This is a genomic window from Amycolatopsis sp. NBC_01286, assembly GCF_035982555.1.
Taxonomy (GTDB): domain Bacteria; phylum Actinomycetota; class Actinomycetes; order Mycobacteriales; family Pseudonocardiaceae; genus Amycolatopsis.
Window position 1 is genome coordinate 9826505 of record NZ_CP108428.1, and the last position, 115343, is coordinate 9941847.

Here is a 115343-nt window from a genome sequence, read left to right on the forward strand (position 1 = left end):
CTGCACGACCTCTACGGCAACGCGTTCTCGCAGCGCTACGCCGAGTACGAGGCGATGGCCGAGCGCGGCGAGATCAAGGTGTTCCGCAAGATCCGCGCGGTCGAGCTGTGGCGCCGGATGCTCACCATGCTGTTCGAGACCGGCCACCCGTGGATCACGTTCAAGGACCCGTGCAACCTGCGCTCGCCGCAGCAGCACGTCGGCGTCGTGCACTCGTCGAACCTGTGCACCGAGATCACGCTGAACACCAACAGCGAAGAGGTCGCGGTCTGCAACCTCGGCTCGGTCAACCTGCTCAAGCACGTCACCCCCGAGGGCCTGGACACCCAGCGCCTCGAGAAGACCGTGCGCACGGCCGTCCGCATGCTGGACAACGTGATCGACATCAACTTCTACACGATCCCGGAGGCGCGCCGCTCCAACCTGCGTCACCGCCCGGTCGGCCTGGGCATCATGGGCTTCCAGGACGCGCTGTTCGAGATCGGCGTCCCGTTCGCCTCCGCCGACGCCGTGAAGTTCGCCGACGTCTCCATGGAGCACCTCTCCTACTACGCGATCTCGGCCTCGACCGACCTCGCCGAGGAGCGCGGCCAGTACCAGTCGTTCGAGGGATCGCTGTGGAGCAAGGGCATCCTGCCGATCGACTCGCTGCAGCTGCTCATCGACGCCCGCCGCGGTGACGGCCTCGACGTCGACACCTCCACCACGCTCGACTGGGCGCCGCTGCGCGAGCGCGTCAAGACCGTCGGCATGCGCAACTCCAACGTGATGGCGATCGCGCCGACCGCGACGATCTCCAACATCTCGGGTGTCGGCCAGTCGATCGAGCCGCTGTTCCAGAACCTGTTCGTCAAGTCGAACATGTCCGGCGACTTCACCGTCGTCAACCCGCACCTGGTCCGTTCGCTCAAGGCACGCGGGCTGTGGGACGAGGTCATGGTCAGCGACCTCAAGTACTTCGACGGCAGCCTCGGCAAGATCGACCGGGTGCCGGACGACCTGAAGGCGCTGTACGCCACGGCGTTCGAGATCGAGTCGAAGTGGATCGTCGACGCCGGTTCGGTGCGCCAGAAGTGGATCGACCAGGCGCAGTCGCTGAACCTGTACATCGCGGCGCCGAGCGGCCGCAAGCTCGACGAGCTGTACCGCTACGCGTGGCACAAGGGCCTCAAGACCACGTACTACCTGCGGGCCCAGTCCGCGACGCACGTGGAGAAGAGCACCCTGCGCGGCACCGACGGCAAGCTCAACGCCGTCTCGGCCGGCACGGCCACCGCCACCGCGGCTCCCGCGGCTGCCCCGGCGGCTCCGGCGGCCACCCCGGCCCCGGCGCCCTCGCCGTCGCCGGCCGCGGCCGTCCCGGCGATCCCGGTGACCGCGCCGGCCGCCAAGCCGGAGCCGAAGGAGCTGCCGAAGACGGACGTCGACTTCGTCACCACCGAAGGCGCCGCCTGCCGCATCGACGACCCCGACTGCGAAGCCTGCCAGTAAGCCCGCCCCGGCTCGTGAGTGGTAATGAGGGTTCTAACCCTCATTACCACTCACGAGCCCACCTGCCGAAGTGAGCGATATGACCAACGTGGAGACGACCGGCGTCACCGGCCTCGGTGAGATCGAGGTCGGGGCGGCCCGGATCAACGTCGACGACAAGCGCATGATCAACGCGCGCGCCGACGTCAACCAGCTGCTGCCGATGAAGTACCGGTGGGCGTGGGACAAGTACCTGGCCGGCTGCAACAACCACTGGATGCCGACCGAGGTCGCCATGCAGGCCGACATCGCGCTGTGGAAGTCGACCGACGGCCTCACCGAGGACGAGCGGCAGATGCTGAAGCGCAACCTCGGCTTCTTCGCGACCGCGGAGTCCTTGGTGGCCAACAACATCGTGCTCGCGGTGTACCGCCAGATCACCAACCCCGAGTGCCGCCAGTACCTGCTGCGCCAGGCGTTCGAGGAAGCCGTGCACACGCACACCTTCCAGTACATCTGCGAGAGCCTCGGCCTGGTCGAGGGCGAGCTGTTCAACATGTACCGCGAGGTTCCGTCCATTTCGGACAAGGACGCGTGGGCGCTGAAGTACACGCAGCACCTGGAGGACCCGGACTTCGAGACCGGGACGCCGGAGGCCGACACGGCGTTCCTGCGTGACCTCGTCGCGTTCTACGTGATCTTCGAGGGCATGTGGTTCTACACCGGCTTCGCGCAGATCCTCTCGCTCGGCCGCCGCAACAAGATGGTCGGCATCGCCGAGCAGTACCAGTACATCCTGCGCGACGAGTCGATCCACCTGAACTTCGGCATCGACTGCATCAACCAGATCAAGATCGAGAACCCGCACCTGTGGACCGAAGAGTTCCAGGAAGAGGTGCGCGGGATGCTGAAGGACGCGTGCGAGCTGGAGGTCGCGTACGCGCGTGACACCATGCCGCGCGGGATGCTCGGCCTGTCGGCGCAGCTGTGCGAGCAGTACATGCACTTCATCACCGACCGGCGCGCGCAGCAGATCGGCCTCCAGCCGATCTTCGGCGAGACCGAGAACCCGTTCCCGTGGATGTCCGAGGCGATGGACCTGAAGAAGGAGAAGAACTTCTTCGAAACGCGCGTCATCGAGTACCAGTCGGGCGGCGCCCTCGACTGGGACTGAGTTCTCCGTAAGTCAACTGCTTCACCGACGAAGGGCAGGTCATGAGTGGTGTCGATACCGTGCGAGGGATCGGCTATCAGCAAGCTCATGCCGTCCGCATCGCCCTTGACGTGTACTCGGATGAGGGCCTTAGCGCCCTTCGCGTCGAGGGTACCGAGGATGTCATGGACATCGAGATCCATGACATCCTCGGTGTCGTTGCAGCAGCGGCACAGCTCAAGTCGCGGGTCAGTAGCAAAACCTGGGGTCGCAAAGAGCTGCTCGACATCCTGCGCACGTGGGCCACTCTCGATGTCGCCAAGGCGGCTTCTTTCGAACTCATCACCAATGGCGAACTCGGGCCGACCGGTAACACGGTAAGGACCGCCCTCGATGCGGCAGCCGACGGCGACCCGGCTGCGCTCGCGGAGCTGCTCGACACCGACCCGTCCGGCGATGTCTGTCAGGTACTGAGCCGGGCTCACATCCGCCTCGAGACCTCCGACGCTGAAACCGTGCTGCAGGACGCCGAGCGAGAAGTGCGTTCGATGCTGCCGGGTGCGAGAACGCCAGCGGACCTCGAGGAAACGGCTCGGCACATCGTCGACGAGCTGTTCCGTCTTCTCATGGATCGGGCTGCGCGACGCGACCAGGCTGAACGCATCGTCACGAAGGCGGAGATCGCCGAAGTCCTCGGCGGGCTGGCCCACGTGGCAAAGTCCGATCGTTGGCCAGGAACCCTGCAAGCCGAGTACCGGCGAGAAATCGTCAATGACCGGCCGACCTCGGTCTCAGCGAAGCTCAGCCGCATTGACTTCGCCGCTTCGTTCGAAGCCACGCAAGAGACCGACGTGGCCGTGCAGAGTCTTCTCGACATCAGCGGCCCCGTCGTTCTAGGCGGAGGTACCGGTACAGGAAAGTCCACGACAGCGCGGCAACTTCGTTACGAAGCTGCCGCGCGCGAGAGAACGGTCATCATCGGACACGCCGAAACCTACTTGGAGGGGCGACTGGACGCCCTGGTGGCGGATTCCCTGTCCTCCGCTGTGGGCCGCACGCTCCCTGCCCTTATCGGGCGGCAATTGCTCAACGACTCCCAGGTAATTCTGGTGATCGACGGAGTTTCCGAGGTTCCGCAACGGGTGCAAAAAAGACTTCGCGACGAACTCCGGGTGCAGGCTTCGACGGAGACCGGGGCACGGATCGTGCTCATCGGACGGGACCTTGCCGTTTTGGGGTCCATTCTTCCTGTGACCGCAGCATCGGCTCGATTCCGCATCTCCGGCTTCCACTGGGCCGAACGCCACGAACTCGTTCGGCGGATAATGGGAGAGTCCCAGGATCACGAGTGCCGCCAACTCGCAGCACAGGCGGAACATGCGCTTGGAGACGCTGCCGGCAATCCCATGCTGCTGTCGATGGCTATCCGTCTGCTCCTCGACGGCATCGAGTTCACGGACCGCGCGTCGATCTATCGGGCCACGATAACCCGGCTAGCAGAGCGCGGACGCGCAGCGGACCTCGACGTCGCGACAGCTGCGCTGGGTATCGCGTTTGCGAAACTGCTCGATGAGGGTCGCCGATACGCCAACCCGGTTGAGTGGAGCCGCCTGCTCGAGGGTGCCGTCCGCAATCTGGAGGAGATGGGCGTTCCGGTCGACCTCGATTCACTGCGCGAGACGCTTCAGCGAACGGGGCTCGTCGCGCCAATCGGACACACTCAGGCTCAAGCGCCGATCCACGATTCCTTCGCGGATTACCTCGCCGGCGCGGCCGCGGCCGACGGCCTCGCCCCTTGGCCGGACCGACTCACCCAAGGCGACGAGCAGCGAGTGCTCTTCGCCGCCGCGATCGGCAAGGTGAGCGACGAACTCGCCGATAAGGTTTCGCAAGACCTGCCATACCTAACGGTCCATTTGGCTGACTACGACACCCGTCCGATCGGCACATCGGGCCCAGCGGAGATTTTTACTCTTCTCCGACGACTCGCGCCGGCAGACTCCCTGCGGCCGACCCAGATGTGGCGCGACGGCGACCGTTTAATCGCTTCCCTTTGCGGGGATGCCTCCAGCTGGATCGACCCGGACAACGGAAAAGAGTTGACTCGAAGCTCGCCCACCGCAGTGTGCGCTCCACCGATCGGTCCCCTTGGCGTGGCAGTCAGGTTGTGGCGTCTGCTTCTCTTGGAGACCCTGGCGACCACACGTACCGCACGTAAGTCCTACTTCGAAACGCGCGAAGCAGCTTGCAACGCGCTCGAACGCCAGGCAACAGAGGAAGTCGAAGCACTCACCGAGCTCGTTCCCGCCGTGGCACCATCAGGGCAGGCAGAAATTCTGGCATCGACAATTGGTCCTTACGGATTAACCGCAGCAGTCCAGGAGCGAGTTGACTTCCGAGGTGCGACCTACTGGAGTGTCGAATTCCTTCGCACTAACGAAGTAGCTATCGGCCATGACGTCCCGTCGTCAGGCTCTGACCCATTCACTGGACGTACCGCACTGAGCCACCTGGTCGAACGGCCGGCCCACCAAGTGGCAGTCAGTCGGCTATGTGACGCGATCAACGAACTGACTGTTCGAAAATGGCTTTGAGCACTCAGTTTTGAAATTTCTGAACTGGAGACCTTTGTCAACTGAAGCAGATCTTTGGCAGAGCATCTGGAAACAGGCTAACACCTGGTCCGAAACGCCGATCGCCACGACAGTACGGACTCATCTCCCCCGTAATTCTTCACAACGTTCGGAAGGTGCGCCAGGCGTACTCCAGGAACTGAGCGCCGGATTCGGCGCCGCAATGGTTCACCCTCTCAGACTCGGCACTAGCGTCCCGCATCTCCTAGAGATGAACGTAGGCTTCCGACAGGCGACGGTCGACGCAGAACTCGATCATTGGCTTGCCGCGACCAGGCGACTTGAGTCCGCACATCGCATGACCGTCGCCTGGTTCAGGTCGAGGCTGCCCGGTTACCCTTTGTTGAAGGCGCCACAGCTCTGCCGCAACACTCCGCTCACCACTGAAGAGTGGACCTTCGAACTCGGTTGGACCCGCGACGAACGACAACGTGGCCTCCAGTTCCAAGATAAACCGTCCGACGTGAGCGCCCTCTTGGATGCTTCAGGGGAAACGAGCGAGGAGCTGATACACACCACTCAATCCGTGGCCTCAACGCTCAGCAAGACGGACCAATGGCTTTCGTTCGAGGACGAAGCAGCAAGCTTGGACGATAGCGCGAAGGAAGAACTAGCAGTCGCTCGCAAGCATCTACGAGAAGCCCTCTCGCCGGCTTCTGTCGACGCTCACGAACCGAACCTGGCTCTCCCTCGCAACGAGTACCGCAGCCAAACCACTTCCGATCTCATCGGGTCGCTCACAGGGAAGGCCCGTTCGTACAGCGAAGCCTTCGAGCGGGTCAATCGCTTGATCACCGTGGCGACCAGCGATGTCTTCGGGCAACTGGTCGCCTTCGGCGAACCCCCTACCTTGTCGGTGACCAATCTAGACCTGCGCGGCGACAAATCCGCGAACATCCAGTTCGAGGCGCCTGAGCACTACACGGTCTTGCTGGACTGCGGAAACGTCGCCTGGCTGGACGACACTCTCGTGACGGATGCGGTCCGAATCGAGTCACTGTCGACGAGCCTGATGCCGACCGGCGATGGCATGCTGAGACTCGGTGCCGTGATCCTCGACGGAACAGCTGATGGCTGGCAGCGGAATCGGCGCTAGACTCGGCCACGCCACTGGTTCGCCAGGGCGTGGCCGAGCTTTGTTGTGTGTGAGGTCACACTCTGTCGAGGCAACAGGGAACCCGGTGTGAATCCGGGACTGCCCCGCAGCGGTGAGTGGGAACGAAAGCCGTCATGTAAGCACTGAGCGCGAGCTTGGGAAGCGACGGCCGGTAGGCGCGAGCGGTACGCCCACGAGTCCGAAGACCTGCCCGTGGTGCGTGCGCCGACGGCGTGCGCGAGTCCGGGCCTCGTGGGATGGGCACGCACCGAAACGCTCGCCGCCGCGCGCGTCCGGACTCCTCGAACGAGCTCGCGAGGAGAGAGCTGTGACCGAAATCGGCACCACTGTGCTGGGCTACCCCCGGATCGGTCCGGACCGGGAGCTCAAACGCGCCCTCGAGCGCTACTGGGCGGGCAAGAACGACGAAGCCGCACTGCTGGCCACCGGCCGTGAGCTGCGGGTTCAGACGTGGCAAGGACTGCGGGACGCCGGGCTGGACTCCGTGCCGTCCAACACGTTCTCGCACTACGACCAGGTGCTCGACACCGCCGAGCTGTTCGGCGCGCTGCCCGCGCGCTTCACCGGGCTCGGCCTGTCGAAGCTCGACACCTACTTCGCGGCCGCCCGCGGCGTCCAGGACGCCCCGGCGATGGAGATGACGAAGTGGTTCGACACGAACTACCACTACATCGTCCCCGAACTGGGCCCGGACACGACGTTCGCGCTCACCGGCTCCAAGCCCCTGGACGAGTACCGCGAAGCCCGCGCCCTGGGCATCGAAACGCGGCCCGTGCTGGTCGGGCCGGCGACGTTCCTGCTGCTGAGCAAGGGCGACGAGGGGTTCCGGCCGCTGGACCTGCTCGACGGCCTGCTCGACGCGTACGCCGACCTGCTGCGGCAGCTGCACGACGAGGGCGTCGAGTGGGTCCAGCTCGACGAGCCGGCGTTCGCCGGTGACCGCTCCGAAGACGAGCTGAACGCGCTCATCCGCGCCTACCACCGGCTGGGCAAGGAGACCGCGCGGCCGAAGCTGCTGGTCGCGGGCTACTTCGGCGGCCTGGGCCGCGGGCTCGGCGTACTGGCCCGCTCCCCCATCGAGGCGCTCGCCGTCGACCTGGTCACCGATGAGTCCTTTGTGGACGCGGTGGCGGCCGAAGGGGCGTTGCGGGACAAGGAGGTCCTGGCCGGGGTCGTCGACGGCCGCAACGTCTGGCGCACCGACCCGCAGAAGGCGCTGAGCCGGGCCGCGACCCTGCTCGGCGCGGCGGCGAAGGTCAGCGTGTCGACGTCGTGCTCGCTGCTGCACGTCCCCTACGACGTCTCACGGGAGGACCTCGACCCGCGGCTCAAGGGCTGGCTCGCCTTCGCGAAGCAGAAGGTCGACGAGGTCGTCCTGCTCGGGAAGGCGCTCGCGGGCGAGGACGTCGACCTGACGGCGGCGCGTCAGGTCGTCGCCGATCGCGCGTCGGCGGCCGAGCTGGCCGACGATCAGGTGCGCGCCCGGCTCGCGGACCTGCGCCCGGAGCACGCCGTCCGCGCGCCGTACGCCACGCGGGCCGCGGCGCAGCAGGCGGCGCTGAACCTGCCGCCGCTGCCGAGCACGACGATCGGGTCGTTCCCGCAGACCGTGGAGGTCCGCAAGGCGCGGGCCGCGCACAAGGCAGGCGCGCTCGACGACGCCGGGTACGACGACGCGATGCGCGCCGAGGTCGAGCGGGTCGTCCGGCTGCAGGAGGAGCTGGGCCTCGACGTGCTGGTGCACGGGGAGCCCGAGCGCAACGACATGGTGCAGTACTTCGCCGAGCGGCTGGCCGGGTTCGCCGCGACCGACCACGGCTGGGTGCAGTCCTACGGCTCCCGCTGCGTCCGGCCGCCGATCCTCTACGGCGACGTCTCGCGCCCGGTGCCGATGACCGTGGCGTGGGCCCGCTACGCGCAGAGCCTGACGCCGAAGCCGGTCAAGGGCATGCTGACCGGGCCGGTGACGATCCTGGCGTGGTCGTTCGTGCGCGACGACCAGCCGCTGGGCGACACCGCCCGGCAGGTCGCGCTGGCCATCCGCGACGAGGTGCACGACCTCGAAGCGGCGGGCATCCAGGTCATCCAGGTCGACGAGCCGGCCCTGCGGGAACTGCTGCCGCTGCGTTCCCGCGACCACCAGGCGTACTTCGACTGGGCGGTGTCGTCGTTCCGGCTGGCGACGTCCGGGATCGCCGACGCGACGCAGATCCACACGCACATGTGCTACTCGGAGTTCGGTGAGGTGCTGCCGGCGATCGACGCGCTCGACGCCGACGTCACCAGCATCGAGGCGGCCCGCTCGAAGATGGAGGTGCTCGCCGACCTGACGGCGGCCGGCTTCGGCCGCGGCGTCGGGCCCGGGGTGTACGACATCCACTCACCGCGCGTGCCGTCCCCGGCCGAGGTGGCCGGCCTGCTGCGCACGGCGGCGGGCGCGGTGCCGGCGTCGCGGGTGTGGGTCAACCCGGACTGCGGCCTGAAGACCCGCGGTTACGCGGAGGTCGAGCCGGCGCTGCGCAACCTGGTGGAAGCGGCCCGGCAGGTGCGCACCGAGCTGGGCTGAGGCCCGGGGCGGGCCGCCGCCCCCGTCATCCAGTTTACCGGCGGGGTCCGACAGAACCGCGGCTCCAAAGCCGTGAGGGGCACCTTCAGGGACGTGACGTCCCTGAAGGTGCCCCTCACGGCTCACCCGAAAAGACTGTTGTCAGGTGGTCAACAAGAGTGCATCGTGGAGGGACAGCCGATCTCGACGGGGAGATGGTCACCTTGACGCGCACTGTGGGCCGGGCCGCCGAAACGTTGCGCGAGCGCGTGCCCCCGCTGACCTCGCTGCCCCTCCCCCGCGCCGTCGACCAGCGGTGGCTGCGGTCGCGCTGGCCCGTCCAGGAGCTCGCGACGCCGCCCGCCGGCAGCGGCCTCAAGCCGGTGCTCGGCGACGAAGGCCCGCCCGTGGTCGGGCACATGCTCGAGATGATGCGCTTCGGCCCCGCGTTCGGCCTCCGCCGCCACGAGCTCTACGGCCCGGTGTCGTGGACCGGCGGGTTCGGCCGCCGGATCGTCGCGCTGTCCGGGCCGGAGGCGACGCAGATCGCGCTCGTCAACAAGGACAAGGCGTTCTCGCAGGAGGGCTGGAAGTTCTTCATCGAGCGGTTCTTCGAGCGCGGCCTGATGCTGATGGACTTCGGCGAGCACCACCTGCACCGCCGGATCATGCAGGAGGCCTTCACCCGGGCGCGGCTCACCGGCTACGTCAACGAGATGGGCCCGGCCCTGCGCGAAGGCGTCGCGGGCTGGGGCTCGCACGAGCGGCCGCGGCTGTACTGGTCGCTCAAGCAGCTGACCCTCGACGTCGCGACGCGCGTGTTCATGGGCATGCGCAGCGGCGCCGACTCCCACCGGATCAACCGCGCGTTCGTCAGCTCCGTGCGGGCCGGCACCGCGCTGGTGCGCGTCCCGGTGCCCGGCGGCCGCTGGTCGGCCGGACTGCACGGGCGGAAGGTCCTGGAACGCTACTTCGGCGAGACCCTGCCCGCCAAGCGGGCCGCCGACGGCGACGACCTGTTCGCCGCCCTCTGCCACGCCACCACCGAGGACGGCGACCGGTTCTCCGACACCGACATCGTCAACCACATGATCTTCCTGATGATGGCCGCGCACGACACGACGACCATCACCAGCAGCGCCATGGCCTACTACCTCGCCAAACACCCGGAGTGGCAGGAGCGGGCGCGCGCGGAGTCGCTGGCGCTGGGCGACGACGTCCTCGACATCGACGCCATCGACCGGCTGGAGACGCTCGACCTCGTGATGAAGGAGGCGCTGCGGCTGGTCGCGCCGGTGCCGTCGCTGACCCGCCAGACCGTCAAGGACACCGAGGTCCTCGGGCACTACATCCCGGAGGGCACGCTCGTCGGCGTCTCGCCGACGGTGAACCACTTCGACCCCGGGTGCTGGACCGACCCGTTCCGCTTCGACCCCGAGCGCTTCGCCGAGCCGCGGCGCGAGGACAAGTCGCACCGGATGGCGTGGATGCCCTTCGGGGGCGGCGCGCACAAGTGCATCGGGCTCCACTTCGGCGGTCTCGAGGTGAAGCTGCTGATGCACGAGATGCTGCGGGCGTACCGCTGGTCGGTTCCGGAGAGCTACACCGCGCGCTGGGACTACGTCTCGCTACCGGTGCCCGCGGACGGTCTCCCGGTGCGGTTGACGCCTCGCTGACCCGCCACCCGTCCGGGTACCGATACACATGGTGACACGATGTCACCAAATCGTGGAGGTCTGTCACTCGTTCAGCCGGTAGACACCCCGTTACACACGTGATGGCGTGGCATCGGCCGCGGCCGACGGGTGCCCCGTGCGGGTTCCCGGACATCGGCACCGCGCCTGAACTGGCCAGACCTGTGCGTGAAGAAGGTGGAGTGTGTCTGAGCCCGGTGCCGCGCCAGGGTTGGTGGACGTGGCCCGCAGGTGGGCGGCGACGCTCGCTGACACCAAAGGAGTAACGCTTCCCCCGGAAGAGCTCGAACAGCTCCTGCTCGGGGTCGCGACGGACGCGGTCGACCACGTCAGCTCGGGGCACGACGGGGCGCTGCTGCGGTTCAGCGCGCTCTACGCCGCGTCGCCGATGGGGATCGCGCTGGCCGACCCGGACGGCGGGATCGTCGAGGCGAACCTCGCGCTGGGGCAGCTGCTCGGGTGCCCGCCGGACCGGTTGCGGGGCCGGCACATCACCGAGCTCGGCTCGACCGGCCACGACGTCTCCCGGCTCAAGGCCGGGCTGGAGCACGTGAGCACCGGCGTCGAGCGCTTCCGGGAGCGGATGCTGCTCGACCACGTCGACGACGGCAAGCTCTGGACCGACGTCACGCTCGCCCGGCTGCCCGGCGACCGGCCGGGCTCGGTGTACCCGGTGCTGATGGTCTCCGACGCGAACGAGCTGCACCTGCTGCAGGAGCGGCTGGTGCACCAGAACATCCACGACCCGCTCACCGGGCTGCCGAACGCGTCGTCGTTCACCACCAAGCTCGAAGCGGCGCTCGGCGCCGGCGCGCGTGACGACATCGCGCTGATCTACCTCGACGTCGACGGCTTCAAGGTCGTCAACGACGGCCTCGGCGCCGGCGTCGGCGACCAGGTGCTGCGCGGGGTCGCGGGCAAGCTGTCCGCCGTGTTCACCGGCCACCACGACGGGTTCGTCGCGCGGCTGTCCGGCGACGGCTTCGCGGTGCTGCTGCGCGGCGAGCTCTCCGCCGCCGAGGTCGTCGAGCTGGTCGAGCGCGCGCTGGAGGACCTCAACGAGCCGATCTACCTCGGCGGGCACGGCATCGGCGTGAGCGCCAGCGCGGGCATCGTGGTGCGCGCGGCCGTCGAAGACGGAGCCGCGGAGCTGTTGCGGGCCGCGGAGATCGCGCTGCACCGGGCCAAGGAGGCCGGCAAGGCGCAGTGGATGCTGTTCGACCCGGAGCTGGACGCCCGCGACCGCGGCCGCTACCAGCTGGGCGCGGTGATCGCCGGGGCGCTGGAGAACGGCGAGTTCTCGCTGGTCTACCAGCCGACGGTGAAGCTCGCCGACCCCGACCGGATCGCCGCGGTCAACGCCGGGCTGCGCTGGAACCACCCGGAGAAGGGCGAGCTCGGCTCCGAGGAGTTCTACCCGCTGGCCCAGACCACCGGCATGACGGTCCCGCTCGGCCGCTGGCTGCTCGCCGAGTCCCTGGCCGCCACGGCCCGCTGGCGCACCCGCCTCGGCGACGCGGCACCGGACGTCTGCGTCCGCCTGCCCACGCGGCTGGCCATCGACCCGGACCTGGTGATGCTGGTCCGCGAGCAGCTGACCAAGCACGAGCTGCCGGCGACGGCGTTGCGCCTGTGCACCGACCGCGACTCGGTCCTCGACCCACGCGGCGAGGTCCTGGACTCGTTCGCGGTGCTGGCCGACCTGGGCACGCAGCTGGTGCTGACCATCTCGGGCTCGGCGGACCTGGAGCTGATCCCCCAGCACGGCCTGCCGGTGAAGCACGTGATCCTGTCGGGCCCGGTGATCGACGCCCTGGACGCCGAGGAACCGGCCGAGTCCGACATCCGCCACCTGACCCAGCTGGTCACCCGCGCCCGCGAGCTGCAGCTGCGCGTGGGAGCGGAAGGCGTCCGCACCCACGAACAGGCGGCGCGGCTGCGCCAGCTGGGCGTGCTGGCGGCCCGAGGCCAGTTCGCCAACGACTCCGCCACGGGCGACGAGGTGGACGAGCTGATCGCGAGGCACCCGGCAAGCTGACGCGGATCCTGACCAAGCCGGTCGTACGTCGGCTCCGAAGGACGGGCAGGATGGGTTCTGCCGCCGACGAGAAGGGACCTCCATGGACGCCGGAGACCTCGCCCCCGATTTCACGCTGCCCGACGACCAGGGTCAGGAGCGCAAGCTCTCGGACTTCCTGGCCACCGGACCGGTGGTGCTGTTCTTCTACCCGGCCGCGATGACCGGCGGGTGCACCGCCGAGAGCTGCCACTTCCGCGACCTCGCCGCGGAGTTCGCCGAGGTCGGCGCGCACCGGGTCGGGATCAGCCCGGACGGCGTCACCAAGCAGCGGCAGTTCTCCGCGGCCAACGACTTCGACTACCCGCTGCTGTCCGATGTGGAGGGTGAGGTCGCCAAGCAGTTCGGCGTGTGGCGCAGGCTCCTGCCCCTGCACGCGAAGCGCGCGACCTTCGTGATCGGCGAGGATCGCCGGATCCTCGAGAAGATCAAGAGCGAGCTGAACTTCACCGTCCACGCCGATCAGGCGCTGAAGGTGCTGCGGGAGCGCAACAAGGTCGCCTAGGCGTCGAGCCGCCACACGTGGTTCGTGCCGGTGCACGCCGGCGCCAGCGGCTTCTCCGCCGGTTCCTCGCGCACCTTCGTGAACCCCAGCCGGGCGGGCACCGCCCGGCTGCGCGCGTTCAGCTCGTCGTGCATGATCTCGACGTAGCCGGCGCCGAGGCGGAACGCCTCCGCCGTCAGCAGCGCGACGCTCCGGGTCATCAGGCCGCGGCCGGTCCAGCCCCGGGCCAGCCAGTAGCCGATCTCGGCGCCGCCGTCGCGCGTCATCACGCCGACGCCGCCCGCCACCTCGCCGTCGACGCCGATCGCGTACTCGTACGCTTCGGCGCTCTCCCAGCGCTTCGCGGTCAGCCGGAGGAACTCCGAGGAGTCGTCCGACGTGTAACCGCCGGTCGCCCAGATCAGCCACGGCCCCAGCTGCTCGAGGGAGCCGCTGACGAGCGCGGTCAGGAGGTCGCGGTCGCCGGGATGCCAGCGGGTCAGCGTCAGGTCACCGTCGCGGTAGGTCTCGGCCGGGGTCTCCATCGATCCATGGTGCCCCGGCCGGGGCCCGCCGCGCGCGGCATTTAGTTCACGATGACGCTGTCGGGTACCTCGGTGTCGTTCTTCAGCGCGTCGAACAGCTGCTTGGACTTGTTCTTGTCCCAGTTCTCCGCCGACCCGCTGGTCACCGGGACCGTCGTGGTCACCACGCCGCCGGAGGAGATGCCGCGCATCGCGATCGCCAGGCCGGCGAGGTTGTGCACGTGGTCGCCGGAGTCCATGGTCAGCGCGTCCGGCGCCGCGGACAGCAGCGGGAAGAAGTCGAACGGGTTGAGCAGCGTGCCCGGGCTGGCGATCTGGCTGACCAGCGCGCCGATGAACTTGCGCTGGTTGGCGACGCGGTCGAGGTCCGACCGCGGGGTCGCGTCGCTGTGCCGCATCCGGACGAAGCCCAGCGCCTCGCGGCCGTCGAGGGTCTGGGGGCAGCCCGCCTTGATGCTGATGCCCGTCACCGTGTCGTTCATGTCCTTGTCGATGCACATCTCGACGCCGCCGATCGCTTCGACGATCTTCGCGAACCCGCCGAAGCCGATCTCCGCGTAGTGGTCGATGTGCAGGCCGGTGGCGCCTTCGACGGTCTGCGCGAGCAGCTTCGGCCCGCCGAGCGAGAACGCCGCGTTGATCTTGTTGGTGCCGTGGCCCGGGATCTTCACCTGGGAGTCGCGCGGCAGGGAGAGCAGCGTCGGCTTCGTGGAGTTGTCCGGCAGGTGCGCGACCATGATCGTGTCGGTGCGCTGGCCGCCGGCGGCCGCGACGTCACCCGTGGCGAGGTTCTCCTCGTCGGCCGTGGTGAGGCCCTCACGGCTGTCCGAGCCGACGATCAGCCAGTTGGTGCCGGCCGCGGCGACCGGGCGGCCGTCGTAGTCGGCCAGCGCGTCGACGCGCTTGATCGAGAACTCCAGGTAGACCCAGATGCCGGCGAAGAACACCACGAACACCAGCAGCAGCGTCAGCAGGATCCGGCCGAAGCCCCAGCGGCGACGCCGGCGCGGCGGCCGTGACGGCGGGTAGTCGTCACCCCGGTTCGGCGGGGTCTGGCGCGGCGGCGGGCCCTGGGGCGGCATGTACTCCGGCTCGCGGGTGCCCATCGGGCGGGTGCGCTCGTCGTAGGGGCTCTGGCCCCGGCCGGGCAGCGGCATCATCTGCGCGCGCTGGTGGTCCCGGGAGCGGCCGGCGGGCGGCCGCGGCGGGGGCATCCGGCGGCCGCCGTCATCGCCACGGTACGTCATCACCCATCACCCAATCCCGATTCGGACAAACGTGTCTTCGTCAGTCAACCGCACGTCCTCGCAAGGAGGACGTGCGGCACCGGGGTCGGGTTGGCCGCGGGAGGTTACTTGTCGGTCACCTCGTAACCGAACTGGTGGACCTTGAGGTAGCCGGAGCGGAACCCGGCCTCGGAATAGGCCAGGTAGAACTCCCACATCCGGCGGAAGACGTCGTCGAACCCGAACCCGGCGATGTCGGTCCAGCGGTGCAGGAACCGTTCGCGCCACAACCGTAGCGTGTGGGCGTAGTCCTGGCCGAACTCGCGCATCCCGGCCAGCCTGAGCCGGGTGTTCTCGACCAGGCCGTCCTCGATCGAGCGCACCGACGGGATGATGCCGCCGGGGAAGATGTACTTGTGGATCCAGGTGTAGGCGCGCGACGACGCCATCATCCGGTCGTGGTCCATCGTGATGGCCTGCAGCCCGAACCGGCCGCCGGGGCGCAGCCGCTCGCCGATGGTCGAGTAGAACGCCGGCCAGTAGGACGCGCCGACGGCCTCGATCATCTCGACGCTGACCACGGCGTCGAACTGCCCGCTCGACTCGCGGTAGTCGCACAGCTTCACCTCGACGCGGTCGCCGAAGCCGGCCGCGACGATGCGCTCGGTGGCCAGCGCGCGCTGCTCCTCCGAGATGGTGAGCGACGTGACGGTGGCGCCGCGCGCGGCGGCGCGGATCGCGAGTTCACCCCATCCGGTACCGATTTCGAGGACTTCGCTGCCCGCGCGGACCCCGGCGTAGTCCAGCACGCTGTCGATCTTGCGGTGCTGGGCGGCGGTGAGGTCGTCGGCCGGGCCGAACAACGCCGAGGAGTACATCATCGACTCGTCGAGGAACGTGCCGAACAGGTCGTTCGACAGGTCGTAGTGCCGGTGGATGTTGGCCCGCGCGCCTTCGAGGCTGTTCTCCTCGGACGGCGGCTGGGTGCGCTCGGCGATCTTCCGGAACTTCTGCAGCACCGGCGGCACGAGCGTGGCCATCCGCGCCGCGAACGGCGTCAGCACCTCGGCCAGGTCGGACGCGACCCAGTCACCCGCCATGTAGGACTCGCCGAAGCCGATCTTGGCGTCGACGCCGAGGCGGTGGAAGAAGGCCTCCGGACGCAGGATCCGCATCTCGGGCGCTTCCGGCCCGCCGTTGCCCAGCACCGTCCCGTCCGGGAACGTCACCCGGACGTCGAGCGGGCGGACCGCGCGGCGGAACAGGCTCGCGGCTATCCGCGCGCGCAGTGCGGAGTGCGGCGGGGCGGCCAGCCCCGGCCACCGGTTTTCGTCGGGGACGTCCTGAGTCGACGCGCGGTCGACACTCGAGGTGGTCACGGGTTCTCCCTCCGGCCGGCCTGGTGCGCCGGTGCTCGATCCTAATTGCCGCACCCCCGCGGCGCCCTTCGTCGAATGCCCTGTTCGGGGTGGTGTCACACGGGTATTCGGAGCCGCTCGGGTCCCGGCGCGGCCCACGCGCCCGTGAGTGTGTCGTCGGTGCTCCCGGCGATTACTTCCATTGTGAAAGCACTTGCCAGCCGGGTCCAGACGGAAGAGCGGCGCAGCATCGCGTGGCCCTCGTTGGCGATCTCGAACCGGGCCACCCGGGCGGCGACGCCCTCCGCGCGTTCGGCGAAAGCGTGGGACTCGACCGGGCTGGTCATCCGGTCGCGGGTGCCGTGCACGACGAGCAGCGCGCGCCCGGCGACGGCCCCGACGGGCTCGCCCCGCGGCGTCCACGGGGCCAGGGCGCAGACCCCGCGCACGGCCGGGTCGTCGGCCACGCGCAGCGCCACCCGGCCGCCCATCGAGTGCCCGACCAGCACCACCGGCAGGCCGGGGTGGTCGGCGTGGATGCGGTCGAGGGCCCAGCGGGCGTCCTGGATCGGGTCCATGGCGGGTGCGTTCCAGCCGTAGCGGCGGTTGCGCAGCAGCCGCACCTCGACGCCGTGCTCGCGCCCGGCCCGGTGCAGGGCGCGCGCGATCGGCACCATCCGCAGGTGGGCGAGCTTCCAGGGCGGGACGCCGCCCGTGCCGTGCTCCGCGCCGCCGTGCAGCACGAGCACGACCGCTTCGGTCCGCGGCCCGTGCGCCGGCCACACCGCCACCGCCGGTTCTGCCTCGCTCACCCACGCCCTCCCACTGTCCGGGACTCACTGCCCGCATCCGGATCAACCTGGATACGCCACCCGGCTATTCCACCGCGTACCACCATCTTCGCGGTAGATTCGGCGCCCGATCACCGACGGAAGGGTGGGTGTGGTGAGCGCCACGGACATCTCGGGCAGTGTCGCCAAGCAGCTGGCGGACGTCGAGCAGGCCAACGCCGAAGCAGTGCGGGCCGCGGCCGATCTGGTGCTGGGGGTGATCCGGGCCGACGCACTGGTCTATACCGCCGGCGCCGGGCACTCGCTGGCCGCCGTCGCCGAGACGTTCTACCGGGCCGGCGGGCTCGCGTGCGTCTACCCGCTGTACCACCCGGAGCTGCTGCCGCTGCACGGCGCGGTGCACAGCACGACGACCGAGCGCCGCACCGGCCTCGCCGAGGAGGTGCTCGCCGAGCGCGCGCCGGGCCCGGACGACGTGCTGGTCGTGTTCTCGACGTCCGGGTCCAACCCGTACCCGGTCGAGCTGTGCATCGGGGCGCGCGAGCGCGGCGCGGCCGTCATCGCCATCACGTCGCGGGCCTGCGTGGCCGCGGCGCCGCGGCGGTCGTCGAGCACGCTGGTCGAGCAGGGCACCGTGGTGCTCGACTCGCTGGTGATCCCGGGCGACGCGAGCTACCCGCCGGACGCCCCGCGCACCGCGCCGCTGTCCACTGTGGTCAACGCGTTCCTGTGGAACCTCGTGCTGGCCCAGGTCTACGACCGCGGCACGGCCGAAGGCCTCGACGTCCCGCTGTGGCGCAGCTCCAACGTCGAGGGCGGCGACGAGGCCAACAAGTCCCTGCTGGCCAAGTACAGCGAGCTGGTCCCCCAGCTCCGCTAGCCGGGACCGCGTGATTGAAGGGTCGTCACGCGTGATTCAGAGGTCGACACGCGTGATTGGCGGGTCGACACGGCACTGACACCGTGTCGACCCTCCAATCACGCGAGATGACTTCCCAATCACGCGTGACGACCCTCTGATCACGCGACGGCGGGTTCCTGGTCGGCGAACTGGGTGGCGTGGAGGGTCGCGTAGCGGCCGTTCGCGGCGAGGAGCTCGTCGTGCGTGCCGCGCTCGACGATCTCGCCGTGCTCCAGGACCAGGATCTGGTCGGCGGCGCGGACCGTCGAGAGGCGGTGCGCGATGACCAGGGCCGTGCGGCCCGCCAGTGCGTGCGTCAGTGCTTCGCCGACCGCGGCCTCGGACTCGGAGTCCAGGTGCGCGGTCGCCTCGTCGAGGACGACGACCTTGGGCTGCGCGAGCAGCAGCCGCGCGATGGTCAGCCGCTGGCGCTCACCGCCGGAGAGCCGGTACCCGCGCTCCCCCACCGTGGTTTCGAGGCCGTCGGGCAGGGAGTGCACCAGCTCGCCGAGCCGGGCTCGCTCCAGCGCTTCCCAGATCTCGTCGTCGGTGACGTCGGGGCGCGCGTAGGCCAGGTTGGCGCGGATCGTCTCGTGGAACAGGTGCCCGTCCTGCGTCACGACGCCGACGGTTTGCCGCAGCGAAGCGAAACTCAGGTCCCGGACGTCCACATCGGACACCCGCACCGAGCCCGAGTCGACGTCGTAGAGCCGCGGCAGCAGCGACGCGATCGTCGACTTCCCCGCCCCCGACGACCCGACCAGCGCGACCATCTGGCCCGCCTCGGCGCGGAACGAGATGCCGTGCAGCACCTCTTCGCCGCCGCGGTGGTCGAGCGTGGCGACGTCTTCCAGCGACGCCAGCGAGTACCGGTCCGCGGCGGGGTAGCCGAAGCGGACGTCGGAGAACTCGACCGAAACGCCTTCCGAAGGCGGCAGTACCAAGGCGTCCGGCTTCTCCTTGATCATCGGGTCGAGGTCGAGCACCTCGAAGACGCGCTCGAACGACACCAGCGCGGTCATCACGTCGACGCGGACGTTGGCCAGCGCGGTCAGCGGCGCGTAGAGCCGGGTCAGCAGCAGCGCCAGGGCGACGACGGTGCCCGGCGCCAGCTGGCCGGTCAGCGCGAGGTACCCGCCGAGGCCGTAGACGAGCGCCTGCGCCAGCGCCGAGACGAGCGTCAGGCTGGTCATGAACCAGCGGGTCAGCATCGCGGTCCGGATGCCGATGTCGCGCACCCGCCCGGCGCGCACGCCGAAGTCGTCGGCCTCCTGCACGGGGTGCCCGAAGAGCTTGACGAGCGTGGCGCCCGGCGCGGAGAACCGCTCGGTCATCTGCGTGGTCATGCCGGCGTTGAGGTTCGCGGACTCCCGCTGCAGCCCGGCCATCCGGCGGCCGAGCCGGCGCGCGGGCAGCACGAAGATCGGCAGCAGCACCAGCGCGAGCAGCGTGACCTGCCAGGACAGCGTGAGCATGACGGCCAGCGACAGCACCAGCTGGATCACGTTGGTGACCAGGCCGGACAGCGTCGCGGTGAACGTCCGCTGCGCGCCGATGACGTCGTTGTTGAGCCGCGAGACCAGCGCACCCGTGCGGGTGCGGGTGAAGAACGCGATCGGCATGCGCTGCACGTGCTCGAACACCGCGCGGCGCAGGTCGTAGATGATGCCCTCGCCGATGCGCGCGGACTGCCACCGCTCGATCAGGCCGAAGCCGGCGTCGGCGATCGCGAGCCCGGCGATCACGATCGCCAGCCAGATCACGACGGACAGGTCGTGCCCGCCGACGATCGCGTCGACCACCTTGCCGGCCAGGACCGGCGTCGTCACCGCGAGCACCGCCGAGATGACGGTGAACACGAGGAAGATCAGCAACGACCGCCAGTGCGGCCGGGCGAAGCGGGCGACGCGCTTGAACGTGCCGCGGGTCAGCGCCTTCGGCACGTCGTTGGCGCGCATCGCCGAGCTGAGCAGAGCCCAGGTGTTGTCCACGGGAGACCCCCAGTTCCAAAACCTCTACCAAAGCTGAGGTTTTCTTCGGATATGACCTGGACAACGCGGTCGCCGTCCGATTGCTTCCCGATCGCGTTCACTCGCCGCGAACGACCAGGTACAGCGCGGTGCGCAACTGCTCCGCGCCGTCGCCCAGCGGGGCCAGCAGGAGCGCCTCGGCCTCGCGCGTCGCCTCTTCGCCCGCCCGTCGCACCCGCTCGCCCTCGTCAGTCAACCGGACGAGGCGCTTGCGCCGGTCACCGGGCGCGACCTCGCGCCGGACCAGGCCGTTCGCCTCCAGCTCGTCGACGAGCTGGACCATCGTCGTCCGGTCGATCCCGAGCCGCGCCGCGCCGTCCTGCTGCGACTGCGCCGGCCCCTCGCCGAACAACGCGAGCAGCGCCAGCTGCCGCCCGGTGATCCCGAGCGGCCCGTACAGCGGCTCGGCCAGCTCGGCCAGCCGCTGCTGGGCGTGTTTCAGCAGGTAGCCGAGTCGCCGGCCGACGGCGGCCGGCGGCCCGGTCTCGAGGTCGCTGGACATGCGAGAACCTTACCCCTACGCTGATCGTCAGTCTTACTGATGATTTGCAACACTGATAATCAGGAGAACCTCATGACCACCGTGGGCCTCAAGCCACCCCAGCAGCACATCGGCGTCACCGCGCTGCGCGAGATCTGGGCGATCGCCGACGACGGCGGGTTCGACGGCTGCTGGGTGTTCGACCACCTCGCCCCGATGGGCCCGGACCGCACCGGCGACATCTTCGACGGCTGGACCCTGCTGGCCGCGATGGCCGAGGCGACGAAGCGCGTGCGGATCGGCTGCCTGGTCTCCGGCAACACCAACCGGCACCCGGGCACGTTCGCGAAGCTCGCCACGACCGTCGACCACCTCTCCGGCGGCCGGCTCGACGTCGGCCTCGGCGCGGGCGGCGACGTCCTGACCGACACGATGATGGGCACCCCGACGCCGCCGGCGCTCGAACGCGTCGAACGGCTCGCCGAAGCCTGCGAAATCCTCCGTCTGTTGTGGACGCGCCCGGCGACCGACTTCGCCGGGAAGCACTACACCCTTGCCGGCGCGCTCAGCGATCCGAAACCGGTGCAACCGCGTCCGCCGCTGTGGCTGGGCAGCAGCGGCGAAAAGCGCGGCCTGCGCGTCGTCGCCGAACACGCCGACGTCTGGCTCAACGCGGCACTTCCCGGCACCGAAATCGTCGAACTGCAACGGCTTTCGTCGGTACTCGACCGCCATTGCGCGGATGTCGGCCGTGATCCGGCGGAAATCCGCCGGGCCGTGCAGTTCCGGCTGCCGTCCGATGCGGACAGTGCGCTGCGGCTCGCGCAGAGCTACGTCGCGGCCGGGTTCACCGAACTCGTCCTGATGCCGACGGGCCACGACGACGTCGTCCGCGCGTCCGAAGCGGCCGCGAAACTGCTTCCCCGCCTGCGCGACCTCGGCTGAACCGGGCCGCGGGCCCCTCGGTAGCCTGACCAGGTGGAAACGGAGGCGGGCCTGGCGCCCCGGCAGGGGCGCGTCGTGCGGTTCTTCACGGCACCGGCCCACTCCCCCGGTCCCGGCCCGCTGAAGTGGGATCTGGGCTTCTACCTGGCCTGTCTGGCTTTCGCGCTGCCGACCGCGCTCGTCTCCGAGTTCTACGGCTACCGGGTCTGGGGCAACTTCGCGACGGCCGCGTACGGCTTCGGCGCCCTGCACAGCGGCTGGCTGCTGCTGTCCGCACGCACGGGCCGTACGCCGCGCGGCGTACTCGGTTCCCGCTGGTGCGGGATCGCCGCGGTCGCCCTGTTGGCAATGATCCTTCCGTTAGCAGTCCTCGTGATTCGCCGACTGACCGGAGTGGACTGGCTGATCACGCCGATCTCGTGGGCCGCCCAGCCCGAGGTCTGGGTGATCGAGCGGTCCGCGGATCTGCTGCTGCACCACGGAACCCCGTACGTCGACGTCACCGCGCTCGGCCGCCCGCCCGTGGTAAACGATTACACGCCTTACGGTCCGGTGATGACGGTCTTCGGCCTGCCGCGGGCACTGTTCGGCGGCACGCCGCTGACCGACGCGCTCACCGACGCCCGCTGGATGTTCGCCCTCGCGGCCTGCGCGTGCGTGCTGGGCACGCTGAAACTGCTGAAGTGGCCGAGAGTCCCGGTCGGAGCCGCGCAGCTCGCGCTGGCCTGCCCGCTGACCGCGCTCACCTGGGCCGTCGCCGGCCCGGACCTGGCGATCGTCGGACTCCTGGTGCTCGCGTGCGCACTCGCCGCCACCGGCCGGGGCGCCTGGTCGGGAGTCATGCTCGCGCTGGTCGTCAGCGCGAAGCTGATCGTCGCACCCGCGGCCGCGGTCCTGGCCGTGTTCGTGCTGGTACGCGGGAAGAAACGCCTCGACTGGCCCGCGCTCGCGCGGTTCGCCACCGCGCTGGTGGCCACGACGGCCGTGCTGCACCTGCCGGTGTACCTGGTGGACCCGGCGGCGTTCGTGGAGCACGTCTTCCGGTTCCCGCTCGGGATGGGTGTCGTGCGGTCACCCGCGGCGAGCCCGTTGCCGGGCCACCTGATCGCCGAAACCGGGGCGATCGGCCAGGTGGCGGCCTTCGTGCTGGTCGGCGCCGCGGCCGTGGCGATGCTGGTCTGGCTGGTGCGCCGGCCCCCCGCGAACGGCTCCGGCGCACTCCTGCGCATCGCCGTCGGACTCGGCGCGTTGATCCTGCTGACCCCGGCCACCCGCTACGGCTACCTGGTGTACCCCCTGATCCTGCTCGGGGCGTACCTGGCGTTCCGCGTGGCCGAGGAGCCTGCTGCGGCAGTTCCCACTGCGCCCCCCGCGCAGCAGTCCTCGCCTACTTCTTCTTGACCCTGGTGGCCCCACCGCGCCCCCGCAGCTGGACCCCGGACTCCGAGAGCACCCGGTGGACGAACCCGTAGGACCGGCCCGTGGACTCCGCGAGCGCCCGGATGCTCGCGCCCTTCTCGTATTTCTTCTTGAGGTCAGCGGCCAGCTTGTCGCGCGTGTTGCCGGTGATCCGCGCGCCTTTCTTGAGATCAGCCACGTCGATCGCCTTCCCGCCGAGAGTGTTCTGGGCCACAATCGGCCCCTGCCGGGGCAATGATCGAACACTGAGCGCCGGAATGCCAGACGACAGCCGTAAAACGACCGAAACTGCGATCACATTGGGCCATTCCAGTGCCTCACCGGCAGTGATCTTGCACCCGAATGGACGCACGGCTCACGCAAGCTGGACAAGTTCCAGATAGTCGGCCGACCAATGGTCCTCGGTGCCGTCGGGCAGCAGGATGACCCGCTCCGGCTCCAGGGCCTCGACCGCGCCCGGGTCGTGCGTCACCAGGATCACGGCGCCGGAGAAACTGCGCAAAGCGTCCAGGACCTGGGCGCGGCTGGCCGGGTCGAGGTTGTTCGTGGGCTCGTCGAGCAGCAACACGTTGGCAGCGCTGGAGACCAGGCCGGCCAGGGCGAGCCGGGTCTTCTCGCCGCCGGAAAGGGTGCCGGCGGCCTGGTCGAGTTGTTCGCCGGTGAAGAGGAACGAACCGAGCAGGTTCCGCAACTCCTGCGCGCCGGTGTCCGGAGCGAGATGTCGGATGTTTTCCCACACCGACGCATCATGATCAAGAGTTTCGTGTTCCTGTGCGTAATAGCCCAAACGCATTCCGTGACCCGGGACGACCCCACCGGTATCCGGAGTTTCCATTCCGCCGAGGAGCCGGAGCAAAGTGGTCTTTCCGGCACCGTTCAGCCCGAGCACGACCACCTTGGACCCGCGGTCGACGGCGAGGTCGACGCCGGTGAAGATTTCGAGCGAGCCGTAGGACTTCGACAGCCCCTCCGCGGTGAGCGGCGTGCGGCCGCAGGGCGCGGGTTCCGGGAACTTGATCCGGGCGACCTTGTCGGCGTGCCGGGTCTCGTCCAGTGCGGACAGCATCTGCTCCGCGCGGCGAGCCATGTTCTTGGCCGCCACGGCCTTCGTCGCCTTCGCGCCGAGCTTCGCGGCCTGCTGCTGCAACGCCGACGCCTTCTTCTCGGCGTTGGCGCGCTCGCGGCGGCGGCGCTTCTCGTCGGTGGCGCGCGCGTCGAGGTACCGCTGCCAGCCCATGTTGTACAGGTCGAGCTCGCTGCGGGTGGCGTCGAGGAACCACACCTTGTTGACGACGTCGGCCAGCAGCTCGACGTCGTGGCTGATCACGACCAGACCGCCGTCGTGCTGCTTGAGGAAGGTGCGCAGCCAGGTGATCGAGTCGGCGTCGAGGTGGTTGGTCGGCTCGTCGAGCAGCAGGATCGTCTCGGACTTGCCGCCGGCGCCCGCTTCGGCCGCGGCGAACAGGATCCGCGCCAGCTCGACGCGGCGGCGCTGCCCACCCGAGAGCGTCCCCAGCGTCTGGGAGAGCACCCGGTCGGCGAGGCCGAGGTTCGAGCAGATGCGCGCGGCCTCGCTCTCGGCGGCGTACCCGCCCTGCGAGGAGAACCGCTCCTCGAGCCGGGCGTAGCGGTTGATCGCCTTGTCGCGCTGGGCGTCGTCGACCAGCTCCGCCATTGCGGTCTGCGCCTTTTCCATGTCGCGCATCAGCTTGTCGAGGCCGCGCGCCGACAGCACGCGGTCCTTCGCGGTGACCGACAGGTCGCCTTCGCGCGGGTCCTGCGGCAGGTAGCCGAGCTCGCCGGTGCGGCGGACCTCGCCGGCGTGCGCCTCGCCTTCGCCGGCGAGGACCTTCAGCGAGGTGGTCTTGCCCGCGCCGTTGCGGCCGACGAGGCCGATGCGGTCGCCGGGCTGGATGCGGATGCTGACGCCGTCGAGCAGGATGCGCGAACCCGCGCGCAGCTCAAGGCCGGTGGCCGTGATCAAGGGAAACTCCCGGTAAAAGGGGGTGATTGGAGGGCAGCGTCAAGCGGACCGGCCAGGTCTGACCGGTGCGACGGCTCACTCCAGAAGGATCTCCACGCGACCAGTGTACGGGGCGGCGTCCACGGGTTTCTCTCGACGTGTGCGGACTCACCCGTCGCGCAGCGTGATCTCCACTTCCAGGGCCCGCGCGGCGGCGTCCTCCAGAACGCTGCGCCGCGGTTCGCCGAGTTCCAGCACGCGCGGTTCCGCGCGGGCGAACAGCGGCGCCAGACGGCGGTCCTCGCGCAGCTCGTCGAGGGCCCGCCGGTCGCCGCCGAGCACGACGGCGTCCACTTCGGACAGTCGCGGGACGAGCACCTCGGCCGCGTCCTGCGCGGCCGCCTGCAGTGCGTGACGGGCCTGGCCTTCACGACGCCGGGCGAAGCGCTGCTGCGACCAGCCGCCGGCCGCGGACCGGCCGTGCACCAGGTGGCGGCCGGTGCGGGAGACCTCGATCCGGCCGTCGAAGGAAACGCCGACGCTGTGACTGCCGAGCCGCACCAGCAGGAGCGCGATCCGCCGCGGCACCAGCGCGTGCGCGACGAGGCCTTCGAGCGACGGCGCGTCGAGGAGTCCGAAAGGGACGGTCGCGATCGCCGTGGTGCCGTCGCCCGCGACCACCCGGACCTCGGCGGGCGTGGCTTCGGTCGTCACGATGCCGCCGTGCCGCTGCGCGAACCGGGTGAACCAGCCGGCCAGCCGGTCCGGCGGGACCGTCACCGCACGCCCGCCGCCCGCGACCTCCCGTGCCTTCGCCACAACACCGCACGCTACGGCAAAAGCCGTGAAGGCCTCCTTACCGGCTCTTATGGCCGGTAAGGAGGCCTTCACGGCTTTAGTGCGAACTTACTGCGGGTGCACCGGCCCGTTGTTCGTCGCGCCGTGCACGTTCGACGGCCGGCCGGCGGCCGCCGGCTGGACGAACCCGTTGATGTGCAGGGCGACCGAGCGGATCGAGCCGACGTCGCCGCCGGCCGCGTCGACCACCCCGAACGTCCAGGTGCCGTCGACGACGGCCCCGGCCAGGCTGCCGAGGGCGTTGGCCGGCTTGTACGAGCCGGTGAACGGCGCGTTGGCCGACGTCACCGTGCTGAACGCGACCGCCGCGTCGTCGGCGAACACGACCTTGCACAGGTTCTTGCCCGAACCGCCGTTGCGCTGGAACACCGTGGCCTTGGCCCCGGACGGCGAGGTCAGCGAGCCGACCAGGTCACCGACGTAGGAGTGGTTCAGGCCGACCGCCGTCGAGAGCGGGTCGGTGCTGCAGGTGGTGCCGTCCACGGAGAACGACACCTTCGCGGCGCGGCCGACCCCGGTGACCGGGATGGTCACCGAAGCGCCGACCGGGCTGTTGTCCGGGATCGCGACCGGCGCGCCGGTGTAGGCGAAGTCCTGCGCGACCGGCGACGGGGTGCCGACCGGGAGCGAGAACGTCGTCGTGGTGGGCGAGTGCGCACCGGCGAAGCTGACCTTGGCGTTCAGCACGACCGGCACGCCGAGCTGCTGGCTCGCCGGGACGGTGATGGTGAAGTCGTTGACGCCGGTCTGTCCCGGGCTGATGGTGCCGTAGGACTTCGAGCGCGGCGCCACGGTGACGCCCGGGGTCGGGCTGGTGAGCACGACGCTGGTGGAGACGGCGGCGCCGTCACCGTCGTTGGTCACCGGCAGGGTCACCTTGGCGGTGTCGCCCGGGTCGAGCGACGAGCCGCCGTCGGCCGGGGTGACCGTCGGCTGCTTGGCCACGGCGAGCGGCTGCGGGCTGGCGCCGGTGTAGGCGAGCACCTTGTCGGCGAGGATGACGCCCGAGCCGGTGACGTTGTCGCGGCCCGGGGTCTCGATGTCGACGGCGGTGTTGATCAGCGCTTCACGGACCTCCGACGGCGGCAGGCCGGGGTTGCCCGAGAGCACCAGCGCCGCGATGGCCCCGGCGTGCGGCGCGGCGGCCGACGTGCCGAAGAACGGGCTGAAGCCGGTCACGCTGGTCTGGACGCCGTCGGCCGCGGTGATCTCCGGCTTGTTCCGGACCTCACCACCGGTCGAGGAGACGTTGCCCGGGGTGATCGGGGTGCCGTCGGCCTCGTAGAACACGCGCCGCGGGCCGTCGGAGCTGAACCGCTCGGCCTTGGAGGTGCTGCTGAACGAGCCCGGGAACGGACCGGTCGGGTTGGCCGGGTCACCCGGCTCGAGGGGCCGGCCGAACGCCGCGGCCGCCGGGGTGGCGGCCACGCTGAAGGCGTCGCGCGCGGCCGAGTGGCCGACCGTCACGCCCGGGGTGTTGTAGGCCTTGAGGCCGTCCGCCGAGTCCTTGAACCGCCCGCGCAGCGCGGACAGCGACAGGTAACGGCCTTCACCGGAGAACTTCACGACGGCCAGGCGCAGGCCCGTGCCGCCGAACGCCGGCGTCTGCAGGATCTCGAACGGGTCCTGGGTGCCGTCCTGGACGTCCTGGCTGAAGTCCACGACCGCGCCCGCCGAGTTCAGCAGGTAGAGGTCGTAGTCGTTCGCCGAGGCGCCGAGCGGGTCCGACCAGTGCAGCGTCACCGGGACGCCGGCCGAGGACGCGTCGGAGAGGGGCTCGTAGATCTGGTTGCCCGCCGCGCCGGCGAAGTTGTGCGCGACACCGGCGAACTTGCCGACCGACTTGCCCGAGTCGACGAAGTCGCCTTCCCAGTGCCCGGCGGTGCCGTCGAGGACGTTGCCCTCGTTGCCCGCCGAGGAGAAGTACAACGCGCCGTTCGCCGTCACGTCGTTCACGGCCTGGGCGATGATCCAGTCCTGGAACGGGCTTTCCTTGAAGTAGATGACGTCGTCGACGATGACGTCGCAGTGCGACTCGAAGCGGAGCTTGCGGATGTTGTCCGCGAAGCTGGCGTCGGAGTTGAACGCCGACGCGAAGCCGAGCGCGGCGTTGGGCGCGAGGTCGTGGATGATCTCGAGCATCGCGGTGCCCTCGTCGCCGTCGCCCTCCTGCCCGGCGATGACGTCGACGTTCGGCGGCAGCTCACCCTTGGCCTGCGAGGTGGCCAGCGAGTCGACGCCGTCCGACAGGGCGCACGCCTTGACGCCGACGCCGGTGACGCCGAACTGCTGGCGGGCGATGTCGGCGTTGTGCGCGCGGTCGCCCTGGCTGGTCAGCGTGGCGGCCGCGGCGGCGCTGCGCTGCTGGGTCTTGCTCGTCAGGGCCTTCTGCAGCTCACCCGAGATGCGGGCGGCCTTCTGCTGCTTGGTCTCGGCGGCCTTGCCCGGCGTCGTCGCGGGGGTGGCCAGTTCGCGGGCGGTCAGGGCCTGGTCGGCCTGCTCGACGCGCTTGACGTCGCCGCGGGCGGCGATCGCGCTGACGGCGGCCAGCGGCACCTCGGCCCGGATGCTGCCGTACCGGTCGGACACCGCGCGGATGCCGGCCCCGGCCTTGGTGAGCCCGGAGATGAGGTCCGGGGAGACCTTGGTCGCGCGGATGTCGACCAGCACCGTCCCGGTCGTCGAGACAGCGGCTCCGGACTGCAGCGCGTTCAGCTGCTTCCCGACGCCCTTTTCGGCGACGAGCAGCTTGCTGTCTACTTTGGACTCAGCCCCGGTCTTCCCGGCCTTGACGGCCTGGAGCGCGGCGATCTGCTGCTGCGCGGTGGCGGTGAAGGTGTCCGGTGTGGACGCGGTGGCGGCGCCCGCGGCGGGCGGCGACACCAGGCCGAGCGCGGCGAGCAACGCCGCCGCTCCGGCCGTGAGCACAGTGGATCTCGATCTCGTGGAACGGGTACGACGCACGTGCGCCCTCCGATATCTCCAGGCGCGTGCCCCGACTCACGCTGACCGACGCCGGTGATCACCGACGGAACCAAGCTAAGTACTGTGAGTTCTCTGTAAGCATCAGCCGTTCGAGTGACATCGGATGGGTATTTTCCTGAATGGACCGTAAGTCGTAGGCCGTTCAGTGGAACCGCTCAACCGTTACAGGACGAACGAAACGGACCAGCCGCGTCAAGCGATACCACTGCACGGGATCGTCGCGATCGGACAAGAATCGGACATGACCCGTCAGAGGACGAACGAGTCCGACCACGGCTGAGCCGACCGGCCGGACAAAGCGTCCAAAAGGGTCACCGCCTGCTTGTCCGTCAACGAGGCGACGAAGTCCACCACCGCCCGGCCGCGTGCGAGGTTGCGGACCGCGTCGCGGCCGGTCACCGGCTCGCCCGTGGCGCCGACCAGCAGTTCCGGCGCCGTGCGCGCGAGGCCCGTGTACTCGGCGCGGGCCAGCTCGACCAGGTCGTGCAGCCGACGGGGCAGCCGGGAGACCTCGTCACGGTCCAGCAGCCAGGCGTCGAGCGCGTCGACCAGGCTCGCGACCACGCCGGCCTGGCCGCGCTGGTGCAGCGCGAGGTCCGGGCGCAGCAGCACGAACCGTCGGTGCACGAACTTCAGCACCTGGACCTCGTGCCACTGGGCCGTCGCGAGCGTCACGTGGCCGGCGCGGGTGGACGGCGACGCGACCACGAACACGCCGTCGACCAGCCGGGCGGTCCAGTTCGCGGAGAACGCCGCCGTCGCCTGCTCGGCCTCGGTCGAGCCGTCGAAGGCGCCGGCCAGCAGCCCGTCGACGAGCTCCGCGCGCACCCGCGCGACCGCCGCGGCGAAGGCGTCGTCGTCGACGATCCACGCGTCCTTGGCGTGCATCCGGCGGCGCAGGCGTTCCAGCGACCGGCCCGGCCGGCGCAGTTCGGCGTACAGCGTCTCGTCGTCGAGCCCGGCCAGCTCATCGGCGTGCAGCAGCCACTCCCCCAGCTCCGCCGCGACCGGCGCGTGCTGCAGGACGCCGATGCGGTGGAAGTCCTGCAGGTCGTGGATGGCGTAGGCGATGTCGTCGGCGGTGTCCATCACGGACGCCTCGACGGTCTGCTGCCAGCTCTCGACGCGGCCGGCGAACGCCGCGCGCGCCTGCTCGAAGTCGTCCAGCTCGGTGGCGTAGGCGGAGAACTTGGCCGCGCCGGTGCCCGGGTGGTCGTCCGGCTCGGCGGCGCCGCGCGGCGGGACGGCCATCTCCGACGGGTGCGGCGCGGGGTGGTGCAGCCGCAGCCACGGGTACTTGAGGACCGCGGCGCGCACGGCGGTGGTGAGGTCCAGCCCGATCGCCGACGGCCCGCGCACGTCGGTCGTGGTGATGATGCGGAACGACTGCGCGTTGCCCTCGAAGCCGTCGGCGAGGCCGAAGCGGTGCCGCGCGATGCGGTCGAGCGTCTGCTCGCCGAGGTGCCCGAACGGCGGGTGCCCGAGGTCGTGCGCGAGCGCGGCGGCCTCGGCGACGTCCGGGTCGCAGCCGCCCAGCTTCGCGGCGAGATCGGCTTCGGGCCCGGCGGTGATCCGCTCGGCGATGGCCCGCGCGACCTGCGCGACCTTCAGGCTGTGGGTGAGCCGGTTGTGCAGCAGCCCGGCCCCGCCGGCGCTGACCACCTGCGTCACGCCGCCGAGCCGCGCGAAGAACGGCGACGCGGCGATCCGGTCGCGGTCGATCCGGAACGGGCTGCTCGCCAGGTCGGTGAACCCGCCGGCGTTGGCCACCGGGTCCCGTCGAGCCGCCCGGGGGTCCGTTTCGGTGCCGTGATCCATACGCCCGACCTTATCCGGCGCCCCCGGAATCACCCGATCGATGGGCAACACCGCGTGTTCACGGGCCGACTGACGGGGTATCCGCCCACCGAGGAGCTGCCATGATCAGTCCGATCCGCGTCGCCGCCGCCGCCGTGGTGCTGAGCGCCGGGCTCGCCGCCTGCGGCGCCGGCCCCGGAGCGACCACCACGTCCGCTACATCCACCTCCGCTGCCGCCGAGCCGACGTCGGCGGCACCGACGTCGGCCGCGTTGATCAAGGTCCCGGACGTCTCCGGCATGAACCACCAGGACGCCCAGAACGCGATGCAGAAAGCCGGCCTCTACAACCTGCGCGAGGTCGACGGCACCGGCCAGGGCCGCGCGCTGCTGATCGACCGCAACTGGATCCAGACGGGCCAGGACCCGGCCCCGGGCACCGAGGTCCAGCCGGACGCGGTGATCACCTTGACGGCGGTCAAGACCGCGGAGCGCTGACCCGCCGTGTCGACCCCGCAATCACGCGAGTCGACCCTCCAATCACGGGTGATGCCTCTCTGATCACGCGAGATGCCCGCTGGATCACGCGAAATGCCCCGCGCCGCCCATGCCCGAAAGGGGCCCACCCGTGATCGGGGAGGCATCACGTGTGATTGAAGGGGCATCACGTGTGATTGCGGGGACGACACGGCGTCGGTCAGGCCTCCGGCGGGGTCGTGTACGCCGCCAGGGTGCGGTCGGCGGCCGCGCGGGCGTTGACCGGGTCGGCGCCCGCCGCGACGTCGGCCTGGTACCAGGCTTCGCTCGACGCCGTCATGAACTCGACGCCCGACGGCGACATCATCCAGGCCATCGCCGCTTCCGGGTCGACGGCCTGGCCCGGGTCGGCCAGGTGCAGGACCATGCCGACCAGCATCCCGTCCCAGCCGATGCCGACCGCGCCCGGGCCGAACTCGTCCCAGCGGTCGTCGACGTGCGCGACGTGCTCCAGCTCGAACCACGTGCCCGCGCCTTCCGGCGTCAGCCGGACCTCGATCCAGCTGACGGTGTCGCCGAACTCCCACGTCGCGGCGAAGCTGTGCGGCGGCTCGCAGCGCTCGACCGTGCCGCCCGCGTTGCCCTCCAGCTGGTAGTGCCCGCCGAGCTTCAGCTCGCCGCTGACCGGCAGGAACCAGCGCGGGATGCGCTCGGCGTTCGTGCAGGCGTCCCACAGGTCGTCGACGTCGGTGTCGTAGACCTGGCTGATGGTCAGGACGCGGGCGTCCTTCGCGTCGATCACCCGGTCGCCGAGCGTCCGGCGGACGGCGCTGATCTGGTGGCTGGAGTCGATCACGGAGAGTCTCCTTCTTCTTCTTCGCGGAGGCGCCGGGCGCGCTTGCCGCGGGCGATTTCGGTGGCCAGGGCGTCGAGGTGCGGGGTCCAGGACCGGCGGAACCGGTCGAGCCAGACGTCGACGTCGCGCAGCGGCTCGTGCCCGACCGCGTACAGCCGGCGCGTGCCCTCCTGGCGGACGAGCGCGAAGCCGTTGTCCCGCAGCACTTTCAGGTGCTGGGACACCGCGGGCTGCGAGATGCCGAACTCGGCCCGGATCACCTCGGTGACCGCGCCGGCGGCCCGCTCGCCGTCGGCCAGCAGCTCCAGGATGCGGCGGCGGACCGGGTCGCCGAGGACGTCGAACGCGTGCACCCGGCCAAGCTACAAGTGGCCACTTATATAAGTCAAGCGTGATCCAGTAACCCGATGTGCGTAACCCGGGTGCCGCTGCGATGAACATCAGCTGACATGGGTTTCGTTTCGGCGCGCGACCGGTAAGCATCGGGAGCGTGAAGTCGCCACGCGCGGTCCGCTTCGCTTTCCAGCCGCTGTACAGCCTCCACACCGGGGGCGTCGTGGCTCACGAAGCGCTGGCCAGGCCGGCCCACGGCACCGTCGCGGAGCTGCTGACGCAGGCGCGCCGCGAGGGCCGGCTCGCCGAGGTGGACCTCGGCCTCGCGATCGCCGCCGTCCGGCAGGACGAGACGTCGCTCCCGCTGCACCTGAACCTCTCCGCCCGCACGCTCGGCGCGCCGCCGGCGATGTTCGACGACCTCCTGGCCGAGCTCGGCGACGCCGGGCGCCGCACCCGCGACGTCGTCCTCGAGCTCGGGCCGCCGTTCTCCCCGCTGCCGGCCGACCGTGCGCTGAGCGGGATGCGGGCGCTGGCCGACCTCGGCTTCCGGCTCGCGCTCGACGGCCTCGGCCGCGGCGACCTGCCGCTGAGCCTGCTCGTCGAGGCGCCGGTCGACCTGGTCAAGCTGGACCGCACGGTGCTGCGCGGGCTGCCGGACGACCCGGCGTCGGTCGCCGTCGCCGAGGCGATGCTGCACTACACCACCCGCACCGGCACCCGGCTGGTCGCGACCGGCCTGGAGACCGACGCCCAGCTCGACGCGGTCCGCGGCCTCGGCATCCGGATCGCCCAGGGCAACCTGCTCGCCCCGCCGACGGCGGCCGGCCCGGCGCCGGCGTTGCTCACCCGGGCGCCCGCCGTCGCCGCCCCCGGGCCCGCCCAGTGCGTCGGCGACTTCCTCCGCCCGGCCACGACGCTGCCGGAAACCGCGACGTGCGACGAGGTCCGCGAGGTGCTCGCGGCCGCGGACGCGCCGTCGGGCGTCATCGGCGTCGACGAGCTGAACCGGCCCCGCTGGTCGGTCGACCGGACGCGGTTCCTGGTCGCCGTCACCGGGCCGTACGGCCACGCGCTGCACGCGAAGCGCCCGGCGGCGCGGCTGGCGGACGCTCCGCACACGATCGAAGCGCGCGCCGGGGCGATGGAGTTCCTCGAGCTGGTCACCGACGCCGACTGGGGCCGCACCGGCGACGACGTCGTGGTGGTCGACGACACCGGCCGCTGCCTCGGCGTGGTGCTGGTGACCGAGGTGGTCCGCGGCGTGGCCGAGGCGAAGGTCGAGGCCGCGGCGGCGCTGAACCCGCTGACCCGGCTGCCGGGCAGCGACACGGTGGCCCGCGACGTCGCCCGCCGCATCACGATCGGCGAGGCGTTCGTGGCCGCGTGGCTGGACATCGACGCGTTCAAGACGGTCAACGACACGGCGGGTTTCGCCGCGGGCGACGACCTGATCCGCGAACTGGGCGCGGCGCTCACCGCACAGGCGGGCGGCCTGCGCCGGATGCGGGTCAGCCACGTCGGCGGCGACGACTTCCTGGTGGTCTGCGACGTCGACGAGATCGCCACGGTGGCGGGAGCACTGCTGGACCGCCGTTGGTCGGCGGACGGCCTCCCGGTGACGGTCTCGCTGGCGACGCTGGTCTGCGGAAGCGGCACGATCCGTTCGTACCAGGAGGTTTCGCGGCTGCTGGCGCCGCTGAAGAAGCGCGCGAAGTCGGTGCCCGGGTCAAGCTGGGTGCTGAGCCGCCCGGGCGCGGAGCGCGTGGAAGTGCTGCGCGGCATCGGGACCCGAGGACTGCAGGCCGCCGCCGGTTAGCCCCCTGCCGCGGCTGGTCGTGAGTGGCAATGCGGGTTAGAACACTCATTGCCACTCACGACCCTCGCACCGCACGAAAGTCGCACGGCACCGCGACACGACGGCGCCCAGAGTCATCAGCCACCAAAGCGCGGACCAGGCCGGAGTCCTGAGACATCGGGACCCGAGGACTGCAGGCCGCCGCCGGTCGGGAGGCTGCCGCGGCTTGTCGTGAGTGTTTAGGGCGGTTCTAACCGCCCTAAACACTCACGAGCCGTAGGTACGCGAGTAATCCGCGAAACGCTCGTCGACTTCCTCCGCCGTCAGGCCGAAGTCCGCCAGGCTGTACTTGTGCACCGGCTTCGCCGCGCCCGTGCGGCTCGCCTCGTGCACCGACGTCATCGCGGAACGCGCCGAAGGAGTCAGCGTCAGTCCGAAGTGGTCGTACACAGTGGACACCGTCCCGATCGGGTCCGCGACGAAGTCCTCGTACGCCACGTCGTAGAACTGCGCCGCGTCATAACGGGACCGCGCGGCGTGGAACTCGTCCGCGCCGCGGGCCCACAGGTCGAGCTGCGAACGCCCGATCACCTCGCCGCGGAACTTCGTCGACCAGCCGTCCGCGGCCTTCTCGGCCAGGCTGCACATCGAGCCCATGATGGTGCGCGGCGCGCGGTGGGTCTGGATCACCAGCGCGTCCGGGTACGCCGCCATCAGGGCGTCCAGCGCGAACAGGTGACTCGGGTTCTTCAGCACCCACCGCTTACCGGCGTCCGGCAGCCCGATCAGCTGCAGGTTGCGCCGGTGCCTGGCGTAGGCGTCCGTCCAGTCCTGCTTCGCCAGCCAGCGCGAGTAACGCGGCAGGTGCGCGAGGCACTCGAACGACACCGACCGCATCGACTGCCGCAGCAGCTGCCAGCACTCCTCCACCTGATCGGCGGACATGTGGTGCACCCCCATGAACTCCGGGTGCTCGACGTGGTGGCGCTCGTAGCCGGCCTGGATCCCCTGGAACACCGGGTTCTCCGCCCACGTCGCACGCGGCGGCCGCGGCTGCGGGACCTCGGCGAGCCATACCTCGAGGCCCTGGTGCGCGGGGTCCTCGACGAGCAGCCGGTGCAGCGCCGTCGTGCCGGTGCGGGGCAGGCCGGTGACGAAGATCGGCCGCTTCACTGGGACGTCCACGTAAGCCGGATGCTGCTTCCAGCCCACCTCGCTGAGCAATCGAGCCACCAAAGCGCCGCGCAGCATCGCGCGGTGCACCTTGTTCCCGAACGGCGTCAGGTCCTCGTCGGCCTCGAACGACTCCAGCAGCACGCGCAGGCCCTCGACGTACTCGTCGCCGCCGAAGTCGTCGAGCCCGGTGAGCTTCGACGCCGAGGTGTGCAGGTCGTCGAACGTGCCCAGGTCGGGCCGGCCGGGGAGCATGGATCCTCCTAGTGGTGGTACTCGCCGCCGTTGACGTCGAGGCACTGCCCGGTGATCGCGCGCGCCATCGGCGAGGCGAGGAACACCACGGCGTCGGCGATCTCGTCCGGTTCCGGCAGCTTGCGCAGGTCGATCGTCGACGCCGTCTCGGCGTAGACCTCCTCCGACGTGATCCCGCGTTCCTTGGCCAGGTAGTTGAAGTACCACTTGAGGTTCGGCGCCCAGATGTACCCGGGCGCGACCGTGTTGACGCGGATGCCGTCCGGCCCGAGCTCGCTCGCGAGGCTCTGCGACAGCGACAGCAGCGACGACTTCGCCATCTTGTACGCGCCGAACGTCCGCCGCGAGTGCCGCAGCACGGCCGAGTTGATCATCACCAGCGAGCCCTTGCTGTCCTTGAGCGCGGGCAGGAACAGCCGGGTCAGCCGCAGCACGGAGATCGCCGCGGTCTCGAAACCCGCGCGCACCGCGTCGAAGTCCACAGTGGCCAGATCGGTCAGCGGCGGGACGGCGAAGGCGTTGTGCACCACCGCGTCCACCCGCCCGAACGCCTCGACGGCCTCGCTCACCAGGTTCGCCGCCGAGTCGGCGTCGTCGATGTCGGTCCGGATCGCGACGGCGCGCCGTCCGAGGTCGGTGACCTCCTTCGCGACTTCGGTGAGCCGCGACTCGGTGCGCGCGGCGAGCACGACGTCCGCACCGGCCATGGCACTGCGCACGGCGATCGACCGGCCGAGCCCCGGGCCGATCCCCGAGACGACGACCACCTTGTCCCGCAACAACTCCGACATGCTCACCCCAGCATCCTGGCGGCGACGGCGTCCTGCCGGGCCGCGATCCTCGACGCCCATTCCTCCGGCGTCACCCGGGCCTCGTCGTAGAACGGCACCCGGTCCGGCAGGTCGGCCACCTTGACGACCTCGACGACCGGGCCGTCGGCCGGGCCGAGGTCCCGCGCGATCCGCTGCCAGCGGATCTGGACGTACCCGCGGTCGTGCCCGGTGCGCTCCAGCCAGTTCGCCAGGCCGGGGTCGCGTTCGCTGATGACGAACCGGATCTTGCCGTCCGGGTCGACGCGCGCCTGGTCGGCGGTGAGGCTCGTCTGGTGGTTGATGTAGTCGAGCGAGACGTACCAGAGGCTGCCGAGCTGGATGCCCTGGTACGGCGCGTCGGCGCAGCGCGGGACGGTGACGATCATCGCCTCTTCGTCGCTCAGCTCGTAGTGCCCGGCCGAGGAGAACTGCGTGGTCAGCCCGCCCGGCGTCGAGCGCGGCTCGGTAATCGTGTTCACCGGCAGGTCGTCGTAGAACCACTTCGGGAAGGCCAGGAACGTCTTCAGCCGGCTCAGCAGGATCTTGCCGGTGACGCCGTAGCGCTTGGCCAGCGCCGGCCGGTCCGGCACCGGCGGCGCCTGCCCGGCGGTGTCGACGCACTGGATGCGGATCTCGCCACGGCGTTCGGTCGCCCAGTCGCTGTGGACCTCGCGCACGACGAGCATCGACGAACCGGCACCGAGGGTGAAGTAGTTCGGCCCGGGGTTCTCGCGCGCCGGGCCGAACCGCAGCTCGAACCGGCCGTCTTCGCCGATTTCGATGGCCCGGTCGTCGAACGCGGCGAGGCTGTCGGGCACCACGACCGGCGAATAGTCGCCGTTGAGGATCTGGAAGCTCAGGTCGGCGGTGGTCCCCCGGACGCCGGTGACCAGGTACTCGCGGTCGTCGCGGATGTTCGCGTTGAAGTAGAGCGTGTCCGGGTTGTCCAGCCCCATCTTCGTGTACGGGCCGGTGGACGCCGTGAAGTACGGGAAGTCGCGCTGGTAGGCCCAGGCCATCTGCAGCGACGCGCGGATGCTGCCCGCGAGGTAGTCGTACCCCTCCAGGAGGTCCTGCTCGGTCTTCACGTGCGGCGCGCTCGCGAGCAGGTTTTCGGCCTCGACGATCGCCTCGGCGAACGGCCGCGTCAGCGAGAACTCGTTCTCGATCATGCGGGCACGGCCCAGCGGTTGGCGAGCAGCCGGAAGCCCGCGTCGCCCTCCCAGGAGGTCATCGACTCGTACGTCCGCGTGTAGCCGATGTGCGTCATCCGCCAGGCGCCGTCGGTGTCACGGCGGTAGGTGTCCTCGTAGAACGCGGCGCCGTCGATGATCACCTTGTGGTCCGGCACGATCACCTTGTCGGTGAACGCCCACCGCCCGGTCGCGGTGTCGCCGTCGACGTCGATCTCGGGCTGACCTGCGTGGTGCACGGTGATGATGCCGTTGCCGAGGCTCTTGGTGAGGAACTCGAGGATCGCGTCGCGGCCGGCGAGCTGATGCCCTTCACGGCCCGTGGCGCGGGTCCCGTAGTCGGCCGTGGCGTCGACGGTGAACGTGTCGGCCACCTCGTCCCACTGCTTCAGGTCGACCGCGCGCAGGTAGCGGTACTTCAGCCGGCGGATCTCTTCGAGTACGACCAGGTCCATCGTCACAGGGTCCCGCACCGCTTGACCGATGACAAGAACATGTTCTACTTTTTTCGGGTGTCCGTGACCTCGTACGAGCTGTCGCACCTGGCCGCGCTCGAAGCGGAGGCCGTGCACGTCTTCCGCGAAGTCGCGGCGACCTTCGAACACCCCGTCCTGCTCTTTTCCGGCGGCAAGGACTCGGTGGTGATGCTGCACGCCGCCGCGAAGGCGTTCTGGCCGGCGCCACTGCCGTTCCCGGTGCTGCACGTCGACACCGGCCACAACTTCGACGAGGTGCTGCGGTTCCGCGACGAGACCGTCGCCGCCCTCGGCCTGCGGCTGCACGTCGCGAGCGTGCAGGACGACCTCGACGCCGGGCGCGTCGTCGAGGAGACCGGCCCGCGGGCCAGCCGCAACCGGCTGCAGACGGCCACGCTGCTGCGCGCGATCCGCGAAGGCGGCTTCGACGCCGTGTTCGGCGGCGCCCGCCGCGACGAGGAGAAGGCGCGGGCCAAGGAGCGCGTGTTCAGCTTCCGCGACGAGCACGGCCAGTGGGACCCGCGGGCGCAGCGGCCCGAGCTGTGGAACCTCTACAACGGGCGGCATCGGCGCGGCGAGCACATCCGCGTCTTCCCGCTGTCCAACTGGACCGAACTGGACATCTGGCAGTACATCCGCGACGAGCGGATCTCGTTGCCACCGTTGTACTACGCACATCGACGCGAGGTCGTCCAACGTGACGGCATGCTGCTCGCGGCGACGCGGTTCTTGTCGCTTGTGGACGGTGAGACGCCGTACGAGGCAACCGTGCGCTTTCGGACCGTCGGCGACGCGACGTGCACCGGCTGCGTCGAATCGTCGGCGGCGACCCCGTCCGAAGTGGTCACCGAAGTCGCCGCGACGCGCATCACCGAGCGCGGCGCGACCCGCGCGGACGACCGGATTTCCGAGGCAGGCATGGAAGACCGCAAGCGGGAAGGCTACTTCTGATGCAGCTGCTGAGGATCGCCACCGCGGGCAGCGTGGACGACGGGAAGTCCACGCTGATCGGCCGGCTGCTGTTCGACTCGAAGGCGATCTTCACCGACCAGCTCGCCGCCCTCGAACGCACGAGCCGCGAGCGCGGCGAGGACTACCCGGACCTCGCGCTGCTCACCGACGGCCTGCGTGCCGAACGCGAGCAGGGCATCACCATCGACGTCGCGCACCGCTACTTCGCCACGCCCAAGCGGAAGTTCATCATCGCGGACACGCCGGGGCACCTGCAGTACACGCGGAACATGGTGACCGGCGCGTCCACCGCCGACCTGGCGCTGGTCCTCGTCGACGCGCGCAAGGGCGTGCTCGAACAGTCGCGGCGGCACGCGTTCCTCGCGTCGCTGCTGGGCATCGGGCACCTGGTGGTATGCGTCAACAAGATGGACCTCGTCGGCTGGTCGCAGGAGCGGTACGACGAGATCCGCGAGGACTTCCGGCGGTTCGCGATGAAGCTCGACGTCGCCGACCTGACGTTCGTGCCGGTCTCGGCGCTGCACGGCGACAACGTCGTCCACCGCAGCGCCAGCATGCCGTGGTACGAAGGGACTTCGCTGCTGCACCAGCTGGAAGAGGTGCACGTCGCCTCCGACCGCAACCTGATCGACGCGCGGTTCCCGGTGCAGTACGTGATCCGGCGCTCGGACTTCCGCGGTTACGCGGGCACCATCGCCGGCGGCGTCTTCAAGGCGGGTGACGAAGTCGTGGCGCTGCCGTCCGGGTTCACCACCCAGGTGCGCGCGGTGTGGGGCCCGGGCGGAACACCGCTGGAAGAGGCGTTCACCGGACAGGCCGTGACCATCGAACTGGCCGACGACCTCGATCTCGGCCGCGGTGCGATGCTGTGCCGGCCGGGCAACCGCGCGGAGTCGGCCCGCGAGGTCGACGCGCTGGTCTGCTGGTTCTCCGAGCGGGCCGAGCTGACGCCGGGCGCGACCTACGTCGTCCGGCACACGACCACCGAGACACGCGGGTCCGTGGAGCGGCTGGACTACCGCCTCGACGTCACCACCCTGCACCGCGACGAGACGGCGGAGTCGCTGGGGCTCAACGACATCGGCCGGATCCGGCTGCGGACCCGCGCGCCGCTGCTGTTCGACGCCTACCGCCGCAACCGCGCCACCGGCGGGTTCCTGCTGGTCGACGAGCACACCGGTGACACGGTCGCCGCCGGGATGATCACCGGCGCCGCAGCGTCCCCGGTCGTCTGGCACACCACGGCGGTGCGCCGCGAGGACCGGCCGACCCACGGCGCGACGGTGTGGCTGACCGGGCTCTCGGCGTCGGGCAAGTCGTCGGTGGCGGTGGAACTGGAACGCCGGCTCGTCGCGGCGGGCCGTCCGGCCTACCTCCTGGACGGCGACAACCTGCGCCACGGCCTCAACGCCGGTCTCGGCTTCAGCCCGGCGGACCGCGCGGAGAACGTCCGGCGCGTCGCGGAGGTCGCGAAGCTGTTCGCGGACGCGGGGGTCGTCGCGATCGCGTCGCTGATCAGCCCGTACGAAGCCGACCGGCGGCTCGCGCGGGAGGCGCACGGCGACCTCCCGTTCGTCGAGGTCTTCGTCGACACGCCCCTGGAGGTGTGCGAGGCGCGCGACCCGAAGGGGATGTACGCGAAGGCGCGCGCCGGGGAGATCACCGGGTTCACCGGCATCGACGCGCCGTACGAGCGGCCCGCGTCCCCTGACCTGGTGCTTCGTCCCGGCGACGGCGACCCGGCCGCGATGGCCGCGGCGATCCAGGCCCTGCTCGACGACGTCGGCTGACCGCTGCCCGTCCGGGCGGACTCGCGGTCCGGATGTATTTTTGCGGCCTTCGGCGCGCTCTTCCGGACGAACCGCACGCGGCGGTTCGGACCTGCGAGGGAGCGACCATGACCGACGGACCGTGGAGCCAGACCCGGCTGCTCGAATTCGAGCCCGAAGACGAAGGCGAGGACACCCGGCCCTGGGGCGTGGTGACCGAGTCGGCCAACGCACTGTGGACCGGCGGCGGCCGCGACGTCGAGGTGGTGCGGAGCGCCGCGTACGACGGCGCGTTCACCCTGCGCACGGACGGCCCGGTGCTGTACGGCCTCCCCGGCGTCGAGGCGAACGAGGGCGAGGTCCGCACCCGCACGGCGGACCAGCGCGCGGACCGCGGTCGCCGTCAGGTCCGGGCCGACGCCCCCACGGGCGCGCCGCACCGGCCGAAGGGCGTCCCGCTGGGCATCCACCCGAAGACGACCACGTCGCTCGGCCCGACGCGGCGCGGCATCACCTCCCGCGGCACGAAGACCCTGTTGTCGGAGAACCACAGCACGATCATCGACGGCGAGTCCCGGTCGCTGGTCTACCCGTCGGCGTACCCGTACACGGCGGTCTGCAAGCTGTACTGCAGCTATCAGCCGACGCCGGGCGGGAGCTGGGTCACCACGTCCGAGGCGACCGGCTACCTGATCGGCCGCAGCACGCTGATGACCAGCGGCCACGTGGGGCCGCCGACCAGCGGGCCGTGGCAGATCAAGGTGATCCCGGCGTGCTGGAACGGCCAGTCCGTGTTCGGCGCCGGCCTGGTCAGCTACGTCCGGAGCTACTGGTCGTGGAACTCGGACTCGGGCAGCGACATCAAGGTCTGCCAGCTGTGGGACCCGATCGGGGACAACGTCGGCTACTTCGGCTACCGCGGGTACAACAGCGCCTGGGAGGACGGGGACTACTGGACCATGGCGGGCTTCCCGTACGCCGTCAGCCTGACGTCGATGTCGTACGAGCCGGCCATCGCCGTCCGCGACGACGACGACGGTGACGACATCACCGTCAACGGCACGAGCTACGACACCACCCAGGTCGAGAGCGACGCCGACGAGGCGTCCGGCGTCTCGGGCGCGCCGCTGTGGGGCTGGTGGGACGACGGCCCGTACGCGATCGGCGTGCACCACGGCGTCGAGCACGACGGGACCATCTTCGGCACGGAGACGCTCTCCTGCGCCTCCGGCGGCGCGGGCTTCACCCAGGCCGCGAGCTGGGCCCGCGGGATGTGGGGCTAACCCGCCGGCGTCACGAATCCGGAGTCGTAGGCGCGGACGACGGCCTGGGTGCGGTCGCGGGCCCCGAGCTTGGCCAGTACGTTGCCGACGTGGGTCTTCACGGTCTGGATGCCCAGGTACAGCTCGGTCGCGATCTCCACATTGGACAGTCCGGCGGCCATCAGGCGCAGCACTTCGCGCTCCCGCTCGGTCAGCCCGGCACTCGCCAGCCCGTCGCCCGCCGGCGACGGCGAGTGCCGGGCGGCCAGCTTCCGGATCGCCGCCGGGAACAGCAGCGACTCCCCCGCCACCACCGTCCGGATCGCCGCGACGATCTCCTCCGGGCGAGCCCGCTTGAGCAGGAACCCGCTGGCGCCGGCGACGAGCGCGTCGTAGACGTAGTCGTCGTTCTCGAAGGTGGTCACCACGATCACCTTCGGCGGACTATCCACAGTGGACATCAGGTGCGTGGTGGCGCGGATCCCGTCCACCGCGGGCATCCGGACGTCCATCAGGACGACGTCGGGGCGCAGCCGGGCCACCAGCCCGGGCACCTCGGCGCCGTCGGCGGCCTCGCCCAGCACGGCGAGGCCGGCTTCGCTGTCGATGATGGCCTTCAGGCCGGCGCGGATCAGCGGTTCGTCGTCGACCAGCAGCACCCCGACGTTCATCGCCCGCTCCCCCACGGCACCCGCACCACGACCTCCCACCGCTCGCCGGACCGTCCGGCCGTCAGCTCACCGCCGAGCACCGCCGCCCGCTCGGCCATCCCGCGCAGGCCCCGGCGGCCCGCCCGCGGCGTCGCGCTGCCGAGCGGGTTGCCGACCCGGGCGACGAGGCCGGTGGCCGCGACGTCGACGTCCAGCGTCACCGGGACCTTACCGGCGTGCCGCACGGCGTTGGTCAGGCATTCCTGCAGGATCCGGTACACCTCGCGCGACACCACCGGCGGCACGGCGGCCAGATCGCCGTCGACGCCGGCGGTGACCTCGGTGCCGGCCAGCCGCGTCGCTTCGAGGAGGTTCGGCAGCTCGGTCAGCGACGGCTGCGGCGTCCGGCCCGCGGCTTCTTCGCGGAGCAGCCCGAGCACGTGGTCGAGGTCGTCGAGCGCGGTGCGGGCCGAGTCCTCGATGGCGCCGAGCGCGCGTTCGGTGAAGTCCGGATCGGTGCGCAGCGTCCGACGGGCGGCGCCGGCCTGGATCGAGACGACGCTCAGCGCGTGCCCCACCGAGTCGTGCAGCTCCCGGGCCAGCCGGTTGCGCTCGGCGAGCAGCTCGGTCCGCCGTTCCAGCTGCGCGATCCGATCGGCGGCGGTCATCCCGAGCAGCCGTCGCGCGGCCAGCCGCAGGACTCCGCCGATCACCCACACGGCGTAGATCAGCACCACCACGGCCACCGCGAAGACGACGGGGATCCACGCGGAGGCCCAGCCCTTCGGCACGGTGAACTCGGCCTCGCCCTGGATCAGGTTGCCGGTGAACACGGAGCTCACGGAGAGCCCGAAGGCGACGGGCGCGGCGAGGCTGACCAGGCTGACACCGCACCCGACGAGCACGTGCAGCGCGAACATGACAGCGGCCCGGACCCGCCCCGGCCGGGTGTGCGGTTTCGCGGGCGCGCCGGGAGCGGGATTGTCGAGCAGCTCCCGGACGGCGGTGGATTCGAGCACGTGCACGGCGGGCAGGAACGCGGTCCCGGCCACGACGAGCAGCGTGACGAGGCCACCGATCCCGGCGGCCCGGTCCAGCGTGGTGGTGAAGGGCAGCAGCGACGGCACGGCCACGGCGGCGAAGAGCAGGTAGGGCACGCTGATCGCCCCACCGAGGACGAGATACACCCAGCGGCGGTAGGTAGCCCTGCTCACCAGCGGCCGGAGTACACGCACAAGCCGATCTTCGCAGCTCGCGGGGTCAGGCGCTTCCCTCTCGCGATGGAGCGCGCGCCCGAGCCGAAAGCAGCCCCCGCCCTCTCCGGGGGGTCGGCCCCGCTTCCAGCGTATCGGGACCCACCGACGGAAGCGCCGGAAAGCCGCCGGCGGCGCCTGGTTGTCCACATCTCGACCACCCTGTGGGCAACCAGGCGCGAAGCGGCTAGTAGGCGACCTGGCGGGTCTCCGCCGTGCGGGCCGCCGCGAAGCCGTTCCTCCACAGGGACTGGACCTTGGTCGCCTCCGCCGCGGACGGCTTCGCGTTCTTGCACGCCGTGCCCGGGCCGTGGCCGGACATCAGCTCGGTGCACGGGCCCGTGTAGTCGTCCGGCAGGCCGAGGTTGTGACCCAGCTCGTGCGCGGCGATGCGCGTCGGGTCGAAGCCCTCGGCGACCTGGCTCGTGTCGAGGTAGATGTCGCCGCGGCCGTGGCCGTTCGTGTTGGTGTACGAGCCGCCGCTGTGGATCTCGTGGAACACCACCGTGGCACCGCTGCTGCGCTTGACCAGCTTGACGTCGGTGACCACGGCGTTCCAGTTGGCCGCGCCCTGGTCGATCTGGGCGAGGTAGTCGGCCGCGCCGGACGAGTTGTAGTACACCGTCGTGACCGCGGCCGGCGCGGCGGAAGCGGTGGTGAGCCCGGCGCCCAGGGGCACCGCGACCGCGGCGGCCAGCACCAGGACCCGGCCGAGCAGACGTCCGTTCATCGTGTCTCCTTTTGTCCGTTTAGAGAACACTTCACCGTAGTTCGCGCGGTCAGGTTAGAAGTCAACGTCGCCTGGTGGCCACGGCCGAAAGTAGCTCCCTCGCGGGAGGGAGCCGGGTCCCGCCGCTGCGTGAGCCCGGCGATGGCGCCGCCGTGGTCTGCTCGGCCACGGCGAAAGGGAACCGATGAACTTCTTGCTGGGCCTGCTGACCCTCCCCGTGTACGTCCTGGTGCTGTGGCCGCTGGTCGCCGCGTCGCGCCGGGTGCTCGGCGTGCGCATCGGCGCCGTCCGCGCGCTGTGCGGCGCGGCGTTCGGCTGGCTCGTCGCCGGCGGGGTCGCGCAGGCGTTCCCGAAGTCGTTACCCGGCCACGGCGCGGCGTTCCTCGGGCTGCTGATCCCGTTGGCGGGCAGCGCTTTCCTCGCGACGCTCGTCTTCCTGTTCGTCGCCGAGATGGCGTTTCCGGGCGGCCTCGGCCTGGGCCGGCTCCGCGCCGCGTACGCCCGGGTTTCGCGCGCCCGCCGGTACTCGCAGATCAGCCGGATCGCGATCAAGCACGGCCTCGGCCGCTACCTCGCGGGCCGCCGCGAACCCGGCCTGGCGCCGGGACGGCAGGCCAAGCTCGCCCGCTCGCTGCGCCGCGCGCTCGAGGAAGGCGGCGTGACGTTCGTGAAGCTCGGCCAGCTCCTGTCGACCCGCGCGGACCTGCTGCCCGCGGTCTTCGTCGAGGAGCTCGGCAAGCTCCAGGACCAGGTCGCGCCCGCCCGCGCCGACGCCGTCTGGGCGGTACTGGAGGCCGAGCTCGGTGGCTCGCCGAAAGACGTCTTCGCCGAGTTCGACCCGGAACCCCTTGCGGCGGCGTCGATCGCGCAGGTCTACAAAGCACGGTTGCGCAGCGGCGAGGACGTCGTCGTCAAGGTCCAGCGCCCCGGGGTGCGGGAGCAGGCCGAACGGGACGTCGACATCGTCCGCCGCGTCGCCGCCGCCCTGGAGGAGCGGGCGGACTGGGCGCGCTCGCTGGGCGTGGCCGAACTCGCCGACGGCTTCGCCGCGGCCCTGGCCGAAGAGCTGGACTTCACCATCGAGGCCCGCAACATCGCCGCCGTGGCCGCCACTTCCGGCCCGGACGTCGCGCTCCCGACCGTCCACAAAGCACTGTCCACTGAGCGCGTCCTCGTGATGTCCCGGTTGAGCGGCAAGCCCTTGGAGACGGCGCCGGCGGCCGAGCGCGAACGGCTCGCGAAGTCGCTGCTGCGCTGCCTGCTCGACCAGGTGATGATCGGCGGCGTCTTCCACGCCGACCCGCACCCGGGCAACCTCCTGCTGCTGACCGACGGCCGCCTCGGCCTGCTCGACTTCGGCTCGGTCGGCCGCCTCGACGCCGGGCTGCGCGGCGGCCTGCAGAACCTGGTGCTGGCCCTGGACCGCGGCGACCCGGCGGGTCTGCGCGACGGGCTCCTGGAGATCGTCGACCGCACCGGCGACATCGACGAGCAGCGCCTCGAACGCGCACTCGGCGCCCTGCTCGCCCGCCACTTCGGGCCCGGCCGCACGCCGGACCTCGCCCTGTTCACCGGCCTGTTCCGGGTGGTCGCGGACTTCCGGCTGAGCGTCCCGCCCCCGGTGGCCGCGGTGTTCCGGGCGCTGGCCACGGTCGAGGGCACGCTGTCGGCGCTGTCCCCCGGCTTCGACGTCGTGGCCGAGTCCCGCGCGTTCGCCGTCGAGCAGGTCGGCGCCGGACTCCGCCCGGCCTCACTGGGCCGCACGGCGGTCAACGAGCTGACGGCGCTGCTCCCGGTCCTGCGCCGCATCCCCCGCCGCGTCGACCGCATCGGCGCCGCACTGGAGGAGGGCCGGCTGTCGGTCAACGTCCGGCTGTTCTCCGACGAACGCGACCGCGACGTGGTGACGAGCCTGGTCCACGAGGTCCTACTGGCCTTCGTCGGCGCGGCAACGGGTCTGATGGCGGTGTTCCTGCTGACCGGCACGACCGGCCCACGGCTCCTGCCGGAGCTGACGCTGAACCAGGCCTTCGGCTACAACCTGCTGGTGATCAGTGCACTGGTGGGGCTGCGGCTGCTCTTCGTCGTCTTCCGGCGCTCCGGACAGCGCTCACGATCACGCCGATGAGCCCGGCGAAGAACAGCACGACCCCGCCGGCGATCCACCAGCGCAGGGTGGGCAGAGTCGAGTCCGAGTACGGGGTTCCGGGCAGGCCCGCGTCGGTGAAGGCGGTCACCGGCGCCAGCGGCCGCGGGGTGATGACCGTGCCGGTCGCGACCACGAACCCGATGACACCGGACAGCCGCACGGAACCGCTGAACCGCGAGTCGTCGGAGTTGCCGCGGTTGTCACCCTCGACGAAGATCGCGCCGTCGGGCACCTTGGCGGAGAACCCGAAGAGCGTGTCGTCGCCGGGGTTGAGGTAGGGCTCGGTGATCGGCTTGCCGTTGATCGAGAGGTGCCGATCGGTGCAGCAGGCGACGGTGTCGCCGGCGATCCCGACCACGCGGAAGACGCTGACGCCCTCGTGGCTCGGCTGGGCGAACGAGCCGGCGTCGATGGCGACGAGGTCCCCGCGGTGCACCTCGGTGTCGGTCGCCCGGCGCACCACGAGCTGGTCACCGGGCACCAGGGTCGGGCTCATGTGCGGGTCCGGGATCTTGTAGGCCTCGTACCCCACCATGATCCGGCCGACGCCGTAGACCCCGGCGGCCACCCCGAGCACCGCGACGACGATCATCAGGAGCAGCACCTTGGACACGCCGGAGCGCTTCGGCGGAGCCGGTGGTGCGGGCGGGAAAGCGGGTTCGGTCACGAAGATCTATCGGGACACAGTGGACAGCGTTACCCCGTCCGGGGCGCGTACATGATCACCGCGACGCCCGCGAGACACAGCAGCGCGCCGATGACGTCGTAGCGGTCCGGGCGGTAGCCGTCCGCCACCACTCCCCAGGCCAGCGAGCCCGCCACGAAGACTCCGCCGTACGCGGCGAGGATGCGGCCGAACTGGGCGTCCGGCTGGAGGGTGGCCACGAAGCCGTACAGGCCCAGCGCGACGATGCCGCCGCCGATCCAGATCAGGCCGCGTTGTTCGCGGACGCCCTGCCAGATCAGCCAGGCGCCGCCGATCTCGAAGACGGCCGCCGCGAGGAACAGCAGGATCGACCGCAGGAGCACACCGGGATACTAGCTCCCGTGCCGTTCACGCTGAGTCACCCCGCCGCCGTGCTCCCGCTGGCGAGACGGCCGCTGGTGTCCTCGGCGCTCGTCGCCGGGTCCGTCTCGCCGGACGTCTTCTGGTTCGTGCCACGGCTTCCCGGCGTCGGCCTCAGCAAGACCCACGAGCTGACCTCGGTCCTCTGGCTCGACCCGCTCCTCGCGCTGGTGATCCTCGCGCTCTTCCAGGTCCTCCTGAAGCGGCCCCTGCTGGCCCTGGCCCCGAAATCACTGGCCGAACGGCTCCCCCGCCACTTCAGCTGGAAACGGCCGGGTTGGATCGCGCTGTCGCTGGTCATCGGCGCCGCCACGCACGTCGGCTGGGACGCCTTCACCCACGAGAACGACGGGTTCCCGTTCCTGCGGATCCCGCTCGTCACCGGCGTCGACGTCGGACGCCTGATCCAGCTCGTCAGCACGATCGCCGGGGCCGGGATCCTCGGCTGGTGGCTGCGGAAGTGGTACCGCGCGGCGCCCACCAAGCCGGCGCCGAGAGCCACCCGCCACCGCGGGCCGGTGGTGGCGCTCCTCCTCGCCGGCGCGCTGGCCAGCGTCCTGACGAGCGTCCTGCCGTTCCTGGCCCACCACGACCCGATGACCCGCGCGGGCGTCGTCGGCAACGCGACCTACCTGCTGGCCACCGGCGCCTGCACCGGGTTCGCCGTCGCTCTCGTTCTCTACGCGCTGGCCTGGCACGTGCGATATAGGTCGTTATACACAAAGCGGGCCACCCCGGAGGGTGACCCGCTCGATGCGACGGAAGTCAGACGGTGAAGCCGAGGGCGCGCAGCTGCTCGCGGCCGTCCTCGGTGATCTTCTCCGGGCCCCACGGCGGCATCCAGACCCAGTTGATCCGGAAGTCCTTGACGAGGCCGCCCGATGTCAGCGCGGCCGACGTCTGGTCCTCGATGACGTCGGTCAGCGGGCAGGCCGCCGACGTGAGCGTCATGTCGATCGTCGCGCTGTTGTCCGGCTCGACGCGGATGTCGTAGACGAGGCCGAGGTCGACGACGTTGATCCCGAGTTCCGGGTCGACGACGTCGCGCATGGCCTCCTCGACGTCCTCGAGCTTCGCGAGCTCGATGTCCTGCGTCGCGGTGGTCTCGGCGTCGAGGTCGGCGGCGGTGCGCCCCTCACGAGTGGCGGTCTCTTCGGTCATGCTTTCTCAACTCCACTGGTGGTCCGGGCGACGGCGTCCTTGAAGGCCATCCAACCGAGGAGGGCGCACTTGACCCTGGCCGGGTACTTGGCGACGCCCGCGAAGGCGATGCCGTCCTCCAGCACTTCCTCGTCCGGTTCGACCTTTCCCTTGCCCTGCATCAGTTCGACGAAGGCGTCCATGGTGGTGAACGCCTCCTCGAGGGTGTGCCCCACGACCAGGTCCGTCATGACCGACGTCGAGGCCTGGCTGATGGAACAGCCCTGGCCGTCGTAGGAGACGTCGGCGACCTTCCCGTCGTCGAGCTTGACCCGCAGCGTCACCTCGTCGCCGCAGGTCGGGTTGACCTGGAACGACTCGGCGTCGAACGGGTCCCGCAGGCCGCGGCCGTGCGGGCGCTTGTAGTGGTCCAGGATGATCTCCTGGTACATGCTTTCCAGGTTCACTGTGTCACCTCTTGGGCCACCCCGAAGAACTTCTGGGCCTCGCGAACACCCGCGACCAGGGCGTCCACTTCGGACAGCGTGTTGTACAGGTAGAACGACGCCCGCACGGTCGCCTGCGCGCCGCACGCCCGGTGCAGCGGCCACGCGCAGTGGTGGCCGACGCGGACGGCGATGCCGAGGCTGTCGAGCACCTGGCCGGCGTCGTGCGGGTGCACGCCGTCGATCACGAACGACACGGTGGCGCCGCGGTCCTTCAGGTCGGTGGGCCCGACGATCCGGACGCCCGGGATGGCGCCGATGCCTTCGAGGGCGGCCGCGGCGAGCTCGTGCTCGTGCGCCGCGATCCGGTCCATGCCGATGGCCGAGAGGTAGTCGACGGCCGCGCCGAGACCGATGGCCTGCGACGTCATCGGCACGCCCGCCTCGAACCGCTGCGGCGGCGGCGCGAAGGTGGAGCCCTCCATGCGGACCATCTCGATCATCGACCCGCCGGTGAGGAACGGCGGCATCGCCGAGAGCAGCTCGGTACGTCCGTAAAGGACACCGATGCCTGACGGGCCGAGCATCTTGTGGCCGGAGAACACCGCGAAGTCGACGCCCAGCGCGTGGAAGTCCACCCCGAAGTGCGGCACCGACTGGCAGGCGTCGAGCACCGTGAGCGCGCCGACGGCCTTGGCCTTCTCGACGAGCAGCGAGACCGGGTTGACCGTGCCGAGCACGTTCGACTGGTGCGCGAACGCGACCACCTTCGTGCGAGGCGTGATCAGTTCGTCCACATCGGACAGGTCGAGCCGACCGTCCGCGGTCACCTTGAACCACTTCAGCGTGGCCCCGGTGCGCTGGCACAACTGCTGCCACGGCACGAGGTTCGCGTGGTGCTCCATCTCGGTGATGACGATTTCGTCGCCCGGGCCGACCCGGAAGCGCGAGGCTTCCGGACCGGCCGTGGCGGCGTTGCTCATCGAGTACGCGACGAGGTTGATGCCCTCGGTCGCGTTCTTGGTGAACACCAGTTCCTCGGGGTCGGCGCCGACGAACTCCGCGACCTTGGCGCGCGCGGACTCGTAGGCGTCGGTGGCCTCTTCGGACAGCTGGTGCGCACCGCGGTGGACGGCGGAGTTCGACGTGAAGATGTAGTCGCGTTCGGCGTCGAACACCGGCGTCGGGCGTTGCGACGTCGCCCCGGAGTCCAGGTACACCAAGGGTTTCCCGTCGCGAACGGTGCGCGACAGGATCGGGAAGTCGGCGCGCAGGGCGGCGACGTCCAAAGGAACAGAGCTAGCCGAGGTGGTGGTCATCGGGCCGGCTCCTCTCTTTCTCTCGGTGTAGTCCTGTGGTGGAGAACGTCAGAGCGCGGCCGGCTCGGGCTTGCCGGCGTACTTGACGTAGCCGTGCTCCTCCAGCTCGTCGGCCAGCTCCTTGCCGCCCGACTCGACGATCTTGCCGCCGGCGAAGACGTGCACGAAGTCCGGCGCGATGTGCCGCAGGATCCGGGTGTAGTGCGTGATCAGCATGACGCCGACCTCGCTGTTGGCCTTGTAGGTGTTCACGCCCTCGGACACGACGCGCAGGGCGTCGACGTCGAGACCGGAGTCGGTCTCGTCGAGGATGGCGAACTTCGGCTTGAGCAGCGCCAGCTGCAGGATCTCGTGGCGCTTCTTCTCGCCGCCGGAGAAGCCCTCGTTGACCGAGCGCTCGGCGAACTCCTGCGAGATCTCGAGCTTGCCCATCTCCTCCTTGACCTCCTTGACCCACAGGCGAAGCTTGGGAGCCTCGCCGCGGACCGCGGTGGCCGCGGTGCGGAGGAAGTTGGACATCGAGACGCCGGGGACCTCGACCGGGTACTGCATCGCCAGGAACAGGCCCGCGCGGGCGCGCTCGTCGACGCTCATCTCGAGGACGTTCTCGCCGTCGAGCAGCACCTCGCCGGAGGTCACCTGGTACTTCGGGTGACCGGCGATCGCGTAGGACAGCGTGGACTTGCCGGAGCCGTTGGGGCCCATGATCGCGTGGGTCTCACCCGACTTGATCGTCAGGTTCACACCCTTGAGGATCTCCTTGGCGCCTTCGTCGGTGTTGACCGAGGCGTGCAGGTCCTTGATTTCCAGGGTAGCCATTCTTCGTTTCCTAAAGTCTGCGGTGGACGGCGTCAGGCGCCAACGGCTTCGAGCTCGGCCTCGATCGCGGCTTCGAGGCGCTCGCGCACCTCGGGGACGTCGATCTTCACCAGGATCTCGTGGAAGAACCCGCGCACGACCAGCCGGCGGGCGGCTTCTTCGGCGATCCCGCGCGACTGCAGGTAGAACAACTGCTCGTCGTCGAACCTTCCCGTCGCGCTCGCGTGGCCGGCGCCTTCGATCTCGCCGGTCTCGATCTCCAGGTTCGGCACGGAGTCCGCGCGCGCACCGGGCGTGAGCACCAGGTTGCGGTTGAACTCGTAGGTGTCGGTGGCCTCGGCCGCGGCCCGGATCAGCACGTCGCCGATCCACACCGTGTGCGCGCCCTCGCCCTGCAGCGCGCCCTTGTAGCCCACGCGCGACTTGCAGTTGGGCACCGCGTGGTCGACGAAGAGGCGGTGCTCCTGGTGCTGGCCGCCGTCGGCGAAGTAGACGCCGAGCATGTCGACGTCACCGCCCTTGTCGGCGAAGGTCGCCGTCGGCGAGACGCGGACCAGGTCACCGCCCAGGGTGATCACGGTGTGCCGCAGCGCGGCGTCGCGGCCCAGCTTCAGGTGCTGCTCGGAGACGTGCACCGCGTCGTCGGCCCAGTCCTGGACGCTGACCACGGTGACCTTGGCGCCGTCACCGATGACGAACTCGACGTTGTCGGCGTAGGTGCCGGAGCCGACGTGGTCGAGCACGACGACGGCTTCGGCGAACGCCTCGGCGCGGACCTGCAGGTGCCCGTAGGCGACCTTGCCCTCGCCCGGGCCGTGGATGCGCAGCACGGACGGCTTGGACGCCTTCGTCTCCTTGGGCACCGTCACGACGGTGGCCTTGGTGAACGAGGAGTAGGCCTGCGCGGCGATGCGGTCGCTCGGCACGCCGGCCTGGCCGAGGCGCGCGTCATCGCGGCCGACGGTCTCGATGGTCAGCTCGGGGGCGGCGTCGAGGTCGAGGGTGATCTCGCCGGTGGCGGGCGCGCTGCCGTCGTGCAGGCCGCGCAGCCGCTTCATCGGCGTGAAGCGCCAGTTCTCCTCACGGCCGCCCGGGACCTCGAAGGCCTCGACGTCGTAGGAGGTGAAACGCTCCGCGCGGGAGGCCGCCGGAATGACGGCCCCCTCGCGGAGAGCTTCGGAAACGTTGTTCTCGGTAACCGACATGACTAGCCGACTGACCCTTCCATCTGAAGCTCGATCAGGCGGTTCAGCTCGAGCGCGTACTCCATCGGCAGCTCACGCGCGATGGGCTCGACGAACCCGCGCACGATCATCGCCATCGCCTCGGCCTCGTCGAGGCCGCGCGACATCAGGTAGAACAGCTGCTCTTCGCTGACCTTGGACACCGTGGCCTCGTGGCCCATGGACACCTCGTCGTTGCGGATGTCCACGTACGGGTAGGTGTCCGAGCGCGAGATCGTGTCGACCAGCAGGGCGTCGCACACGACGCTGGAGCGCGAGTGGTGCGCCCGCTTCGCCACGCGGACCAGGCCGCGGTACGAGGTGCGGCCGCCGCCGCGCGCCACCGACTTCGACACGATCGTCGAGGAGGTGTACGGCGCGAGGTGCTCCATCTTGGCGCCCGCGTCCTGGTGCTGGCCTTCGCCCGCGAACGCGACCGAGAGGACCTCACCCTTGGCGTGCTCGCCCATGAGGAAGACCGACGGGTACTTCATGGTCACCTTGGAACCGATGTTGCCGTCGATCCATTCCATGGTCGCGCCCTCTTCGCACTTGGCGCGCTTGGTGACCAGGTTGTAGACGTTGTTCGACCAGTTCTGGATGGTCGTGTAGCGGCAGCGGGCGCCCTTCTTGACGATGATCTCCACGACCGCCGAGTGCAGCGAGTCGGACTGGTAGATCGGCGCCGTGCAGCCCTCGACGTAGTGCACGTAGGCGTCTTCGTCGACGATGATCAGGGTGCGCTCGAACTGGCCCATGTTCTCGGTGTTGATCCGGAAGTAGGCCTGCAGCGGGATGTCCACCTTGACGCCCTTGGGCACGTAGATGAACGAACCGCCGGACCACACCGCCGTGTTCAGCGCGGAGAACTTGTTGTCGCCGGCCGGGATGACCGAGCCGAAGTACTCCTCGAACAGCTCCGGGTGCGTCTTGAGCGCGGTGTCCGTGTCCAGGAAGAGGACACCCTGCTTCTCGAGGTCCTCGCGGATCGAGTGGTAGACGACCTCGGACTCGTACTGGGCCGCGACACCGGCGACGAGGCGCTGCTTCTCCGCCTCGGGGATGCCCAGCCTGTCGTACGTGTTCTTGATGTCCTCGGGCAGCTCTTCCCAGCTCGTGGCCTGCTTCTCGCTGGAACGCACGAAGTACTTGATGTTCTCGAAGTCGATCCCGGAGAGGTCCGCGCCCCAGTTGGGCATCGGCTTCTTCTCGAAGAGCTTGAGCGCCTTGAGTCGTGCTTCGCGCATCCACTCCGGTTCGGACTTCTTCCCGGAGATGTCGGTGACGACATCCTCGTTCAGCCCGCGACGGGCGCTGGCGCCCGCTACGTCGGAGTCGGCCCAGCCGAACGCGTACTTGCCCAGGGACTCGATGGTCTCTTCCTGGCTCAAGGGCGCGGTGGTGGGAGTGCGCTGCTCGGCAGCGGCAGTCATGCGGGTTTCCCTCCATTCGGGATCCGTGCTGTGCGCCCAGAGGGCACCGTGCTGACCGGCTCGGGATGGGCCGGCTGACCCGCCGAAGCGGGTACGTGGGTGGTGCACACGGAATCACCGCGTGCGATGGTCGCCAGCCGCTGGACGTGGGTGCCCAGCAGCTTCGCGAACGCCTCGGTTTCGGCCTCGCACAGCTGCGGGAACTCCGCGGCGACGTGGGCGACCGGACAATGGTGCTGGCAAAGCTGCGCGCCGACGTTCTGTCGGAGGCCAGGCCCTTCTTGCGAAGAACTCAGTGTGCCGACCTGACGGGTCGACGCAGCGTAGCCCTCCCTGGTCAGCGCGGTCGCCAAGGCCTCCGCGCGCGCCGCCGGATCACTCGATCCGGTGATCGCCAGGCGGTGCGGCTCGACCAGCGACGCCACGCGACGCTCGGCGAAGGCGCGCACGGCGTCCTCACCCGCGTGCTCGGCGAGGAAGCGGATGGCCGAGACGGCCAGGTCGTCGTAGGCGTGCCCGAAGCGGGCGCGGCCGGCCTCGGTCAGCAGGAAGAGCTTGGCCGGACGGCCCCGGCCCCGGGGTCCACGCCTCGGCGCGTCCCGGGTCTCGGCTTCGCCATCCGCGAGAAGCGCGTCGAGGTGCCGACGGACGGCCGCCGGGCTGATCCCGAGCTGCTCGGCGACGACCACGGCGGTCATGGGACCCTGTTCCAGGAGCAGCCGGGCGACCTCACTGCGGGTCTTGCCCTCGGCGCTGACCTGCGACGGGACGGCGTTGACCGCGGTGCGGGGCGTGTCGCCACCCACCTGGTCCGCTGCCGCCGTCTTTTTCACAACACAAGTGTGTCTTATTTCCCGGCGGACGGCAAAGGCGGGGTCTTCGGCAGTGACCCGACTCACGCCGCACCGGCGGCGATACCCTGGCTCCCGTGGCTGTGGGCGAACTGGGTGAACATCCTGCACGGCAGGACCGGCAAGTGGCGGACATCGTCACCGGGAGTGCGCATCCGGTGACGCTGTCGCCCGTCGAGCCCCGGGTGCCGCTCCCCCTGGAGGGTGACGAGCGGCGCGCGCTGAACGTCGTCCGGCGGTTCGGCACGGTCGGGTCCCTCTTCCTCGCGCTGGGCTCCCTCGGCGCCGGCGCCGCTCCGGTGATCAACCCGGTGCAGGAGATCCCGGTGCTGCGGCTGTTCACCCGCATCCCCACCGTGTCGCTGGCCATCGCCATCTCCGGCATGGGCATCCTGGTGCTCAGCTGGCTGATGCTCGGGAAGTTCGCCCGCCCGGACCGCGCGCGGCTCGCGTCGCAGGGCCAGCTCGCCCGCACGATCGCGCTGTGGGTGCTGCCGCTGCTGGTGATCCCGCCGCTGTTCTCCCGCGACGTCTACAGCTACCTCGCGCAGAGCGAGATCGTGCACCGCGGGATGGACCCGTACACCCTCGGCCCGGCGCAGGCCCTCGGCGTCGCCGACCCGTTCACCGCGGGCGTGTCGAACATGTGGCGCGAGACGCCGGCGCCGTACGGCCCGCTGGTGCTGCGCCTCGGCGGCTGGCTCGCGCCGATCTCCGGCCAGAGCATCGCGATGGGCGTGCTCCTGCAGCGCGTGCTCGCACTGGCCGGGGTGGTCCTCATCGTCTGGGCGCTGCCGCGGCTGGCCCGCCGCTTCGGCGTCCAGCCCGCGACCGCGCTGTGGCTGGGCGCGCTCAACCCGCTGCTGATCTTCCACTTCGTCGCCGGCGCCCACAACGACGCGCTGGCCATCGGCCTGATGCTCGCCGGGCTGGAGGTGGGCATCCGGCGGCTGCCGATCCGGGTCAAGGGCGACACGCCCCCGCCACTCGCGCGCGGCGAGCTGCTCTACATCGGGCTCGGCGTCGCACTCATCACGCTCGGCGTCGCGGTGAAGCTGCCGGCGGTGTTCGCGTTGCCGTTCTTCGCGGTGATGGTCGCGCGGCGCTGGCACGGCCGGCTCAAGGACCTCTTCCTGGCCGGGGCGCCGATGGCGGCGTGGTTCGGCGTCGTGCTGGTCGTGGTCTGCTTCGGCTCCGGGCTCGGCTTCGGCTGGCTGGGTGCGACGTTCAACACGCCCGGGCTCGTGCGCGCCTGGATCTCCCCGACCGCGGAGCTGGCGAACCTCTCCGGCGTGCTCGGCATCGCGCTCGGGCTGGGCAACCACACCAACGCGCTGGTGCCGATCCTCGGCGCGCTCGGTTACCTCGTCGCCGTCGCCATCACCTTCAAGTTCCTCTGGGACAGCTTCAAGTGGCGCTACCGGCCGATCATCGGCCTCGGCGTCTCGCTGGGCGCGGTGATGATCCTGCAGATCAACCTGCAGCCCTGGTACGTGCTGTGGGCGGTGATCCCGCTCGCCGCGGCCGCCGGGACGTCCCGGTTCCGGGTGGCCGCGACGGTGCTGTCCGCCGCCCTGCCGTTCCTGCTCCCGCCGACCGGCAGCACCTTCGACGGCCGCCCGTACGTGCTGCCGTTCGCCTACGTCGCGGCGATCGTCGTGTGCGGCGCGGGCATGCTCGTCGTGCGGCGTCTCGCGCCCGTCCTGCTCTCCAGGCCGTCCCCGCGGCTGCCCGCGCAGGCCGACGCCGTATCGTGACGCGATGTGAGTGCCCCCGCCGTCGAGATCACCGGGCTGGTGAAAAGCTACGGCTCCACCTGCGCGGTCGACGGTCTCGACCTGCACATGGAGCGCGGCGGCCTGCTCGCCCTGCTCGGCCCGAACGGGGCCGGCAAGACCACCACCGTCGAAATCTGCGAAGGCTTCCTGCGGCCTGACGCCGGTTCGGTGCGCGTGCTCGGCCTCGACCCGCACCGCGAGTCCGCCGCCCTGCGCCCCCGGCTCGGGATCATGCCCCAGGGCGGCGGCGCCTACCCGGGCGTGCGCGCCGACGAGATGCTCAAGCTCGTGGCCTCGTGCGCCGCGTCGCCGCTGGATCCCGCCTGGCTGCTGGACATCCTCGGCCTGGCTTCGGTGCGCCGGACGCCGTTCAAGCGCCTCTCCGGCGGCCAGCAGCAGCGGCTTTCGCTGGCCTGCGCGCTGGTCGGGCGGCCCGAGCTGCTGTTCCTCGACGAGCCGACCGCGGGCATGGACCCGCAGGCCCGGCGCCTGGTCTGGGACCTGCTGGCCGCGCTGCGCGCCGACGGCGTCTCGGTGCTGCTGACGACCCACCTGATGGAAGAGGCCGAGGCGCTGGCCGACACCGTGGTGATCATGGACCACGGCAAGGTCGTCGTCTCCGGCGCGCCGCACACCCTGACGATCGACGAGAGCGGCACCGCGGGCCTGCGGTTCAAGGCCCGCACCCGGCTCGACACCAAGCTGCTGACGGCCGCGCTGCCGGAGGGCTACGACGTGCGCGAGTCGGCGCCGGGGACCTACGTCGTGGTCGGCTCGGTCGACCCGCAGGTCGTGTCCACGGTCACCGCGTGGTGCGCCCAGCAGGGCGTGCTGCCGGAGGAGCTGCAGGTCGGCCGGCGCACGCTGGAAGAGGTCTTCCTGGAGCTGACCGGACGGGAGCTGCGGGCGTGAACTTCGAGGCCGGCACCTTCACCCCCGCCCCCGGGCGCGGGTCGTTGACGCGGATGCTGCGGACGCACGCGCGCGTCGAGGCGAGCCTGACCCTGCGCCACGGCGAGCAGGTGCTGCTGACCCTGCTCATCCCGCTGGCCCTGCTGATCGGCCTGTCGCTGCTGGACATCCTGCCCGCGTCCCAGCTGGGCTCGACGTCCAAAGTGGACTGGATCACCCCGCGGATCCTGGCGCTGGCGGTGATGTCGTCGGCGTTCACCGGCCAGGCCATCGCGCTGGGCTTCGACCGCCGGTACGGCGTCCTGAAGCGCCTTTCGGCGACGGCGTTGCCGCGCTGGCTGCTGGTCGCGGGGCGGCTCATCGCCGCGCTGGTGGTGGTTCTTCTCCAAGCCGTGGTGATCGGCGTCGTGGCGGCGTTCCTGGGCTGGTCGCCTTCGGTTTCCGGGCTCGCTTCGGCGGTCCTGCTGCTGGTGCTGGGGACGCTGGCGTTCGGCGCGCTGGGCGTGCTGCTGGGCGGGGCGCTGCGCGCGGAAGCCGTGCTGGCGCTGGCGAACATCGTCTGGTTCGTACTGCTGCTGGCGGGCGGCATCCTGCTGGCGCCGTCCGCGCTGCCGTCCGGGATGGCGGTGGTCGTCGAGCTGCTGCCGTCGGGAGCGCTGGCCGAGGGCATGCGCGCGGCGCTGGTGGACGGGTCGTTCGCGCTCGGGCCGATGGCGGTCCTGGTGGTCTGGGCGGTCCTCGCGGGCGCACTGGCGACCCGCACGACGAAGCTCACCTGACGCTCGGCGCAAGTTCTCGTGAGTGTTTAGGGCGGTTAGAACCGCCCTAAACACTCACGACCCCTGGTGTCACAGAGCCGGGTCCTGCTGACGGCGTGACCTTGGTCCCTTGTGGTCGCCGCCGCGTTCTGGGCGCCGGGACCTGCCGAAAGCCGGATTTCCGCGCGCTCTACCATCGATGCCGTGCCGTTCACCAGCCTTGTCGCCCGCCTGCCGTATCCCTCCGCCGCGATCCAGCGGGCCGTCGGGATCGCCGCGGTCCTGGCGCAGGCGCTGATCGGCGTCACCGGCTCCATCGTGCGCGTCACCGGGTCCGGGCTCGGCTGCCCGACCTGGCCGCAGTGCGTCGCCGGCAGTCTCGTGCCGAAGCACGACTCGGGCATCGACGCGCTCAACCAGTGGATCGAGTTCGGCAACCGGATGCTGACCGGCGTCGTCATCGCCGTCGCCGCGATCGCCGTCCTCACCGCGTGGCGCGTCCAGATCGACCACCCGTCGCGCAAGCGCCTGGTGAAGCTGGCCTGGACGATGCCCGGCGGCGTCGTGCTGCAGGCCGTCGTCGGCGGCATGACCGTGCTGGCGAAGCTCGAGTGGTGGACCGTCGCGATCCACTTCCTCGCCACCACTCCCCTGGTCTGGCTGGCCGTCCTGCTGCTGCGCGCGTTCCGCGAGGGCGACGAGCCCGCGCGGTCGCTGGTCCCGGCGTCGGGCCGCAAGCTGCTGGTCGTGCTCGCCGTCGTGATGTGGCTCGTGCTCGCGGCCGGCACCACGGTCACCGGCGCCGGCCCGCACAGCGGCGACATCAACACCCACCGCCTCGCCGTCTCGGTCGAGACGCTCGCCCAGATCCACGGCGGGCTGCTCATCGCCTACCTGCTGCTGCTCGCGGTGTTCGGCCTGCAGCTGCTGCGCGCCGGCGCGCCGAAGGGCCTGTGGCAGCGCTACACCTGGGTCTGGGTGGTCGCGCTCGCGCAGGGCGGGCTCGGGTCGCTGCAGTACGCGCTGGGCGTGCCGGAGGCGATGGTGTCGTTCCACGTGCTCGGCGCGATGACCGTCATCGTCGCGACGGCGTCCCTGTGGACCGGCAGCCGCGACCGCGGCCCGGTCGTCTCCCTGACGGCCGCGCCGAGCGAACCGGAACTCGCCACCGCCTGAGCAACAGTCGGCCACGCCGCTGTAACTCGGGCAGGCTACGGTTCGCGCCATGACGACGCGCTCCGCGCCCAAGCCACTCATCTCCCACAGCCGCGGCACCGGTGAGATGATCGTGCTCAAGACTTTCCTGCTGGTGCCGTTCGCGGCGCTGCTCGTGGCCGTGCCGCTGGTGTGGGGCTGGGGCATGACCTGGATCGACCTGATCCTCGCCGCGGTGTTCTACGTCTTCGCGACGCTGGGCGTGACGGTCGGCTTCCACCGCTACTTCACGCACGGCGCGTTCAAGGCGAGCCGACCGCTGCGGATCGTGCTGGCCGTCGCGGGCAGCATGGCGGTGCAGGGTTCGGTGATCTTCTGGGTCGCGAGCCACCGCCGGCACCACGCCTTCGCCGACCGCGAGGGCGACCCGCACTCGCCGTGGCTGTTCGGCACGTCGCCGTCGGCGCTGCTGCGCGGGTTCTGGCACGCGCACATGGGCTGGATGTTCGGCCGCGAGGTGACCAACGCCGACCGCTTCGCCCCGGACCTGGTGGCGGACGCGGACCTGCGTGTCGTCAACCGCTTCTTCTGGCTGTGGATCACGCTCAGCCTCGCCCTCCCCGCGGCCTTGGGCGGCCTGCTGACCTGGTCGTGGTGGGGCGCGGTGACGGCGTTCTTCTGGGCCGGCCTGGTCCGCATCGCGTTCCTGCACCACGTCTCGTGGTCGGTGAACTCGATCTGCCACCTGATCGGCGAGCGCCCGTTCGCCAGCCGCGACAAGGCGGCGAACTTCTGGCCGCTGGCGATCCTGTCGATGGGCGAGTCCTGGCACAACTCCCACCACGCCGACCCGACGTGCGCGCGGCACGGCGTGCTGCGGGGCCAGGTGGACGTCTCGGCCCGGGTGATCTGGGGCTTCGAGCGTCTGGGCTGGGCGACCGACGTTCGGTGGCCGCGGGTGGACCGGCTGGCCGCGAAGCGCGTCTAGGCTTCCGCTCAGTGGAAACCCGGCTGGTCCTTCGGCCGGGTTTCCACTGAGCTGGGCGCGCCTGAACTGCGCGAACCCCGTGGAGACCCGATGACGCATCCGACCTTGCTGCTCGTTCACGGGGCCTGGCACGGCTCCTGGTGCTGGGAACCCGTCCGGACGCGGCTGGCCGACCGCGGGTGGCCGGTGGCGACCGTCGACCTGCCCAGCGTCGCACCCGCCGATGATCGGCCCGGGCTGCACGACGACGCCCGCGCGGTTCGCCAAGCCCTCGACGCGATCGACGGCCCAGCGGTCGTGGTTGCCCACTCCTACGGTGGGGCGGCGGTCAGCGAGGGCGCCGCCGGGGCGCCGAACCTCGCGCACCTCGTCTACGTCACGGCTTTCCAGCTCGACGTGGGCGAGTCGCTCCTCGGCACCGTCGGTGGGCAGCCGCCGTCGTGGTGGAAGGTCGACGGCGATCTGTTCTCACCGCTGACCCCGCACGAGATCTTCTTCGGCGACGTCGATCCGGAGACGGCGGCGGCCGCGATCGCGCGGCTGCGCCCGCAGAGCTACGCCGTCGCGAGTGACCGGCTCACCGCGGCCGCGTGGAAGGACGTGCCCAGCACCTACGTCGTGTGCGAGAACGACAACGCCATCCCGGTGTTCGCCCAGGAAGCGATGGCCCAGCGCGCCGGGCACGTCGAACGGCTGCCGTCGTCGCACTCGCCGTTCCTGTCGCACCCGGCGGAGCTGACCGCGATCATCGAGGCCGCCGCCGGTTAGGCCAGCTGCTGCCGCACCGCCGAGGCGAAGCGCATCGCCGCGGCCGGGTCCGTCTGGCGGAAGCCCAGCGACGGTTCCGTCAGCTCCAGCTCCAGCAGCAACGGCTTGCCGTTCGCGCCGCGGACCAGGTCCACCCTCGCGTACAGCAGCTCCGCGCGGAGGATGCCCAGCAGCGCCGAAGCCGCGTCCAGGACGTCCTCCGCCAGGGCGATCGCGTCGGCCGGCGGCTCGGCCTTCGCCAGCTGCTCCGTCAGGTACAGGCCCGAGGCGTCCATTGTGGACCCGAGCATCGCGCCCTTGGCGAAGGCGTGGGAGTAGATGCCGCCGAAGTAGACCAGGGCCAGCTCGCCCTCGGTGTCCACACTGGACTGGTACGGCTGGATCAGGGCCGTGTGCCCGTCAGCGTGCAAGGAAGCCACGTGCGCAGAGGCGTCCGCTCCGGCGTCGAAGCGGGCCGCGCCGCGGGAACCCGCGCCGACCGACGGCTTGACGACGTACGCCGACTTCGGGAACTTCGCCGGCTCACCCGGCTCGACCAGGGTGGTCGGGACCACCGCCACGCCCGCGTCCAGCAGCTCGGCCAAGTACGACTTATCGGTGTTCCAGCGCGCCACGGCCGCCGGGTTGTACAGCGCCGGCACGGACTCGCACCAGTCGAGGAACTCGGCGCGGCGGGGCGCGTAGTCCCAGGTGGCGCGCAGGATCACGGCGTCGGCGGCGGCGAAGTCGACGCGGGAGTCGTCCCAGGCCGCCCAGGAGACGGCGAAGCCCAGCTCGGTCAGCGCCGCCGGGACGGCGTGCTCGTCGCCGTCGCCCTCGGGCAGGTCCGCGCAGCCGACGAGGATCGCGGTGCGGCTCACTTGCCGGCCATCTTGCGCCGGTGCGCGGCACCGATCTTGGTGGCCTTGACCGTCTCCGCGTCCCACGAAGCGGCTTCGAGGTCCTCGACGGCCTCGACCAGCGCCTCGCCGGTCGCGACGGCCGGCACGACGACGTCGCCGAGCGCACCGTCGGCCCCGACCAGCACGACCCGGGCGCCGGCACGGCCGATGTTCTCCACGACCGCGCGGGACGGCTTGCCGTGCGCCTTCACGAACTTGCGCGCCGCGGTCAGCTGGGCCGACGTGGGCGCAACCGTTTCTTCCGAATCCGAATCAGCCACGTCCCGAACCATAACCAACCAGGGACCGGAACGCGGAACAGCGTGGCGTCGGCCATAGTTGTGCCCGGTAGAAGCCCGACTCCGAGGAGGACGCATGCCCACCGCAGTGCAGGTGACGAAGACCGGCGGCCCGGAAGTGCTCGAACCGGCCGAAGTGGACGTCGCGGCCCCGAAGGCCGGTGAACTGCTGGTGGACGTCGCCGCGGCCGGGGTGAACTACATCGACACCTACCAGCGCCAGGGCGTCTACAAGATGGAGCTGCCGTTCGTGCCGGGCCTGGAGGGCGCGGGCACGGTCGCCGAGGTCGGCCCGGACGTCGCCGGGTTCGCGGTCGGCGACCGCGTCGCCTGGCAGGGCTCGCTCGGCAGCTACGCGGCGCGCAAGGTCCTCCCGGCGTCGATCGCGGTGAAGGTGCCCGAAGGCGTTTCGCTCGAGACGGCCGCGGCGACCATGCTGCAGGGCGTCACCGCGCACTACCTGGTCGCGTCGACGTTCGAGGTCAAGCCGGGCCACGACGTGCTGGTGCACGCGGCCGCCGGCGGTGTCGGCCTGCTGCTGGTGCAGCTGGCGAAGGCGCGCGGCGCCCGGGTGTTCGGCACGGTGTCGACCGACGAGAAGGCCGAGCTGGCGCGCGGCGCGGGCGCCGACGAGGTGATCCGCTACGACCGCGAGGACTTCGCGAAGCGGGTCCGCGAGCTGACCGACGGCGAAGGCGTCGACGTCGTGTACGACGGCGTTGGCAAGGACACCTTCGACGCGAGCCTGGCGAGCCTGAAGGTCCGCGGGCTGCTGGCGCTGTTCGGCGCGGCGAGCGGCCCGGTGCCGGCGTTCGACCCGCAGCGCCTCAACGCGGGCGGCTCGCTCTACCTGACCCGCCCGACGTCGGTCCACTACGCCCGCACGCGCGAAGAGCTGGACTGGCGCGCGAAGGAGCTGTTCGACGCGGTCCTGGCGGGCGACCTGGACATCCGCATCGGCGGCACGTACCCGCTCGCCGACGCACGCCGCGCCCACGAGGACCTTCAGGGCCGCCGGACGACGGGCAAGCTGCTGCTCATTCCGTGATCCAGACCGCGCGCCAGTGGAACCCGTCCTGCTCGGCGCGCTCGACGGTGAACTCGACCTCGGCGCCTGCGGTCAGCTGCCGGAACCCACCCGGCCCGACGCCGCGGCTGCCGGGGTCGACCATCGAGTAGTGCACCCAGACGGGGTCGTCGAAGCCCGGTGCTTCGACGACCCCCCAGCCGTCGTCGACGTGCCATTCGCGCACGCGACCGCGATGAGTGTCCACGGACCCGAGATTACGAGGCCGGGACCGAGACCGCATCCGTGACGAACACCAGCGTCTCGTTCGGCTGGATGCCCTGGCCGCCCTGGCCGTAACCGAGGTCCGGCGGGATGATCAGCAGCCGGCGGGCGCCCTGCTTGATGCCGACCAGGCCCTGGTCCCAGCCCGGGATCACCTGGCCCGCACCCAGCTGCAGGTCGAACGGCTCGCCGCGGTCGAACGAGCTGTCCAGCTTCTGCTTGTTCGACCAGGTCACCAGCGTGTAGTTCATCTTCAGGTCCTGGCCGGCCTTCGCGCCGTTGCCGGTGCCGTCGGACAGGTCCTTCGTGATCAGCTTCTTCGGCGGGTCGCAGTCGTCGGGGATGGTGATCGTCGGCGCTTCGCCGAACTTGCCCGTCGACTTGACGTCGTCGGCGGTGCACTCGCGGCCCTTGCTCTGGGGCGCCTGCGCGGCCGACGACGACGGAACGGGCGGCCCCGCCGGTGCGGCCGTCTGGGTCTTGGTGTCCTGGCCGCACGCGGCCAGCGACAGCGCCGCCGCGGCGACGACCACGATCTTCCCGATTTTCTGCATGCCGGGGAGACTAGCCAAGCACGGAGAGTGCCGGTACTTCGTCACCGGTCCGGACCACACCGAGTCGCCGGGTCGCCCGCGTCAGGGCCACGTACAGGTCGTTGAGCCCGCGCGGCGAACCCGCGACGACCTCGTCCGGCGCGACCAGCACCACCGCGTCGAACTCCAGACCCTTGGACCGCTCGACCGTCAGCACGCTCAGCCGTTCGTCGAAGGCGCCGAGCACGGCGGAGACCTCGTCGAACCGGCTCGCGGGCACCAGCACCGCGACCGTGCCACCGTCCACTGCGGACAGCTCCGCGGCCACCAGACCGGGCAGCTCCGCCGCGAGGTCGGCCGGGTGCGCGGACCACGGCGGGACACCGCTCTCCCGCACCGACGACGGCGCGGCCAGGCCTGCGTCGACCTCGGCCAGCACGCGCGCCGCGACCGCCATGATCTCGGCGGGCGTGCGGTAGTTGACGGTCAGCTGCTCGAGCCGCCACCGGTCCTCGACGTACGGCGAGAGCACCTCGCCCCACGACCGCGCGCCACCCGCGGCGCCGGTCTGCGCGACGTCGCCCACGAGCGTCATCGACCGGTTGGGTGAGCGCCGCATGAGCAGCCGCCAGTCCATCGCGGACAGTTCCTGGGCCTCGTCGACGATCACGTGCCCGAACGTCCAGGTCCGGTCCTGCGCCGCGCGCTGGGCCGCGGTCAGCTCGCTGCGCTCCACCTGGCGTTCGGCGAACAGCTCGGCGTCGAGCACGTCCGAGACGCGCAGCAGCTCCTCGTCGATGATCTCCTCGTCCTGCTCGAGGATGTCGAGCACGCCCTCGGCGTACGCGCGGTCCTCGCGCTCACGGCGTTTGCGCTCGACGCGGGCCTCGGTGTCGTCGACGCCGATCAGCTCGGCCAGCTCGTCGAGCAGCGGGACGTCGGCGGGCGTCCACTCGGCGTCGCGGCTGCTCTCCAGCAGCGCGCGGTCCGCGTCGGACAGGTGCTTCCGGGCGGCGCTGTCGAGGCGTTCGCGGTCGGCGAACAGGTCGTCGAGCACGCCTTCCGGGGTCAGCACGGGCCACAGCTCGTTCAGCGCGGCGGCGATGTGCTCGTCCGCGGCCAGCTCGGCGCGGATGTCCTGCAGGTCCTGACCGTCCAGGAGGTCCTCCCCCAGCTTCCGCGAGGCCTGGCGGGTCAGGGCGTCGAGGACGTCGGAGACGAACAGGCGCCGCGCCGGGTTGTGCGGGCGCCGCGAGCGCCGGGCGCGGGTGCGGGCCTCGGTGCAGGTCTTGCGGTCGAGCTTGAGGACGTCGTGCTCGTACTCGATCTCCAGCACCGGGTCGGGCACGCGCTGGCGGTCGCGGACGGCGGTGGCGAGGACGTCGGCCATGACCAGCCGGCCCTTGACCTCCGCGGTCTCGCGCCGCTCGGCACCGTCGGCGTCCAGGCCCGGGTAGAGCTGCCCGACGGTGGCGAGCAGCACACCCGTCTCGCCCAGCGACGGGAGCACCTGGCCGATGTAGCGCAGGAACGTGCTGTTCGGCCCGACGACGAGCACGCCGCGGGTCGTGAGCTGCTGGCGGTGGGTGTAGAGCAGGTAGGCGGCCCGGTGCAGCGCGACGGCGGTCTTGCCGGTGCCCGGCCCGCCCTGCACGACCATGACCCCGCCGAGCGGCGCGCGGATGATCCGGTCCTGCTCGGCCTGGATGGTCGCGACGATGTCGCTCATCTCACCCGTGCGACGCTGTTCGAGCGCGGCGAGCAGCGCGGCTTCGCCGGCGAGCCCGAGGTCCTGCCCCTGGTCGGCGGCGGCGAGGTCGAGGATCTCGTCGTCGAAGCCGGTGACCTTGCGGGTCAGCGACCGCAGGTGCCGCCGCCGGCGTACCCCGTCGGGTGACGCGGCGGTGGCGAGGTAGAAGGGCCGCGCGACGGGCGCGCGCCAGTCGACCAGCAGCGGCTGGTAGTCGTCGTCCTCGTCGAACAGCCCGAGGCGGCCGATGTAGGTGGTCTCCTCGGTGCTGCCGGGCACGAAGTCGAGCCGCCCGAAGGCGAGGCCCTGCTCGACGGAGCCGAGCTGCGCGAGCCGGTCGGTGTAGAGGGTGGTCGCGACGTCGCGTTCGGTGCGGGCCTGCGGGGTGCCGCCGGTCAGCCGCAGCGTCTCGTCGAGGCGCCGCTGGGCGTCGACGCGTTCGGCGTCGAGCTTGGTGTAGAGGGTGGTGACGTACGCCTGCTCACGAGCGAGCTCGGCGGCGTGTGTGTCGTCCGGCGAGACGGACAAGAGCATCCTGCTTTCGCCTCAAGGAAAGGGCCAGCCAAGTTTAACGGCGACCAGGGCGGGATCATTCCGGCCTGAGGTCGCAGTAGGGGTAGACCTCGGTGCGGGAGTCATCGGCAGTGGCGGGGGCCCCGACGTAGGAGATGACCCAGGTCTCCCGCTCCCCTGTCGAACACGACGGGCTGACCGGGGGCTGTCGCTCGACCACGATGGCGTTGCCATGGGTGTCCTGGAAGGTGAGCGTGTTGCCGGCCGGGCCGTGGTCGCCGCCGACGATCCGGCCGGCGCGATCGCGGAAGACCACGGTGGTGTCGCGACTGTCCAGGTTCCGGCAGTTCGTGGACACCTCCCGGTAGTGGACATCGACGTTCACCGGGTTGTCCGGATAGAAGTGCGAGGTGCGGAGGTAAGACGCGCCGACGGGCGTGAGACTGCCTACAGCGGCGCGGGGCACCCAGGCGTTCGATCCCACGGCGGTCTCGGCGCCGGCCACGGGGATTTCCCGCCGATAGGCACCCGTTCCGGCGCCGATCCGCTGACCGGGCAGGAGCAGGGGAATCTCGACGCTCAGCTCGCCGGTCGTCAGTTCGGGAAGCTCGTGGTGCGCGGCGTCGAACAGCCGGAACCGCACCGGAATCCGGCGGGCGACCTCGGTGCTGGTGTTCTCCAGAATGGCCCCGAGACTGACCAGACCGGACGGGCTCTGGCTGAACCCCTGCTCGACGACCTCGATCCCGCCCGGCGCGGACGCCAGTGTGCTCGCGGGGGCCCGGTCGGGGATGTCACAGCTGTCGTCCGAGGCGGATCCGCCGGTCCAGGGCAGCTTTCCGCCGACCGAGACGACGATGGCGGCGAGGACAACGACAACGCCGAGTACCGCCAGCACACGGTTTCTGCTCATCCGAGGTCACAGTAGGGGTAGACCTCGGTACCCGCCCCGGCGGTGAACGACAGCTCCCGGTCCCCCGGCGCACACGACACCCGATCGGCGGACAACCGTTCCGCGCCCACGATCCGACCGGCAGCGTCCCGATGGAGCACCGCGGCGCCCCGGCTGGTCAGCGCCCGGCAGTTCGCTGAGTGGTAGCGGACGCCGCCCGGGACGACCGTGGCCGTCACCGGCGTGAAGCCGCCCAACGACTCCGGCGACAGCCAGGTCACCTGGCCGACAGAGCCGACTTCAGCCACGCCGATGCGGGCTCCCGGGGTGAGCAGCGGCACCACAACCGAGCCGACCGGGATGCGGTACCCGACCTGGGTGCTCGTGTTCTCCAGCACAACGCCGGACGACGACGTCTCGGCGACGCGGATCCCGCCACCACCCGGGGCCGCGTCCGGCGCCGAAGAGAGAGCCGTGACGTGCGAAGGGATCGCGCAGCCGGTGCCCAGCAGTGTGTTCTGGTCCAGCGACACCTTGCGGCCGCCGATGTAGAGCAACGCCGCGAACAGGACGATCACGACCAGCGCGACGCCTGCGCGCCTCAACAGGATCAGAAGGGGAGGCCGAGCGTCGGCAGGCCGATGGCCGAGTCGACGGCCAGCGCCACGAACACGATCATCAGGTACGTGTTCGAGCGGTGGAACAGCGCCATCGGCTTCGTCTCCTCGCCGCGGCGGACCGCGGCCTGGAGGCTGTGCGCGTAGAACAGGAACCAGCCGCCCGCGAGGATGGCGAACGTGCCGTACAGCCACGACGTCACCGGGAGCAGCAGCAGCGTCCAGGCCACCATCACCCACGAGTAGATGACGATCTGCTTGGCGACGTGCTGGGCGGTGGCCACGACCGGGAGCATCGGGACGCCCGCGCGCTCGTAGTCGTCGCGGTACTTCATGCCCAGCGCCCAGGTGTGCGGCGGGGTCCAGAAGAAGATGACGCCGAACATCACGAACGCCGGCCACTGCACGGTGCCGGTGACGGCCGCCCAGCCGATGACCACCGGCATGCAGCCGGCCGCGCCGCCCCAGACGACGTTCTGCGACGTGCGGCGCTTCAGGCCGAGCGTGTAGACGAAGATGTAGAAGAGGATCGTCGCGACCGCGAGGATCGCCGACAGCAGGTTGACCGTGAAGTAGAGCACCACGGCCGAGGCGACGCCCATCACCAAGCCGAAGATCAGCGCGCCGCGCCGCGGCACCGAGTCCTTCACCAGGGGACGCCGCTTCGTGCGGTTCATCACCTTGTCGATGTCCGCGTCGATCACGCAGTTGAGCGCGTTCGCGCTGCCCGCGGCCATCGTCCCGCCCAGCAGCGTGGCCAGTACCAGCCACGGCGATGGGATCTGACGGCCGGCGAGGAACATCGCCGGGATGGTGGTCACCAGGAGGAGCTCGATCACCCGCGGCTTCGCCAAAGCGGCGTAGGCCCCGACGACCTGGCGGATGCGTCGCCGGTCACCGTGCGGTCGTTCACCGGTCGGGTGCACGGCGCTGGTGTCCTCACTGCGTCCGTGCGCAGCGTTCACCAACGACATTTCACTCCCTGTGTCAGGTTCGGGGCGGGCCCGTTGCCGGAGGCGTGTGGTGCCGCTGAAAACCGCCGGTCTGAACCCTCGAACGATGTTAGACGTGGTGAATCCCGTGGGTGATCGCGGGTCCTCGACGGGCTCAAGCACTAGGCTGGCCGGGTCGGGCCGCGATTGCCCCTGCGCAGGGTCGCGAGCAGGAATATCGTCCCTTCGGGATCGATTGAGATAGATGACCCCGCGCACGGGTAACCGGAACGAGGAAGACCAGCCGCAACCATCATGACCGGGAGTTGGAGTTCAGTGTCCGAAACCGCCCCTACCAGCGAGAACAACCCACTCCTGCGGCGCAACACGCCCGCCGACTGGACCGACACCGACACCCGCGCCGTGGACACCGTCCGGGTACTCGCCGCGGACGCGGTCGAGAACTGTGGCAGCGGCCACCCCGGTACCGCGATGAGCCTGGCGCCGCTGGCCTACACGCTCTTCCAGCGCACGCTGCGTCACGACCCGAACGACCAGAACTGGCCGGGCCGCGACCGGTTCGTGCTGTCGGCCGGGCACAGCAGCCTGACGCTCTACATCCAGCTGTACCTCGCCGGTTACGGCCTCGAGCTCGAGGACCTCAAGCAGCTGCGCAAGTGGGGCTCGAAGACCCCGGGTCACCCGGAGTACCGCCACACCGACGGCGTCGAGACCACCACCGGCCCGCTCGGGCAGGGCCTGGCGAACGCCGTGGGCATGGCGATGGCCGCCCGCCGCGAGCGCGGCCTGCTGGACCCGGACGCCGCTCCCGGCGAGAGCATCTTCGACCACTTCATCTACTCCATCGCCTCCGACGGCGACATCGAAGAGGGCGTCACCGCCGAGGCGTCGTCCATCGCGGGCCGCCAGGAGCTGGGCAACCTGATCGTCTTCTGGGACGACAACAAGATCTCCATCGAGGACGACACGAACATCGCCCTTTCGGAGGACACGGTCGCGCGCTACGAGGCCTACGGCTGGCACACCCAGTTCGTCGAAGGCGGCGAAGACGTCGTCGCGCTCGAAGAGGCCATCAAGAACGCCAAGGCCGAAACGGGCAAGCCGTCGTTCATCGCGGTGCGGACCGTCATCGGCTACCCCGCGCCGAAGAAGATGGGCACCGGCAAGGCGCACGGCGCGGCGCTGGGCGCCGAAGAGGTCGCCGAGGTCAAGAAGATCCTGGGCTTCGACCCGGAGCAGTCGTTCCAGGTCGAGGACGACGTCATCAAGCACACCCGCCAGGCGCTCGAGCGCGGCAAGGCCGCCCACGCCGAATGGCAGGAGAAGTTCGCGGCGTGGGGCGAGGCGAACCCGGAGCGCAAGAAGATCGCGGACCGGATGACCACCCGCACGCTGCCCGAGGGCTTCGCCGACAACCTGCCGAAGTGGGAGCCGGACGCCAAGGGCGTCGCCACCCGCAAGGCCTCCGGTGAGGTGCTCAACGCGCTCGCCGAGCCGCTGCCGGAGCTGTGGGGCGGGTCCGCGGACCTCGCCGAGAGCAACAACACCACGATGAAGGGCGCCGACTCGTTCGGCCCGGAGAAGGCTTCCACGGACATGTGGAAGACCAGCCCGTACGGCCGGACGCTGCACTTCGGCATCCGCGAGCACGCCATGGGCTCGATCCTCAACGGGATCGCGCTGCACGGCGGCACCCGCCCGTACGGCGCGACGTTCCTCATCTTCTCCGACTACATGCGCCCGCCGGTCCGGCTGGCCGCGCTGATGAAGGCGCCGGTCACCTACGTGTGGACGCACGACTCGATCGGGCTCGGCGAGGACGGCCCGACGCACCAGCCGATCGAGCAGCTCTCCGCGCTGCGCGCGATCCCGGGCCTCAACGTCGTCCGCCCGGCGGACGCCAACGAGACCGCCTACGCGTGGAAGGCCGTGCTGGAGGACATCCACCACCCGTCCGGCCTGGCGCTCACCCGCCAGAACGTGCCGGTGCTCGAGGGCACCAGCGCCGAGGGCGTCGCCAAGGGTGGCTACGTCCTGGCGGACTCGGACGGCACCCCGGACGTGGTGCTGATCGGCACCGGCTCCGAGGTCCAGCTCGCCGTCGAGGCGAAGAAGGTCCTCGAGGCCGACGGCGTCAAGGCGCGCGTCGTCTCGATGCCGTGCGTCGAGTGGTTCGACGCGCAGGACGCGGCCTACCGCGAGTCCGTCATCCCGGCCGGCGTGAAGGCCCGCGTGTCCGTCGAGGCGGGCATCGCCCAGTCGTGGCACCGCTTCACCGGTGACGCCGGCGTGAACGTCTCGATCGAGCACTTCGGCGCCTCCGCCGATGCCGGCACCCTGTTCCGTGAGTTCGGGTTCACCACGGAAGCAGTCGTCGACGCCGCCCGCCGCTCGATCGCCAACACCAAGAACTGAAAGGGACATTGATGAGCAACGACAAGCTCGCGCAGCTGTCCGAGGCCGGTGTTTCGATCTGGCTGGACGACCTTTCGCGTGAACGCCTGAACACCGGCAACCTCGCCGCGCTGGTTCGCGACAAGCACGTCGTCGGCGTGACGACCAACCCGACGATCTTCGCCAACGCGATGTCGAAGGGTGACGCCTACGACGAGCGGACGAAGGAACTCGCCGCCCAGGGCGCCGACGTCGAGGCGACCATCCGGGACCTGACCACGACCGACGTGCGCAACGCCGCGGACCTGTTCCGCGACGTCTACGCCGCCACGAACGGCGTCGACGGCCGCGTCTCGATCGAGGTCGACCCGCGCCTGGCCAAGGACACCGACCGGACGGTCGCCGAGGCCCAGGACCTGTGGAAGACCGTCGACCGGCCGAACACGCTGATCAAGATCCCGGCCACCGAAGAGGGCCTGCCGGCGATCACCGCCACGCTCGCCGAGGGCATCAGCGTCAACGTCACGCTGATCTTCTCCGTCGAGCGCTACAAGAAGGTCATCGAGGCCTACTTCGCCGGGCTGGAGCAGGCGAAGGCCAACGGCCACGACCTGCGCGGCATCCACTCGGTCGCGTCGTTCTTCGTGTCCCGGGTGGACACCGAGATCGACAAGCGGCTCGACGCGATCGGCACCGACGAGGCCAAGGCCCTGCGCGGCAAGGCGGCCGTCGCCAACGCCCGGCTCGCCTACGCGGCCTTCGAGGAGCTCTCGGCCACGGACCGCTGGAAGGCCCTCGCGGCCGACGGCGCGAACGCGCAGCGTCCGCTGTGGGCCTCGACCGGCGTCAAGAACCCGGACTACTCCCCCACCCTCTACGTCGACGACCTGGTGGTGAAGGACACCGTCAACACCATGCCGGAGAAGACGATGGACGCCGTCGCCGAAGGCTCCGAGCTCAAGGGTGACCAGGTGTCCGGCCGCGGCGCCGAGGCGCAGGAGGTCTTCGACAAGCTCTCGGCCGTCGGCATCGACATCACCGACGTGTTCCTGGTGCTGGAGAACGAAGGCGTCGAGAAGTTCGAGAAGTCCTGGACCGAACTGCTCGACACCGTCAACGGCCAGCTGGAAAAGGCGAAGGGCTGAAGCACGACATGACGACAGGGGAAAAGACCGGCGTCGAGATCGTGGACGCCGAACTGGCGGAGCGCGCCGCGCCGCTGGCCGACTGGCTGGTCGCCGACCAGGCCGCGTCGAAGCTGGCCGCGAAGGACGCCACGCTCTGGGGACCGGACGCCGAATCCGAAGCGTCGATCCGGCTGTCGTGGACGACGCTGCACAAGTCGTCCCGGCCGCTGATCGGCGAGATCGAAGCGCTGCGCACCGAACTGCGGTCCGAGGGCGTCGACCGCGTGGTGCTCGCCGGCATGGGCGGCTCGTCGCTCGCGCCGGAGCTGATCACCGGGACCGACGACGTCGCGCTGACCGTGCTCGACACGACCGACCCGGGCCAGGTCGCCGACGCGCTCGCCGGTGACCTCGAGCGCACGGTGATCGTGGTGTCGTCGAAGTCGGGCGGCACCGTCGAGACCGACAGCCACCGGCGGATCTTCGCGAAGGCGTTCACCGACGCGGGGATCGACGCGGCGCGGCGGATCGTGGTCGTCACCGACCCGGGCTCGCCGTTCCAGGCACTGTCCGAAAAGGAGGGTTACCGCAAGACCTTCCTCGCCGACCCGCACGTCGGCGGCCGCTACTCCGCGCTGACCGCGTTCGGGCTCGTCCCGGCCGGGCTGGCCGGCGCGGACGTCGCCCGGCTGCTCGACCAGGCCGCTTCGGCGGCCGAAGAGCTCGCTTCGGACTCGGTGGACAACCCGGCGGTCAAGCTGGCCGCCGCGTGGGCCGCCGCGCACGAGCAGGGCGCCGAGAAGGTCGTGCTGGCCGACTCCGGTTCCGGCATCAAGGGGTTCCCGGACTGGGCCGAGCAGCTGATCGCCGAGTCCACCGGCAAGGAGGGCACCGGCCTGCTGCCGGTCGCGGTCGAAGGCACGGAGGCGCCCGGCTTCGCCGACGCGAAGGCCGACGCCACCGCGGTCTCCGTCGGCAGCCCCAAGGGCGCGGCGAAGATCGGCGTCACCGGCTCGCTCGGCGCGCAGCTGCTGCTCTGGGAGTTCGCCACCGCGCTGGCCGGCAGGCTGCTCGGGATCAACCCGTTCGACCAGCCCGACGTCGAGACCGCGAAGAAGGCGGCGCGCGCGCTGCTGGACGACCCGGAGAAGCTCAAGGGCGGCGAGACGGCGTCCAATGTGGACGGACCGGTCGAGATCTTCGGCAGCGAAGGCGTTTCGACCGACGGGAAGCTCGTCGACGTGCTCCGCGCGTTCTTCGCTTCCGCGCCGGACGCCGGCTACATCGCGGTGCAGGCCTACCTGGACCGGCTCGACGACGCGTCGACGGCGCTGCTGCGCGGCGAGATCGCCCAGCGCACCGGCCTGCAGACCACGTTCGGCTGGGGTCCCCGGTTCCTGCACTCCACCGGGCAGTACCACAAGGGCGGCCACCAGAACGGCGTCTTCCTGCAGCTCACCGGCGCGGTGGAGCGGGACCTCGACGTGCCGGACCGGCCGTACACGCTGGGGCAGCTGCAGCACGCCCAGGCGCTGGGCGACGGGCAGGTGCTCGCCGAGCACGGCCGCCCGGTGCTGCGCCTGCACCTGACCGACCGCGCCGCGGGCCTCGCGGCCGTTGTCCGCGCGGTGCAGGAGGTCGCGGTTCAGGAGGGGGAAGCATGACCTGGAGCAACCCGCTGCGGGACGAGCGGGACAAGCGGCTCCCGCGCATCGCCGGGCCGTCCAGCCTGGTGATCTTCGGGGTCACCGGCGACCTGGCCCGCAAGAAGCTGATGCCCGCCATCTACGACTTGGCCAACCGCGGGCTGCTGCCCGCCGGCTTCTCGCTCGTCGGGTTCGCCCGCCGCGACTGGGAGCACCAGGACTTCGGTGAGCTCGTGCACGACTCGGTCAAGGCGCACGCGCGCACGCCGTTCAAGGAGTCGGTCTGGAACCGGCTCGCCGAAGGCATCCGGTTCGTGCAGGGCACCTTCGACGACGACGACGCCTTCGACCGGCTCGCGCAGACGGTCAAGGACCTCGACAAGGAACGCGGCACCGGCGGCAACACGGCGTTCTACCTGTCGATCCCGCCCGGCGCGTTCCCGGTGGTGACCAAGCAGCTGGCCCGCTCCGGGCTGGCCAACGCGGACGAGAACACCTGGCGCCGCGTCGTCATCGAGAAGCCGTTCGGCCACGACCTGAAGAGCGCCGAAGAGCTCAACGCGATCGTCAACGACGTCTTCCCCGAGGAGTCGGTGTTCCGCATCGACCACTACCTCGGCAAGGAGACGGTCCAGAACATCCTGGCGCTGCGCTTCGCGAACCAGCTGTTCGAGCCGATCTGGAACGCCAACTACGTCGACCACGTGCAGATCACCATGGCCGAGGACATCGGTCTCGGCGGCCGCGCGGGGTACTACGACGGCATCGGCGCGGCCCGCGACGTCATCCAGAACCACCTGCTGCAGCTGCTCGCCTTCACCGCGATGGAAGAGCCGCTGTCGTTCGACCCGCGGGCCCTGCGCGCGGAGAAGATCAAGGTGCTCTCGGGCACCAGCGCGATCGGGCCGCTGAGCAAGACCACCGCGCGCGGGCAGTACGCGGGCGGCTGGCAGGGCGGCACGAAGGTGCCCGGCCTGCTGCAGGAAGAGGGCTTCGCGAAGGACTCGAAGACCGAGACCTTCGCGGCCGTGACGCTCGAGGTGCAGAGCCGCCGGTGGGCCGGGGTGCCGTTCTACCTGCGCACCGGCAAGCGGCTCGGCCGCCGCGTCACCGAGATCGCCGTGGTGTTCAAGCGGGCGCCGCACCTGCCGTTCGATTCGACCTCGACCGAGGAGCTGGGGCAGAACGCCCTGGTCATCCGGGTGCAGCCGGACGAGGGCATCACGCTGCGGTTCGGATCGAAGGTGCCGGGGACCACGATGGAGGTCCGCGACGTCACCATGGACTTCGGGTACGGGCACGCGTTCACCGAGTCCTCCCCCGAGGCCTACGAGCGCCTGATCCTCGACGTCCTGCTCGGCGAGCCGTCGCTGTTCCCGGTCAACGAAGAGGTCGAGCTGTCCTGGAAGATCCTCGACCCGGTCATCGAGCACTGGGCCAAGGAGGGGGCGCCGGAGCAGTACCCGCCGGGCACGTGGGGCCCGCCGTCCGCCGACGAAATGCTGGAGCGCACCGGCCGGAAATGGAGGCGCCCGTGATCATCGACCTGCCGTCCACCACGACTTCGCTGCTCAACAAGAAGCTGGTGGAGATCCGCGAACAAGGCGGGCAAGTAGCGCTCGGCCGGGTGCTGACGCTGGTCATCGTGGCCGACGACGACAGCCACCTCGAAGCGGCGATCGAAGCGGCCAACGGCGCGAGCCGCGAGCACCCGTCACGGGTGATCGTGGTCGCCAAGGGCGCGCGCACCGCGTCACCGCGCATCGACGGCCAGATCCGCGTCGGCGGCGACGCCGGCGCGAGCGAGGTCATCGTGCTGCGGCTCTACGGCCCGCTGGCCGCCCAGGGCCAGAGCGCGGTCGTCCCGCTGCTGCTGCCGGACGCGCCGATCGTCTGCTGGTGGCCCGGCGCCGGCCCGAAGGACCCGGACAAGGACCCGCTCGGCGAGCTGGCCCAGCGCCGGATCACCGACTCGGCCGCGGAGAAGAGCCCCGTCAAGTCGCTGACCACGCGGGCGAAGGCGTACACCGCGGGCGACACGGACCTGGCCTGGACGCGGCTGACGCACTGGCGCGCCCAGCTCGTCTCCGCGCTGGACCTGCCGCCGTACGAGAAGATCACCGCCGCGACGGTGACCGGCGAGGCCGACTCGCCGTCGACCGAGCTGCTGGCCGCGTGGCTGGCCGAGTACCTGAAGGTGCCGGTCAAGCGGGTCAAGAGCTCGGGCGCGGCCGGGATCACCTCGGTGACCCTGGAGCGTCGTTCGGGCGCGGTGGAGCTGCACCGGCCGGACGGCCGCGTCGGCACGCTGACCCAGCCGGGCCAGCCGACCCGGCGGATCGCCCTGCAGCGGCGCAGCACGCAGGACTGCCTGGTCGAGGAGCTGCGGCGGCTCGACCCGGACGAGGTCTACGAGGCGGCGCTGCACGGCCTGGGCAAGATCACGTCCGGCACGAACGGCAAGACGGGCGCGCCGGCCAAGGCGGACGTCACCTCGCCGGCCGCGGCGGGCGTTGCTGCTGCCGCGCCTTCGCCTGCACCGGCCAAGACTCCGGCCAAGGCGGGTGCCGACGGCAAGAAGAGCGCTTCATGAGCAAGACCGAGGTCGTCGTCCACGCGAACCAGGACCTGCTGGCCGCCGCCGCGGCGGCCCGGCTGGTCACGCGGCTCGTGGACGTCCAGGCGGCCAAGGGTTCGGCGTCGCTGGTGCTCACCGGCGGCGGCACCGGCATCGCGGTGCTGACCGAGCTGCGGAACTCGAGCGCGCGCGACGCGATCGACTGGTCGCGCCTGGACATCTACTGGGGCGACGAGCGGTTCGTCCCGGCCGATTCGGACGAGCGGAACGAGAAGCAGGCCCGCGAGGCCCTGCTGGACCACGTCCCGCTCGACCCGAAGCGGGTCCACGCGGTAGCGGCATCGGACGGCGAGTTCGGCGACGACCCGGACGCCGCCGCCGAGGCGTACGCGCGGGTGCTGGCGGACAACGCGGGCCCGGACGACGGCGACGTCCCACCGTTCGACATCATGCTGCTCGGCCTGGGCGGCGAGGGCCACACCGCATCGGTGTTCCCGGAATCCCCGGCGGTGTACGAGAAGGAGCGTTCGGTGGTGGCGGTGCGCAACTGCCCCAAACCCCCACCGACGCGCGTTTCCCTGACCCTGCCGGCAATCCGCCGAGCCCAGGACGTCTGGCTGATGACAGCGGGCGAAGCCAAGGCCGACGCGGTAGCGCTGGCACTGTCGGGAGCGGGCGAAGCCCAGCTCCCGGTAGCGGGCGCCCGAGGACACCGACGGACGCTCTGGCTACTGGACCGCACGGCGGCGGGCAAGCTAACGAAGGTGAACCAACCACCGACGGCTTGACAGTCGTAGGTTCCGTGAAGGCCTCCTGCCCATGGCAGGGGGCCTTCACGGCGTTCGGGGCCGGTGTGGCGCGGCCTGCTACGGCATTCAGCGACCTTTCGCGGCTGTTCGCGACCGTTCGCGGCGTTCAGGGCGCCGAAACTGTCGTGGCTCCCGGGTAGCGTGGAAACGGGGGCTGCTCACTTCGCCCGCGCCCTCGGCGGGCCAGGCTTTGCTCGCCAACTCACCGCGCTCCAAGCGGAACCCGCCGCCTCGGCTGCTCCCTTCACCGGCACCCTCGGTCGGCCAAGCCTTGCTCATCAATCCGCCGCGATCCAAGCGAAACTCGCGCCCGGTCGGCTGCTCACTTCGCCCGCACCCTCGACCGCCCAGGCTTTGCTCGCCAACTCGCCGCGATCCAAGCGGCACCCGCCGCCCCGATCAGCCGCTCACTCCGGCCTGCACCCCTGCCGGTTAACCATGCTCACCAATCCGCCGCGATCCGAGCCGAACTCACGCCCCCGGTCGGCTGTTCACTCCGCAAGCACCCTCGACCGCCCAAGCCTTGCTCCCCACTCGCCGTGATCCAAGCGGAACTCGCCGCGTCCATCGGCCACTCACTCCGGCCCGCACCACCTGCCGGCCAAACCTTGCTCGCCAACCCGCTGCGGTCTAAGCGGAACTCTCCGCCCCAGTCGGCTGCCCATTTCCCACGCACCCTCGACCGCCCAAGCCTTGCTCACCAACTCGCCGCGATCCAAGCGGCACTCGCCGCCTCGATCGGCTGCTCACTTCACCCGCCGGCCGGGCGTCGGTAGACCTCGTCGCGGTCCGAGCGGGTCTCGGCTGCCCGGACCAGCCGTTCACTCCGTCCGCCAGCCGCGCTCCAGGCGGCCGAAGATCTCCTCCGCCGCTCGGCGGGGGTTCTCGTGGCCCGCGATCAAGTCCCGCGATGCCAGCGCGAAGCGGGCCAGTGCCGCGCACGCCACGTCGTTCTCCGGAACGCCCGACTCCGCCGCGATCGCGCGGGCCAGCGCCGTCTCGTGGCGCATCCACATCCGCCTGCCGTACTCGCGCAGGGCCGGGGTGCTCTCCGTGAGGCGGAGGAACGCGTCGCCCGGGGAGGCGGCCACGTCGACCAGGATGTGCTTGCGCAGCGCGTCCACGATCGTGTGCGCCGGCGGCCGGCCGCGGACCGCGTCGACCAGCGCCGTCTCGATGTCGGCCTCCTGGTCGAACACCAGGGCTTCCTTGCTGGGGAAGTGCTTGAAGAGCGTCGTCACGGACACGTCGGCGGCGTCCGCGACCTCCTTCACCCCGACCTGGTCGAAGCCGCGCTCGAGGAACAGTTCGAGCGCCGCGTCGGCCAGCGCCTTGCGGGTCTGCGCCTTCTTGCGCTCACGGCGCCCGATCACTTCCGTCATGTCCGCCAGTCTACGTGATGGTGGACTCACTTCAAAAGTGTAGTCATTGCACTTTCGTAGTGGATCTGCTTTCCTGAGTTAGTCGCCGCCGGAACGAACCGGCGGCCCGAACTTCCAGGGGGAAGCCATGAACACCAGCACCAGCACCAGCACCACCGCCAACACCAAGATCGCGATCGTCGGCGCCGGCCTCGGCGGGCTCGCCTGTGCTCGCGTCCTGCAGCTGCACGGCCACACTGTCACCGTCTTCGAGCAGGAGGCCTCGGCCGACGCACGCCCCCAGGGCGGCACGCTCGACATGCACGGCGACACCGGCCAGGTCGCCCTCCGCACGGCCGGCCTGCACGAGACGTGGCGCGCGCTCGCCCGGCCCGAAGGCCAGCAGATGCGCGCGGTCGACCCGCGCACCACGGACGTCCTCGTGGACGAGATCCCCGCCGAGGACGACGAGTTCAAGCCCGAGATCGACCGCGGCCAGCTCCGCAGCCTCCTGCTGGACTCCCTCTCCCCCGGCACCGTCCGCTGGGGCCGCGCCACCGACGACGTCACGCCGCTGCCGGACGGCACCGCCCGGCTCCGTTTCACCGACGACACCACCGAGGACTTCGACCTGGTCATCGGCGCCGATGGCGCGTGGTCCCGCGTCCGCCGCGCCCTGACCGGCGTCCGGCCGGAGTACAGCGGCGTCGCGTTCGTCGAGTTCGGGCTCGACGACGCCGACCGTCGGCACGCCGCGCTGGCCGCGTTGACCGGCCAGGGCACGATGGTGGCGAAGACCGGCGGGAACGCGATCTTCGCCCAGCGCAACAGCAACGGCCACATCCGCGGCTACGCCGTGTTCCACGCGCCAGAAGACTGGCACGCCGGCTTCGACTTCGCCGACACGGACGCGGTGCGCGCGACGCTGCTGCAGCGCTACGCCGGCTGGCACCCGGAGCTGCTCGGGTTCATGCGCGACAACGACGGCGCGTTCACGCACCGGCCGTTGTACGTGCTGCCGGTGCCGCACGCCTGGACGTCGACGCCCGGCCTCACCCTGCTCGGCGACGCCGCGCACCTGATGCCGCCGCTCGGGGTCGGCGCGAACCTCGCGATGCTGGACGGCACCGAGCTCGCGACCGCGCTGGCGACGTCGCCGACCGTCGGCGAGGCCGTCCGGACCTACGAGGCGCGGATGCTGCCGCGGTCGATCGAGACGGCGAAGGCCTGCAAAGAGGGGCTCGTGCACCTTCTGGGTGACGGCATCCGGACGGCAGCGGCCTGACGACCTATGCCGGGCGCCCACGGAGAGGTAACGTGATTCCCACGATGTGGTCATCCCGGTGCACGCTAGGCAGTGACAGATCCACTGTCAGTAGTGCGCTGGCGACGCCATCGCCCGAACGGCGCAATCAAATGCGGAATCCGGACGTCAATCCGCCAACGGCGCGTGAAACTTACCGTCTTCCCACGCAACCTCGTTAGCATCCGCACATTTGTTCTCTGCTGCGCGTCCCGATCGGGCCCTGAGCACCTCTCACCATCAAGTCCACAAGACGAATGGGGTCGCCAGCGATGAGTACAGAGGGACTCTCGATTCCAGGCATCTCGATCGCCGGCTCGGGGCCATCGGCCGCCGAGCGGGTGCGAAGGCGTGGTCTGAGCGCGTTCGGCTCGTTCCCCCGCCCCGCTGTGGTCATGTTCGCCATCGAGGCGGCCGCGGTCATCCTGGCCGTGCTCGACGTCTGGCTGGTGATCCCCGAGAAGGCCCAGCCCTACTCGATCTACCTGTCCGGCGCGGCCTGCCTCGCCGTGGTGTTCCGCCGCAAGTTCCCGTTCCTCGCCGTGCTCGTCGCCGTCCCCGGTTTCCTCGCCGGCTGGGCGCAGCTGGCGAGCATGATCACGCTCGGCATGCTCGCCACCCGCCGTCAGCTGCACTGGCAGACCTGGGTCGGCGCCGGGCTGGTGTGGACGTGCCGGTTCGTGCAGTGGCCGCTCGAGGACTTCGTCCAGCTGAGCTGGCGCGAGCACATCCTCGACGGCATCTACGGCGTCCTCGTCGCCGGCATGCCGATCGCGATCGGCATGCTCATCGGCGCCCGCACCGAGGTCGCGAACAAGCTCGCCGAGCTGGCCACGAGCCGGGACCGCGAGCGCCGCTTCCACGCCGACGCCGTCCGCGCCGAGGAGCGCGCCCGGCTGGCCCGCGAGATGCACGACGTCGTGTCGCACCAGATCACGCTGATCGCGATGCAGGCCGGCGCGCTGCAGGCCCAGACGACCGACGCCCGGGCGATGGAGACCGCGCAGGTCATCCGCGGCCTGAGCAAGCGGACCCTCGAGGAGCTGCGGTCGCTGCTGAGCGTGCTGCGCGCGGACGCCGACGACGACGGCCCGCGCCCCGGGATCAACGACCTCGACCGGCTGATCCGGACGTCGGAGGTCCCGGTGCACCTGTCCGTGGAGCACCTGCCGGAGGCCCTGCCGAACCAGGTGTCGGCGGCGGCGTACCGCACAGTGCAGGAGTGCCTGACCAACGTCCACAAGCACGCTCCGGGCGCGACGGCGACCATCCGCATCCAGGGTGAGCACGGCGCGCTCAAGATCGAGGTCCGCAACGAGCGCGCCCGCCGGGCCGGCGAAGGCCTGCCCTCGGGCGGCCACGGCCTGACGGGACTGGCCGAGCGCGCCCGCCTGCTGGGCGGCAGCTTCGAGACGTCCGGAACGGAGGACGGCGGTTTCCGGGTCCGGGCCAGGTATCCGCTGAGCCACTGAATCACGGAGCCACCGACCCGGCCGGGGCTGTTGACCCGGCACTGTCGATCGGGCGATGCTGACCCACCCGGCGCTGAGCAGCCCCCGATTTCAGCCTACGGGCGGGGGCCGACGATTCCGGATTCGACGAAGCCGCGAGCGGCGCATTCAGGTCGTTGAAGGCCTGAGTGCGGCGCTCGCGGCTTTCCGGTTCCCGGGGTTGTCGGTGCTCGACGGTAGCGTGGAATCGGGGGCTGCTCAGGCGGCCCGGCGGTCGACCCATGTGCTCGGAGAGTCGGCTCGCGTACCTGGAAGGTCAGTTCGCGTACCCCGAGAGTCGGTTCGCGTACCCCGGCGGTCGAGGTGCGTACCCAGGCAGTCGGGTCATGTACCTGGACGGTCGGTTCGCATACCGGAAGATCGGTTCACGTACCTCGAGTCGGCTCGCGGTCCTGGGGGTCGGCTCATGTGCTTGGGAAGTCAGCTCACGTGATCGGGAGGCTGGCTCGCGTGATTGAGGAGCCGACTCGCGTGATCGGGACGCCAGCTCGTGTGATTGAGGGGTCGGCTCGTGTGGTTGAGGCGCCAGCTCACGTGACTGGGGAGTCGACACGCGTGCTTGAAGGGTCAACTCGCGCGATGGGAGTCGACTCGTGTACCTGAAGGGTCGACTCGCGTGATTGGGGAGTCGACTCATGTGCTTGGGGCGCCAGCTCGTGTGATTGGAGCGCCGGCTCGTGATTGGGGCGCCGACTCGCGTGAATAAAGAGTCGACACGACGTGAGACCGTGTCGTCTGCCGGGTACGTGAGTCGGGCTGGCCTGGGTTGGGGAGCCCGGAGGGTGGAACCTGGGCGCGCGAGAAGCCACCTCGAGGAGTTGCTCCTCGGGGTGGCTTCTGGCGGTGGCGCTTAGATGATCTCCCGGCGCTGGCGCAGGCGCTCCAGGGCCTCGGCGAGGATGGCCTCGCCGTCGGCGTCGCTGCGCCGCTCCTTCACGTACGCCAGGTGGGTCTTGTAGGGCTCGGTCCGGGGTGCGGCCGGGGGGTTCTTCTCGTCCTGCCCGCCGGGGAGCCCGCAGCGGGGGCAGTCCCACTCGTCCGGGATCTCCGCCTCCAGGGCGAACGACGGACGGGCTTCGTGCCCGTTGGCGCACCAGTAGCCGACCCGGCGCCGTGGCGCCGACTCACCTCGTTCCGATTCGCCCGTAGGTCCGGCACCCACCCGGGTGCCCCGAATCGCGTTACCGCCAACCATGAATCCTCACACCTATGGAATCGGCGGCGCGCCCCCCAATAGGCACGCCGAATCGCTGCGCACCCCGCTGGTGTGACCCGGTCTCGATCGCCGGCGGGGGCGCCGGACGTCACACCTTGAGCAGCAGGCCCAGCCCGATGATGCTGATCAGCCACACCGCGCCCAGCAGCAGAGTGATCCGGTCGAGGTTCTTCTCGGCCACGCTCGACCCGGCCAGGCTCGACTGCATCCCGCCACCGAACAGCGACGACAGGCCGCCACCGCGCCCGCGGTGCAGGAGAACCGCCACCACGAGGAAGACGCTGGTGACGATCAACAGGATTTGCAGGAACAGCTTCATGTCATCCTCTGGGCTCTAGGAGAATGCAGGGGCACGGCATGGTCGTGACGACCACCACCGTACCCCTGGACTCGTCCACTGCTGTGTGACGGACCGGATACACAGGTTACCCGGTCGTGGCCTCGATCAGGGCAGCGGCCCGCCCGCGGCGAGTGCGCAGAGTTTCGTGAACTCCTCGCCGTCGAGGCTCGCTCCGCCGACCAGGGCACCATCGACGTTTTCGCAGGCCACCAGGTCACTGATGTTGTTCGCCTTCGCCGATCCCCCGTAAAGCACCCGGACGGACGAAGCGACCTCGTCGCCGTACTTCTCCTGGAGGGTCGCGCGGATGGCCTTGCAGACCTCTTCGGCGTCCGCGGGGGTGGCGACCTTGCCGGTGCCGATCGCCCAGACCGGCTCGTACGCCACGACCACGCCGCCGACCTGCTCGGGCTTGAGGCCCTTCAGGCCGTCGATCAGCTGCGTCGTGGTGTGGTGGATGTGCTCGCCGGCCTCGCGGACCTCGAGCTTCTCCCCGATGCAGAGGATCGGCGTGATGCCGTGCTTGAGCGCGGCCTTGACCTTCTTGTTGACCAGCTCGTCGGTCTCGGCGTGGTACTCACGCCGCTCCGAGTGCCCGACGGTGACGAAGCTGCAGCCCAGCTTGGCCAGCATCACGCCCGACACCTCGCCGGTGTAGGCACCGGAGTCGTGCGAGGAGATGTCCTGCGCGCCGTACGTCAGCGACAGCTTGTCGCCGTCGATCAGGGTCTGCACGCTGCGGATGTCGGTGAACGGCGGCAGCACCGCCACGTCGACCTTCGCGTAGTACTTCTCCGGCAGCGCGAAGGCGATCTTCTGCACCAGCGCGATCGCCTCGAGGTGGTTCTGGTTCATCTTCCAGTTGCCGGCGATGAACGGCTTGCGTGCCACTAGTTCTTCTCCTCCAGGGCGGTCACGCCCGGCAGTTCCTTGCCTTCGAGGTACTCGAGCGAGGCCCCGCCACCGGTGGAGATGTGCGAAAAGCCGTCTTCAGGCAGGCCGAGCTGACGCACCGCGGCCGCGGAGTCGCCGCCGCCGACGACGGTGAACGCGTCGCTCTTGACCAGGGCTTCGGCGACGGCACGGGTACCGCCGGAGAAGGCCTCGAACTCGAACACGCCCATCGGGCCGTTCCAGAACACGGTCTTGGCGTCGGCCAGCTTGCCGGCGAACAGCTCACGCGTCTTCGGGCCGATGTCCAGGCCTTCGCGGTCGGCCGGGATGGCCGTGGCCTCGACGACCTCGTGCTCGGCGTCGGCCGAGAACCCGGTCGCGGCGAGGACGTCGACCGGCAGCACCAGTTCGACGCCGCGCTTCTCGGCCTCGGCGAGGAAGCCCTTCACCTGGTCGAGCTGGTCGGCCTGCAGCAGCGAGTTGCCGACCTCGTGGCCCTGGGCCTTGAGGAAGGTGTACGCCATGCCGCCGCCGACGAGCAGCCGGTCGACCTTGGTCAGCAGGTTCGCGATGACGCCGAGCTTGTCGGACACCTTCGCGCCGCCGAGCACGACCACGTAGGGCCGCTGGACGTCGTCGGTGAGCTTCTTCAGCACGTCCAGCTCGGCCAGCACGAGGCCGCCCGCGTAGGCCGGGAGCACCGAGGCGACCTCGTAGACCGAGGCCTGCTTGCGGTGCACGACGCCGAAGCCGTCGGAGACGAACGCGCCGCCCGGGACGAGCGCGCCCAGCTCGGCGGCCAGCTCGGAGCGGTCCACGGCGTCCTTGCTGGTCTCGCGCGCGTCGAAGCGCACGTTCTCCAGCAGGACGACGCCGCCGTCGGTCAGGCCGGCGGTCAGCGTCTTGGCGGACTCGCCGACGAGGTCGCCGGCCAGCGTGGCCTCGGCGCCGAGCAGCTCGGAGAGCCGCTTGGCGACGGGCGCGAGGGTGTACTTGGGGTCCGGCTCGCCCTTGGGGCGGCCGAGGTGCGCGGTGACGACGACCTTCGCGCCCGCGTCGGCGAGCTTCTTGATCGTCGGCAGCGCCGCGCGGACGCGGCCGTCGTCGGTGATGCGATCCCCGTCGAGCGGGACGTTCAGGTCGGACCGCACGAGTACGTACCGGCCCTGAACGCCCTCGCCCAGCAGGTCGTCGAGGTTCTTGACGGTCATCCGGCTCAGAGCTTCGAGCCGACGAGCTTGATCAGGTCCGCGAGGCGGTTGGAGTAGCCCCACTCGTTGTCGTACCAGCCGACGACCTTGACCTGGTTGCCGATGACCTTGGTCAGCGGCGAGTCGTAGATGCAGGACGCCGGGTCGGTGACGATGTCCGAGGACACGATCGGGTCGACCGAGTAGCGCAGGATGCCGGCGAGGGGGCCCTCGGCGGCGGCCTTGTAAGCGGCGTTGATCTCTTCGACCGTGGCGGCCTTCTTCAGGGTCACCGTGAGGTCGGTGGCCGAGCCGGTCGGCACCGGGACGCGCAGCGCGAAGCCGTCCAGCTTGCCCAGCAGCTCCGGCAGCACCAGGCCGATCGCCTTCGCGGCACCGGTCGAGGCGGGCACCACGTTCAGCGCGGCGGCGCGGGCGCGGCGGAGGTCCTTGTGCGGGCCGTCCTGCAGGTTCTGGTCCTGCGTGTACGCGTGGATCGTGGTCATCAGACCCTGCTCGATGCCGAACGAGTCGTTGAGGACCTTCGCCAGCGGGCCGAGGCAGTTGGTGGTGCACGAGGCGTTGGAGATGATGTTCTGCGAGCCGTCGTACTTGTCGTCGTTGACGCCCAGCACGATGGTCAGGTCCTCGCCCTTGGCGGGCGCGGAGATGATGACCTTCTTGGCCCCGCCGGCGATGTGCGCCTTGGCGGCGTCGGCGTTGGTGAAGAAGCCGGTGGACTCGACCACGACGTCCACGCCCAGGTCGCCCCAGGGCAGGTTGGCCGGGTCGCGCTCGGCGAGGGCCTTGATGGTCTTGCCGTCCACGACGATGCCCTCGTCGCTGACGCTGACCTCACCCGGGTAGCGCCCCAGGATCGAGTCGTACTTCAGCAAGTGGGCCATGGTGGCGACGTCGCCGAGGTCGTTGAAGGCGACGACCTCGATGTCGTGGCCGCTGGCCTGCACGGCGCGGAAGAAGTTGCGGCCGATGCGGCCGAAGCCGTTGACACCTACGCGAACGGTCACTGCTGCCACTCCTCTGAGGATCGGCCGGAGTCCCGGCCGTGACTTGCGGGCTCGCGGCCACCCTAGCGTGCGGGCATGCGCGTCCCTGACTGCCCTGACGAGACTTCCACCACTTGGCGAACGGGTCAAGAATCGATTAAGAAGCCTAGTGGATTCCGGGTGATCGGTTCACGTGTTCTTCACCTGGACCACGGTGGACCGGGAAGGCGGGTGGTCCGGCGGTTCGGGCAGGCCGCACGCGGTGCGGGCGGCGGCCCGGCTGGTACTGGCCGGTAGCCGGCGCGGACGACTGGATCGTTCAAGCCACCACCGCGATCGGCGCCGGCTCCGACAGGCCGGCGCACTCCCGGGTGACGGGCTCGATTCAGAACCGGGACGCCCATCGCGCTCACTCCGCCAGCTCCCGCTCCAGCGGCGTCCGGAACCGGGGGATCACCCGGACCACGCCGAACCACTTCGCGCTGCGGTCCGCCGCCGCCTCGATCGCCGACTTCTCCTCCGCGCTGACCTCCTCCAGCAGCCGGAACACCACCTCACCCGATTCGCGCTGGGCCCAGCCGCCGACGATGCGGCCGTTGGCCCAGACCGTCGGGCCGACGTTGCCGAAGCGATCGAACAGGGCCGCCTTGTGCGGGCCGAGGAACCAGTCGCGGTCCTGCCAGCCCATCGGGGTCGGGTCGAGGCACGGGAGGAACGCCGCCCACGTCGGCGGCTCGGGCACCGGCTCGAGGTCGTCGGCCAGCGCCACCCCCGGGACGCCATCCAGGTCGACGTCCACCGTGTCCAACTTGGCCAGGGCCTTCCGCGTCTGGCCGAGCGTCCAGCCCGCCCACCAGCGCAGGTCCGTCAGCGGGGCCGGGCCGTACGCGCGCAGCCAGCGCCGCGCCAGCTCGACGCGGGCCTCGTCCGCCTCCCAGGCCGCGAGGCCCTCGCCCACCCAGTCCTCCAGCGGGTGCCAGACATACTGGGTGCTGAGCCAGGTGCCGCGCGGGCGGCCGCGGACGATCCGGCCGTCGACCGCCAGCTGGAACAGCACCCGGCTGGTGACGTTGCCGATCGCCTCGTACGGCTTGCCCTTCGACATCTGCAGCCGCTGCCGCAGCCGGGGTTCGGCCTCGCTGAGCTGCTGCGCGGTCGCCGAGCCGAGGCCGCGCAACGCGGCTTCGACCGCCGTTTCGACGTCGGCCAGCCACTTTCCGGGCTCCGGCACGTTCTCCGGGTAGCCCTGCTGCCCGAGGTGCTGCTCCAGCAGCTTCCGCTGTTTCGCCGCGATGTCCGCCGAACAGCCGGCCTGCACGAGGGCCGCGGTCTCCAGGCCGGTGACGAACACCGTGCGGCGCATGCCGAGCAGCCGCAGCACCGTGCGGTCGTCGTACAGCGCGCGCTCGACGTCGGCGACCGCGGCGCCGTCGAGCCGGGCGGCCGCCGAGAGGTGGACGGTCGCCGGGTCGGTGGCGTGCAGGGCGACGACGCCCGCGACGGCGTCTTCGACCGTGGCCGCGGGCGCGGCCAGGTGGTGGCGGGTGCCGAGGCGAGCCCGGCGCTGGGCGGTGGAGATGGTCGGAGGCACCCGGAATTCCTACCACCCGGCACCGACGAAAACGCGTGGTCGGTCCGGCGCCCCCGGCGTTAACCTCGCGGCATGGTCTCCAGCGCGCACCTCGCGGCCTTCGCCGCGCTGACGTTCCTGATGGTCGTGGTCCCCGGGCCGAGCGTGCTGTTCACGATCAGCCGCGCGCTGACCGTCGGGCGGCGCGACGCGCTCCTCACCGTCGTCGGCAACTCCTTCGGGGTGTACACGCAGGTCGTCGCGGTCGCGTTCGGCCTCGGCGCGCTCGTGACGACGTCGGCCGCGGTGTTCACCACGATCAAGATCGCCGGCGCGGTCTACCTGGTGTACCTGGGGATCCAGGCGGTGCGCCACCGCCGCCGGCTCACCGACGCGATGGCCGCGCGCGTCGGCTCGGCGCCCGGCCGGGTGGTCACCGTGCTGCGTGACGGCTTCGTCGTCGGCTTCGCGAACCCGAAGTCGATCGTGTTCCTGGCCGCGCTGCTCCCCCAGTTCGTCGACCCCGCCGCCGGCTCGGTGCCGGCCCAGATGCTGGTGCTCGGCCTGTGCCTGCCCGCCATCGCGCTGGCCACCGACAGCGCGTGGGCGCTGGTCGCGGGCACGGCGCGGACGTGGTTCGCCCGCTCGCCGCGGCGGCTGGAGGCGGTCGGCGGCACCGGCGGCCTGGTGATGATCGGCCTGGGCACGACGCTGGCGTTCACCGGCCGCAGCGACTGACCGCGAATGTCCGTGAAGGCCTCCTTACCGGCTCTTATGGCCGGTAAGGAGGCCTTCACGGCTTTGCGGCCGGGTCGCGGAGTACCAGGGCCAGGAGGCCGGGGAACGCGGCGTCGAATTCGGGGCGGCGCAGGCGGTTCAGGCGTCGCGGGCCTTCGTCGCGCTGCTCGATCAGGCCCGCCGCGCGCAGCACGCCGAAGTGGTGGCTGAGCGTCGCCTTCGCCACCGGGAGGTCGAACGTGCCGCACGCCTTCGTCCACTCCGGCACGGCCGCCAGCTCACGCAGGATGCTGCGGCGGACCGGGTCGGCGACGGCGGCCAGGGCGTCCTGCAGCGCGACGTCGCCGGGGAGCACGTGGGTCAGCCCGCGCGCCCGCGCGGTCACCGCAGGGCCTCGGCCAGCCGCGCCCGCCACTCGCGGGGCAGCCCGTCGAGCTGGACGACGACCTGGTCGGCGCCCGCGGCGCGGTACTCCCGCAGCCGCGCCACGACGGCGTCGAAGTCACCCCACACGGTGACGCCGTCGACGAGCCGGTCCGACAGGTCCGCGACGTCGGCGTCGGTGAAGCCCATCCGGCGGAAGTTGTTCGCGTACCCGGGCACGCCCGCCAGGAAGCGCAGCGAGCCGCCCCGGACGGTCTCCCGCGCCGCGGCGGCGTCGGTCTCGGCGACGACGTTGAGCAGCACCGCCAGCTGCGCGTCCGGCCCGAGGAGCTCCCGTGCCGACGCGACGTAGTCCGTCGTCACCAGGAACGGGTACGCGCCCGCCGCGCGGGCCCGCGACAGCTCCAGCATCTTCGGGCCCAGCGCCGACAGGATCCGCGCGGACGCGGGCACGACGTCCTCGATCTCGTCGAGGTAGTCGTTCAGCGCGGCCAGCGGACGCGGGCCGTGCGCCCCACCCAGCCCGGCGATGAACCGGCCGGCGGGCAGGTCCAGGTAGGCCTGGGCCACCTCGGCGGCCGGGACCCGGTCGACCGAGAGGATCCCGCTGGCCACCGGGATCCGCTGCGTCCCGTGGACGACCCCGGCGATCAGCGGCAGCGAGTTCCCCTGCCCGCCCGGCAGCCACAGCGTGTCGTAGCCCAGTTCTTCCAGTTCGACGGCGGTCGCGAGCGCGACCTCCGGCTCGGCGGTGTTCAGCGCGGCGCCCAGCGCCCCCAGCTTCGTCATGCGCGGGTGAACCTCCGGCCGCCGCCCGATGTTCCCGTCACGCCGTCTGTTCGTCCTCAGCGGAATCCGGCGTGTCGGGCGAGTCACCGACGCGGGTGAACATCCGCGTGGCCGAGAGCCGCGCGACGCCGTCCGGGTCGCCCAGGTCGTCGAGGGAGTTGCGGACCGTCGAGTCCACCGACAGGTACTTCCGGCCCGCGCGCAGGTCGGCGTCGTTGCGCAGCCGGACGATCAGCGGGAACTCCGAGAGCGCGCCCGCGTCGAACAGGCCCGTCGTGTAGATCAGCTGGACGCCCAGCGCCTCGGCCACCGCCCGCTGCAGCTCCAGCAGGTACCCGGCGGACGCGCGGCCGATCGGGTTGTCCAGGAACAGCACGCCGGAGTGGCGGTTGCGGGCCTTGCCGCGGTTGTTGGCGCGCAACGCCGCGAGGGTGCAGTAGAGGATGATCGCCGCGGTCAGCTGCTGGCCGCCCGAGAAGACGTCGCGGATCTCCGAGACGCGCTGGCGTTCGGTCCGCAGCACCGAGTCCGGCTTCAGCATGTCGACGCGGAAGCCCTTGGGCGCCGCGGCCCGGACGCCGCGCAGGACCAGGGAAAGCCCGTCGCGCTTGACGTCGCGGCCGTCCGCGGTCTTGCCGACGGCGGCCTCGTCGACGACCTCGCCGAGCTTCTCGGTGAGCGCGTTGTCCTCCAGCTCGTGGAACCGGATGCGCAGGAACTCCTGCCCGGACCAGTCGCCGAGGCCGTCCGGCAGCCGCGAGACGCGCTGGGCCGAGCGCAACGTCCGGAGCGCGCCGTCGACCATGCCCTGCAGGCGGGTGATGATGCCGCCGCGGTGCCGGTCGATCTGGGCGAGGTCGTCGGTGAGCGAGCGCAGCCGCGGCCGCAGCGCCTCCGCCCACTCGGCGGCGTGCGCGGGCAGCTGGTCGCGCTTGACCGAGATGACCTGCTGCCGCACCGGCGTGCTCAGCTTCTCGAAGCGCTTCTCCGTCGCGTACTGGGCCAGCTGGTCCGCGGCCTCGCGCACCCGCCGGTCACCCGCGTCGGCAGCGTCCTGGGCCTCGGAAAGCGTCGCGTTGAGCCGCGTGTGCTGGGCGCGCGCGGTGTCGACGTCGCCGTCGTAGGCGTCCGCGTCCTTGTCGGTGACCAGGTGGGCCAGGGAGTCGGCGAGCAGCGAGAAGCCGGACGCGGAGTTGCGCGCGGAGTCCAGGGTCTCCTCGGCCGCCGCCCGGCGTTCCTGCAGCTCCTCCCACTTCCGCGCGGCCACGGACATCTCCAGGCCGGCGGCGTCGATCAGCTCCAGGCCGTGCTCGATGTCGCGCGGCTTGTCGCCCGTGACGCCGTTCTGCAGCGGGAGCACGTCCAGCTCGGCGCGCCGCGTCGAGACCAGCCCGATGGCCTCGGTCCGCTCGTCCTCCAGGCCGTCGACGACGCGGCGGGCGCGGGCGAGGGCCGCCGCGCGGGCGGAGGCGTCGGAGCCGTCGGGCGTCTCCAGCAGCTCGGCGGCGGTCGAGCGGACGGCCTCGTCCAGGGACTCGACGGCCGAGCCCGCGGCCGCTTCGGCCGACTCGGCCTGCTCCAGCTCGGCCCGCAGGTCGCTGCCGACCTCGACCTTCGCGTACGACTCGGACGCCGACAGGTAGGTCCGGCGCAGGGCGTCCACCGGCTCGGCCGGCGGGCCGTCGGCGGTGCCGTCGACGTCGGCCGCGCCCGGCACCTCGGCGAGCTCGGCGCGGGCGGTGGTCGCGGTCCGGCGGTGGCCGTCGGCGGTGCGCTGCTCCTCCCCCGCCTGCTCCCGCAGCCGCGCGGCCTTGCCCGCGGCGTCGGATGCCTGCAGGTCGGCGCGCTCGGCGACCTCGGTGGCGCGCTCGACGTCCTCGGTCCACTCCGCGATCCGGGCGCTCCTCGTGCCCAGCTCGCCGAGCTTCCGCGCCCGCTCCTCGGTCTCGGCCGCCGCGGCCCGCAGCTCCGGGACGCGCTCGCGCAGCGACGCCGTCTTTTCGCTCAACCGGGCGAACTCCGCGTCGGCCTGCTGCAGGGCCGTGCGCGCGGTCTCGCGCGCGGTCCGGGCCGCCTGGGCCTGCTCGGCGAGCGTCGCGACGGCGCCGGGCGGGTAGTCCTCGCGCCAGGTGGTGAGCTTCCAGTTGAGGGCGCCGTCGGCGGACAGCTTGGCGGACAACGCTTCCAGCCGCCGCTGCCGCTCGGTGTTGCGCCGCGCGACGGCTTCGCGCTCGGCGTCCGCGGCTTCCTCGTCGTACATCGCGGGGTTCGGCGGCACGAGGAACTCGACGCCGGGCGCGGCGGGCGTCTCGGCCAGCAGGGCCTCGGTGGTGCCGACGGCGATGATCGCGGACGGCAGCAGCCGCCGTGACGACAGCACCTCGCGGGCGCGGTCCGCGTGGGCGGCGTCGTTGAGCAGGACGCCGGAAACCAGCTGCGGCAGGCTTTCCAGCACCTCGGCGCGCCGCCCGGCGTCCAATTTGGACAGATAGCGCCAGCCGGACCACGCGGTGATCCCGGCTTCTTCCAGGGCGTCCAGCGCGGCCTGGACGTCCTGCGGGGGCGGCAGCAGCCCGCCGGAGCCGAGCGCGGCCAGGGCCCGCTCGTCCGCGGACTCCTCCATCCGCAGCGCCGTCTGCTCCTTCTCGACGGACGCGCTCGCCTCACGCAACCGCTCCAGCAGCACCGGAAGATCGCTTTCCAGGGCGACGTCGTCCGCGCCGAGCAGCTCGACCAGCCGGCCCTCGGCGGCGAGCGCGTCGGTGCGCCGGTGGGCTCGGTCGAGGTCCTCGGTGGCGCGCTCGAAGCGGTCCAGGGTGGTGCCGGCGAGCTGGTGGGCCTCGTTCACGTTCCGTTGCGCCGCTTGGAGATCCGCCGCGACGCGGTCCAGCTCCTGCTCGCGCCGGGTCAGCTCGGCGGCCGCGGCTTCGGCCGCGGACCGCGCCGCCCGGGACGCGTCGGCGACGTCGGCGCCCGAGGGCAGCAGCCCGCCGCGGACGGCGTTCTGGACCTCTTCGCGCAGCTCGGTGATCCGCGTGGTCAGGCCGCGGGCCTCGGCACGCCGGCCGGCCGCGAGGTTGGCGGCCTCGTCGCGTTCGGTCTGCGCCTTCTCGGCTTCCGCGCGCAACGCGCCCGCGTACGCCTCGGCCTTGTCGGCCTGGCGCTGGGCGTCCTGCGCCAGCGACTGCAGTCCCCGGGCCAGCGCGGCCGCGGCGGTGTTGCGCGCCTGCAGGGCCGGGCGGGCCTTCTCCTCGCGGTTGCCGACGAGCTCGCGCAGGTCCTTCGCCTTGCGGGCGGCGTTGAGCTGGTTGAGCACGGTCGCCGTCTCACGCCAGGCCTCGGCCGCCGTCTTCGCCTCGCCCAGTTCGGCGTCGACGCGCTTGCGGGCCTCCTGGGCCTCGTCCAGGCGCAGCACGGCGACGAGACGCCGCAGCTCGGTGACGCCGGCCGCGAGCCGCCGGTGGTCGCCCTCGGCGAGCTTCTCCGCCGTCTTGACCTCGGCGACGTGGTCCTCGAGCCCGGACAGCCGGGCGTTCTCCAGCTCGTTGCGCGCGACGACCCGGCCGGCCAGCGCGGCCATGTCGCCCCGCGCGGCGCCGGCGATCTTCCGCGACGCCGCCGCGACGCCTTCTTCGGTGGCCAGCGGCCCCAGCAGGTCGAGCGCGCCGGCGACGAAATCGCGTTCCGACAACAGGTCCCCGCGCTGGGCGAGGTTGTGCGAGTAGGTCGAGACGACCTCGGCGAGGTCCTTCGGCTCGTCCTCGGAGACGACGGCGCGCAGCAGGAAGTCGACGAACGCCTCGTCGGTGCCGAACGCGAACGCGTCCGCCGCCTCGCCTTCGCCCGCGTTCATCGCGCGCTGGTAGCGGAACAGCTCGGTGTCGAGGCCGAGGGTGTCGAGCCGGCCGGTCCACTCGTGGTGGCGCCGGGTCCAGGACAGCTCCAGCTCGGGCTCGGCCAGCTGGGCCGCGGCGAGCTTGTCGTGGAAGCCGGACATGGTGAGCAGGCGGCCGTCCTGCGTCATCGGCAGCGAGTCGAGGGCCAGCGCCGACGTCGGGCGGAAGCAGTACCAGGAGTCGGCCAGGTTCTCCGAGTCCGACGAGACGACGTGCCCGCGCCACTCGGAGACCTTGCCGGTGATGATCCGGTGGCCGGTCTCGACGTGCAGCCACTCCAGCACGACGTGCGAGACGTCCTTGGCGGCGACGAACTTCTCGAGCACCTTCGTGCTCGTGGTGCCGACGACCTGGCGGCGGCCGGGCAGCATCACCGAGAAGATCAGCTTGATGAGGACGGACTTGCCGCCGCCGTTCTCCAGGAACAGCACGCTCGCCGGGGACGGGCGGCGCAGCTCGGCCGGCCCGGTCGCGTGGATGCCGGCGCTGAACAGCGCGTCCTGCTGGGGCGCGGTGATCTTGGCGCCGACGCCGCTGAAGTCGAGCACGACGTCCTGGTAGCGGGCACCCGCCGGGCCCACGGAATGCAGGCGGACCCGCGAAAGCTCGTACATCTACTCCCCTTAGAGCGTGTCGGAGGACGTCGCGCGCAGCGTGCCCCCGTCGTTCGCGACGGCCACGACGTCCAGCGCGAGCAGGTCGTCGAAGGCGGCGTCGGCGGCGAGTTCGCGGACCTGGATCTGGTAGCGCGGTGTGGTGCGGTAGGTGCCGCCCTGCTCGTCGCTGACCGGGACCAGGAAGCCCTGGTCGGCCAGGAATCGGAGGGCACGGGAGACCATGCCGCGGGTGGTGTCGGCGGCGAGGCGGCCGTCCTTGGTGGCGGCCGCGGCCGGGCGCCTCGTGTACGCGCGCCAGGCCTGTTCCAGCTCGGGCGCGTCGGCCAGCGGGTCGTTGTTGGCCTCGGCCTGTGCGGCGCGTTCGTCGAGCATGCGGGCGGCTTCGCGGACCATCGCGTCGACCTGTTCGACGCTGACGCGGCCGATGTAGGTGTCGTTGGCGAGGTCGTCCGGGCGCGGGTAGCCGAGCGCGGCGGCGGCGAGGTGGATCAGGCCGTGCAGCACCTTCTCGGTGTCGCGGCGCTCGCGGATCTTGGCCTGGCGGGCGTAGGAGTCCATCTTGATCTCGAACACGGACTCGTCGGTGGCCGCCAGCACCGCACCGGCCTGCTGGTTGACCTCCAGCACCATCAGCCCGAGCCCGGAGGCGACGGCGTGGGTGAGCGCCTTGAACGCGTTGTCCTCGCCGTAGCGGCGCACGAGGTCGCCGTAGACGACGTCGCGGGCGGGCAGCTGCTTGGGCCGCATGCCGAACGCGACCAGCCGGGCCGCGGCCTCGGCGTCCACGCTGCTGTGGGACAGCGCCATCAGGCGACCTCCTCGTTTTCTTCCTCATCGGCGCGCTCGACCGCCGCGGTGGACAGGAGCAGGTCGGCGCCGCCGAAGTCCGGGTCGTCGAGCAGCGTGCCGTCGTCGACGGCGAGCAGCACCGAGCGGTCCCCCTGGCGCCGCGCGGCGCCGATCCCGGGACTGTATGCGTGCACGGCGCGCAGCGCGACCAGGGCCGCGAGGCCGGGCTGGCGGCTGCGGCGGGCCTCGTCGAGCAGGCCGGACAGCCGCCGCGGCACCTCGGGCAGGTGGAGCAGCTCGTCGGCGCGGCGCCAGACGTCGTCGCCGAACTTGTCGGTGACGTCGGCGGGCATCAGCTCCGGCTCCGGGATCTCGCCGACGAGCTGGTCGCGCTCGGGCGCGGGCCGCAGCAGCAGCGAGACCAGGGCCGACAGCGACGGCACGACCGGCGCGGAGATGCCCGCGACGGCGTGGAAGAAGTGCTCGGCCGGGGTGACGGCGTCGGCCAGCGGCAGCCCGAGGGCCGGCACCAGGAGCTGGCCGAACAGGTCGAGCGTCGCGCGCTGGGGCGGGCCGGAGAACTGCTGGCGGTCCTGCTCGGCGCGGAACACCGCGCCCGCGTCGGCCAGCCGCGACTGCAGGCGGGTGTGCCGGCGGATGCAGTCGCCGACGATGTCGACGAGCTCGGCCGCGCGGCGCTTGCGGTCGAGGTCCTCGGTCTCGTCGCGGGCGGTGGTGATGTTCTTGAGGATCGCGTTCTCGGCGCGGAAGCGGGCTTCGATGTGCCCGAGCGCGGTGTCGAGCAGCTCCGGGACCTCGCGTTCCCAGTCGACCGACCGGACGTCGCGGCGGGTCGCGTCGAGCTTCGCGCGCAGCACCTCGCCGTACTGGACGGTCCGGTAGCGGGCCTGCTCGGCGGCCAGCTTCGCGTCGGCCAGCCGGCCCCGCGCGATCAGGTTCTCGAGCTTCACCTCGGCCGCGATCTGCGCCGACTCGACGTCGGTGTCGAGGGCGCCGACGAGCACGTTGATCGCCTCGTCGGTGGCGCGCAGGTAGACCTCGCCGTCCCGGGCGGCCAGCTCGACCAGCAGCTTGAAGTCGAACTGGCGGCGCTGGTAGCCACCCGGCCCCATCGAGCCGTAGACGCGCCGGAAGCCGCGGTCGGTGGTGCCGACGTTGATCAGGTTGTCCAGGACCCACTTCGCGACGCGGACGTGCTCCTCCGGCATCCGCGACGGCGCCTGCTGCGCGATGAACGGCAGCAGCCGGTCGATGACCTCGTCGTGGCCGGCACCGGTGTCGAAGTCCATCGCGATGGTGACCTGGTCGATCGTGTGCAGCGCGATCTCGGCCATCTGGTAGACCGTGGCGTCGGCCCAGTCGAGCTTCGCCTTCCGCGCGTCCAGGTCGTGCAACGGCGCGGTGCAGGCGAGCGCCTTCAGCCGGCGGGTCAGCCCCTCGTCGGCCAGTCCCATCGCGGCCCTGTCGTCGTCTCGCACAGCAGGCCAGGCTAGTCGGCCACCCTCTGCACACGCGCGGGTGACAGGTTAACGTCGCTCTCATGCGTGAGATGAGCCGTGACGAGTGGTGGCAGTTCGCGTCCGAAGGCACCCGGACGGGCATGCTCGGCCTGGTCAGGAAGGACGGCTCACCGATCGTGACGCCGATCTGGTTCCTGCTGAACGAGGGCCCGGACGGTGACGAGCTGATCTTCACCACCGGCACCGAGACCCTCAAGGGCAAGGCCATCGCGCGCGACGGGCGCATCTCGCTGGCCGTCGACGACCAGCGCCCGCCGTTCTCCTACGTGCAGTTCACCGCCGAAGCGCGGCTGACCCAGGACGACGACATGCTGGCCTGGGCGACGCGGCTGGGCAGCCGGTACATGGGCGCCGAGCAGGGCGAGGCGTACGGCAAGCGCAACGCCGTCCCCGAGGAGTCACTCGTCCGGGCGAAACTCACCAAGGTGATCGCCCGCGCGGACATCGCCGGCTGAACCCGCCGCCCACCTGCGGATCGCTGCTAATCTCGCCGTGGGGGTGGGGTTTCATGCTTTCAGGTGGGAACAGCAGGCGCGAAGCCGTGACGGCGATGGTGAACGCCGGGCAGCGCGAACTGGTCGCCGAGCTCGAACGGCTGGACCGCGGGGCCCGTTTCGGCCGGTCGGGGTGGGAGCGGCCCGGCGGTGGCGGCGGGCAGGCGCGGCTGCTGGAGAACGGTGACGTCTTCGAGCGGGCCGGCGTCAACTGCTCGGCGGTGCACGGCGACCGTCTGCCCGAAGCGGTCGCGCACCAGCACGGGCTGGACCCGGGCAGCGCGTTCTTCGCGACCGGGCTGTCGGTGGTGATCCACCCGCGCAACCCGTACGTGCCGACTTTTCACGCCAACTTCCGGTACTTCGAGTCCGGTGACACGTGGTGGTTCGGCGGCGGCGCGGACCTGACGCCGTGCTACGGCTTCGCGGCCGACGCGACGCACTTCCACCGCGCGCTGAAGACGTACTGCGACACCTTCGACCCGGCCTTCCACGCGCAGGCCAAGCGCGCCTGCGACGAGTACTTCACGCTGCCGCACCGCGACGAGACGCGCGGGGTCGGCGGCATCTTCTTCGACCACCTGCACCCCGAGGGCCCGGACGGCTGGCACCGCGCGGCCGCCTTCGCCGCGGCCGGCATCGCCACGATCGCGCCCGCGTACCTGCCGATCGTGCGGCGCCGCAAGGACCTCCACCACGGCGACCGCGAGCGGCAGTGGCAGCTCTACCGCCGCGGCCGCTACGTGGAGTTCAACCTGGTGCACGACCGCGGCACCCGGTTCGGGCTGCAGACCGGCGGGTACGTCGAGGCGATCCTGATGGCGCTGCCGCCGTTGGCGCGCTGGGAGTTCGAGCTGACGCCGGAGCCGGGCAGCCCCGAAGCGGCGCTCGCGGAGTTCCTCGTGCCGCGCGACTGGGCGGGTGAAGAAGCCCACCCGGAGACCCGGGTGGCGGGCTGACAAGGGGTTCGCGCTGGGCCGTCCGGGCGCTTCCGCCCCGCTGAGCGGGACGCCGGTTTTCACCGTGGGTGAGGGTGGGTGTCCGGTATTGACACGACCCGCTCGGACAGTGTGTGATCTCCTCCATAGATAGGAAACTTTCCTAACTATTTCTGGAGGTCCCCGTGGCACCCCGCCCCCCGTGGCGCGTGGCTGTGGCCGGTACCGCCGTCGCGGCGCTCGGCTTCAGCGCGTTCACCCCCTTTGCTTCAGCGGCCACCACCGCGGCGACGGACTACGAGTCCGAGAACGCCGTGATCTCGCAAGGCGTCGTCGAGTCGAACCACGCCGGCTACTCCGGCACCGGGTTCGTCAACTTCGACAACGTCGCCGGGAGCTACGTCGAGTACTCGGTGAACGCGGCGCAGGCCGGGACGCACACGCTGACCTTCCGCTACGCCAACGGAACCGCCGACAACCGGCCGGTGAAGCTGATCATCGACGGCGGTGACAAGGGCACCGTCGACTTCCCCGCCACCGGCGCGTGGACGACGTGGCAGACCGTCACCGCGACCGTGCAGCTGACCGCCGGGATCAACAAGGTGCGCACCACCGCGACCACCGCCAACGGCGGGCCGAACGCGGACAAGCTCACCGACACCTTCACCGCGCCGAGCGACAGCGAACCGCCGTCGCCGCCGTCGAACCTGGCCGCCTCGAACATCCTGCCGACCGCCGCGACGTTCTCCTGGACCGCCGCGACCGACAACGTCGGCATCGTGCGCTACGAGATCAACCGCGGCGGCAACATCCTCAAGACCGTCGGCGGGACCACGACTTCGGCGACCGTGGACAATCTGACGCCGAACACCGCCTACGACATCTCGGTGGGCGCGTACGACGCCGCGGGCAACCCGTCGCAGCAGAGCAACGTCGTCGCCTTCACGACGCCGCCGAGCACCGACACGACCCCGCCGAGCGTGCCGGGGAACCTGCGCTCCACCGGCGTCACCGCGAACAGCGTTTCCCTGGCGTGGAACGCTTCCACGGACAACGGCGGCACGATCTCGGCCTACGACGTCTTCCAGGGCGCCACGAAGGTCGCGTCCACGACGTCGCTCACCTCGACGGTGACGAACCTGAGCCCGAACACGTCGTACACGTTCACGGTCAAGGCGCGGGACCCCAACGGGAACAGCTCCGCCGCGAGCAACGCGGTGACCGTGAAGACGAGTGCGCCGGGCGGCGCCGGGGGCATCCCGGAGTACGACAAGGACATCACGAAGGTCGACCTCGGCTGGGCGGTGGGCTTCCTGCCGAACGGCAACGCGCTGGTGACCGAGCGGGACCGGTTCGAGATCCTGCTCGTGACGCCGGCCGGCCAGAAGACCACGCTGGGCACCGTGCCGGGCGCGGTGACCACCACCGGCGAAGGCGGCGTCCTCGGCCTGGCGATCTCGCCGAACTGGGCGAGCGACCACGCGATCTACGTCTACCACACGGCTTCCGGCGACAACCGGATCGTGAAGATGACCTACGACGGCACCACGCTGTCCTCGACGTCGACGCCGGTGCTCACCGGGATCGCGAAGAACCGCTACCACAACGGCGGCCGGATCAAGTTCGGCCCGGACGGCAAGCTCTACGCCACCGTCGGCGACGCGAAGAACAGTGACAACGCGCAGAACAAGAGCTCGCTCAACGGGAAGATCCTGCGGCTCAACGCCGACGGGTCCGCGCCGAGCGACAACCCGTTCTACGCCACCGGCGGCCCCGCGCGGTACGTCTGGAGCTACGGCCACCGCAACCCGCAGGGCCTGGCCTGGGACTCGCGCGGCCAGCTGTGGGCGGCGGAGTTCGGCGAGAGCAGCCTGGACGAGCTCAACCTGATCCAGAAGGGCGGCAACTTCGGCTGGCCCAGCTGCGAAGGCACGCAGGGCAGCTGCAGCGGTTTCATCGCGCCGAAGAAGACCTGGCCGACGTCGCAGGCCGGGCCGTCCGGCGTGGAGATCGTCAACGACTGGATCTACATCGCCGGCGTCACGGGCAAGCAGCTGTTCGCCACGCAGATCAACGCGGCGGGCACCGGCGTCGGCACGGTGTCGACGCTGTTCTCCGGCCGCTGGGGCCGGCTGCGCTCGGTGACGAAGACGCCCGACGGCGGCCTGTGGCTGACGTCCACGAACAACGACATGAACGGCGGCACGCCGAGCGTCCTGGACAACGTGATCGTCCGGCTGAAGTTCCCCGCCGCCCACTGACCGCGGCTGGGGTGACCGGAGCGGCGCCGGTCACCTCAGCCGCGCTTCACACCGGCTCGGCAGCGACCTGCACGAGGTGGGCGTCCACGTCGAAGCCGTGTTCCTCCAGCCGGCGCCGGGCGAGCAGGCGTTCGTCGGCGGTGAACAGCGCTTCGTACTCCGGCCGGAGCATCGTCGCCTCGGAGCTGCGGGCGAGCTGATTCTTCTCCCAGAGCAAGGCGAACCCGCCGGCGGTCCCGGCCCCGCGCAGCAGGCGACGCGCGGCCTCGACGCCGCCGTGCTCGCGGACCATTCGTTCGAACTGGAGCGGCCGATAGCCGTAGTCGGTGGCGAGGACCCGGCAGCCGTCGAGCAGGTCATCCGTGAACCGCCGGGCCAGCCGCCGATCCGCGACGGGGATGGTTTCGGGCAAGTCGGACATTCGACACCTCTCGACGGGACACCTATCCCTTTGAGTCGCGCGGGAGCCTCGTTTCGCTACGTCGCGACGGCGAAAACTGTCGGTCCCTTCTGCAAAGGTGGGCCTCATGCGCACCGTGGTCGACGGCGAAGCCCATGTCCACTATGGACAGATCTACGTGCACAGCGAAGGAGGTGATCCGTTCGAAGGCGACCTGACGGCGTGTTTCGCCGGGCAGCGCAACGGGTTGTGCGGCGCCGCCTTCCCGGGCACGTTGTTCCTGATCACCGGCCTGCACACCGGAAACGTCGGCTTCACCGCCGAAGTCCACGACACCGGACCACCCGTGCCACCCCTGCCGCCCGGCTCCGGCTGGGAAGACGTCGTCGAGGCGTCGTTCCACGCCGGCGGCGCGACCCGGCTCGTCACCTGGGGCGGCGAGAACGCGTGGGACCTCGAACTGTCACCGGGCGACTACCGCGTGCGCTACAGCGGGTCCCGGATGGACGCGGGCCGCGACCGCGACACCCGGCTCGACGGCGAACCCGCGCTGGACCGCTACCTGCTCCAGTTTTGGCCCGCGCCACCGGGGCCTGACATCGTTGTCCGGCAAGGCAGCGCGATCGCCGGGTATTGGCACGGGTTCGCCCGGGAGCAGCCGGCTCCCGAGGAACACGCCGCGGCCCAGGCCCGTCGCCGGGAAGAGCGCGAGCGACTGGCGGCGGCGGCTCGCGCGGCGGCCGAGCACGAGCGGCTGCGGCGGGAGTGGGGTGGTTCACTGCCGTCCGAACGCATTCTGAACCTGCCGTACACGCTGCGTGAACTGGCCAAACAGGACCGCGGGTTCATCGCGGACGCGACCGGCGCCGCGCCGGGGACGCAACGCGCGCTCACCCACTGGCTGGCCCACCACGCCTACGAACTGGCCGGGTTGGACCGAGTCGCCTGGATCGCCGAGGGGTTGCGCGCGCTCGACGAGGGCCGCGCACTGCCACCGCCGTTCGACGACTGGACGGCCGCGTGGGACCGCCTGCTGAGCGATCCGGCGGTGCCGCACACGCTGGTCCGCACGCCGGATGGGCGGCACGACAACGCGTTGCAGCAGGCGATGGCGTTCCCGGCGCTGTTCGCCGCGGTGAAGGCGGACCCGCTGGAGGCGCTGGGTCAGGTCCTGTCGGCAGCCTTGGTGACTCACGGAGGTGATCACACGGCCCTCTTCGCGGCGGCACGCGCCGCGTTCCCCGGGCTCGGCGGCTGACGTCACCAGCCGAACAGGCGGTCCATGATCCGCGCGCAGCGGTCGGTCATCGCGGTCGCGTCCTCGTCCGGGCGGTCGATCCACCAGCTGATCAGCGAGTCGACCACGCCGGTCCAGACCTGGGCGACGGCCTCGATGTCGACCGGGTCGGCCAGCCCGCGCGACGTCATGAGCTGCGTCGCGCCCACCACCGCGAAGGCGTCCAGGCGGCGCCGGTAGTCGGCGGCCGCCGTGGCGATGTCGCCGCTGGCCGGCACCGTCGCGTCGCGCAGGAGGCGCCACGCGTAGCGGTCGTGGTCGAACGTCGCGAAGATCGCCGAGAGCACCTTCAGCGGCATCCCGTCGGGCTCGCCGCCGGCCGCCATGGTCGTCGCGACGCCCTCGGTCAGCCGGTCGCCCGCGCGGTGCAGGCAGGCGAGGTACAGGCCGTCCTTCGAGCCGAAGTACTGGTACAGCAACGGTTTCGTGACGCCGACCCGGCGCGCGATCTCGACCATCGACGCGCCCGCGTACCCGGCCCGGCCGAACTCCTCGGTACCAGCGACGACGAGCTGCGCCTCGCGCTCCCCGCGGGGCATCCCCTTGGTCCCGACCGGTCTTGACTCCGTCACGTCCGAGACCCTACCGTGCGTAAAGTGACCCGAGGGTAAGTTACCGTCAGGTCAGATATCAGAGCCGGATCTTAGGAGGCGACGTGGCCGAGTTCCTGGCGCACCTGCGCGACCCCGTGCTGTTCGCGATTCCGGTGTTCCTGCTGTTCGTGACGATCGAGATCGTCGCCGTGCACGTGCTCGGCCACGACGACAACGTGCTCGGCTACAGCCCCGCCGACACCCGCACGAGCATGCTGATGGGTACCGTCTCGGTCGGCGTCAACGCGCTGTTCCGGCTGGTGATGCTGGTCGTCTTCGCGGCGCTGTTCGAGCTGGCACCGGTGAAGTTCGACCCGCGCGACTGGTGGACGTGGGTGCTCATGCTGCTCGGCCAGGAGCTGGTGTTCTACGCCTACCACCGGGCGAGCCACCGCGTCCGGCTGCTGTGGGCCGGGCACCAGGTGCACCACTCGAGCGAGCACTACAACTTCTCGACGGCGCTGCGCCAGAAGTGGACGCCGTACTTCCAGCTGCCGTTCTGGTCGGTGCTGGCGTTGTGCGGCATCCCGCCGTGGCTGATCCTGACCGGCCTGTCGATCGACCTCGTCTACCAGTTCTTCGTGCACACCGAGAAGATCGGCAAGCTGCCACGCTGGTTCGAGTACGTCTTCAACACGCCGTCACACCACCGCGTCCACCACGGCAGCGACGCCGAATACCTCGACGCCAACTACGGCGGCATCTTCATCGTGTGGGACCGGCTGTTCCGCAGTTTCGTCCCGGAGGGCAAGCGCCCGACGTACGGGCTGACGAAGAACATCACCACGTACAACCTGCTGAAGGTCGGCTTCCACGAGTACGGCTCGATCCTGCGCGACCTGCGCCGAGCCCGGACGTGGCGCGAGCGCGCGGGTTTCGTGTTCGGACCGCCCGGTTGGCAGCCCGTCGAAACCCGCGCGCTCGCGACCGCCGAGTGACTAAGCGGTGTCCTGCAGGTCCAGCTCGTTCTCCGGGCGCAGCGTCACCGGCAGGCTCGCCAGTGGCGGGCGCTGCGGGGACGTCAGGTCCGTCAGCACCAGTTCCCGCTCGACGCCGCCGGCGGATGCGCCTCGCTGGAACTGGGCCAGCATCGTGGCCGGCGGGATGGCCGTCACCAGCCTGCCGTAGCGCTCCAGGCGGTCGAACAGCGTCTGCATGATCTGGCCCGACATGCGGCCCAGCGCCTGAGTGCTCTGGTGGCGGTGCACCCGGTGGCCGAGGTCGACCTGGGCCAGCGAGTCGAGCCCGCGCAGTTCGAGCAGGTCGATCAGGTGGCCGATCTCGACGCCGTAGTTCACGACGAACGGGATGCTCTCCAGCACCTCGCGCCGGCCCGCGTACTCGCCCGCGAGGGGCTGGACGAAGCCGGACAGCTCGGGCCAGAACATGTTGATCAGCGGCCGCGCGACGAGCTCGGTGACCCGGCCGCCGCCTTCCGGCTCGCTGCCCGCCGCGCCGTTGAGCGGGCGGTGGTAGAAGCCCTTGACGTAGGCCACCGACGGGTCGGTGAGCAGCGGGCCCAGCAGGCCCGTGACGTAGTCGGTGGTGAAGTCGTAGAGATCGCCGTCGACGAAGACCACGAGGTCTCCGGTCGTCGCGGCGACGCCCTTCCACAGAGCCTCACCCTTGCCCTGCAGCCCGTCGAGGGCCGGGAACACGGCGTCCTGCGCGACGACCCGCGCGCCGGCCGCCGCGGCCACCTCGGCGGTGGCGTCGGTCGAGTGGCTGTCGACGACCAGGATCTCGTCGACGAGCCGGTGGTGTTCGCAGAGTTCCTCGCGGATGGCGGTGACGATCGCGCCGACCGTCGCTTCCTCGTTGCGCGCGGGGATGACCACCGAGACGGTCGTGCCGCGTTTGGCCTCGACCAGCTGGTCCGCCGTCCAGTCGTCGGCCCTGCTGCTGCGCCGGGCGAGCCAGGTGCCGACCTCCGGCGACACCTGCAGCTGCGCGCGGTCATTGCTGTTCCGGCTCGTGCGCATGCGTTCCCCTTCCCTCGTTCGGCGTACTCCCTCCCGACCGAGGTTCGACGCGGCGCGTTTCGGCGACCACTCCCCCGTGCTACCGCGGTGTTACGAGTTCGGCGCCGCGGCACCGATCCCGTTAACCGCGCGGACGGAAAACGGCCTGACCAGCACGGCGGGGCCGGGTCAGGCGTCTTCCTCTTCCTCGAGCATCTCCGGGGTGACCGCGGACTCGGTGTCCGGGATGCTCAGGTCCTTCGCCCGCTTGTCCGCCATCGCCAGCAGACGGCGGATGCGGCCGGCGACCGCGTCCTTCGTCATCTGCGGGTCCGACAGCTGGCCCAGCTCCTCCAGGGACGCCTGCCGGTTGGACAGCCGGAGCTTGCCCGCCGCCAGCAGGTGGTCCGGGGCCGTGTCGCCGAGGATCTCCAGGGCGCGCTCGACCCGGGCCGCCGCCGCGACGGCCGCGCGGGCCGACCGGCGGAGGTTCGCGTCGTCGAAGTTGGCCAGCCGGTTCGCCGTCGCCCGCACCTCGCGGCGCATGCGGCGTTCCTCCCACTGCAGCACGCTCGTGTGCGCGCCGAGGCGCGTCAGCAGCGCGCCGATCGCGTCACCGTCGCGGACCACGACGCGGTCGGCGCCGCGGACCTCGCGCGACTTCGCCTGGATGCCCATCCGGCGCGCGGCACCCACCAAAGCCAGCGCCGCCTCCGGGCCGGGGCACGTCACTTCCAGTGACGACGAACGGCCCGGCTCCGTCAGGGAACCGTGGGCGAGGAACGCTCCGCGCCACGCCGCTTCGGCGTCCGCCACGCCGCCGGACACCACGGCCGCGGGCAGCCCGCGCACCGGCCGGCCGCGCTGGTCGATCAGCCCGGTCTGCCGGGCCAGCCCCTCGCCGTCCTTGACCACGCGCACCACGTACCGGGTGCCCTTGCGCAGCCCGCCGCTGGCGGTGATGACGTGGACGTCGGAATGGTGGCCGTAGAGCTCGTGGATCTCCTTGCGCAGCCGTCGCGCGACCGAGCCCGTGTCCAGCTCCGCTTCGACGACCACCCGGCCGGCCACGATGTGCAGCCCGCCGGCGAAGCGAAGCAGCGACGCGACCTCCGCCCGGCGCGGCCCGATCTTCGTGATCTCCAGCCGGCTCAGTTCGTCCTTCACCGCGGCGGTCATCGCCATTACTGCCCCTCCCTGCCTTGTGCTCCTCCCCCGTGCTCCCCGCCCCTGCCGAGACCGAGAGCCTCCCGCATACACCTCGCGAGCGCATCAGGATCATGCCGTCCCGCCACTTCCGGGTCGGCCACCGCCCCCAGGTGCGCCCGGCCGCCGAGCCGCTCGGCCGCGCGCCGGAGATTCGCCGGGTCGGGGACCGAATCGCGGTCCGCGATCACCGCGTCCACCCGCAGATCGGGCGCGTGCTCGGACAGGACGTCCAGGTGCCGCTCCGGGGAGAACCCCGCGGTTTCCCCCGGCTGGGGGACAAGGTTGAGCACGAGCACCTTCGTCGCGGTGGTCTTGACGAGCGCGTCGTGCAGGCCCGGTACGAGCAGGTGCGGTAGCACGCTCGTGAACCAGGAGCCGGGACCGAGGAACACGACGTCGGCCGCCAGCACCGCGTCCACCGCTTCGGCGCACGCCTGCGGCGGCCGCCCGGACCGGCCCGGCGTGTGCAGGCTCACGCGCTGCACCTGCCCCGGCGTCGAGGCCACCGCGACCTGACCGCGGATCGTGCGCAGCGCCGCCGGGTCCTCGCTGTCGAGCCCGCTGACCTCCCCTACGATCTCCAGCGGCTCCGGCGACATCGGCAGCACCCGGCCGGAGACGCCGATCAGGCGGCACGCCTCGTCGAGCGCCGCCACCGGGTCGCCGAGCACCTCGAACAACCCGGCCAGCAGGAGATTCCCCACCGCGTGCCCGGCCAGCGCGCCGTCGCCGCCGAAGCGGTGCTGGAACACCTCGGCCCAGAGCGTGCCGCCGTCTTCCGCGGCGAAGGCGGCGAACGCCTGCCGGAGGTCGCCCGGCGGCAGCAGCCCGAGCTCGCGCCGCAGCCGGCCGGACGAACCGCCGTCGTCGGCCACGGTGACGATCGCGGTGACGTCGGGGGTCACCCGCCGCACCGCGGACAACGTGGCGTGCAGTCCGTGGCCGCCCCCGAGGGCGACCGCCCGCACGTTATTCACGACCAAGGTCGCGGTGCACCACCTTCACGGCCATTCCGTCCTCTTTGGACAGACGCTGGGCGAGCTCGACCGACAGGGCCACACTGCGGTGCTTGCCGCCGGTGCAGCCGACGGCGAGGGTCAGGTACCGCTTGCCCTCGCGCTTGTAGCCGGCGCCGATGAGCCGCAGCAGCTGGTGGTAGCGGTCGAGGAACTCCTCGGCGCCTTCCTGCGAGAGCACGTAGTTGCGGACCTCGCCGTCGAGGCCCGTGTGCTCGCGCAGCTCCGGGATCCAGAACGGGTTCGGCAGGAACCGGACGTCCATCACCAGGTCCGCGTCCATCGGCAGGCCGTACTTGTACCCGAACGACAGCACGGTGACGCGGGTCTGCGTGCTCGCCTCGGAGCCGAAGGCGTCCTCGATCTTGGCGCGCAGGTCGTGCACCGACAGCGACGACGTGTCGAGCACCAGGTCGGCCTCTTCGCGCAGCGGCTCCAGCAGCACGCGCTCGGCCGTGATGCCGTCGGCGAGCCGGCCGTCACCCTGCATCGGGTGGCCGCGCCGGACGGCCTCGAAGCGCCGCACCAGCACGGCGTCGGTCGCCTCCAGGAACAGCACGCGCGGCTTGTACCCCCGCGCGTCCAGGTCCTTGATCACCGAGGCGAGGTCGTCGGTGAAGGCGCGCGAGCGCACGTCCATCACCACGGCCACCTTGGTGATCGCGCCGCGCGCCTGGGCGCCCAGCTCGACCATCGTGGCGATCAGCTCCGGGGGCAGGTTGTCGACGACGAACCAGCCCAGGTCCTCCAGGCACTTGGCCGCGGTGCTGCGGCCCGCCCCCGACAGCCCGGACACGACCGCGACCTCCATGCCGGAGCCGCGGACATCTTCTTGCGCACTCACTGTCTTTCCTACTCCCCTGTCTTCGTGCCCTGGCCCACGCCGGACTCCCCGGCCAGCGCGGCGACCACGGCCTCCGCGGTGCGCCTGCCGAAGCCGGGCACCGCCTCGATCTCTTCGATCCGGGCCTGCTTGAGCTTCTTGACCGAGCCGAAGTGCTTGATCAGCGCGGTGCGGCGAGCCTGCCCCAGCCCGGGCACACTGTCCAATTCGGACGCCTGCAGCCGCTTGGAGCGCTTCTCGCGGTGGTAGGTGATGGCGAAGCGATGCGCCTCGTCACGGAGCCGCTGCAGCAGGAACAGCCCTTCCGACGTCCGCGGCAGGATCACCGGATCGGGGTCGGCGGGCAGCCACACCTCTTCGAGCCGCTTCGCCAGTCCCACCACGGAAATGTCGGTGATGCCCAGTTCGGCCAGGACGTCCGCGGCCGCCGTGGCCTGCGGGCCCGCGCCGTCGACGACCAGCAGGTTCGGCGGGTAGGCGAACTTGCGCGGCCGGCCGGTCTCCGGGTCGAGGCCCGGCTTCGACGAGTCGATCGGGACGTCGGCGCCTTCAGCCGTTTCCTTGAGGTAGCGGTTGAACCGCCGCCGGACGACCTCGGCGATCGACGCGACGTCGCCCTCTTCGGCCGCCTCGCGCAACGCGAAGCGCCGGTACTCGGACTTGCGCGCCAGCCCGTCTTCGAAGACGACGAGCGACGCCACGACGTCACTGCCCTGGATGTGGCTGATGTCGATGCACTCGATGCGCAGCGGCGCGGTGTCGAGGGCCAGGAAGTCCTGCAGCTCGGTGAGCGCCGCCGAGCGCGCCGTGAGGTCGCCCGCGCGCCGCAGCTTGTGCTGGGTGAACGCCTCCCCCGCGTTGCGCTGCACGGTCTCGGCGAGGGCCTTCTTGTCGCCGCGCTGCGGCACCCGCACCTGCACCCGCGAGCCGCGCAGCCCGGTCAGCCACTCCGCCAGCGCGTCGGCGTCCGCGGGCAGCTCCGGGACCAGGACCTCGCGCGGGACCGCCGGCCCGGCGTCGACGTTGTCGCCGGCCTCGAGCTCGGCCTGCTCGCCGTAGAACTGCGTGATGAAGTGGTCGACCAGCGCCGGGACGTCCATCTCCTCGGCCTTGTCGATGACCCAGCCGCGCTGGCCGCGGACCCGGCCGCCGCGCACGTGGAAGACCTGGACGGCGGCCTCGAGGTCGTCGTGGGCGAACGCCACGACGTCGGCATCCGTGCCGTCGCCGAACACCACGGCCTGCTTCTCCATGGCGCGGCGCAGCGCGCCGAGGTCGTCGCGCAGCCGGGCCGCGCGCTCGAACTCGAGCTCTCCGGACGCGGCCGCCATCTCGGCTTCGAGGCGCTTGATCATGCCGTCGGTCTTGCCCGCGAGGAAGTCGCAGAAATCCTCGACGATGTCGCGGTGCTCATCGGCCGAGACCCGCCCGACGCACGGCGCCGAGCACTTCTCGATGTAACCGAGCAGGCAGGGGCGGCCGATCTGGCCGTGGCGCCGGAACACCCCGGCCGAGCAGGTGCGCGCCGGGAACACCCGCAGCAGCAGGTCGAGCGTCTCGCGGATGGCCCACGCGTGCGAGTACGGCCCGAAGTACCGGACGCCCTTCTTGCGCGCGCCGCGGTAGACGAACAGGCGCGGGAACTCCTCGTTGAGCGTGACCGCCAGGACCGGGTAGCTCTTGTCGTCGCGGTAGCGGACGTTGAACCGCGGGTCGAACTCCTTGATCCAGTTGTACTCGAGCTGGAGCGCCTCGACCTCGGTGGTGACGACGGTCCACTCGACGCTCGCGGCCGTGGTCACCATCTGCCGGGTGCGCGGGTGCAGGCCCGAGAGGTCGGCGAAGTAGGAGTTCAGTCTGCTGCGCAGGCTTTTCGCCTTGCCGACGTAGATGACCCGCCTGGTCGCGTCGCGGAACTTGTACACGCCGGGGGCATCCGGGATGCTCCCCGGCGAGGGACGGTAGGTGGTCGGGTCAGCCACGCCCCCAAGAGTATGGGTCGCCACCGACAGTTCTCGGTGGCCCCCCGGTGTCCGATCCGCCGTAAGTCGGGTTTTCGCCCGGTTCCGACTTCGGTAGGTGTCCCTCCGGGTGACGCGGTGGTTACTTTCCGACCCAGCAGGATCGGGTCCCATCCGAAAGGATCACCGCCGTGAGCTTTCTCCGTGTCCTTGGTGCCGCCTCAGCGGCGGCCGTCGCGCTGACCCTCGCGGGCGGCGCCGTCGCCTCGGCCGGCGTCCAGCCGAACATCGTCGGCGGCGGCACCGCCCCGACGGTCTCCTGGGGTGCCCAGGTGTACGTCAACACGCCCGGGCGTGACTTCCAGGGCTTCAACTGCTCCGGCACGGTCATCGCCTCGCGCTGGGTGATGACCGCGGTGCACTGCCTCGACGAAGACGGCTCGGGCATGCACGTCAAGGTCGGCACCAACACGCTCTTCGCCGGCACGCAGATCGCCGTCGACCGCAAGTACGAGTCCCCGAACGGCGACATCGCGCTGCTGCACCTGGCCTCGGCGACCAGCGCCGGCCCGATCTCGCTGGGCAGCGCCGACCCGTCGACCGGCAGCACCAACCAGCTCTACGGCTGGGGCCGCACCACGCCGACCGGCCCGCCGGCGTCGGCGCTGAAGGTGGCGAACGTCCAGGTGACCGGCCGGTCGTCGGACGCCTACGGCGGCCGCGCGATCCAGAGCGTCGGCATCAACGGCTCGGCCTGGAAGGGCGACTCGGGCGGCCCCGAGGTCTCGAACGGCGTCCAGGTCGGCGTCGCCTCGACGGTGCAGAACCAGAGCGGGACCAACACACGCGGCACGAACAACTACGCGAGCGTGGCGTCGAGCCGGTCCTGGATCCGGACGACGGCCGGCGTCTGAGGTTCCTCCTCGAAAGGGGCGGCCGCTCGTGCCGCCCCTTTCTTGTCGGTGCCGTATGGGATGCTCGCGGCATGCGGATCGCCACCTGGAACGTGAACTCCATCCTCCCGCGGCTGCCGCGCGTCCTGGACTTCCTGGAGAAGACCGCGCCGGACGTGCTGTGCCTGCAGGAGCTGAAGAACACGACGGAGAAGTTCCCGGCCGCCGAGGTCGAGGCGCTCGGGTACGAGGTGGCCGCGTACGGGCTGGGCCAGTGGAACGGCGTCGGGATCGTCTCGCGGGTCGGGTTGTCCGACGTGGTGCGCGGGCTGCCGGACGAACCATCCTTCGACGGCGCCGCCGAGGCGCGCGCGATCGGCGCGACGTGTGGCGGCGTGCGGGTGTGGTCGGTGTACGTGCCCAACGGGCGCGAGCCGGACAACCCGCACTACGCGTACAAACTGGAGTGGCTGAAGTCCCTGCGATCGCTGGCGGCGTCGGAGCTGTCGTCCGAAGGGCCGTTCGCGGTGCTGGGCGACTTCAACGTCGCCCCGACGGACGCCGACGTCTGGGACATCACGCTCTTCGCGGAGTCGACACACGTGACGCCCCCGGAGCGCGAGGCCCTGGCGCGGCTGCGGAAGCTGGGCCTGACGGACGTCTTCCCGAGGCCGCTGAAGTACGACCACCCGTTCACGTACTGGGACTACCGCGGGGGCAACTTCCCGAACAACAAGGGCATGCGGATCGACCTGGTGTACGGGAACGAAGCGTTCACGGGAGCGGTCACGGACTCCTATGTGGACCGCGACGCCCGCAAGGGCAAGCTCCCGTCGGACCACGCACCCATCGTGGTGGACCTGACCCTCTGAGAATCGCGTAACAGCGGAGTCCGTCCCGCCGACTCGGGACTCATGCGCTTCGCGGTGGTGCTCTCGGCGGTAGCCCTGGTGACGTTGTCGGCGGGATGTGACGCCGTCGTCAGCGGACAGGCGGTGCCCGCGCCGGTGAAGTCGTCCTCAGCCGCGGGCGTCCGCGGCCCGGCATCGCTGGAGTTCCGCGAAGTCGTGGCCAACGCTTCGCGGGTCGGCGGCGCCGGAACCGGGCCGCCTCCTTCGCAGGCTGCCCGGCAGAGCACCGGCGTGGCCGAACAGACGGCAGCCGTGCGGGCGATCGACTGCATGCCGGGCAGGGCGGATCCGCTGGCCGGACACGACGACCGGACCTTGCCGCTGGTCACGTGCGGGCAGACCGATGACACGGCCTACCTGCTCGAGCCGGAGTTCCTTCCCGGAAGCGAGGTGGCCGACGCGACGTCCGGCTACGACACGCAGCGCGGACAGTGGATCGTGTATCTCGAGTTCAAGTCCGAGGGTACGAAGATCTGGGCCGATTTCACGAGCAAGAACGTCAACCAGCAGGTCGCGATCGTCGTGAACAGCCAGGTCATCTGGGCGCCGAACATCCGAGTCGCGGTCCTCGACGGCAACACCCAGATCACCGGCAAGTTCACCGAACAGCGCGCCCAAGAACTGGCCAGCCAACTCTCCGGTCGCTAGCCGCCGGTGGCGGTGCGGTGCAGCTTTCGCAGTGCGCGCACCGCTTCCACGGCTCGGGCGCGGTCCACCGACTGGACCGCCATCACCGCGTGGTACTCGTCCTCCGGCAGCTCCAGCCGCGCCCACGACGCGCCGTCCGGGAAGCTCACCGACAGCACCTCGGTCCACGCGAAACGTCGCGTCATCAGGACGTTGCGGACTTCGATGCCCTCGGCGTCGGCCCGGACGCGGGCGATCGCGAACAGCATCACGCCCGCCGCGAGCAGGATGCCGATGCCCACCATCGCCGCCTGGTCGGAACGCTGGAAGTGCACTCCGGTGTTGCCGTTGCGCAGCAGGATCGCCACCACGATGAACACCGCCAGCAGCGCCACCGCCAGCACGCTGCACATGATCAGCGCGCGGCGCGGCCGGATGACCAGGGTCGCCGACGAAGATGAAGTAGCCACGCTCACACGAAACCCCGCTCGGTCCACGGCTGGCGCAGGCTCCGCAGCGCGTGCGCCGTGTCGAGCGCCGCGACCGCGGCCTCGTAGCCCTTGTCCTCCTTCGAACCGGGGCGGCCCGAGCGGTCCAGGGCCTGCTCCTCGGTGTCACAAGTGAGGACGCCGTTGCCGACCGGGGTGCTCTCGTCGAGGGCCACCCGGGTCAGGCCCGCCGTCACCGCGTCGCACACGTACTCGAAGTGCGGGGTGCCACCGCGGATGACGACGCCGAGCGCGACGACGGCGTCGTGGTTGCGGGCCAGGGCCTGCGCCACCACGGGCAGCTCGATCGCGCCCGCGACGCGGACGACCGTCGGCTCTTCTTCGAGCTCGGCCTCGCGGGCCGCGGCCAGGGCTCGCTCCAGCAGCAGGTCGGCGATGGGCGCGTTCCACTTGGTGGTGACGATGCCCAGCTTCAGCGACTTGCAGTCGGAGAGGTCCAGCTTGACCTCCGGTCGGCCTTCGCCGCTCACAGCGTGCCTCCGTCGGGGTGCTCGGTGCCGGCGCCGACCTGGTCGTAGTGCTCCAGCTGGGCCAGGTCGTGCCCCATCCGGTCGCGCTTGGTCCGCAGGTAGCGCAGGTTCTCCGGGTTCGGCGAGATCGGCAGCGGCACCCGACCGGTGACGCGCAGGCCGTAGCCCTCGAGGCCGATCCGCTTGGCCGGGTTGTTCGACAGCAGCCGCATCGTGCGGACACCGAGGTCGCAGAGGATCTGCGCGCCGGTGCCGTAGTCGCGGGCGTCGGCGGGCACACCCAGCGCGAGGTTGGCGTCGACGGTGTCGGCGCCGTCGTCCTGCAGCTGGTAGGCCTGCAGCTTGTGCAGCAGGCCGATGCCGCGGCCCTCGTGGCCGCGGATGTAGAGCACCACGCCGCGCCCTTCGGCGGCGACGGCGGCGAGCGCCGCGTCCAACTGGGGCCCGCAGTCGCAGCGCAGCGAGCCGAAGACGTCGCCGGTGAGGCACTCGGAGTGGACGCGCACGAGGATGTCCTGGCCGTCGCCGATCTCGCCGTAGACGAACGCGACGTGCTCGATGCCGTCGAGCAGCGAGTCGTAGCCGACCGCGCGGAACGTGCCCGCGGACAGCGGGATGCGCGCCTCGGCGACCCGCTCGACCTGCTTCTCGGTGCGACGGCGGTAGGCGATCAGGTCGGCGATGGTGATGATCGCCAGGCCGTGGTCGGCCGCGAAGACCTCCAGCTCGTCGCGGCGGGCCATGTCGCCCTCGTCCTTCTGCGACACGATCTCGCAGAGCACGCCGGCCGCGTTCAGCCCGGCCATCCGGGCCAGGTCGACCGACGCCTCGGTGTGCCCGGGACGGCGGAGCACGCCGCCCTCCTTCGCGCGCAGCGGGACGACGTGGCCGGGACGGCGGAAGTCCTTCGCGGACGACGCCGGGTCGGCGAGCAGCCGGATGGTGTGCGCGCGGTCGGCGGCGGAGATGCCGGTGCTGATGCCGTCGGCGGCGTCGACCGTGACGCTGTACGCGGTGCCGCGCGCGTCCTGGTTCGTGTGGTACATCGGCGGCAGGTCCAGCCGGTCCGCCTCGGCCTCGGTCAGCGCGACGCAGACGTAGCCGGAGGTGTAGCGGACCATGAAGGCCAGCAGCTCCGGGGTCGCCTTTTCCGCCGCGAAGATGAGGTCGCCCTCGTTCTCGCGGTCTTCGTCGTCGACCACGACGACCGCACGGCCCGCTCCGATGTCCGCGATCGCCCGCTCGATGGCGTCGGCGTCGAACACCGCCCCGGTGCCGCACGGGGTCCAGCCCGCTTCGGGCTCTGCCGCACTCGACTCAGGCTCACTCATGACCGCTCCGCTCCTCTGTGCCGCCGCCGTCCCGATTCTGCACCTGGTCGCGGATGTGTGCCTCGGCCAGCTTTTCGACGTACTTCGCGACCACGTCGACCTCCAGGTTGACCAGGTCGCCGGCCTCGCGGCCGCCGAGCGTGGTCACCTCCAGGGTGGTCGGGATCAGCGCCACCGCGAACCGGTCGCCGGTGATCGCGGCGACGGTCAGCGAAATGCCGTCCACCGCGATCGAGCCCTTCTCGACCACGTAGCGCGCCAGGTGCTCCGGCAGCGCGAACGTCGTGACGCCGTTCTCGTCGCGCGAGAGGAACACGCCCGTCCCGTCGACGTGGCCCTGCATGATGTGCCCGCCGAGCCGGCCGCCGGCCGGGGTGGCGCGCTCCAGGTTGACGCGGTCGCCGACCGCGACCTTCGCCAGGCTGGAGCGCTGGAGCGTCTCATTGACGACGTCGACGGTGAACTCGCCGTCCGCGACGTCGACCACCGTCAGGCAGACGCCGCTGACCGCGATCGAGTCGCCGTGCCCGGCGTCGCTCGTCACCAGCGGCCCGCGCACCCGCAGGCGCGCCGCGTTCGTCACCTGCTCGACCGCGACGACCTCGCCGATCTCCTCGACTATGCCGGTGAACACGTCCGCTGCCTCCTCGTAGCCGGGTCCCTCTCCATCCAACACCCGAGGCGCTCGCAGGGCTTCTCCGCCCGCGCCTCGGGCGGGGATTCAGCCCGCTCGGAAGCGCGCGGCCTGCTCGCGCAGGGCGGCGACGGCCTTCCCGGGGTCGCCGGCGCCGTAGACGGCGGACCCGGCGACGAAGCAGTCGACGCCCGCTTCGGCGGCCTGTTCGATGGTCTCGGCGTTGATCCCGCCGTCGATCTCGACGACCAGCTTCAGGTGCCCGGTGTCGACCAGCCGC

Annotated in this window: 102 protein-coding genes, 1 pseudogene and 1 riboswitch (2 of these 104 running past the window's edge); of the genes and pseudogenes, 42 read left to right on the forward strand and 61 right to left on the reverse strand. The window is 70.9% G+C overall.

Annotated elements, in window-relative coordinates:
* The 8 genes from OG570_RS44240 to OG570_RS44275 form a co-directional block, all read left to right on the forward strand.
* On the forward strand, window positions 1-1491 hold the 3' end of the coding sequence (locus OG570_RS44240; protein WP_326954647.1) for a ribonucleoside-diphosphate reductase subunit alpha. Its footprint begins 1491 nt before the window's first position; 1491 of the gene's 2982 nt are visible here — the last part of the coding sequence; the start codon falls outside the window, past its left edge; it ends in the stop codon at window positions 1489-1491.
* 79 nt (window positions 1492-1570) lie between these two features.
* On the forward strand, window positions 1571-2644 hold the full coding sequence (locus OG570_RS44245) for a ribonucleotide-diphosphate reductase subunit beta (RefSeq protein WP_326947926.1): 1074 nt from the start codon (window positions 1571-1573) through the stop codon (window positions 2642-2644).
* Window positions 2645-2685: 41 nt separating this feature from the next.
* Window positions 2686-5217: a hypothetical protein gene (locus OG570_RS44250; protein ID WP_326954648.1), complete on the forward strand. Its 2532-nt coding sequence runs from the start codon at window positions 2686-2688 to the stop codon at window positions 5215-5217.
* 250 nt (window positions 5218-5467) lie between these two features.
* Window positions 5468-6352, forward strand: a complete 885-nt coding sequence (locus tag OG570_RS44255) for a hypothetical protein (protein WP_326954649.1) — start codon at window positions 5468-5470, stop codon at window positions 6350-6352.
* Window positions 6353-6387: 35 nt separating this feature from the next.
* Window positions 6388-6581: riboswitch (cobalamin riboswitch) on the forward strand.
* A 99-nt stretch (window positions 6582-6680) separates the two neighbouring features.
* A complete protein-coding gene (gene metE / locus OG570_RS44260) occupies window positions 6681-8939 on the forward strand; it encodes a 5-methyltetrahydropteroyltriglutamate--homocysteine S-methyltransferase (RefSeq protein ID WP_326954650.1) in 2259 nt (752 codons plus the stop codon).
* A gap of 194 nt (window positions 8940-9133) precedes the next feature.
* Window positions 9134-10594, forward strand: coding sequence for a cytochrome P450 (locus tag OG570_RS44265; protein WP_326954651.1), 1461 nt, complete (start codon window positions 9134-9136; stop codon window positions 10592-10594).
* Between the two features lie 238 nt (window positions 10595-10832).
* Entirely contained in the window at window positions 10833-12650 is a 1818-nt protein-coding gene (locus OG570_RS44270) for a diguanylate cyclase domain-containing protein (protein WP_326954652.1), read from the forward strand.
* Between the two features lie 82 nt (window positions 12651-12732).
* Window positions 12733-13194: a peroxiredoxin gene (locus tag OG570_RS44275; protein WP_326947922.1), complete on the forward strand. Its 462-nt coding sequence runs from the start codon at window positions 12733-12735 to the stop codon at window positions 13192-13194.
* On the opposite strand, the gene OG570_RS44280 is transcribed toward OG570_RS44275, so the two are convergent.
* The 4 genes from OG570_RS44280 to OG570_RS44295 all read right to left on the reverse strand — a co-directional run bounded on the left by OG570_RS44280 (window position 13191) and on the right by OG570_RS44295 (window position 17114).
* Window positions 13191-13718, reverse strand: a complete 528-nt coding sequence (locus OG570_RS44280; protein ID WP_326954653.1) for a GNAT family N-acetyltransferase — start codon at window positions 13716-13718, stop codon at window positions 13191-13193. The genes OG570_RS44275 and OG570_RS44280 overlap by 4 nt on opposite strands.
* A 41-nt stretch (window positions 13719-13759) precedes the next feature.
* On the reverse strand, window positions 13760-14965 hold the full coding sequence (locus tag OG570_RS44285) for an LCP family protein (RefSeq protein WP_326954654.1): 1206 nt from the start codon (window positions 14963-14965) through the stop codon (window positions 13760-13762).
* Window positions 14966-15069: 104 nt separating this feature from the next.
* Entirely contained in the window at window positions 15070-16323 is a 1254-nt protein-coding gene (locus OG570_RS44290; RefSeq protein WP_247049243.1) for an SAM-dependent methyltransferase, read from the reverse strand.
* A gap of 95 nt (window positions 16324-16418) precedes the next feature.
* The gene (locus OG570_RS44295) at window positions 16419-17114 is read right to left on the reverse strand and encodes an alpha/beta hydrolase (protein ID WP_326954655.1); all 696 of its coding nucleotides are present in this window, start codon (window positions 17112-17114) and stop codon (window positions 16419-16421) included.
* A 130-nt stretch (window positions 17115-17244) separates the two neighbouring features.
* Here OG570_RS44295 and OG570_RS44300 point away from each other — a divergent pair, with 130 nt between their 5' ends.
* The gene (locus tag OG570_RS44300) at window positions 17245-17973 is read left to right on the forward strand and encodes an SIS domain-containing protein (RefSeq protein WP_247049241.1); all 729 of its coding nucleotides are present in this window, start codon (window positions 17245-17247) and stop codon (window positions 17971-17973) included.
* Between the two features lie 140 nt (window positions 17974-18113).
* Here the strand turns inward: OG570_RS44300 and OG570_RS44305 are convergent, their stop codons facing one another.
* Window positions 18114-19985: an ABC transporter ATP-binding protein gene (locus OG570_RS44305; RefSeq protein ID WP_326947916.1), complete on the reverse strand. Its 1872-nt coding sequence runs from the start codon at window positions 19983-19985 to the stop codon at window positions 18114-18116.
* Window positions 19986-20082: 97 nt separating this feature from the next.
* Window positions 20083-20526, reverse strand: coding sequence for a MarR family winged helix-turn-helix transcriptional regulator (locus OG570_RS44310; protein WP_326954656.1), 444 nt, complete (start codon window positions 20524-20526; stop codon window positions 20083-20085).
* Between the two features lie 72 nt (window positions 20527-20598).
* Here OG570_RS44310 and OG570_RS44315 point away from each other — a divergent pair, with 72 nt between their 5' ends.
* Together OG570_RS44315 and OG570_RS44320 are read left to right on the forward strand one after the other, a co-directional pair.
* Entirely contained in the window at window positions 20599-21450 is an 852-nt protein-coding gene (locus tag OG570_RS44315; RefSeq protein WP_326954657.1) for an LLM class flavin-dependent oxidoreductase, read from the forward strand.
* 75 nt (window positions 21451-21525) lie between these two features.
* Window positions 21526-22851: a glycosyltransferase 87 family protein gene (locus OG570_RS44320; protein ID WP_326960327.1), complete on the forward strand. Its 1326-nt coding sequence runs from the start codon at window positions 21526-21528 to the stop codon at window positions 22849-22851.
* Here OG570_RS44320 and OG570_RS44325 read toward each other — a convergent pair.
* The 5 genes from OG570_RS44325 to OG570_RS44345 all read right to left on the reverse strand — a co-directional run bounded on the left by OG570_RS44325 (window position 22838) and on the right by OG570_RS44345 (window position 30493).
* Window positions 22838-23047 carry a helix-turn-helix domain-containing protein gene (locus tag OG570_RS44325; protein ID WP_005437638.1) on the reverse strand — a complete coding sequence of 70 codons (210 nt, stop codon included), beginning with the start codon at window positions 23045-23047 and terminating at the stop codon, window positions 22838-22840. The two genes, OG570_RS44320 and OG570_RS44325, sit on opposite strands and share 14 nt — an antisense overlap.
* A 177-nt stretch (window positions 23048-23224) precedes the next feature.
* On the reverse strand, window positions 23225-24853 hold the full coding sequence (locus OG570_RS44330; protein WP_247049237.1) for an ABC-F family ATP-binding cassette domain-containing protein: 1629 nt from the start codon (window positions 24851-24853) through the stop codon (window positions 23225-23227).
* Window positions 24854-25000: 147 nt separating this feature from the next.
* Window positions 25001-25651: an acVLRF1 family peptidyl-tRNA hydrolase gene (locus OG570_RS44335; RefSeq protein ID WP_326947913.1), complete on the reverse strand. Its 651-nt coding sequence runs from the start codon at window positions 25649-25651 to the stop codon at window positions 25001-25003.
* 87 nt (window positions 25652-25738) lie between these two features.
* A complete protein-coding gene (locus OG570_RS44340; RefSeq protein ID WP_326954658.1) occupies window positions 25739-28618 on the reverse strand; it encodes a S8 family serine peptidase in 2880 nt (959 codons plus the stop codon).
* A gap of 306 nt (window positions 28619-28924) precedes the next feature.
* Complete coding sequence (locus OG570_RS44345; RefSeq protein ID WP_326947911.1) at window positions 28925-30493, reverse strand: deoxyguanosinetriphosphate triphosphohydrolase family protein; 1569 nt, start codon at window positions 30491-30493, stop codon at window positions 28925-28927.
* A 101-nt stretch (window positions 30494-30594) separates the two neighbouring features.
* Here OG570_RS44345 and OG570_RS44350 point away from each other — a divergent pair, with 101 nt between their 5' ends.
* The gene (locus tag OG570_RS44350) at window positions 30595-30969 is read left to right on the forward strand and encodes a PASTA domain-containing protein (RefSeq protein ID WP_326954659.1); all 375 of its coding nucleotides are present in this window, start codon (window positions 30595-30597) and stop codon (window positions 30967-30969) included.
* Between the two features lie 199 nt (window positions 30970-31168).
* Here OG570_RS44350 and OG570_RS44355 read toward each other — a convergent pair whose 3' ends face one another.
* Both OG570_RS44355 and OG570_RS44360 read right to left on the reverse strand, forming a co-directional pair.
* On the reverse strand, window positions 31169-31804 hold the full coding sequence (locus OG570_RS44355; protein ID WP_326954660.1) for an SRPBCC family protein: 636 nt from the start codon (window positions 31802-31804) through the stop codon (window positions 31169-31171).
* Window positions 31801-32157, reverse strand: coding sequence for an ArsR/SmtB family transcription factor (locus OG570_RS44360; RefSeq protein ID WP_326954661.1), 357 nt, complete (start codon window positions 32155-32157; stop codon window positions 31801-31803). The genes OG570_RS44355 and OG570_RS44360 overlap by 4 nt, the downstream gene beginning before the upstream one ends.
* 137 nt (window positions 32158-32294) lie before the next feature.
* On the opposite strand from OG570_RS44360, the gene OG570_RS44365 reads away from it, so the two are divergent.
* A complete protein-coding gene (locus OG570_RS44365; protein WP_326954662.1) occupies window positions 32295-33956 on the forward strand; it encodes a GGDEF domain-containing protein in 1662 nt (553 codons plus the stop codon).
* Between the two features lie 246 nt (window positions 33957-34202).
* Here the strand turns inward: OG570_RS44365 and OG570_RS44370 are convergent, their stop codons facing one another.
* The 4 genes from OG570_RS44370 to OG570_RS44385 are packed head-to-tail and all read right to left on the reverse strand — an operon-like array spanning window position 34203 to window position 37823.
* Window positions 34203-35363 (reverse strand): sulfotransferase family protein, encoded by a 1161-nt coding sequence (locus OG570_RS44370; protein ID WP_326954663.1) that lies wholly within the window; start codon window positions 35361-35363, stop codon window positions 34203-34205.
* Window positions 35364-35371: 8 nt separating this feature from the next.
* Window positions 35372-36154 carry an SDR family oxidoreductase gene (locus tag OG570_RS44375; protein WP_326960328.1) on the reverse strand — a complete coding sequence of 261 codons (783 nt, stop codon included), beginning with the start codon at window positions 36152-36154 and terminating at the stop codon, window positions 35372-35374.
* Window positions 36155-36156: 2 nt separating this feature from the next.
* Window positions 36157-37347 carry a hypothetical protein gene (locus tag OG570_RS44380; RefSeq protein WP_326954664.1) on the reverse strand — a complete coding sequence of 397 codons (1191 nt, stop codon included), beginning with the start codon at window positions 37345-37347 and terminating at the stop codon, window positions 36157-36159.
* Window positions 37344-37823: a nuclear transport factor 2 family protein gene (locus OG570_RS44385; protein WP_326947904.1), complete on the reverse strand. Its 480-nt coding sequence runs from the start codon at window positions 37821-37823 to the stop codon at window positions 37344-37346. Before OG570_RS44385 ends, OG570_RS44380 begins: the two co-directional genes overlap by 4 nt.
* Before the next feature lie 39 nt (window positions 37824-37862).
* Here OG570_RS44385 and cysD point away from each other — a divergent pair, with 39 nt between their 5' ends.
* From cysD to OG570_RS44400, 3 genes are all read left to right on the forward strand, one after another.
* The gene (gene cysD, locus OG570_RS44390) at window positions 37863-38795 is read left to right on the forward strand and encodes a sulfate adenylyltransferase subunit CysD (protein ID WP_326954665.1); all 933 of its coding nucleotides are present in this window, start codon (window positions 37863-37865) and stop codon (window positions 38793-38795) included.
* Window positions 38795-40606 carry an adenylyl-sulfate kinase gene (cysC, locus tag OG570_RS44395; protein ID WP_326954666.1) on the forward strand — a complete coding sequence of 604 codons (1812 nt, stop codon included), beginning with the start codon at window positions 38795-38797 and terminating at the stop codon, window positions 40604-40606. The genes cysD and cysC overlap by 1 nt, the downstream gene beginning before the upstream one ends.
* A gap of 107 nt (window positions 40607-40713) precedes the next feature.
* The gene (locus tag OG570_RS44400) at window positions 40714-41868 is read left to right on the forward strand and encodes a trypsin-like serine peptidase (RefSeq protein ID WP_326954667.1); all 1155 of its coding nucleotides are present in this window, start codon (window positions 40714-40716) and stop codon (window positions 41866-41868) included.
* On the opposite strand, the gene OG570_RS44405 is transcribed toward OG570_RS44400, so the two are convergent.
* From OG570_RS44405 to OG570_RS44415, 3 genes are all read right to left on the reverse strand, one after another.
* On the reverse strand, window positions 41865-42518 hold the full coding sequence (locus OG570_RS44405; RefSeq protein ID WP_326947900.1) for a response regulator transcription factor: 654 nt from the start codon (window positions 42516-42518) through the stop codon (window positions 41865-41867). The two genes, OG570_RS44400 and OG570_RS44405, sit on opposite strands and share 4 nt — an antisense overlap.
* Window positions 42515-43732: a sensor histidine kinase gene (locus OG570_RS44410; protein WP_326954668.1), complete on the reverse strand. Its 1218-nt coding sequence runs from the start codon at window positions 43730-43732 to the stop codon at window positions 42515-42517. Before OG570_RS44410 ends, OG570_RS44405 begins: the two co-directional genes overlap by 4 nt.
* A 205-nt stretch (window positions 43733-43937) precedes the next feature.
* Window positions 43938-44480, reverse strand: coding sequence for a snapalysin family zinc-dependent metalloprotease (locus OG570_RS44415; protein WP_326954669.1), 543 nt, complete (start codon window positions 44478-44480; stop codon window positions 43938-43940).
* Between the two features lie 184 nt (window positions 44481-44664).
* Here OG570_RS44415 and OG570_RS44420 point away from each other — a divergent pair, with 184 nt between their 5' ends.
* A complete protein-coding gene (locus tag OG570_RS44420) occupies window positions 44665-46608 on the forward strand; it encodes an ABC1 kinase family protein (RefSeq protein WP_326954670.1) in 1944 nt (647 codons plus the stop codon).
* On the opposite strand, the gene lepB is transcribed toward OG570_RS44420, so the two are convergent.
* Window positions 46532-47296: a signal peptidase I gene (gene lepB / locus OG570_RS44425; RefSeq protein WP_326954671.1), complete on the reverse strand. Its 765-nt coding sequence runs from the start codon at window positions 47294-47296 to the stop codon at window positions 46532-46534. The genes OG570_RS44420 and lepB overlap by 77 nt on opposite strands.
* A gap of 29 nt (window positions 47297-47325) precedes the next feature.
* Window positions 47326-47658 (reverse strand): YnfA family protein, encoded by a 333-nt coding sequence (locus OG570_RS44430; protein ID WP_326947896.1) that lies wholly within the window; start codon window positions 47656-47658, stop codon window positions 47326-47328.
* A gap of 18 nt (window positions 47659-47676) precedes the next feature.
* Here OG570_RS44430 and OG570_RS44435 point away from each other — a divergent pair, with 18 nt between their 5' ends.
* Window positions 47677-48471, forward strand: coding sequence for a DUF4184 family protein (locus OG570_RS44435; RefSeq protein WP_326954672.1), 795 nt, complete (start codon window positions 47677-47679; stop codon window positions 48469-48471).
* Here the strand turns inward: OG570_RS44435 and OG570_RS44440 are convergent.
* The 7 genes from OG570_RS44440 to OG570_RS44470 are packed head-to-tail and all read right to left on the reverse strand — an operon-like array spanning window position 48461 to window position 54908.
* Entirely contained in the window at window positions 48461-48856 is a 396-nt protein-coding gene (locus OG570_RS44440; RefSeq protein WP_247049216.1) for a metal-sulfur cluster assembly factor, read from the reverse strand. The genes OG570_RS44435 and OG570_RS44440 overlap by 11 nt on opposite strands.
* Window positions 48853-49302 carry a Fe-S cluster assembly sulfur transfer protein SufU gene (gene sufU, locus OG570_RS44445; RefSeq protein ID WP_247049215.1) on the reverse strand — a complete coding sequence of 150 codons (450 nt, stop codon included), beginning with the start codon at window positions 49300-49302 and terminating at the stop codon, window positions 48853-48855. The genes OG570_RS44440 and sufU overlap by 4 nt, the downstream gene beginning before the upstream one ends.
* Window positions 49299-50600, reverse strand: coding sequence for a cysteine desulfurase (locus tag OG570_RS44450; RefSeq protein ID WP_326954673.1), 1302 nt, complete (start codon window positions 50598-50600; stop codon window positions 49299-49301). Before OG570_RS44450 ends, sufU begins: the two co-directional genes overlap by 4 nt.
* 48 nt (window positions 50601-50648) lie before the next feature.
* Complete coding sequence (gene sufC, locus OG570_RS44455; RefSeq protein WP_326947893.1) at window positions 50649-51419, reverse strand: Fe-S cluster assembly ATPase SufC; 771 nt, start codon at window positions 51417-51419, stop codon at window positions 50649-50651.
* A gap of 32 nt (window positions 51420-51451) precedes the next feature.
* Window positions 51452-52624, reverse strand: a complete 1173-nt coding sequence (sufD, locus tag OG570_RS44460; protein WP_326954674.1) for a Fe-S cluster assembly protein SufD — start codon at window positions 52622-52624, stop codon at window positions 51452-51454.
* 2 nt (window positions 52625-52626) lie between these two features.
* Window positions 52627-54075, reverse strand: coding sequence for a Fe-S cluster assembly protein SufB (sufB, locus tag OG570_RS44465; protein WP_247049211.1), 1449 nt, complete (start codon window positions 54073-54075; stop codon window positions 52627-52629).
* Complete coding sequence (locus tag OG570_RS44470) at window positions 54072-54908, reverse strand: helix-turn-helix transcriptional regulator (protein WP_442788232.1); 837 nt, start codon at window positions 54906-54908, stop codon at window positions 54072-54074. The genes sufB and OG570_RS44470 overlap by 4 nt, the downstream gene beginning before the upstream one ends.
* Window positions 54909-55051: 143 nt before the next feature.
* Here OG570_RS44470 and mptB point away from each other — a divergent pair, with 143 nt between their 5' ends.
* From mptB to OG570_RS44500, 6 genes are all read left to right on the forward strand, one after another.
* The gene (gene mptB, locus OG570_RS44475) at window positions 55052-56683 is read left to right on the forward strand and encodes a polyprenol phosphomannose-dependent alpha 1,6 mannosyltransferase MptB (RefSeq protein ID WP_326954675.1); all 1632 of its coding nucleotides are present in this window, start codon (window positions 55052-55054) and stop codon (window positions 56681-56683) included.
* A 6-nt stretch (window positions 56684-56689) separates the two neighbouring features.
* Complete coding sequence (locus OG570_RS44480; RefSeq protein ID WP_326947889.1) at window positions 56690-57616, forward strand: ABC transporter ATP-binding protein; 927 nt, start codon at window positions 56690-56692, stop codon at window positions 57614-57616.
* Between the two features lie 53 nt (window positions 57617-57669).
* Entirely contained in the window at window positions 57670-58395 is a 726-nt protein-coding gene (locus OG570_RS44485; RefSeq protein ID WP_326951483.1) for an ABC transporter permease, read from the forward strand.
* A 183-nt stretch (window positions 58396-58578) separates the two neighbouring features.
* Entirely contained in the window at window positions 58579-59550 is a 972-nt protein-coding gene (locus tag OG570_RS44490) for a COX15/CtaA family protein (RefSeq protein ID WP_326954676.1), read from the forward strand.
* A gap of 49 nt (window positions 59551-59599) precedes the next feature.
* Window positions 59600-60517 (forward strand): acyl-CoA desaturase, encoded by a 918-nt coding sequence (locus OG570_RS44495; RefSeq protein ID WP_326954677.1) that lies wholly within the window; start codon window positions 59600-59602, stop codon window positions 60515-60517.
* A 90-nt stretch (window positions 60518-60607) separates the two neighbouring features.
* The gene (locus tag OG570_RS44500) at window positions 60608-61285 is read left to right on the forward strand and encodes an alpha/beta fold hydrolase (protein ID WP_326954678.1); all 678 of its coding nucleotides are present in this window, start codon (window positions 60608-60610) and stop codon (window positions 61283-61285) included.
* On the opposite strand, the gene OG570_RS44505 is transcribed toward OG570_RS44500, so the two are convergent.
* Both OG570_RS44505 and OG570_RS44510 read right to left on the reverse strand, forming a co-directional pair.
* A complete protein-coding gene (locus tag OG570_RS44505; protein WP_326954679.1) occupies window positions 61282-62145 on the reverse strand; it encodes an ATP-grasp domain-containing protein in 864 nt (287 codons plus the stop codon). The two genes, OG570_RS44500 and OG570_RS44505, sit on opposite strands and share 4 nt — an antisense overlap.
* Window positions 62142-62447: a hypothetical protein gene (locus OG570_RS44510; protein WP_326954680.1), complete on the reverse strand. Its 306-nt coding sequence runs from the start codon at window positions 62445-62447 to the stop codon at window positions 62142-62144. Before OG570_RS44510 ends, OG570_RS44505 begins: the two co-directional genes overlap by 4 nt.
* A 94-nt stretch (window positions 62448-62541) precedes the next feature.
* Between OG570_RS44510 and OG570_RS44515 the strand changes: the two genes are divergently transcribed.
* Window positions 62542-63513 (forward strand): quinone oxidoreductase family protein, encoded by a 972-nt coding sequence (locus OG570_RS44515; protein WP_326954681.1) that lies wholly within the window; start codon window positions 62542-62544, stop codon window positions 63511-63513.
* Here OG570_RS44515 and OG570_RS44520 read toward each other — a convergent pair.
* From OG570_RS44520 to OG570_RS44545, 6 genes are read right to left on the reverse strand one after another with little or no spacing between them, the layout of a single operon-like run.
* Window positions 63503-63739: a cold shock domain-containing protein gene (locus OG570_RS44520; RefSeq protein ID WP_326954682.1), complete on the reverse strand. Its 237-nt coding sequence runs from the start codon at window positions 63737-63739 to the stop codon at window positions 63503-63505. The genes OG570_RS44515 and OG570_RS44520 overlap by 11 nt on opposite strands.
* Before the next feature lie 10 nt (window positions 63740-63749).
* Window positions 63750-64310, reverse strand: a complete 561-nt coding sequence (locus OG570_RS44525) for an FKBP-type peptidyl-prolyl cis-trans isomerase (RefSeq protein ID WP_247049199.1) — start codon at window positions 64308-64310, stop codon at window positions 63750-63752.
* Between the two features lie 10 nt (window positions 64311-64320).
* Complete coding sequence (locus OG570_RS44530; protein WP_326954683.1) at window positions 64321-66573, reverse strand: HelD family protein; 2253 nt, start codon at window positions 66571-66573, stop codon at window positions 64321-64323.
* A 55-nt stretch (window positions 66574-66628) separates the two neighbouring features.
* Window positions 66629-67465, reverse strand: coding sequence for a hypothetical protein (locus tag OG570_RS44535; protein WP_326954684.1), 837 nt, complete (start codon window positions 67463-67465; stop codon window positions 66629-66631).
* The gene (locus tag OG570_RS44540; RefSeq protein ID WP_326954685.1) at window positions 67462-68049 is read right to left on the reverse strand and encodes a hypothetical protein; all 588 of its coding nucleotides are present in this window, start codon (window positions 68047-68049) and stop codon (window positions 67462-67464) included. The genes OG570_RS44535 and OG570_RS44540 overlap by 4 nt, the downstream gene beginning before the upstream one ends.
* Window positions 68050-68054: 5 nt before the next feature.
* Complete coding sequence (locus tag OG570_RS44545) at window positions 68055-69035, reverse strand: heme o synthase (protein WP_326954686.1); 981 nt, start codon at window positions 69033-69035, stop codon at window positions 68055-68057.
* Between the two features lie 294 nt (window positions 69036-69329).
* Between OG570_RS44545 and tkt the strand changes: the two genes are divergently transcribed.
* The 6 genes from tkt to pgl are packed head-to-tail and all read left to right on the forward strand — an operon-like array spanning window position 69330 to window position 77547.
* Window positions 69330-71429 carry a transketolase gene (tkt, locus tag OG570_RS44550; RefSeq protein WP_326954687.1) on the forward strand — a complete coding sequence of 700 codons (2100 nt, stop codon included), beginning with the start codon at window positions 69330-69332 and terminating at the stop codon, window positions 71427-71429.
* A gap of 11 nt (window positions 71430-71440) precedes the next feature.
* Window positions 71441-72553 (forward strand): transaldolase, encoded by a 1113-nt coding sequence (tal, locus tag OG570_RS44555; protein ID WP_326947869.1) that lies wholly within the window; start codon window positions 71441-71443, stop codon window positions 72551-72553.
* 8 nt (window positions 72554-72561) lie between these two features.
* Window positions 72562-74199, forward strand: a complete 1638-nt coding sequence (locus OG570_RS44560; protein ID WP_326954688.1) for a glucose-6-phosphate isomerase — start codon at window positions 72562-72564, stop codon at window positions 74197-74199.
* A complete protein-coding gene (gene zwf, locus OG570_RS44565; RefSeq protein ID WP_326947867.1) occupies window positions 74196-75719 on the forward strand; it encodes a glucose-6-phosphate dehydrogenase in 1524 nt (507 codons plus the stop codon). Before OG570_RS44560 ends, zwf begins: the two co-directional genes overlap by 4 nt.
* Entirely contained in the window at window positions 75716-76774 is a 1059-nt protein-coding gene (gene opcA, locus OG570_RS44570; protein ID WP_326954689.1) for a glucose-6-phosphate dehydrogenase assembly protein OpcA, read from the forward strand. The genes zwf and opcA overlap by 4 nt, the downstream gene beginning before the upstream one ends.
* The gene (gene pgl, locus OG570_RS44575) at window positions 76771-77547 is read left to right on the forward strand and encodes a 6-phosphogluconolactonase (protein WP_326954690.1); all 777 of its coding nucleotides are present in this window, start codon (window positions 76771-76773) and stop codon (window positions 77545-77547) included. The genes opcA and pgl overlap by 4 nt, the downstream gene beginning before the upstream one ends.
* An 842-nt stretch (window positions 77548-78389) precedes the next feature.
* On the opposite strand, the gene OG570_RS44580 is transcribed toward pgl, so the two are convergent.
* A complete protein-coding gene (locus tag OG570_RS44580) occupies window positions 78390-78950 on the reverse strand; it encodes a TetR/AcrR family transcriptional regulator (RefSeq protein WP_326954691.1) in 561 nt (186 codons plus the stop codon).
* A 127-nt stretch (window positions 78951-79077) separates the two neighbouring features.
* On the opposite strand from OG570_RS44580, the gene OG570_RS44585 reads away from it, so the two are divergent.
* Both OG570_RS44585 and OG570_RS44590 read left to right on the forward strand, forming a co-directional pair.
* On the forward strand, window positions 79078-80214 hold the full coding sequence (locus tag OG570_RS44585; protein ID WP_326954692.1) for an FAD-dependent oxidoreductase: 1137 nt from the start codon (window positions 79078-79080) through the stop codon (window positions 80212-80214).
* Window positions 80215-80504: 290 nt separating this feature from the next.
* The gene (locus OG570_RS44590; RefSeq protein ID WP_247049186.1) at window positions 80505-81704 is read left to right on the forward strand and encodes a sensor histidine kinase; all 1200 of its coding nucleotides are present in this window, start codon (window positions 80505-80507) and stop codon (window positions 81702-81704) included.
* An 889-nt stretch (window positions 81705-82593) separates the two neighbouring features.
* Here OG570_RS44590 and OG570_RS44595 read toward each other — a convergent pair.
* The 6 genes from OG570_RS44595 to OG570_RS44620 all read right to left on the reverse strand — a co-directional run bounded on the left by OG570_RS44595 (window position 82594) and on the right by OG570_RS44620 (window position 87981).
* A complete protein-coding gene (locus OG570_RS44595) occupies window positions 82594-82938 on the reverse strand; it encodes an RNA polymerase-binding protein RbpA (protein WP_247049185.1) in 345 nt (114 codons plus the stop codon).
* 109 nt (window positions 82939-83047) lie between these two features.
* Window positions 83048-83278, reverse strand: coding sequence for a preprotein translocase subunit SecG (gene secG / locus OG570_RS44600; RefSeq protein ID WP_247049184.1), 231 nt, complete (start codon window positions 83276-83278; stop codon window positions 83048-83050).
* Window positions 83279-83404: 126 nt separating this feature from the next.
* On the reverse strand, window positions 83405-84190 hold the full coding sequence (gene tpiA, locus OG570_RS44605; protein ID WP_247049183.1) for a triose-phosphate isomerase: 786 nt from the start codon (window positions 84188-84190) through the stop codon (window positions 83405-83407).
* On the reverse strand, window positions 84190-85404 hold the full coding sequence (locus tag OG570_RS44610) for a phosphoglycerate kinase (protein ID WP_326954693.1): 1215 nt from the start codon (window positions 85402-85404) through the stop codon (window positions 84190-84192). The genes tpiA and OG570_RS44610 overlap by 1 nt, the downstream gene beginning before the upstream one ends.
* A gap of 5 nt (window positions 85405-85409) precedes the next feature.
* A complete protein-coding gene (gene gap, locus OG570_RS44615) occupies window positions 85410-86411 on the reverse strand; it encodes a type I glyceraldehyde-3-phosphate dehydrogenase (RefSeq protein WP_326947861.1) in 1002 nt (333 codons plus the stop codon).
* A 388-nt stretch (window positions 86412-86799) separates the two neighbouring features.
* A complete protein-coding gene (locus OG570_RS44620) occupies window positions 86800-87981 on the reverse strand; it encodes a winged helix DNA-binding domain-containing protein (protein WP_326954694.1) in 1182 nt (393 codons plus the stop codon).
* Window positions 87982-88053: 72 nt separating this feature from the next.
* On the opposite strand from OG570_RS44620, the gene OG570_RS44625 reads away from it, so the two are divergent.
* On the forward strand, window positions 88054-88698 hold the full coding sequence (locus OG570_RS44625) for a LysE family translocator (protein ID WP_326947859.1): 645 nt from the start codon (window positions 88054-88056) through the stop codon (window positions 88696-88698).
* 55 nt (window positions 88699-88753) lie between these two features.
* On the opposite strand, the gene OG570_RS44630 is transcribed toward OG570_RS44625, so the two are convergent.
* From OG570_RS44630 to OG570_RS44650, 5 genes are read right to left on the reverse strand one after another with little or no spacing between them, the layout of a single operon-like run.
* Window positions 88754-89083, reverse strand: a complete 330-nt coding sequence (locus tag OG570_RS44630) for an ArsR/SmtB family transcription factor (protein ID WP_326947858.1) — start codon at window positions 89081-89083, stop codon at window positions 88754-88756.
* The gene (locus tag OG570_RS44635; RefSeq protein ID WP_326954695.1) at window positions 89080-89871 is read right to left on the reverse strand and encodes a TIGR03620 family F420-dependent LLM class oxidoreductase; all 792 of its coding nucleotides are present in this window, start codon (window positions 89869-89871) and stop codon (window positions 89080-89082) included. Before OG570_RS44635 ends, OG570_RS44630 begins: the two co-directional genes overlap by 4 nt.
* 37 nt (window positions 89872-89908) lie before the next feature.
* Window positions 89909-94381: a hypothetical protein gene (locus tag OG570_RS44640; RefSeq protein ID WP_326954696.1), complete on the reverse strand. Its 4473-nt coding sequence runs from the start codon at window positions 94379-94381 to the stop codon at window positions 89909-89911.
* Between the two features lie 9 nt (window positions 94382-94390).
* The gene (locus tag OG570_RS44645; RefSeq protein WP_247049175.1) at window positions 94391-95191 is read right to left on the reverse strand and encodes a hypothetical protein; all 801 of its coding nucleotides are present in this window, start codon (window positions 95189-95191) and stop codon (window positions 94391-94393) included.
* A complete protein-coding gene (locus OG570_RS44650; protein ID WP_326951482.1) occupies window positions 95191-96648 on the reverse strand; it encodes a hypothetical protein in 1458 nt (485 codons plus the stop codon). The genes OG570_RS44645 and OG570_RS44650 overlap by 1 nt, the downstream gene beginning before the upstream one ends.
* Before the next feature lie 86 nt (window positions 96649-96734).
* Here OG570_RS44650 and OG570_RS44655 point away from each other — a divergent pair, with 86 nt between their 5' ends.
* The 3 genes and pseudogenes from OG570_RS44655 to OG570_RS44665 all read left to right on the forward strand — a co-directional run.
* Entirely contained in the window at window positions 96735-97169 is a 435-nt protein-coding gene (locus OG570_RS44655; protein WP_247049174.1) for a PPOX class F420-dependent oxidoreductase, read from the forward strand.
* A gap of 53 nt (window positions 97170-97222) precedes the next feature.
* Entirely contained in the window at window positions 97223-98167 is a 945-nt protein-coding gene (hemF, locus tag OG570_RS44660) for an oxygen-dependent coproporphyrinogen oxidase (RefSeq protein WP_326954697.1), read from the forward strand.
* 164 nt (window positions 98168-98331) lie between these two features.
* A pseudogene (locus OG570_RS44665) lies at window positions 98332-100395 on the forward strand (PQQ-dependent sugar dehydrogenase); the annotation flags it as partial.
* Window positions 100396-100453: 58 nt separating this feature from the next.
* Here OG570_RS44665 and OG570_RS44670 read toward each other — a convergent pair.
* Window positions 100454-100828, reverse strand: a complete 375-nt coding sequence (locus OG570_RS44670; RefSeq protein WP_326954699.1) for a hypothetical protein — start codon at window positions 100826-100828, stop codon at window positions 100454-100456.
* Window positions 100829-100934: 106 nt separating this feature from the next.
* Between OG570_RS44670 and OG570_RS44675 the strand changes: the two genes are divergently transcribed.
* Window positions 100935-102065 (forward strand): hypothetical protein, encoded by a 1131-nt coding sequence (locus tag OG570_RS44675; protein ID WP_326954700.1) that lies wholly within the window; start codon window positions 100935-100937, stop codon window positions 102063-102065.
* Window positions 102066-102067: 2 nt separating this feature from the next.
* Here the strand turns inward: OG570_RS44675 and OG570_RS44680 are convergent, their stop codons facing one another.
* The gene (locus OG570_RS44680) at window positions 102068-102676 is read right to left on the reverse strand and encodes a TetR/AcrR family transcriptional regulator (RefSeq protein WP_326954701.1); all 609 of its coding nucleotides are present in this window, start codon (window positions 102674-102676) and stop codon (window positions 102068-102070) included.
* An 83-nt stretch (window positions 102677-102759) separates the two neighbouring features.
* On the opposite strand from OG570_RS44680, the gene OG570_RS44685 reads away from it, so the two are divergent.
* A complete protein-coding gene (locus OG570_RS44685; RefSeq protein WP_326954702.1) occupies window positions 102760-103635 on the forward strand; it encodes a sterol desaturase family protein in 876 nt (291 codons plus the stop codon).
* On the opposite strand, the gene OG570_RS44690 is transcribed toward OG570_RS44685, so the two are convergent.
* The 5 genes from OG570_RS44690 to uvrC all read right to left on the reverse strand — a co-directional run bounded on the left by OG570_RS44690 (window position 103636) and on the right by uvrC (window position 109709).
* Window positions 103636-104679, reverse strand: coding sequence for a glucosyl-3-phosphoglycerate synthase (locus tag OG570_RS44690; RefSeq protein WP_326954703.1), 1044 nt, complete (start codon window positions 104677-104679; stop codon window positions 103636-103638).
* A 168-nt stretch (window positions 104680-104847) separates the two neighbouring features.
* Entirely contained in the window at window positions 104848-105843 is a 996-nt protein-coding gene (gene whiA, locus OG570_RS44695) for a DNA-binding protein WhiA (protein WP_247049167.1), read from the reverse strand.
* Window positions 105843-106835: a gluconeogenesis factor YvcK family protein gene (locus OG570_RS44700; RefSeq protein WP_247049166.1), complete on the reverse strand. Its 993-nt coding sequence runs from the start codon at window positions 106833-106835 to the stop codon at window positions 105843-105845. Before OG570_RS44700 ends, whiA begins: the two co-directional genes overlap by 1 nt.
* Window position 106836: 1 nt before the next feature.
* On the reverse strand, window positions 106837-107694 hold the full coding sequence (gene rapZ / locus OG570_RS44705; protein ID WP_247064155.1) for an RNase adapter RapZ: 858 nt from the start codon (window positions 107692-107694) through the stop codon (window positions 106837-106839).
* A 41-nt stretch (window positions 107695-107735) separates the two neighbouring features.
* On the reverse strand, window positions 107736-109709 hold the full coding sequence (gene uvrC, locus OG570_RS44710; RefSeq protein ID WP_247049165.1) for an excinuclease ABC subunit UvrC: 1974 nt from the start codon (window positions 109707-109709) through the stop codon (window positions 107736-107738).
* Window positions 109710-109879: 170 nt separating this feature from the next.
* Between uvrC and OG570_RS44715 the strand changes: the two genes are divergently transcribed.
* From OG570_RS44715 to OG570_RS44725, 3 genes are all read left to right on the forward strand, one after another.
* Window positions 109880-110602: a S1 family peptidase gene (locus tag OG570_RS44715; protein WP_326954704.1), complete on the forward strand. Its 723-nt coding sequence runs from the start codon at window positions 109880-109882 to the stop codon at window positions 110600-110602.
* A gap of 71 nt (window positions 110603-110673) precedes the next feature.
* Window positions 110674-111453, forward strand: a complete 780-nt coding sequence (locus OG570_RS44720) for an exodeoxyribonuclease III (RefSeq protein ID WP_326954705.1) — start codon at window positions 110674-110676, stop codon at window positions 111451-111453.
* Between the two features lie 42 nt (window positions 111454-111495).
* Window positions 111496-112140 carry a SecDF P1 head subdomain-containing protein gene (locus OG570_RS44725; RefSeq protein WP_326954706.1) on the forward strand — a complete coding sequence of 215 codons (645 nt, stop codon included), beginning with the start codon at window positions 111496-111498 and terminating at the stop codon, window positions 112138-112140.
* Here OG570_RS44725 and OG570_RS44730 read toward each other — a convergent pair.
* From OG570_RS44730 to rpe, 5 genes are all read right to left on the reverse strand, one after another.
* Entirely contained in the window at window positions 112137-112532 is a 396-nt protein-coding gene (locus OG570_RS44730) for a PH domain-containing protein (protein ID WP_326960332.1), read from the reverse strand. The two genes, OG570_RS44725 and OG570_RS44730, sit on opposite strands and share 4 nt — an antisense overlap.
* A 59-nt stretch (window positions 112533-112591) precedes the next feature.
* Window positions 112592-113098, reverse strand: a complete 507-nt coding sequence (gene ribH, locus OG570_RS44735; RefSeq protein WP_247049162.1) for a 6,7-dimethyl-8-ribityllumazine synthase — start codon at window positions 113096-113098, stop codon at window positions 112592-112594.
* Window positions 113095-114429 carry a bifunctional 3,4-dihydroxy-2-butanone-4-phosphate synthase/GTP cyclohydrolase II gene (locus tag OG570_RS44740; protein WP_326954707.1) on the reverse strand — a complete coding sequence of 445 codons (1335 nt, stop codon included), beginning with the start codon at window positions 114427-114429 and terminating at the stop codon, window positions 113095-113097. The genes ribH and OG570_RS44740 overlap by 4 nt, the downstream gene beginning before the upstream one ends.
* Window positions 114422-115063, reverse strand: coding sequence for a riboflavin synthase (locus OG570_RS44745; protein WP_326954708.1), 642 nt, complete (start codon window positions 115061-115063; stop codon window positions 114422-114424). Before OG570_RS44745 ends, OG570_RS44740 begins: the two co-directional genes overlap by 8 nt.
* A gap of 87 nt (window positions 115064-115150) precedes the next feature.
* Window positions 115151-115343: the 3' end of a ribulose-phosphate 3-epimerase gene (gene rpe / locus OG570_RS44750; protein WP_247064151.1), read on the reverse strand. The gene runs 479 nt beyond the window's last position; only the last 193 of its 672 coding nucleotides appear in the window; its start codon lies off the right edge, out of view — the gene reads right to left on this strand; the stop codon is at window positions 115151-115153.

Coding starts and splice junctions, on each gene's coding strand:
- OG570_RS44380 (WP_326954664.1), bottom strand. CDS start 37,347: ATGATCGAGAACGAGTTCTCGCTGACGCGGCCGTTCGCCGAGGCGATC.
- OG570_RS44450 (WP_326954673.1), bottom strand. CDS start 50,600: ATGACCACCACCTCGGCTAGCTCTGTTCCTTTGGACGTCGCCGCCCTG.
- OG570_RS44625 (WP_326947859.1), top strand. CDS start 88,054: ATGGTCTCCAGCGCGCACCTCGCGGCCTTCGCCGCGCTGACGTTCCTG.
- OG570_RS44640 (WP_326954696.1), bottom strand. CDS start 94,381: ATGTACGAGCTTTCGCGGGTCCGCCTGCATTCCGTGGGCCCGGCGGGT.
- tal (WP_326947869.1), top strand. CDS start 71,441: ATGAGCAACGACAAGCTCGCGCAGCTGTCCGAGGCCGGTGTTTCGATC.
- cysD (WP_326954665.1), top strand. CDS start 37,863: ATGTTCTACTTTTTTCGGGTGTCCGTGACCTCGTACGAGCTGTCGCAC.
- OG570_RS44250 (WP_326954648.1), top strand. CDS start 2,686: ATGAGTGGTGTCGATACCGTGCGAGGGATCGGCTATCAGCAAGCTCAT.
- OG570_RS44635 (WP_326954695.1), bottom strand. CDS start 89,871: ATGACGAAGCTGGGGGCGCTGGGCGCCGCGCTGAACACCGCCGAGCCG.
- OG570_RS44245 (WP_326947926.1), top strand. CDS start 1,571: ATGACCAACGTGGAGACGACCGGCGTCACCGGCCTCGGTGAGATCGAG.
- OG570_RS44730 (WP_326960332.1), bottom strand. CDS start 112,532: ATGTGCAGCGTGCTGGCGGTGGCGCTGCTGGCGGTGTTCATCGTGGTG.
- OG570_RS44440 (WP_247049216.1), bottom strand. CDS start 48,856: ATGACCGAAGAGACCGCCACTCGTGAGGGGCGCACCGCCGCCGACCTC.
- OG570_RS44495 (WP_326954677.1), top strand. CDS start 59,600: ATGACGACGCGCTCCGCGCCCAAGCCACTCATCTCCCACAGCCGCGGC.
- zwf (WP_326947867.1), top strand. CDS start 74,196: ATGACCTGGAGCAACCCGCTGCGGGACGAGCGGGACAAGCGGCTCCCG.
- OG570_RS44545 (WP_326954686.1), bottom strand. CDS start 69,035: ATGTCGTTGGTGAACGCTGCGCACGGACGCAGTGAGGACACCAGCGCC.
- OG570_RS44655 (WP_247049174.1), top strand. CDS start 96,735: ATGCGTGAGATGAGCCGTGACGAGTGGTGGCAGTTCGCGTCCGAAGGC.
- OG570_RS44265 (WP_326954651.1), top strand. CDS start 9,134: ATGGTCACCTTGACGCGCACTGTGGGCCGGGCCGCCGAAACGTTGCGC.
- OG570_RS44585 (WP_326954692.1), top strand. CDS start 79,078: ATGAACACCAGCACCAGCACCAGCACCACCGCCAACACCAAGATCGCG.
- OG570_RS44645 (WP_247049175.1), bottom strand. CDS start 95,191: ATGGCGCTGTCCCACAGCAGCGTGGACGCCGAGGCCGCGGCCCGGCTG.
- hemF (WP_326954697.1), top strand. CDS start 97,223: ATGCTTTCAGGTGGGAACAGCAGGCGCGAAGCCGTGACGGCGATGGTG.
- OG570_RS44420 (WP_326954670.1), top strand. CDS start 44,665: ATGAACTTCTTGCTGGGCCTGCTGACCCTCCCCGTGTACGTCCTGGTG.
- OG570_RS44285 (WP_326954654.1), bottom strand. CDS start 14,965: ATGACGTACCGTGGCGATGACGGCGGCCGCCGGATGCCCCCGCCGCGG.
- OG570_RS44255 (WP_326954649.1), top strand. CDS start 5,468: ATGAACGTAGGCTTCCGACAGGCGACGGTCGACGCAGAACTCGATCAT.
- OG570_RS44315 (WP_326954657.1), top strand. CDS start 20,599: ATGACCACCGTGGGCCTCAAGCCACCCCAGCAGCACATCGGCGTCACC.
- OG570_RS44580 (WP_326954691.1), bottom strand. CDS start 78,950: ATGACGGAAGTGATCGGGCGCCGTGAGCGCAAGAAGGCGCAGACCCGC.
- OG570_RS44345 (WP_326947911.1), bottom strand. CDS start 30,493: ATGGATCACGGCACCGAAACGGACCCCCGGGCGGCTCGACGGGACCCG.
- rapZ (WP_247064155.1), bottom strand. CDS start 107,694: ATGGAGGTCGCGGTCGTGTCCGGGCTGTCGGGGGCGGGCCGCAGCACC.
- OG570_RS44405 (WP_326947900.1), bottom strand. CDS start 42,518: ATGAACGTCGGGGTGCTGCTGGTCGACGACGAACCGCTGATCCGCGCC.
- OG570_RS44515 (WP_326954681.1), top strand. CDS start 62,542: ATGCCCACCGCAGTGCAGGTGACGAAGACCGGCGGCCCGGAAGTGCTC.
- OG570_RS44535 (WP_326954684.1), bottom strand. CDS start 67,465: ATGAGCAGAAACCGTGTGCTGGCGGTACTCGGCGTTGTCGTTGTCCTC.
- OG570_RS44740 (WP_326954707.1), bottom strand. CDS start 114,429: ATGAGTGAGCCTGAGTCGAGTGCGGCAGAGCCCGAAGCGGGCTGGACC.
- OG570_RS44310 (WP_326954656.1), bottom strand. CDS start 20,526: ATGTCCAGCGACCTCGAGACCGGGCCGCCGGCCGCCGTCGGCCGGCGA.
- OG570_RS44415 (WP_326954669.1), bottom strand. CDS start 44,480: ATGAACGGACGTCTGCTCGGCCGGGTCCTGGTGCTGGCCGCCGCGGTC.
- OG570_RS44280 (WP_326954653.1), bottom strand. CDS start 13,718: ATGGAGACCCCGGCCGAGACCTACCGCGACGGTGACCTGACGCTGACC.
- OG570_RS44610 (WP_326954693.1), bottom strand. CDS start 85,404: ATGACCGTCAAGAACCTCGACGACCTGCTGGGCGAGGGCGTTCAGGGC.
- OG570_RS44650 (WP_326951482.1), bottom strand. CDS start 96,648: ATGGGACTGGCCGACGAGGGGCTGACCCGCCGGCTGAAGGCGCTCGCC.
- OG570_RS44675 (WP_326954700.1), top strand. CDS start 100,935: ATGCGCACCGTGGTCGACGGCGAAGCCCATGTCCACTATGGACAGATC.
- OG570_RS44595 (WP_247049185.1), bottom strand. CDS start 82,938: ATGGTTGGCGGTAACGCGATTCGGGGCACCCGGGTGGGTGCCGGACCT.
- OG570_RS44530 (WP_326954683.1), bottom strand. CDS start 66,573: ATGCTCTTGTCCGTCTCGCCGGACGACACACACGCCGCCGAGCTCGCT.
- whiA (WP_247049167.1), bottom strand. CDS start 105,843: ATGGCGATGACCGCCGCGGTGAAGGACGAACTGAGCCGGCTGGAGATC.
- OG570_RS44720 (WP_326954705.1), top strand. CDS start 110,674: ATGCGGATCGCCACCTGGAACGTGAACTCCATCCTCCCGCGGCTGCCG.
- pgl (WP_326954690.1), top strand. CDS start 76,771: ATGAGCAAGACCGAGGTCGTCGTCCACGCGAACCAGGACCTGCTGGCC.
- OG570_RS44525 (WP_247049199.1), bottom strand. CDS start 64,310: ATGCAGAAAATCGGGAAGATCGTGGTCGTCGCCGCGGCGGCGCTGTCG.
- OG570_RS44590 (WP_247049186.1), top strand. CDS start 80,505: ATGAGTACAGAGGGACTCTCGATTCCAGGCATCTCGATCGCCGGCTCG.
- OG570_RS44275 (WP_326947922.1), top strand. CDS start 12,733: ATGGACGCCGGAGACCTCGCCCCCGATTTCACGCTGCCCGACGACCAG.
- cysC (WP_326954666.1), top strand. CDS start 38,795: ATGCAGCTGCTGAGGATCGCCACCGCGGGCAGCGTGGACGACGGGAAG.
- secG (WP_247049184.1), bottom strand. CDS start 83,278: ATGAAGCTGTTCCTGCAAATCCTGTTGATCGTCACCAGCGTCTTCCTC.
- OG570_RS44375 (WP_326960328.1), bottom strand. CDS start 36,154: ATGTCGGAGTTGTTGCGGGACAAGGTGGTCGTCGTCTCGGGGATCGGC.
- OG570_RS44500 (WP_326954678.1), top strand. CDS start 60,608: ATGACGCATCCGACCTTGCTGCTCGTTCACGGGGCCTGGCACGGCTCC.
- OG570_RS44690 (WP_326954703.1), bottom strand. CDS start 104,679: ATGCGCACGAGCCGGAACAGCAATGACCGCGCGCAGCTGCAGGTGTCG.
- OG570_RS44350 (WP_326954659.1), top strand. CDS start 30,595: ATGATCAGTCCGATCCGCGTCGCCGCCGCCGCCGTGGTGCTGAGCGCC.
- sufC (WP_326947893.1), bottom strand. CDS start 51,419: ATGGCTACCCTGGAAATCAAGGACCTGCACGCCTCGGTCAACACCGAC.
- OG570_RS44725 (WP_326954706.1), top strand. CDS start 111,496: ATGCGCTTCGCGGTGGTGCTCTCGGCGGTAGCCCTGGTGACGTTGTCG.
- OG570_RS44370 (WP_326954663.1), bottom strand. CDS start 35,363: ATGCTCCCCGGCCGGCCCGACCTGGGCACGTTCGACGACCTGCACACC.
- OG570_RS44670 (WP_326954699.1), bottom strand. CDS start 100,828: ATGTCCGACTTGCCCGAAACCATCCCCGTCGCGGATCGGCGGCTGGCC.
- OG570_RS44385 (WP_326947904.1), bottom strand. CDS start 37,823: ATGGACCTGGTCGTACTCGAAGAGATCCGCCGGCTGAAGTACCGCTAC.
- OG570_RS44400 (WP_326954667.1), top strand. CDS start 40,714: ATGACCGACGGACCGTGGAGCCAGACCCGGCTGCTCGAATTCGAGCCC.
- OG570_RS44560 (WP_326954688.1), top strand. CDS start 72,562: ATGACGACAGGGGAAAAGACCGGCGTCGAGATCGTGGACGCCGAACTG.
- sufB (WP_247049211.1), bottom strand. CDS start 54,075: ATGACTGCCGCTGCCGAGCAGCGCACTCCCACCACCGCGCCCTTGAGC.
- OG570_RS44485 (WP_326951483.1), top strand. CDS start 57,670: ATGCTGCGGACGCACGCGCGCGTCGAGGCGAGCCTGACCCTGCGCCAC.
- sufD (WP_326954674.1), bottom strand. CDS start 52,624: ATGTCGGTTACCGAGAACAACGTTTCCGAAGCTCTCCGCGAGGGGGCC.